Here is a 115343-nt window from a genome sequence, read left to right as displayed (position 1 = left end):
TTAATAAAAACAGCACGGCAACAGTAAAGAACATAACTTCAGGAAATGGAATTTATACTGACGTTTTTTCACTTTACAAATATGGTGTACCCGTTGAAAAAGCAATGAAAGGTTCTTCTAATGTCCAGCTTTTCATGAAAACAAGTCAAAATGGTTCAGAGAATTTAAATAATATTCGCACTATTAATCAAAGCGTTAAGTCACAGCTACAAGGCATTTGGAATAATTACTTTTATAATGGTTCCATCTGGATTAATACGGCAGGTTATAATACCACACAACAACAAGCGGCATTATTAAATTCGTTAAGCTATAATCTTTCAAATTCAGAACCAGGAAAATTGACAAGGGGCTCAGTTGCTGCTTATAATATTACTATGGAAACTTATGTTCAGGCAGGGTTTTCTCCAACATCCATACATCAGACTTCAGTAGACGACCTTGTTAACTGTTTCTCATGCCATAATACCTATTATAATACTAACAATCTTTCGCCACTTTATTTTAGTCATGTTTTTACAGGATATGTACAAAATCTACAGGGTTTAAACAGAAAGCAAATCAAACAGGAACATGTTAAGGAAATTGTAAGGGAGTTTAATTTGCGTTTAAAATTAAAAACTAAATAACTCAACCTTATTTTATGAAATGTAAAACCACAGATTTTTGTCTGTGGTTTTATTTTGTAAGATAAAATATGCCTGCTTTATAGCGCCATACTCAGTTTTTTTTCTTCAACAATTTTAAGATTTTTTTTTTTAAACATCTCCTTTAAAATAGGCAAATAAACTTGAAACCAATGCTCAGAAAACAAACCAGTTTTATATAAAATGATTATAAAAGCAACTCATAAAAACTATGTACTCTCGTGAAATAGACCGGGGTGCTTTAAGAAAAAAATTTATTTTATAATCGTAGTGAAAAAATTCCTACATTGCAGAAATTATTATAATATAAAATATATTCAACCTATATAATAAGATGTTAATACGTAATGTTTTTTAAAAAGTTAACTCGAGTGTTTTAAACAATAAAAAGAACCTATGAAACTCTTAATTGCTACTTTATTTCTGCTTTGTAATATTACTTTATTTGGGCAGTCAAATCAATTCGCTGGTAATTATTCGCGTTCACTTAGCGAAGAAGGAAAACATTTAATTGAATATGAACTCACTTTAAATCAGGATGGAACATTTGTATTTCATTCCTATTCAAAAATGCAAAGTGGAATACCACCAGAAGTCAGCAAATACGGTAAAGGAAAATGGAGCGTAAAAGATAATCTTATTTCTTTTTTAACAAATAAAACAGAAGATTTCGATGCTAAATATACTTTGGATTTTAATAATTCAACAGCACGATTTATAACTAAAAATCCAAGAGATAAAAGCGATAAAGTGGTTAAAACTAAACTTCAGTTTTTAGAATCTGGAATTTCATGGGTGCAAAGAATTGATCTTTTTAAAATATAATTACACTTGCCGATTTTTACCGGAGGTCATGCAGATAGTATCTTAAAACCTTAGCCGCTTTTTTGTAAAAAATCCTTAATTTCGCTTTCAAACAACAAGAGAAAATGAAGGTCTGTATTGCCGAAAAACCTAGTGTAGCAAGAGAAATTGCCGCCGTTCTGGGAGCCAATAACAAACACGATGGCTATTACGAAGGTAACGGTTACGCTGTAACCTACACTTTCGGGCATTTATGCACCTTAAAAGAACCCAACGATTACAAGCCTCACTGGAAAAGCTGGGATCTGAATAACCTGCCCATGCTTCCTGAAAAATTCGAAACAAAAGTGGTTCAGAATTCGGGAATCGAAAAACAATTCAAAATCATAAAAAGTTTATTCGACAAAGCTGAAGTGGTCATCAACTGCGGGGATGCCGGACAGGAAGGAGAACTCATTCAGCGATGGGTAATGAACGAAGCACATTACAAAGGTGAGGTACAGCGTTTATGGATATCATCCCTAACTACCGAAGCCATAAAAGAAGGTTTTGAAAACCTAAAACCTTCAGCTAATTACGATAATTTATTCTACGCCGGATTTTCAAGAGCGATTGGTGACTGGTTATTAGGTATGAATGCCACACGTTTGTACACCGTAAAACATGGAGGTTACAAACAAGTTTTATCAATTGGACGTGTGCAGACGCCAACTTTAGCAATGGTGGTTGACCGGTTTAAGGAAATCGAAAACTTCAGACCTCAACCCTATTGGGAGTTACAGACTTTATACCGTGAAACACTTTTTAGTTATGAAGACGGTCGATTCCTGAAAAAAGAAGATGGAGAAATTTTAGCCGATAAAGTCAAAGAAAGCGAATTTGAAATTGTTTCTGTTGATAAAAAGAACGGAAATGAATATGCTCCGAAACTCTTTGATCTTACAGGTTTACAGGTGTATTGCAACCAAAAGTTTGGGTTTTCGGCAGAAGAAACACTTAAAATCGCGCAAACATTATATGAGCAAAAAGTAATCACGTATCCTAGAGTTGACACCACTTTCTTACCCGGTGATATTTATCCAAAAGTTCCTGGAATTCTAAAGAAATTAACCCGTTATGCCGAATTGACTCAGCCAATTTTAGAAAAGAAAATAAAGAAATCGCCAAAAGTTTTCAACGATAAAAAAGTAACAGATCACCATGCGATTATCCCAACCGGAATCGAGATCAATCTGCCCTATAACCAGCAGCAGGTTTATGATATTATTACAAAACGTTTTATTGCTGTTTTTTATGATGATTGTCTGGTAGCTAATACAACCGTTATCGGAAAAGCAGCGGACGTAACTTTTAAGGCAACAGGAAAACAGATTCTGAAAAAAGGTTTTCGGGTGGTTTTTGAAGATCCGAATGCTAAAGAAAAAGAACCAGATTTACTGCCGAATTTTCTAGTGGGAGAAAAAGGGTCGCACGAACCCTCGTTTTTGCAAAAAGAAACCAAACCGCCTAATCAGTTTACAGAAGCAACTTTATTACGTGCCATGGAAACGGCCGGAAAACAGATCGATGACGAAGATTTACGTGAACTAATGAAAGAAAACGGAATCGGTCGTCCATCAACGCGTGCGAATATTATCGAAACGCTTTTTAAACGTCAATATATCGTTCGAAACAAAAAACAGGTATTACCAACACCAACCGGAATCCAGTTGATTGAAACGATTCAGAATGAACTAATCAAATCGGCTGAACTTACTGGTTCCTGGGAAAAGCAGCTTAAAGACATTGAAAGGGGAACTTTTACAGCAGGAGCTTTTATTAAGAACATGAAACGCATGGTAGAAGCTTTGGTAAATGAAGTCAGAAGCGAAACCAGACATGCTAATATTTCGCATGCGGCAACAATTCAGTTACCTGTTGTTAAAGCCGAAAAAGAAAAAAAGAAAGCTTACGGTATTACAGCAGAAACTTGCCCGAAGTGCCAAAAGGGAACTATTTTAAAAGGAAAGACAGCTTTTGGATGCAGTGAATACAAATCGGGCTGTAATTTTGTACTGCCTTTTGTTTTTCATGAAAAAAAAATTACAGAAAGTCAATATATACGATTGATTGAAAAAGGTTCAACTGTCAACATAAAAGGCTTTAAATTAGAATCCGAAACAGTTGAAGGCTTAATTCGTTTTGAAGAAAATTACAACCTTAAGCTAGAACCCAAGAAAACAGATAAAAAAGCAAAACCAAAAGAAAATCCGGATTCCTTAACCTGTCCAAAATGTAAAAAAGGGACAATTTTAAAAGGCAAAACCGCTTACGGCTGCGCAGAATATAAATCGGGTTGTGACTTTAAAGTGACTTTTGACGAAGTCAGAGCCAAATTAAAAGATCAAAAACCAACAAAAGAATTGGTGTATTCAATTCTTTGTTGTGAAACGTGAGAAGTTAAATGTTAAAAGTTAAAGGATATACATTCCAAATTTCACAAATAAACAATTCTTTTTTCATACTTTAGTAACGTAATACAAAATCAAAAACTTCCAGATATGTTCCAGAAAATTACTCTTTCAGTCCTTGTAATAGCTTTCGTTTCCTGCCAGAAAAAAGAAACGGTTGAAAAAGACAAAATCAAAAAAGCAGACTGGCTAATCGGAAACTGGGAAAATACATCTCCGGATGGGGTTTTGACCGAAAACTGGGAAAAGGTAAACGATAGTACTTTTTCAGCTGTATCTTATTTTATAAAAGCAAAAGATACCATACATTTTGAAAGTATTGTTTTGGCTCAAAAGGGCGAAGCATTAACTTATACTGCTACTGTAAAAGGTCAAAATGATGGTAAATCTGTTTCATTCCCTTCTACTTTAGAAACAGACAAACAAATGGTTTTCGAAAATCCGAAACACGATTATCCGCAAAAAATCACTTATACAAAAGGTGCGAATAATACCATGACAGCTGAGATTTCAGGGAAATTAAATGGGAAGCAGACAACGGAAAGGTTTATTATGATGAAGAAGTAATTTTTTTTTTCTAAAAAAATAAGGGACAAAAGTTAATGGCAAAGAAATTTAGAAATAATATTATAATTGAATTACCAATCATAATATTTATAATTAGTGCAATATTATATTATTGTAGTATTATTAACGCTGAAAAAGAAATTAATATAATTCATTCCTACGGAACTTTTTAAACTTGTCAATCTTAATCCCAACGGATTAAAATCCGTTGCTACAATATGTTTTCATTCCTACGGAATTTTTAAACCTTCTAAATTTTTTATTTAAAAAAACTCAGAAGCTTAATATCTCAGGAACTTAAAAACTTAGAAAATCACTCATTCTCCCCTATCTTGTTCACCATAAAAATCATCAAAATACCCAAAAGCGCCATAATTAAAAACGCCCATTTCATACTTAAATATTCAGATATAAATCCTACCATTGGCGGAACCAGTAAAAAGCCAAGATAACCAATTGTAGATATCGAAGTTATGGCCGTACCACTGTTTAATTTTGATGATCTTCCTGCTATACTAAATACTAGCGGAACTACACAGGAAACCCCAAAACCAATCAAAACATAACCAAAGATGGTTGGATAAGGATAAGGAAGTATAAAACAAATGGCAAAACCTGCCGTAATTAATATACCACTATAAAGCAGAATTTTTTTAATACCAAATTTCGTTACCCCATAATCTCCAAAGATACGTCCTAAAGTCACCGCCGTTGCAAAAAATACAAATGCGGCACTGGTTAATTTTGGTGATGTCTTCAATATATTTTCAAAATAAATACCGCTCCAGTCGTACATCGTATTTTCGCAAGCCATTGAAACGAAACAAATTACAGCAAATTTTATCAGGTTTTTTTCCGGCATTGCAAAAAACTTCTTCTTAACAGGAACCGGCTCATTATGAATACTTAGCGGATAAAAACAAGCCGTAAGCGCCAGCATAAAAACACTCACACCTAATAAATGATGTGAAGGCGCAATGTGTTGTGTAACCATAACATACCCTAAGCCTGCTCCGGAAAAAACGGCAATACTCCAAACCGCATGAAAACGGGTGATGATTGATTTTGGATATAATTTCTGCACTTCAAGGGATTGTGCGTTAATCGATAAATTAAAAATATTCCGGGAAGCCCCGAAAATTAAAAGTACAATAACCAATTGCCATACAAAAGCCACTAAGCCCGGTAAAGACAATACAATATTAAACATGATAGCCCCCAAAAGCATAATATACCGACTGCTGTATTTGTTTAACAATTTTCCGGTAAAAGGCATTGTCAGCATTAAACCAATCGGAAATGCAAACAAAACAGCTCCAAACTGAGCTTCAGATAAATGTAGTTGCGCCTGAATATGCGGAATTCGGGATACCCATGAAGAATATCCAAAACCTGAAAGGAAAAAAAAGACTGTATTCGCTATGCGATAGCCACGGGGAGTATATTGAATGTTTTTAAAGAAAGGTAAAATCATGAAGTCATTTTTCAGACTGCAAAATTAGTTATTTTAAACCAACATCGCTCCTTTTTCTCCTTGTCTTAAAAAAGAATTGTACACATAGTAGGATAAATACTTAAATTCAAAACCTTACGAGTTTATATAATCAAAGCATAACTTATGAAGATAAAAACAATGGAGAAAAATTCCGATTCATCAATTATGATTAACATGTAGGCAGCATTTTAGGATTTCCCGTGAAAATAGTAGCCTTTATTCCTTGTCTTATATCAGCAAGTCTGCACATCTCTGGTTTATTAATCTGTTGGGAACGGAAGAACAAAAAGTACAAAAAATAATTTTATCAACTATGCATTCAAACCTGAAAGGCATAGTTTTTTTTACCCAAAAGGTTATGGTTTTTATTTTCTCTCTCATGTATAATTTAAACTACAATACTGAAGTTTTTTCTTATAAAAACATAACTAAGAACAACTATAGCCGGAGGTATAAGTCAATAATTCATTTTTGTATTATTAAATTTTTAGATTTGTAATAATTACCTAATAATACCAAAAAAAAATGAACTATCTTAATCAAAGAATGCTGCATCTAATAATCTGCATATTCTTAATTTCAACCACCAACTCTCTTTCCCAAAACAATGGAAAACTAAATGGAACTGTAACTACATCTGACGGAGAACCCGCAGCTGGTATAAACATCGTTCTTAAAAACACAAAATATACTACCCTAACCAATGATGATGGCTTTTTTGAATTCAACAAACTAAAGACGAATACCTATACCTTACAGATATCGTTGACTGGATACGAAACGTTAGAACAAGAAGTAACTATTTCAGAAAATAACACATCCACTATTAATTTACAATTGAAAGTTTCGAATAAAGAACTCAAAGAAGTAACCATATATAGTAACAGAGCAAAACTTTTCCCAAAGCAAAGTAATTATGTCTCAAAGATGCCTCTTAAAAATATTGAAAATCCACAAGTTTATAATGTAGTTACAGCTGATTTACTAAAAGAACAAGCCATAACTAATTTCGAGGATGCAATGAAAAATGTTCCCGGAATTCAAAAACTGTGGGAATCCACAGGTAGTGCCGGAAATGGCGGATCTTTTTATTCATTGCGAGGGTTTCAACTACAAGCAAATATTGTAAATGGATTACCTGGATTAACAAATGGTACTTTAGACCCTGCTAATATTGAAAGAATTGAAGTGATAAAAGGACCGTCCGGAACTTTGTTCGGAAGCAGTCTTATTAGCTACGGCGGACTTATCAATACAGTAACAAAAACACCTTTTGCCGGTTTTGCTGCAGAAGTATCTTATCTGTCCGGAAGTTTTGGACTTAACAGGGTTACTGCCGATATCAACACTGCTGTAGATGAATCTGATAATGTTTTAATCAGAGTTAATACGGCCTATCAAACAGAAAACAGTTTTCAGGATGCAGGTTTTCGTACTTCTTATTTTTTAGCTCCTGTCCTATCCTACAAGGTCAACGAAAAACTATCTTTTCTGATTAATACCGAATTTATGCAGGAAGAAAAAACAACTCCTGCAATGTTGTTTTTAGGAAGAAGCGAATACTTGCAATTTGCCAACATTGACGAACTAAATTATAACACAAAGCTATCTTTTACTAATAATGATTTATCAGTAAAAAATCCAAAATACAATTTGCAGGCTCAGATGAATTATAAAATATCAGATCAATGGACTTCACAAACAGCATTATCGAGAGGTTCAACAAAATCTAAAGGATATTACTCTTATCTTTCCGATAATGAAGATGGACAAGGAGATTTTTCTATTTACATTACAAAAGAGAATTCTTTCACCACCACAACTGATATTCAGCAAAATTTTATAGGCGATTTCAAAATTGGAAAGATGCGTAATAGAATTGTAATAGGTCTTGATTATTTTCAGAAAAATTTAATGTACGGAGGCAGTGGATGGAATGGTGTGTATAAGGTTACACCTCAGGGAGAAATCAGACAATATGATGAGAACAATCCATATTATCTGACTAAGTCATCTGTTGACAAATTACTGTCAACTACCGGAACCAGTAATGATAATTTAAGAAACAGTACCTATAGCATATATGCTTCTGATGTAATTAATATAACTTCTAAATTAATTGCAATGGCAAGTTTGCGTGTAGATCATTTTGATAATGAAGCTGATATTACTAACGACAAAGATGATTATGATCAAACCGAATTATCTCCAAAATTTGGATTAGTATATCAGCCTATTGAAGACAAGTTAGCCTTATTTGCTAACTACATGAATGGTTTCAAAAATGTTCCGCCAAACAACAACCCTTCTGATCCTCAGACTTTTGAACCAGAGTACGCTAATCAATTAGAATTTGGCATAAAAGCAAATCTTTTAGCCGATAAATTGCATGCAACTGTAAGTTATTATGATATAAATGTTGCGAATTTAGTAACCCGTAATTTCAATTATAGCGTTCAGGGAGGAGAAGCGCGAAGCAGAGGATTTGAATTTGATTTGAATGCGTCACCAGCGAAAGGGTTGAATGTAATTGCAGGATATAGTTATAACGATAGTAAAGTAACAAAAGGAGATACCGATAATGTCTGGCTGGAAGAAGGCAAAAGGCCAACCTATTCAGGACCAGCAAACTTAGTAAACCTATGGGCAACTTACAAATTCAATTCTGGATTCCTTAAAGATTTTGGTCTAGGTTTTGGAGGAAATTATGCAAGTGAAAATGCAATCGTAAATAGTGATATACTCGGTAAATTTGTACTCCCGTCCTATACTGTCATAAACGGATCTGTTTTTTATGGAACAAACAAATTCAGAGTAGCCTTAAACATTAATAATATTGCCAACAAAGAATATTTTAATGGCGGATGGGGTACTGTAAATCCTCAAAAACCAAGAAATATTGTGGCTAGTTTTAGCTATAAACTCTAAAAAAATATCTGATTAATTCAAAAGGGAGCTGATTTTAAAATTAGCTCCCTTTAATTTTTAATCTAAAGTGATGAAAACTTTTTTTCTGCTACAGTTCCTAAAAACAATTTATCTATTTCATGATTTAAGGATTTGCATCTTCTGCTAGTAGTCAAAATGTCAATGAATTCATTGCTTTTTTTTCAGTTATTCATCGATAACAGCGAACAAACTAAATAATGTTTTTGAATTTGCCGAATGTTCACCACATAACATGATAAACATTTTTGATTTATTCAGAAGATTCTATAAAAGTTAAATGACTAAAAACATAAATAATTGTTTTTAATTATTCTAAATAAATATTAAGTTTGTGAAATATAAATTTTCCAACATAAACAGATTGTACTATGAAATCAAATTCAATTAAAAAATTAACTCTCTTATTGCTGATGCTTATAGCAACACCTTCCTTATTTGCTCACGCTTTATGGATTGAAACTAAAGCTACCGGTACAAAAGGAAAAGCTCAGGAAATATCAGTTTATTTTGGTGAATACTCAGAGAACGATATTACAAAAGCAGAAAAATGGTTTTCTGATTTGAAAGACTTTACATTGGTATTGGTTTCACCTTCAAAAAAAGAAACGAAATTAACTTCTAAAGCATTAGAAAATAAATACCAGGCTTTTTTCACTCCTGACGAAGACGGAGTTTACACCATTGTAATGCATCATAAAGTAAAAGATGTTTACGGAACTATGGTTTTAGATTACAACTCAAGTGCTACTGTCGTAGTTGGCAATAAAACTGCAGGTAATTATGCTACAGCAAATAATAATGTAATTGGATTATTTAGTGAAAATGCTGATACAGCTAAGAAAAAAGGTAAAATCAACGTGTTTGCTTTGTACGAAGGTGCTTCTGCCAAAGAACAAAAAGTAAAAGTAATTGCCCCAAATGGCTGGGAAAAAGAACTATGGACAAATGATAAGGGAGAAATCTCTTTTACGCCAATCTGGTCTGGAAACTATATGGTAGAATTTGCATATACTGAAAAAGCGACAGGTGAACACAATGGAAAAAAATATGATGAAATATGGAAAATGGCAACTTATTTAATTGCCGTAAAATAAATTTAAACTTAATTGTAGTAAGCCTTTTTCTTGACTGAAAAAGGCTTTTTTTTATTCTTCAAACTTAATTTTAAGTAATCATTTTCTTCCTATTAACTATAAAACCGATTCCTAAAAAAAAACTAAAAACCTAACAAATAAATAGTTACAAAATTAAAAATAATTAATCTAAATAAACTTTTAAATAATAAACTTACCTTTTATATTTGCAGAAAATTATTTTAAATTATTCTAAATAAAAAGCATGAAATATATTTTACTTTTCAGTTTATCATTTCTAAGTTTTGCTTCTTATAGTCAGGATTATTCAAATAACGATACTGCATCGGCTATTAATGATACTGTAAAAAACAAAAAGGGTGAAGTTCTTAATGAGGTTAAAATTACTGCTAACAAACCTAAAAAACCAATTTCTGCTGCACGATCAGGAATTAAGGTAATGGATTTACCACAAAGTGTTCAGATAATTGGAAGCGAAGTAATCGAACAACAACAAGCCATAAGATTAAGTGATGTTATAAAAAATGCTAATGGCGTTTATGTAGGTTCAGCCCGTGGTGGTGCACAGGAATCTTTTTGGTCAAGAGGGTATACGATGGATACTAATAATATGTTTAAAAATGGATTTCGCTATAATACAGGATCTATTCCGGAGGTATCAGGTTTGGAAAAGGTAGAATTCTTAAAAGGAGGATCAGCATTATTATTTGGAAATGTTACTCCAGGAGGAATTCTTAACTTAGTTACCAAGACACCAAAATTCACAGAAGGTGGTGAATTATCCATGCAAATGGGAAGTTATGCTTATTACAAACCATCAATTGATTTTTACGGACCTCTAAATAAATCAATCGCTTATCGTATTAATGCTTCTTACGAAAATTCGGAAAGCTTTAGAGATTATGTAAAAAATGACCGTATTTATTTTAATCCTTCGCTTTTATTTCATCTTACTGAAAAAACTCAAATTACATTACAAGGGGATTATCTAAGTGCCGACTGGACTCCTGATTTTGGAACTGGAATTGTTGGGAAAGAAATTTTAGATTTACCACGTAATCAGTTTTTTGGAGCACTTTGGTCAACCGGAAATACAAAGTCTTCAAGTGCGTCGTTAATTCTTAATCACAGCTTCAATGACAATTGGAAATTAGGTTTTAATTCTTCTTTTCAGTCCTATAGAAGAACTCAGACATCAACAGCACAATTGTCTAATTTAGCCTATTCTACGAATAGTACAACTGGTGAAAAAGAAGTTCTCTGGAAAAGGGGTTTAACAAAAGCTGATGCCGGAGAAAATATATTTGGAGACCAATTGAATCTTCAGGGAATCTTTACTACCGGAATAATTAAACATCAAATATTTACCGGGGTTGACTATGAATATTCTACAGCTCCAAATTATACTTTTGGTTTCTTTGATCCTACAAAACCTGCTGATCTTGTAACGACAGAGGCAAAAGCCATAAATATCTTAAACTACGATTACAGCACTCAAAGCCTTAATGTGCCTTACAGCAACAGAATAACCCAATTGGCTACAACAGATACAAAACGCTTTGGAGCTTTTGCACAAGATTTAATTTCGATTACAGATTATATTAAAGTGTTAGCCGGAATAAGATGGTCATGGCAGGAAAGTGAAGCTACTACAACCAAAGAAACAATTGCAAAAAATGATCAGGGCGTAAATGAAATTAAAATTAAATATGAAAATGCAGTCCCTGTAACTGCGGCAAAAGCATTAAACAGAGCCTTTTCTCCAAAAGCTGGATTGGTTGTTCAGCCAAACAAAGATATGTCATTATTTGCCAGCTACTCCAACTCATTCACACCCAATACCGGAACTACTGTTGACGGTAAAACACTAGATCCATCAATAATTGATCAGTACGAAGTAGGTATCAAAAAAGATTTCTGGAAAGGAGATTTAAGTACGAATGTGACGGCATATATGATTAAGAATAACAATTTAGCTCAAACTGCACCATTTCTAGCGGATGGGATTACTCAAAATGCAAACAGTAATTTCAAAGAATTAGTAGGGGCAACAAAAGGAAAAGGTATTGAAATTGATATTACTGCAAGACCAGTTGAAGGTTTAAATATTATGGGAGGATATAGTTTTAATGAAACTAAAGTATCAAAATCATCTGGAACAAACGGAAGCCTTGTGGTAGGTGATATTTTAGCCAGAACTCCTAAGCACACAGCAAATTTGAGTTTTTTCTATAAATTACCTTACGGATTATTAAAAGGACTTTCTTTTGGCGCAATTGCTAATTATGTTGGAGACCGCACAGGAGGCTGGAATGATGATTACTTATGGACAGAAATTAAACCAGCACCTACTAACCCAAATGATCCTAAATATACAATTACGATCAGAGATCGTGACATACCTTTAGAAGGTTACGCTACAATTGATGCATCTGTAGGTTACGAATGGAAAAAAGTATCTCTTTTATGCAAATTATCTAATATTACAGACGAGCTAAACTATACCGTACACGAAAATTACAGTACGAACCCAATCTCTCCTCGTCAGGTAATGGTGAGCTTAAAATACAAACTATAGCCTAAAATCAGGTTTTAACTTTACTAAAACTTTTTCTGTCTCTTTCAATTTGAAAAGCAGAAAAAGTTTTTCTTTTTTTAATGTATCCCTCCCTCCTATTTAAATAATACAATCCATTTAAAAATATCTTTTGCATAACTCGGTATTAAAGGTATTTTTGCAGAAAGTTCTTTCAATTATTATAAACCTTTAATTTAATAAAAAATGCCTAGTCCTGTTTCAGAATGCCTTTACTGTCAAAATAACGAAACCTTACACCAGTTAATGGTAAAAGTTACAGATTTAAAAGTATCGCAACTTTTCCTTTTTAAAGAACAATCATACGCAGGCCGCTTAAATGTAGTGCACAAAGATCACGCAGTTGAATTTTATGAATTAAGCGATGAACAGCGTAATTTATTCATGGAAGATGTCGCAACAACTGCAAAAGCTATTGCGAAGACTTTTAATCCTGATAAAATCAATTACGGTGCTTTTAGTGACACCTTATCTCACCTACACATACACATTGTTCCTAAATACAAAGATGGCTACGGATTTGGAAGTGTTTTTGAAATGAACCCTCAAAAAACCTATTTATCTGATGCTGAATATGAAGCTGTTATAGAAAAGATTAAATGGAACTTGTAATTATTTTAACCCATTTTGAAAAACAAAAAATTAAACTATTATTTTATAATTGATTAAAAAAATTATAAATATTATTGATATTATCCGCAAACATTCAAATTAAAAAAATCTTAAAACTTTAATATTTTAAAGTATGAAAAAAAATTTTATATACCTAATAATCAGTATTTTAAATATAATAAATATAAATGCACAATCATTGACGGAGCTACAGATGCAAAATGCAAGAGCTACAGGCTATGCCATTGTAGCAGCAAAAAATCCAGGAAAAAAATTCTCTATTTATATGATAAAATGGGATGGTCTAAATAATCTGGAATATAATGCGACCAACCAAATTAATTATGCATGGCATCCACAAGCTGTTATTAAGGGAAATTATTTTGATCAGCCTTTTACTGACAATAGTTTTTCATTATATAGTTCTGTAATTCTTAGTCAGGATGAATTTGATATTTATAAATCGACTGGTACAGATTGGTGGATTGTCTGCTCAACTTTACCATCATTTAATAATTCAGGTCCTTATATTTCTGATACTGGAAATATAGGTATTGGCACATCTGCTCCAGATGAAAAACTTACTGTAAAGGGCAAAATCCATACGCAGGAAGTAAGAGTAGATTTATTAGGACCGCTTGTTCCGGATTATGTTTTTTCTAACGATTACAAACTCAAATCGTTAGAGGAAGTTGAAGATTATATTAAACAAAATAGTCATTTACCTGAAATCCCTTCGGCTAAAGAAATTGAAAAAAATGGCTTAATGCTGGCAGAAATGAATATGAGTTTGTTGAAAAAAATTGAGGAACTGACACTTTATTCAATTGAGCAAAATAAAAAAATTGAAGCTCAGTCAAAAGAAATTAAAAATCAATCGAAAGAAATTGAAACTTTAAAAGATTTGGTGCTGCGCGTAGCAAAAATTGAAAACGACCTAGCGAAAAAATAATTACCTAATATAAATAAATATGCTGCCTAATCATTTAGCTGTTTAGGCAGCATTTTCTTTTAAATAACCCCCATCTTCTGCATTAAGAAAGTAGCGCTCTTATTTTTACAGATTCCGTTTCTGAGTTTGTAATCAAAGTGTAAATCATTGTCTTTTATTTCGACTTCGAAACACTGATTAGTCAAAATTTCAGGATATTCGTTTGTGGTCAGACAAACTTCGATATCGTGTGTTGCAATGGCGCCAATGGCATTTTTAGCAATCACCTTTTTAACTACTTCAATTGTTCCGTTTCGTTTGTCATCAGAGTTGGTGCCTCTTAAAATTTCGTCCAGTAAAACAAAAGCCGGTTTTTCTTCCAAGGCATCCATAATTTGTTTTAAGCGCTTTATTTCAGCAAAAAAATAGGACTCACTATCTGCTAAAGAATCAGATAGTCGCATTGAAACTAAAACTGGAAGTGGATGAATTTTAGCTTCTGAAGCACAGACTACTGATCCTACTCCTCCTAAAACCATATTCACTCCAAGGCTTCTTAAAAAAGTACTTTTTCCGGACATATTGGAACCTGTTAAAATCATAAACGATTCCGGATAAAAATGCGTGTCATTCCCTACCCTGCTCAATGGATTTAATAACGGATGACTCAGATTTTTGAACTCTATTTTATACTCCGAATTGATTTCAGGAAAAACAAAATCAGGATTATTGTACGCCAGATTAGCAAGACTACTCAAAGATTCGAACTCCCCAATTACATCAATCCATTTTTCAAGCTGGTCAGCATAATCGTATTTCCACTTCAAAAGAGCTCTTAGCACATGAAGATTGAATAAAAAACTTCCGTTAAAAAGAGTAGCAGTCACAAGGTTGCTAATTGTATCCATACGGGAAAACAATTCTGAGAGCTGTTTTAAATGTAAACTGGCTGATGTATTTTTAAAGATTAGCTGGTTTTGCAAATCAATTAATTTTTCAGACTCAAATTTTTCCAGTTCAATCTTCTCAACCAAAAGACCATATTGTTTGATGATTTTATCGATATTATCTGCTTTGGCAATTTCAGACTGAATACGTTTCGTCACTCTTCCTAAAACAATCAGATTCGCAATAAAAATATAAGTCACATAGGAAAGCAGAATCGTTTTTGAAGTCATAAAATAAGCTGCCAGAAAACCTAAAAACAAGGTTGGCAACACAATTGACAACAGATTTAAAACTTTAGGTAAAGAATCATTTTTAAATGATTTCCAATACATTAACGAATCATATAAATCTTTACTATCATGACTGACAATTGCCAATGCATTAAATTCCTGACGCCAGTCTTTTTTTGACGCAAGTTCTTTTATTGCCTCCTGATTTTGAAGTATAACTTCATTAGAATTCAATTTCAGCAACTGATTTGCCAACGTCTTTTTCCCTATAAAAGTTGCCGTTCTGTTTAAATTCTGAAATAAGGAATGATCCCCGAAAATATCAAGATCGTAGGCATAAGGATGATGAAAATCATTGAACTCAAGACCATTTTCAAAAGGAAGTTTTTCTCTTTTCAGGAAAGAAATTTCGTTTTCATTGATTTTTAAAAGGGCATTTAAAAGTTTTTTCTGAAAGGATAAACGCGAATGAATACGCATTAAAAAGACAAAACCAGCAAAAAACGATAACGCACTAATTAAGTAGATAACTTCATCTTTTTTGATGTAATAAAACATCAAAAACAAAAAAATAAAAATACTTAAAAGTCTTAGAAGACTGATGCTGTTAAACTTTTTGCTGGTTTTACTTAATAAGTCTGTATAATGGGAAACCCTGTTTTGATAATAGTCCATCTTTTCAATTTTGCTGAACCACAAATATAGGTTTTACCACTTCAAAATTTGCTTTAATTACAACGGAAATTAGTCATTATGCATTATTAAAACCGGAATAGAAACTTCTTTTGTTATTTTTTTACTAAAACTGGAAGTAAAAAGGCTTTCAAAAAAAGATCTTTTATGTGTAATGGTTGTCAAAACGTCCACATCTTTGTAGAGCACAAAATCAAGTATAGTCTCTTTGACATCATCACTTGGCAATACTAAAAATTCTACATTTTCATTGGCGAACTCAACTTCCCATTCTTTCACGGTTTCCGGTGCCACATCAGACGCAGATGTTTTCACGTACAAGCTTCGGACTTTAGCATTCGTTTTTTTAGCTATTTTAAGTACCTTTCTCAATTCTTTTTTATCTTTTTCGCGATAACGGGTAGTAAATCCAATCACTTTTATTTTCTTAAATTTAGCATCTATCGGCACACATAAAACCGGAACATCTACACCTGAGATTACTGAACTGGTATTGGAACCTGTAAAGAAGGTAGTCCAGTCAGAAATTCCGTTTGTACCCATAATAACAAAGTCTGCTTTTTCCTCCTCAACAGCATTTTTTAAGTTGTAAAGCAAATCACCATCCATCAAACGATGCTTAATAACAATTTCTTCTAAATTTCTTTCTGCTGCAATAGTTTTCAGTTTAGGAATCTCATCCTTAAACATTTCGAAATTGGCTAACTCTATAGAACTGTAGATAGCGGCATAATTTTCAGGAAAAAACTGGCTGTCATATACTGGAATTTCAAAAGTATGCAGTAAAACGAGTTCGGCATTGACGACTTTGGCAAACTCTAATGCATGTACAAATGCATTTGTTGCTGCTTCAGAAAAATCGGTTGGGAATATTATCTTTTTCATTATTACATTTTTTAGGTTATCTACATAAAGTTACTAAATCGTACTTATAAGTTACCTGATAATTATCAGTTTTACAAAAATTTAACCCTAACTGGTTATAAGAGAAAATCTAATCAATATTTAAAGTGTCTATTTAAATAAAAAATAAAAACTTCAATTCAATTAATACTTTATAAAATATAAAATACCAAATTCACAAGCCTTATAAAAACTTTGTACCTTTGCACCCTTGCAACTTACAACATGATACATCAAGATTCTATAGTCGCCCTGGCTACACCATCCGGAGCAGGAGCTATTGCCATAATTCGTATTTCAGGCACTGAAGCTATTTCTATTGGAAATTCAGTTTTTAAATCGGTAAAAAATAAAGATTTAACGAAGCAAAAAACACATACACTGCATTTAGGTCATATTATGGATGATTCGAAAACGCTGGATGAAGTGCTCGTCTCTGTTTTTAAAGGCCCAAATTCTTATACGGGCGAAGACACTATTGAAATATCATGTCATGGCTCAACCTATATCCAGCAGCAAATTATCCAACTGTTACTGAGAAAAGGATGCCGAATGGCTGATGCCGGTGAATTTACACTGAGAGCTTTCCTGAATGGAAAACTGGATTTATCACAGGCAGAAGCTGTTGCCGATTTGATTTCGTCTGATAACGAAGCTTCACACCAAATTGCGATGCAGCAGATGCGTGGCGGTTTTAGTAATGAAATTGCAAAATTACGTGAAGAGCTTTTGAATTTTGCATCTTTAATTGAACTTGAATTGGATTTTGCTGAAGAAGATGTTGAATTTGCCGACCGGACACAATTTAACGAATTACTAAACCGAATTGAATTTGTTTTAAAACGATTAATTGACTCATTTGCTGTTGGAAATGTCATTAAAAATGGAATTCCGGTTGCTATCGTTGGAGAACCAAACGTTGGTAAATCGACTTTATTGAATGCTTTACTAAACGAAGAGCGCGCCATTGTTTCTGATATTGCCGGAACAACCCGTGATACCATTGAGGATGAACTGGTGATTGGCGGAGTCGGATTCAGATTTATCGATACTGCGGGAATTCGAGAAACGAAAGATGTTGTAGAAAGTATTGGAATCAAAAAAACATTCGAAAAAATCGATCAGGCGCAGGTGGTCATTTATTTGTTTGATGGTCTGAAATTCAAGGCATCCGGTTCAGAGTTTATCAATGAAATTGAACAGATCAAAAACAAATATCCCTTAAAACCTTTACTGATAGTTGTAAATAAAAAGGATGTTTTATCTGAAAAAGACGCTTTAAATATTACTGATAAACTTGAAAATTTAAACGCTAAACTTTTATTACTATCTGCAAAAAACAAAATTGGTATTGACGAATTAAAATATGAATTATTGTCTTTTGTCAATACAGGAGCCTTACGTAATAATGAAACTATCGTCACCAATACAAGGCATTACGATTCCTTATTAAAAGCTTTGGATGAAATACAAAAAGTAAAATTCGGACTTGAAACAAACCTTTCGAGTGACTTAATTGCGTTGGATATTAAAGAAGCTTTGTATCAATTCGGGCTTATCACAGGTCAGGTCTCAAACGACGAATTGCTGGGGAATATTTTCGCTAATTTCTGTATTGGGAAGTAACTATACATTTCATAACATCATATTTCTACATTCCAAGCGCTGTAAACAAAGAGATTCCTATATATTGATATATAACTTTGTTTACCCTTATTTACTATATTGGTGTTACTAATCGTACTACTATGTTTGGAAATAAGAGATTTTTTAGGAATTTTACACTACCATAGTTTGTAAAACCTTATAGATAAAGGAAAGTTACTTTCCGATTTTGTTTTACTGATAAAAACAGTGTTTTTCAATATGGCAAACAATTTAAAACAATTGTAATGAGTCATTTAACAATCAAAACAAAATGTGTAGTTTGTATTGAGGAATTTATCTCAAAAAGTAGTAAAGGTATGTACTGTTCTGCATTATGTTTTAAGAGAAATTGGAGAAAACTACAAAAAGAAAATACCGTTATAATTCCAAAGGTAAAACCAGTTATTATTAAAGAGGATTTACTCTCAAAACATTATTTATCCGCAAAAGAAGCTGTTGTATTCTTTGAAATTTCAGAAGCAACTTTACGTAGGTTAATTAGGGCAAATAACTTAAAATATGTCAGTCTGAAAAATAGATTTTTCTTTTTGAAATCAGATTTAGAGAGAATTATTTAAGGAATTTTATTTTTATAATACTCAATTTTCAAAGTGGTTAAATCTATATAATCCTTAAACTTATTATAGTTTCCGTTATCTTTCCAATATTTTAAAACCTCTTTTTTCTCATCTTCAAAGAAAACCTCATTACTCAAATCAAATCTATCTCCTATATATTTTTCTATATTATTGAAGAAATACTCTTTTGGTAAACCAGTAGGTTCTGATATAACTAATGTTGTTAAAAATCTTCTATTATTTAAAAACTCATAATGAAATATATCATTAAGAGCCTGTTTAAAAATGTAAAAAAAAGTTAAGTACATGACAAAAAGCAAAACATATTGTTTTCCAAAGATTTAAATCCTGTCAAAAGAAATTTTGACAAATAATCTAATCCATACTTGAAAATACTTACTGCTCTTCTGCCATGTTTTTTTATTATTATTTTCTGGATGCATTCATCCAAATAGTCGCCAATTTTATAACACCATACAAAAGCAATCATTGTTAGAGAAAATAGTTTTTCTAATCTTTTTAAATCCGTCACATGTGTGTCTTCTATGTTAAAACCACTACTTTTTAAACCTCTAAAAAGAGTTTCAATTTGCCATCTTCGTTTATAATAAACCATTGCTTGTTCTGGTTTATTGAATGATACAATAATTAAAAATTCTATTTTTCCCCCTAGCAATGGTCTTGCTCCCAGAAAGATAGCATTTTTGACCATGTAACTCCACAATTCTCGGATAGTGGTAAAACTCGCCTATTTTTAAATTATTGAATAACCAAAAAGCCTTAATCTCTTCCTGTTTTTGATAAGAATAAATTTTGAAATTATTTCTGATTCTAATATAATACCTAATATTGTTTTGGTTTAGAAACTCTAACCATTTATCCCCAACAAACTCTCTATCAGCTAAGAGACAATCTATACTTTGCCTCCCGAACCATTCTATGTAGGTTTTGATTAAATCAATCCTCTCTTGTATATCTGAATTTCCTCGTTTATCCAACATTTTGAACATCAATGGAAATGCAACATTTTTATAACTGACTCCCAACATTAGAATGTTGATATTTTTAGTTCCGAACTTCCAATTGGTTCTATCTAAGACCAATACCAAATCGCATCTTACCGGTAATATATTGAATATCAAAGAAGAAACTATTTTCATAGGAAAGTCAAATTCCTTCATGAATCTTTGAACCCTCCTATAAGAGCTATTTTTATTGGCGGTTGTATCAAATCCCGATGCTAACCTATCATAATTAACTGTTTTTATTTTGCATAAAGCCGTTATAAATAAACAAATGAGCTTGACCCTTGCTAAATTGAGTTTCCCTTTGAAATGACCTTGTAAAACTGAAATAAGCTCTGTATCTTTACCCTCAAGACTGGTATTCTTCATTATAAAAATTATGTCGTAATAATTCTATAATGTACGAAATATCAGTCTTTTTTGCAAATTAATTAACCTGTTATATTATTGATTTTTAGAAAAATATAATTTTGTCATGTACTAAAAAAAAAAAGTCTTTATGAGTTAAAGAAACCGATTGGAATTATTCTTTTTGTGCTACCAAACTACAAATAAGATGTATCCAACCGATTTAACAGAAACTCAGTGGCAATTTATAAAAAAAACATTAGAATTAGGTGATAGAAAACGTAAACACAGCTTGCGTTTCATCTGGAATGCGATCAACTACCTTATTAAGAGTGGTTGTCAGTGGCGAATGCTACCTAGTAATTTTCCAAAATGGCAGCTTGTTTATTATTACTATTCAAAATGGGCAGATTTAGATTATTTTGATTTATTGCTTTCGAAGTTAAGAGAACGAGTCCGTAGTAAAAAAGGACAAAATGCAGAACCCAGTTTAGGAATAATGGATAGCCAAAGCGTTCGTTGGGGAAATAATTGTTCTTTAAAAGTTTTGATGGAAATAAAAAAATAAAAGGTATAAAACGACACGTTGTCGTTGATAAAAATGGCTTTTTATTAGCCATTATGGTAACGGTAGCGAGTATTCATGATAGCAAAGCAGTATTTTTATTGATCAGAACCCTAAAGGATTTACTTTGTTCTGTAAAAGTTATCCTTGCCGATGGAGGCTATAGAGGTGAAATTATAGAACAAGTTAAAAACAATTTTGGCTATATAATTCAAGTAGTTATGAGGTCGGATGATAAAAAATCAGGCTTCAAGCCTATACACAAAAGATGGGTGGTAGAGAGAACATTTGCATGGTTTGACAACGATAGAAGATTATGCAGAAATTATGAACTATTAATTGATTCTGCTGAAAACGTGGTCAAATTAGTCGCTATTAAACATTTATTGAATAAAATTTAAACAGGCTCTTAAATTTAAACAGGCTCTAAGAATCAGGATATATTGATGCGGAATATTGATGTAACAGTTATTGAAGATTTTAGGGAATATATCTTAAAGGCAAAAAGTTTAAGAAAAAATAATAAGCCCTTGGCCCAAAATACTGCCCTATCCTATTTCAACAAGATCAAGACCACGCTCAAAAAGGCTTATAAAAAAGGCTTACTGCAAACTGATGTTAATGCCGCAGTGCAAAGTATTAAGGAGCAAGAATCTCAGAGATTTTTTTTGACTATGGAAGAAGCTTCTATCTTGTTTAGGACACCCTGCAAAAAAGAGATTGTCAAGCGTGTAAGCTTTTTTTCGTTGTTAACAGGCATGCGTTATTCCGACATAGCAAAACTTAAATGGGAAGAAGTCCAATACAATAAACAAGAGGGATATTATATAAGATTCAACCAAAAAAAAACTGGTAATCCAGCCACTCAACCAATTTCTCAGGAAACTGTAGAATTTTTAGGTCCTGAAAGAATGAAGCATGGAAAGATCTTTCCTAATTTAAAAAAATGGGATTTTGACCGTTTGATACCTATCTGGATCAGAGATGCATCAATTGAGAAACATATCACTTTTCATTGCTTTAGGCATACTTATGCTACATTACAAATGGCAGCTGGAACCGACATTTTCACTGTATCTAAAATACTAGGACATAAAAATATTAAGACTACACAGATATATACTAAAATTATTGATGAAAGAAAAAGAGAAACAACGAATAAAATTTCATTTAAATAAAGAGACTTTTAGTACTGTAACAAATATTAATAAAACCTCCTGGATCGGAGAAGAATAATTAAACTAAAAAATAAATTACGTATTACAGTTTTAAAAACCGTACTCCGCTGGACTCCGTATATATCTATAAAACAACATCATGACTACTATTTTTATACATTTACCTTCAAAAATATACTGCTACCTTACCGAAAACCAAGGCAGACCAATACCTTTTGAAGAACTGTGCGCTCTGATTTATCCTGCTGATCGCAAAGTAGGTGATTCTAATGATCTGCTCTCTGCAGAAATCGAATACAAAACCAAAGTAATGAATTCATTAATCTTTCTTTCTGACATTAAACTTATTATTTTAAAAGCAGGTACAGACGAAAGCTCTCTTAACTTATCTAATAGAAACTAAATGTATTTTATACAAAAAATCCTAAAATTAATTAAAAAACTTACCCATTTAGCAACGTTTTAGAACGAAATGTTGCTGAGGGTAATTAATGATTAAAGAAAAAATTACAAAAATCTTCATATCCTCCAAAAAGCGTTACGGATTCTGGCGTATTACAGCAGAACTTAAAAAATCCGGATATGAATTATCTTCGAATACGATACTTATTTATATGAGGGAGCTAAATTTTTATTTTTCATTGAAAAAGAATAGAAGCAGAACTTAGAGCATATATTTAGATCATTAAAAAATTGTGCAAAGTCGAAGACATTTGCCAGCGTTTCATTAGGAACACTTCAGGGAGCTGTTTTGTTTATTTCTGAAGGATTTATTCCAAATTCTGCTTTGAAACTTCTTGAAAAATGAGAGAAATTTATAAAACCTACATCGTCATAAATTTCATTAGGCTTTTTGTCTTGTTTTGATATTAAAAAGTGGGCTAAATCTAATCGCTTTTTGATAAGCCATTTGTTAGGTGTTTGATTGAAAATTTCTTGAAAATCTCTTTTAAATGTTGAAATACTCCTACCTGTGAGTTTTGCAAATTGTGCTAACGGAATATTGTGCATATAATTTTTGTTCATATACGCTTCCAAGTCAATTTTAAAATCGTCTTCAAAATTGAAAAGTAAATTTTGAATTTTGGTATACCGAAGCAAAAGTTCAATAATCTCAAAAGTTTTAATAGTCGCTAAATTATTGGTGAGTGCCTCTTGATTTTCAAAATAAGGAAGCATAGAATCGAAAAAACCTTTTAAAAATGGGTCGGGTTGAAATATAAAATTAGGTTTTCCTAAATAATTCCCTTTTGGTAAAATATGGTGTTCTTTTGAATAATTATACAACGTTTCTTTGGGTAAAAAAATGCTGATACTCATAAAGGGTTTATTGTCTTGAGGGATTTTTTGGGTTTTTACTAATTGATTTTTTGATACAAAACCAATATCGCCTTTGTTATACTGAAAGGTTTCTATGCCGTCGTTAATTATCATTTTTCCGTTTAGAACACAGACCAAAGCGTGGTCTTGAACAAACGGTTCAAAATTCTTTTTATCTTGCGATGTGCAAGAAAACAAAATATTAATTCGGATTCTATCTTCAATCATTATTTCTGAATTATGATTTTAATTGTTCATAATAAATTGTCGCTCTTTCTTTTGAAAAATAATCGATTACCGCAAAAGCCATCCCAAATAAGATTAATGAAATGGCGATTGCTTTTAAATGGACATTTTGTGTAAGATAAAGCAGGGCAATGGCTATGAGAAAACAAGCCAAACTAATAGCGATAGACATTGGGTATAAATATTGAAAATCATCTACACGTTTAATTTCGGCATTTATAAATTCTTTTGGGTTTTGCTCATATTTTTTCGCAATCTCTTGCTTTTGTTTTCCGTTGGAACGAATCATATTTGCACCTGTTATAGAAAAAAATATACCTATAACCAACATTGGAATCAGCAATGCTTTAGCGGTTGGCGTATTCCCTAAAAAGTAAAATAGTAAAGCCGTTAAGATTAAAAAAAATCCAAATCCGAGGATAAATTTTCCCTCAAATATTTCTCCGTTATACCAATTTATAGTGTTTTGCATTAAATCCATTTTTACTAGTTTTTTAAATAGAAAAGGCTGTCTCTTTTTTGACAGCCAATTTAGGGATTTATTTATTTTTATTATTTTGCATTATAGCCACCGTCAATACTCAATACAGTTCCCGTCATAAAAGGATTTTCGTCTGAAGCCAAAAAGTAAATTCCTTTTGCAATATCTTCCGGTTCACCTAATCGCTTCATTGGGTGTAATGCTTCAATTCCCGAAACATCATAAGTTCCCGAAGCAATTGCATTTTTCAAAATATCGGTTTTAATTGCTCCTGGTGCCACTGCATTTATACGAATATTTTTGGTAGCGTAATCTAAAGCACCACCTTTGGTTAAACCAACAACTGCGTGTTTTGAAGCGTTGTATTGAGCAGTGCTTACTAATCCATTCAAACCCGCTATAGAAGCAAGGTTTACGATAGTTCCACCACCTGTTTTCAACATTGCATTAATGGCGTGTTTCATTCCGTAATAAACACCCATTACATTAGTTTCCAGCATTTGTTTCAGTTCATCCGATTCTGTATCAGCCAATAAAGCATTTCCTAAAGAAACTCCTGAATTGTTTACGATAGAATCTAATTTTCCAAATTTTTCAACCGTTTTGTCGATTACGTTTTTAACTTTCTCTTCCTGTGTTACGTCTAAAGGAAAGAAAGTTACCTCAGCACCTTCTTTTTTAAACTCCTCTAGAACTTCCGTTTTTTTGTTCGCATTTCTACTTGTAATAACAACATTGTATCCATTTTTTGCAAAATGTAAAGCTGTTGCTTTGCCAATACCGGTTGTTCCACCTGTGATAATTACTGTCTTTGCCATTTTTATGATATTTTAAAGTTATTTGACAAAATTAAAACAGCTTTAATGATCTTATTTTTCTGTAAAGTTCAAATTGTTTTTCTGTGAGGTTTAGAACAGTGTTTCGGTAAAATCACAGCCAACGTCAGGCTGTGAAAAAATTAAAATGAACGTCTTGAGAATCTCATATTTGAGATTTTTCTCCGGTAGCTCTCTCCGAATACTCTCTAAATTTGAAGAGTTTTTTTCAAAGTCGGACGTTCCGCGGCTTTGCATTCGGGCGGGCTTTTAGCACAAAAATTCCTTACAAAGCCAAAACTTGAAATTTAGAAAAAACTTTCATACGAAGCACGACAGCCCGCCTGACGCAAAACCGTTATTGGCTATTCGTTATTTTTTGTTCGCTATATTTATGAGTTTAAAGCAAAGGTCGTCATTATTTTCGTTGATGTTTGAAACATTGGATAAAATAATAACTGCTGTTTTTTCTTGAACGTTAATGGTCATTGACGAAGAATATCCACCTGTTCCTCCATTGTGCCAAATTAAATCTTCCCCGTTTTCAGATTTTAAGATGTGCCAACCTAAACCGATTTTCATATTTTCGTTAATATCGAAAGTAGATTTTTGTGTCAAGGCGAGTTCTTTGTTTTTCGGGTCGAATTGTGCGGAGGCAAATTTTGCCAAATCTTCTGTTGCCGATAAAATTCCTCCACCTCCAAACAAAACGTCAAAATCCCAATTTGAAACAGTTTTGCCGTTTTCATCTAACCCTTTTACAAGTCTATTTCCTAAATTTTGAGAGCTTACAAACGAGTTTTTCATTTTGTATTTGGTAAAGACTTTCTTTTGTAACAATTCTTGAAAAGTTGTTTTTTGTGATAAACCAAGTGTGTAGCCCAATAATCCTGCGCCCAAATTTGAATAGGCATAGGTTTTTGAATTAAGTTTCATCAAATTCCGCAGATACTCGTCAATGTCATTTTTATCATAATCTTTGTATGGATTATTTTCATCTGCCGGCTTTAAATTTTCAGGCAATCGAAGTAAACCCGAAGTGTGATTTGCTAAACTTTCAAAACGTATTTTGATGTTGTCTTTGAAAGCAAAAGGATAAAAAGTGTTGATTTCGTCTGTTAATTTAATTTTTTTATCCTCAACAAGTGAAGCCAAAACAGTCGAAGTAAAAACTTTTGTAATAGAACCTATTTCAAAAATTTTGTTTTGATTTTCGATGGATTTTATGGTGTCATTTGTTTTTATAATTCCGTAATAATTTGTTTTTCCTCCTTGTATTAAGGCGATTGAAACTTGTGCGTTATTCGGAATATTTTTTGTTTTTTCAAAGATGATTTCAGCAATTTCTTTTGGGTAGTCATTTAGTGCATTTATTGTATTATTGATTTGTTTTGGTTCTTCATAAGGCTTGATGAAAAGTACGTTTATTTGATTTTTGTTGTCAAGTGAAATATTTACGGCTAAAACCATTTTCTCGAACTTCGTTTTATAAGTTACGTAAGTTCCTTGTTGATAAGTTATAAACTCTTTGGTTTCAATATTACCGACTTGGGTTTTCAGTCCTGTTAAAAATTCTTTGGTTTTTTCAAGAGGTAATGCCTGTTTCATCTCGGGCGAAAAATCGTTGAAAATTTTGTCATACTTTTCAGTGTTGTAGTTCGCTTGAAAATTATCAATCGCTGTTTTATAATTGTCTGTTTGAGCAAACAATAAATTTGTCATCAAGGTTATGATTAGAGCTAAAATTGATTTTTTCATACGGTACGTTTTATAATGAAAGCCAACTTATTTATATTCGCCACAAAGTAGCGGCAATCTACCCGAAATTGGGGGTATATACGAATGTTTGTTACGTTTATATACTTTCAAAAATAACCAAAAAACATTACAAAGCATCAAAGAATATTTAATTGCCTCTACCCTATTCAATAAAACCAAATTACACAAAACAGTTATTTAAAGTCGGGAGACTTTAGGCGGTTTTGAATTTAAAAGAACATTAAAAAAACGTGCAAAGTCGAAGACCTTTGCGTAGCGTTTCATAAAAAAACTTCAGAAAGCGAGTGAGTGCGGTTTCAAAAGCCCACACGAAAGGATTCGTGCGGGAGCGGGGGATTATTTTCATCTGCCGGCTTTAAATTTTCAGGCAATCGAAGTAAACCCGAAGTGTGATTTGCTAAACTTTCAAAACGTATTTTGATGTTGTCTTTGAAAGCAAAAGGATAAAAAGTGTTGATTTCGTCTGTTAATTTAATTTTTTTATCCTCAACAAGTGAAGCCAAAACAGTCGAAGTAAAAACTTTTGTAATAGAACCTATTTCAAAAATTTTGTTTTGATTTTCGATGGATTTTATGGTGTCATTTGTTTTTATAATTCCGTAATAATTTGTTTTTCCTCCTTGTATTAAGGCGATTGAAACTTGTGCGTTATTCGGAATATTTTTTGTTTTTTCAAAGATGATTTCAGCAATTTCTTTTGGGTAGTCATTTAGTGCATTTATTGTATTATTGATTTGTTTTGGTTCTTCATAAGGCTTGATGAAAAGTACGTTTATTTGATTTTTGTTGTCAAGTGAAATATTTACGGCTAAAACCATTTTCTCGAACTTCGTTTTATAAGTTACGTAAGTTCCTTGTTGATAAGTTATAAACTCTTTGGTTTCAATATTACCGACTTGGGTTTTCAGTCCTGTTAAAAATTCTTTGGTTTTTTCAAGAGGTAATGCCTGTTTCATCTCGGGCGAAAAATCGTTGAAAATTTTGTCATACTTTTCAGTGTTGTAGTTCGCTTGAAAATTATCAATCGCTGTTTTATAATTGTCTGTTTGAGCAAACAATAAATTTGTCATCAAGGTTATGATTAGAGCTAAAATTGATTTTTTCATACGGTACGTTTTATAATGAAAGCCAACTTATTTATATTCGCCACAAAGTAGCGGCAATCTACCCGAAATTGGGGGTATATACGAATGTTTGTTACGTTTATATACTTTCAAAAATAACCAAAAAACATTACAAAGCATCAAAGAATATTTAATTGCCTCTACCCTATTCAATAAAACCAAATTACACAAAACAGTTATTTAAAGTCGGGAGACTTTAGGCGGTTTTGAATTTAAAAGAACATTAAAAAAACGTGCAAAGTCGAAGACCTTTGCGTAGCGTTTCATAAAAAAACTTCAGAAAGCGAGTGAGTGCGGTTTCAAAAGCCCACACGAAAGGATTCGTGCGGGAGCGGGGGAGGTAACTTGACATTAAAATCTCGGTCTCTGGTATCAAAACAGCCGATACGGGAGGGAGGATGTTCTGAGTGCTATTTTTCCATATGGTTAACCTTTCTTAGCAGTTGCAGGCTAACTTGAGTTCTATTTTAACAGTTTGGTACACTTTAAAGTGCTACAAAAACAAAAGCCACTCCGTTAGGAATGGCTTTTTACTTTGATTGCATTCACGAGTGGATGCTTTCTCAAATTGGTCTAATGTTAATTAACGGCGCATCTCATATATTGCCCGCATCCTACAAATGCTTTCATTACTCAATATTAGTTATATCAATACTAAGAACTGATTCTAAATTGCAATTACAAGTTGTTTGAAGTAACACCTCTTTTATTTGCGTAGGCAAATCATTAACATTTAAAGGGTTAATAGGTGCGACTACCAAATGATAGTTGCTTTCTGAAAAATTATTTAAAACAGTTTTATCAAATGCATAAAGACCTCTTTCAGCCATATAAATAAAATCATTTAAATATTCATCATTTATATCATGGTTCAATAATTTATCTAATTCGGGATTAATTATTACTTCATTCTTTTTTTCTAAATTTCTAAAATAAGAAACTAATAAGAGACTTTTTTCTTCTGTTAATTTGGCAATTGAATTTGGCAATTTTCCTCCACCTGATGCCACAAATGCAATTTTGTTTTCATTTACAAAAAACCAATCAATATCTAAATTCTGTTGTTCAATTTCTGTTAACATATTTTTTTATTTTTAATTATTGTCCAAAAGTTGTCTTACAATTTTCACACATTGGCACTGTTTGTCCTGTTCTAGGTCTAACTGCTTCAGTAAAATTTATTTGTCCAGGAGTAGCTGTTGGATTATCTAGAAGTAAACTATTTGCAGCTTGAAATTCTGCACAACATCCAACAGTATTACCAGATGCAGTTTTTGTTCCAACACCACCGATTTCTGCAGTTGCTTCTACAAGCTGAGGAGCTACATTTGTTGGAGGCGCACCACTTGAAGCAATTGTGGTTTGTCCATTTAATTCTGCACCTACAACGACTGAAGGAGCTTTCCCTGTAGCTTTTAGTTCTGAAGCAGTAGTTTTTACTGCATTACTTAAGGATTCCATTATTGTACCTTCAGCTGTTGCACTAGCCTTAGCACCTCCTGCTTTATGAGTAACGGCAGTTAAGACCGCAACAGCAGTGACACTACCAATTGCTTCTGCATCGCCTTTAACAACTTTTTTGGCAGTTCTAACTACTGCAGGAAGACCTGTTGATTCTAAGAGTTGGTTTCCTGCTCCTTTAAAGTCTCCCTTTGCAACACTCTTCGTTACATCTACTGCTAACTTTACCTGACCAAGAATTTGATTATGTAATTGTGCTCCTTGTGCCATACTGGACATAGTTGAACCAAAACCTTTTGCAAAATTTTTGACACTATTCCATGTTGGCCAAGGCCACATTCCATCTGGGTCTATAAAATATACAGGATTATCCATTGCATAATTATATGGTGACCATCTTCGCCCTTTTTCTGATAACGGGTCGATATTCATCCAACGACCAAGTGCAGGGTCATAATTTCTTGCACTATAATCATACATGTTAAGCCCCAGTTCATCTTGAAGTTCCATTCCATTGAACTTATACTTATAATTGGTATTGTTAACTACTCCGCCAGATACCTTTTGTTGTAATCCAAAAGGGTAGTAATTGTTTTCTTCTACAATTTGTGTAGCTGGTGAGCCAGCTGTACCTATGTTTTTATACGATAACCTGTTATTACCCAGATGATCTTTGTACTGGTAAATGTACTCAAAATTTCCGTTGGTATAATTAACATATCCCTCCGGTTGCGGGAAAAACTGTAAAACATTGTTTGCATACTGAAATCCTGCGGCATAATCGGTTGTAATGCCACTGACTGTTTTTCGCTGTTTTGCACCCGTAGCATCATAGTCATAATGGATAGTACTGCCGGCTATGGTTATATCTACGGGTAAGTTTAGGTGGTTGTAGCTTATGGCAGTGATTGCTTTGTTGCTGTCACTTATCATATTTCCGTTGGCATCGTAGCCATACTCCTGACTGCTGTCTGCGCCATCATTAAAGCCTTCTGTACTTCCCGAGGTGTCTTTTACTTTGAATAATTTGTTTCCTCCATCATAAGTATAAGACAGATTATCCATTATTCCCAGATTAGTCGCTCCTGAGTTTGTATAACCGTTACGAAGCAGACTAAGAATGTTTCCGTTTTTATCGTAGGTTAAACTCTCATTGTAACGACCACTATCTTGTGAGACTGCCGATGACAAACGGTTTAAGGCATCGTAGCTGTAAGTATAGTTTTTCAGGGCTGTATCCTGTCCTTGTGCTTTCCAATAGGTCTGAGAGATGTTTCCGTTATACAAAGCTGTCCCTGTGGAAGGATTGTTGTAATTGATTTTAAATCCGAATAAATCACCTCCTGCTAACGTAATAGCATTATTTGCGGTACTACTGTCGTTGATTCCTTTAAGCCATCCACGAATGTTGTAGCTGTAATCTACGGTTTGCAAACGGGCATTTCCTTCTTTGTTACCTACCCCTTTAGAAATCAGTTGTCCTAATTCATCATAGGTATTCTCGGCAATGACTTCCGGAGTTGCTCCGTTTATAGACTGGGTTTGCTTTTTGAGTCTATCGGCATGGTCGTATGTAAAAGTATCAACCAGAGTAGTGGTTGTTCCGTTTTTGGTATGGGTTGTGGTTGTTTTAACTGGCTTGCCTACAAAATCAAGTTCATTTTTAACTTTTTGAGTTACCGCTAAAAAGTCATTTTTAGAATAGTTGTAAATTGGACGGCCTTTATCATCATAATAAATAACATTGGTGATCCAGCTCGATGTGCCTAAAACACGGATCTTGCTTCCGGTAGCTAAAGATTTAGTTGCAGTGCTGGGTGTTACTGATCCTGAATTCTCTGACACCCCTCCGTTTAAATCAAAACTGTAATTATCGTAATAATTGATGGTAAATAAATCGATTCCGGTTTGAGGAAAAGCTACATTACTGTAATAAACGGTCGTGTTATTGATGGTGTTTACTCCCTGTTTGGTTTCAAACAAAGTGGTCTGAGTATCTACTGTTTGCTGAACCAAAGCACGGCTACGGCTCTCGCTGTACACTCCGGTATATACAGGACGGCTAAAGGCATCGTATTTGGTAAACAGCCATTTATTCTGTGCTCTCAAATTGGCATCCTGAGTTAAAACCGGTCTGTCTAATTTGTCATATATAATATATTCCCAGTCTTTGCCCGGAAGCTTTTTCTCTACCAATCGGTTTCTCTGATCGTATTTGTATTGGTAGCATAGATCGTTTAATACCGTTGTGGTAATCGCTCCATCTGCCTTAGGAGGAAGAACATAGGTCAGGTTACCGTAAATATCATATACGTAATATGTATCATGCTTTACTCCTGCCTGATAGGTTCTCTTTAATACGACCTGACCTTCTTTGTTTTTAAATTCTACTGTGGAACCGGAACTCTCTACCGGACTGGCAGCTGTATTTTCATCGTAAGAGATGGTTTTATAGAGTTCATTGGCATTATAAAAAACAGTTCCGGTATTATTTAACAGTACGATATCGTATAGCCCTAGATTGGTGTCCAAGGTGGTAGTTACACTGAATAATTTTACTTCATTGGCGGTGTTACTCTGGTAATCCATTTTAATAGTATGGGTGCCTGATAAGGACCAATCATTACCCGGTGCAGCCTGTTTTAAAACCCGGTTTAATGGCGAAGCTTCAAACTCTTTTTCTGAATAGGGATTTGTCGTGTTCTCGTACTTGGGCGTATTGTAAAAAGTCTGCAAGGAAGATACAGCTGTTAACGGATCTATTTTGGTAAGATCGTTATTACTTCTTAACACAGAATAAGGCAGATTCTCCTTTGCCTGACGACCGAACGGGTCGTACTCAATAGGTGTGATGATGTCCTGGCCGTTTACTCCCTTATTAATGGCTATTGTCTGAATCGGACGACCTAATCCATCAAAATAGGTCACATTCTGTGTAACCTCATCTTTGGTAAGGGTACCCATTTCATTTGTCTTTACTGCTTTTTTGGGAGCAACAGTGTAGATAAAATTGTCATTGCTTAAGGTCTGGGCATCTACGCCCATTGCTGTTAAGGACAAAAAAATGAATAATAGTATGTGTTTTTTCATGTCGTGTTGTTATTAATATTAATGGAGTCATTAATCATTTTTTTAATGTACCCCTCTCTAATAATCAATATTTATTTTATATCATTTATTAATCCTTGACTAAAGCAATCTATCAATATAGCAATATATTTCTATCTCTTCTGAACCCTCCTTAGTGAATGTTGGGGAAGTCGCACTGGCACCGGTTTTATTAGGAGCATAGTTATATAGTATTCCCCGAACGGAACTTATAATGGTTATACCCTTATAGTAGATATTTGATGCAGTGACTGTTACATGAAATGTATCGCCTGTTGTCAATGTACCACTAGAGATGCCCGTAGTTGTTCTTGATATATAAGCGGTTCCGTTTTTATATACTTTGCAGCTCCCAATTGTTCCCTGAAATTCCAAAACACAAGCATTTGTCGCTATTGTTGGATCAGTACGCATTGATACAGCAGTACTTAAAGCTCCATCACCTGCAGCATTGACAGCCAATACCTGAATATTATAGGCTGTGTCAGGCGTTAATCCTGATAATGAACCTGTGCTGACAGAGGTTGTTATGCCGATATCTTGCCCATTTTTATATATTTTATAACTAGTAGCTCCTGCAACTGCTGTCCATGAAAAATTTAGGGATGTAGTCGTTTTACTGGTAAGAGTTAATCCTGTTGGTGCTGCAGGCAGTGGCAGTGTACAGATTCCGTTTGTGTTGGCATATGCCTGGCCATCGTTATTGAACCTGCTGAGTCCTAAAGCATCAGCATCAGCTTGTGAGATAGTTGAAGTTTCAACCCCTTCAGCCTGACTGTAAGAAACACTTGAACCTGCTCCTCCTGAAGCACAATTATTTCTTGTAAAAGAACCGCTTCTGGCAGTACTTTTATACACAACCCCACTTGCCAAATTAATGTCACAGTCAATCTGCTGTCCTTTATAGTTATAGCAGTATTTCTGAAGGATATTAAAATTTTTGTCCTTAACAAACTGTAATCTGCCAAAAGTATCATATGTATAAGTTGTTATATCTCCTTTTGGATCTGTAATAGTACTGACTCCTACAAGCGGGATATAGGTGTAAGTGGTAACCATGGCATATGCTAATGCTGGATCATTTCGTAAGATTGTTAATGCGTTTAGCAGGTCATTTTCAGTTCCCGAGTCAGAAGCGGTTTGTACAGCAGAAATTAAACTGGCAGGAATGTTGGCATAAGATATATTTTCTATTTTGGCTATAGGTAATGATTTTTGATAACCCCATATAAAGACTTGACTAGCACCACCTATTTTTTGTTGTTCGATGATGTTAGCTTCATTATCGTATTGATTAAAAACTATTCGTGGTTCAGGTGTATTAGTCCCTTTAGAAGCCTTAATCGTATCACGTACTATTAGATCTCCAATTTTCTTATAAGTAGTTTGTATTGTAGAAAGCGGAGTTTCGGTTCCTGAAATAGATTTAAATGTTTTTTCTTCTAAAGGCGGAGTCAGGATATTTTTTGCAATCATCGCAGTCGATACAGCATCTGACATGTCCTGAGGATATTTTATTCTTGTAATATGTGTTCTACCATCACTGTTTGTAATTGAGGTTTCTGTCATATAACGGTTATCTGCATTTTGGTACTGATAGCTTGTAACACTAGTAACAGCATTTGCTGGATTCGTTTGATCATAGACAATTTGAGTTTCCTTTATCTTTTTACTGATGCCAGTCGTAATTGGGTATTCCTGTATAGAGAAAAAACCTTGTCCACCGCTTGGACCATCCGGGAGCCAACTACAAGGTCCAAATGGTACATATTGTGTGCTTTGTTTAAACAAAAGTGAATTTTCAGTCGAGTGGTTATATGTGGAGTATTCATATAGTTTTTTTGTAGCAGGAATATATTCTGTCCCTTGCTTTGTAAAGGTTGTTTCGCTTATTAACTCTCCCTGGTTCCATATATTGGTAATTGAGCCATAGGGGCTACTACTAAGGAATTCTTCAGAAGGGACTCTTGTATTAATAATAATATTATAATCATATTCTGTCTTTCCACTATTTAACGTAGGTGTTCCTTCGTATTTTGTAACTGTTGGATATAAGATGGACGATCCCATATGATTTATGGAATTATATACTGAAATACCAAAAAAATTCCTAACCCAAGCCTCACCTATAAAAGCGCAGGCACCGCCAGATGTAGTCCCTCCAACAGGGGTATAGTAGGCTGATCCTATATCTTCATAATTTCTATAAAAATATCGCTCATCAAAAAGCTTGGTACCTAATCCACTCTCATTCTCTCCATAGATATAATTTTCTTCTTTAGCTAAAATATTTGTGTGCGAATAATTTTTTAACGACTTTATTCTTAACCCGCCCCCAATCTTTACTACAGGTTGCAGCGTTTTTTCATTCCAACTAATGGAACTTTTAATAGAAACGGTATTAGGTCCATATATTTCATTTTTCAAAGTATAATTTTCACCTGAAGCAATAAAAATCTGTTCAGTTACTGATCGAGGTATGGTTAAGTCCCCTTCATGTTTCCATGTTTTAATAATAGTATTAGTGGTTGTGTTTGTAAGCGTGACCATCTGAGTTTCACCCTCGTCTGTATTAATCATACCGGATGCCGAAAAATTAATAGAAATGTACGCAGGAATTATTGACTCATTTGCACCAGTCGCTAAATAAGTAAAATTGGTAACCTCTGTCTTTTTTGAAAACCTGTTAATTCCAAAAGTTGGACCACAAACCTTGGAAATGGATTGATAGAAGTATTGACTGGAAGGGTACTTATGGGGTTCAAATTCAAATAAAGAATATCCTCCTGTAGGATACGTGATTTTTGTTAAAATTCCTGCTTTCATATAAGTTTCAGAAGGCTCTCTATTAGCACCACCTATCGTCCAGGATTCAAATGGATTCATAAATCCATTATTAATATTTTGTGTATTTACATAAGTTACACTGTTTATATCTCTAGCATAGACCGTTGTCGTTGGTATTAATTTAAAATTTGAGGCCCCATTATAAAAGCCCCAATAATCCATATTAAATGACCCAAACGAAGGAAGAGTTGTGCCATCATAGTCAAACTTATATTCTTTTTTATTAGTTGTATCAGAACCGGATTCAGTAAACCCAGTCAATTTAAGCCGATATTTAGCACCTTCCACAACCATTCCATTAGGACTATAATAATAATCATGATTAAACTGTATTTTTTTTACTAACTGGTTAGTAGTAGTATAAATCAAAATCTCGTCTAAGGAATAGATTAAATTATTACCAAGATTATCCTTGCGGGGAGTATTTCTATTGAAAAGTACATACCCTCCTTTAAAGGTAATTTTCTTTACAAGAAGTTCTGTATAAGCAATTTCACTATGAGTAGTAGTTTGTTCATTCACAAATTGGGGCAGACCATCATTTGGTGAATAATATTTCTTTCCTATTGATTGACTTTCCATATTAACATATTCATTTGTAAGAACAGTATCATATTCAAAACTAATAGTATCGGTTAAGTCGGCAGAGGTTATAGAAGTTAAATACCAAGTGCTTGGAATGTTTCTTTGAATACCAAAGTCAGATAGAGTAGATGAAAACTTATCAAATTTATAAATGGTACCATTATCATCAGTAATTTGGAATGTTACAGTAGTTGTGCCCGTTTTTTGAATCTTAATAGGATCAAAAGGTACGGTCACAAAGTTTTTGTTCTTATTGCAGAAAAATTTACCTGATTTACCCCCAATATTATATACAAATAAATCTGGTTGCAGATCATAACCAACATTGCCTACAATATTATAATTTGCCAGAGTAAAATAATTAAATGTGTTATGTAAGGCTTCAGCAGAAGGCGGGTTATAATTAAAATATCCATATTGGCCTTCATCTTTAGCACTATAGACTGTTCTTGAAATTTGCCCTCCAGCTATAACACTCCACCCAAGTCCTACGTCCGTTGCTTTTTGATTTACCTGAACACCAGACGCATGATATGAAAGACTTATTGGGAGCGAAAGACTTCCTGACTTGATTTCGTAAAGAGGAAAACTAATTTCGGGAATTCCAGTTAAAGTCCCGACTGGATAAGTTCCATATTTTCCCAATTCTGCCGCATTTGGTGCAGGAGGAATTAGTGATTCCAGATTAAACCTTTCTTGTCCGATAGAGATATTCGAGACAAAAATTACAAGTAAAAATATTTTTTTCATCATTGTTTTACTGCATTTTTAAATTTATTATTCTATATATTAAAAGCTTATTTATTGATGTACTTGTTTCAATTTCAATATCATTATTTGACTTTCCATTGGATTGTTCCAGTATTCTATAAATATCTTTATTTACAGACAATGAAAGCGTTATGTTGGTAATGAAAATAAATTGATTTTTCATGATTTATTTAAAATTAATTTCAATTAAATTCCTCGATTCTTTTCAACAATAACCTCTACTGTTAACTGATCTGTATTGGTTTTAAAGTTTTTTGTTTTAATAAAATTAAGGTACTTTATATTCCCAAGTGCAGCTGTATTCTCAATTTTATTTATTAATGTCAAACATCCATTAAAAGAACCCTCCAAAGAAAAAATGTAACTTGTTGTACTAAACCCTTTTTGAGATACAACATGCGGCTGCTGAAAATCTACAATTTTTAGCTGGTAATTCTCGCTGTATGAAGTCAGCTGTTTTAATAAGTCATTCTGAAAAGATGCTGAGACATCTATATCGTAATCCGCCAATACCTGATCTAATTGCTTCTCTTTTTGCATGAGCTGTCCTGCCAATTTAGGCATATTACTATCGGCAGTAATTTCTTCCTGTTTGTTTTTATATTCTTTGTAGTAGTTGATCGTATTTGATATGGCAAAGGAGTAACAGATATATAGTACCACCAGAAACCCTACTATAAGCAGTTTATTTTTATTGTTCAGCTTCATGTTATTTCAGGGTCAGTTTTATTGAAAATACCGTTTCATTTGCGTCATTTTTTCCAAAGTGCGTTATCACAACCTTATCTACCCAACGCAGTTTTTCGATTTTTTCAATCCAGTTTGTAAATCCGCCATTATTAATTGTTGCACCTGAAATGGTAATTGTTTTTTCACGAGTAAGTATAGGCTCTTCTGATTTAATTTTTTTCTCCAATGGATTAAAAGACATTTCCGTCAATAAGATGGATGCCGGAACTTTATTCGCAATTTCATTAATAATCAGAGAACTTTGGGAAGTGCTTTTTCCAACAATGTTTTTAACCTTTTCTTCTTTTACTATAATTCGCTGTTTTATTTTATTAATATCTCCAATAGAAGATTTATTTACCAATACTGTTTCTGCTGCTTCCTGAGCCAGTTTATAATAGTGGGTAAAAAAAATAAAGTTAAACACCAAAACAACCAGTATTACTCCAATTGCCATTCTTAAACCTTTAGCAAAAAATGTTTTCTGGTTGTAAACGTCATAGAGTTCACTACTATACGTTATAACAGAACCCGTATTTACAGTTGTGTTCATAATGAGCCTCAAAATTCCTGAAAAGGCCAGCAATTGCCTGTTCTCTATCTGAAGGTCATTTATAATATAGGTTACTACAGCATCCAACGCACTTGAAGAAATGATTTGTTGTTGTTCATCTTTTGAGATTAACTGATGGTTTGTCTGCAAAACAGTTTCTTCGGTATAATCAAAAATAGCTGCAATAGAACAAATACCCAGGCTCAATCCGGCAATTACAATTTTCTGGCTTTCATAGTTTGATATAATTTCATCCAAATATGATTTTCGGGCAATTGCGATAATTGATTTTGTTTTTAAGCGCCAGATCTCAAAATAAAAGTCCTCCCAATTGGTATTAGGAAAAGCTTTGTGTAATAGTTTTTCATCAGAAACATCTGTTGATGACACTTCTTTTTGAATTACCTGGGCGGTATTGATTGTTAGAAAAAAAGGGAGTTTGGTATCCCATTTTTCCGCAATCTTACCGGTATAACTTACCCTGTCTTTTATTGCAATTACGAGGCCTTCTTTTTTCTTTTCTACCCATAATAAAGAAATTTTCTCTTCATCATTTAAAGTGAAATGTTCGATACCAATATAATGGCGGCCCAATAACAAATTATTTAACGATGGAATTTCCATTAGTAAATAACTGTAGGTTTAATTAATACTGATAATTTTTTCTTAGAATCTTCGCGTTTACGGGAACTAAACAGCCACTTGATCACCGGAATTCTTGATAATAAAGGCACTCCTGTTCCTGAATCATTTTTTACTGATTCCTCAAGGCCTCCAAGTACAATGATATCCTGGTCTTTCACACGAATTATAGAAGTAAACTCTCTGGAATTTATACCCGGAGGCGCATCTTCATCTACTTTTTGTCCGTTAAAGCTCGACTGGATTACTTTTATATCCATTGTAATTTGTCCGTCTCCTGAAACCAATGGCATGATAGTCACAGAAAGTTCAGCATCTATAGGCTGGTAATTTTTAACTTCAGATGCCTGTGGAATCTGCGAACCGTAATAATTTTGATTCGTTACCACATAATAAGTCGTTTCACCAATGGATAAATAGGCTTTATGCCCGTTTAATGTAGATAATCTTGGGGATGATCTAATTTTTAAGTTTCCGTTAGTCTCCATTGCTTTCAGACTCAAATAAAAATTAGGCACTACTTTACCGATATTCAAAGACCCAAATCCGTTAAACCCTTCAATGATGCTATTTATGGTCTGCGCACCTAAATTAATATCCGCAGTCGGGAATACAGTGCCCGTGGTAGTCACAGGTTTATCGCCTATTCCTGCCTTGATTCCAGTTTCCACAGTGGCACTTTTATTCACTTCCAATAACATTACTTCAATCAATATTACAGGAACAGCCTTATCAATATATTTTACAAATGATTCAAAACGTTCGATATTTGCCGCCGGGCCATTTACTAAAAAACTATTCAGTTCCTTATCGATTTTAATATCAAGGTCCTTTTTAATTTCATCCGGAATTATAGTCAGAATCGACTCTGAAGGATTACTCGCAGACGAAGAGTTGCTGCTGCTGACCGAATTGAAATTAGTGTTGGGGTTTTGATAATTGGAATTACCTGTTCTATTACTATTGTTACTATCAAAAGAATTAAAATTAGAATAATTCGTGTTGTTTGTATTGTTATTTAATCTTCCGGCACTTCGCCCTTCCTTTGAAGGATCGCTCAGAATGTCAATTGATCGATACATCAAAGGAATTACTTTTACATTCCTAACAACTAACTGGTCTTTTGTCCCAAAATAATAAATCTGGCCACTTTTCATATACGTATACAATCCGGTTGATCCAGTTGAATTCTGAGGTGCATTAATATTGTTGTACTGAGATTGCTGCGCATTTGTGTTTGATAAACCTGAATTCCCCTCCTGTTTAATTTCAAATAATTTATTTAGCAGGGCATCAAATGAAATATTTTTTGCTTTAACAGTTGCAGTTCCTGCATTATCAAGTGGACTTGATATAAACATGTCAATGCCCAGCTCATGGCCAATATCGTACACGATACTTGCTATTGGAGTGTTTTCGAAATCAACATCCAGTAATTTTTTTTCTGCATCTACTACCGTAAAATAAAAATTTGATTTTCGGGGACGCTGGGGCTTATTTTGACGAACGGAATTGGGATCAGTATTGGTTTCTTTAGAATAATTCCCTTCTAACTGGTCAAAAACATAAAAGTTATCCCTTGATTTGGAAACTGATAAATTGTTAGCAAATGCCAGTTTATTCAATGCTGCATCAAAAGGCATGTTTTTGATATACACTGTCAGTAAATTATTTTCTAATCCCGGAGCAAAAACAAGGTTTTTATCACTTACATCCATTATTTTTTTGAATACTCCATACAACTGGTCCGCTTTTAAATTCAATGAAAGTAAATTATTAGGCATGTCATAAGAGACTTCAATTTCTTTCTCTATTACTTTTTCTGCCGGTTTTACGTATGATTTTATCGAAAGTATGTTTCCGGTGAAATCAATCGTTAAGTTATATTCTTTACAGAGGAATATTAAAATATCACCAACTGAAACGTCCGTAAAATTATTCACAATATTAATCTGGCTCAAATTGGGAGCCATGCTAATATTAATTTTATGTACTTCAGACACCGCCATTAAAAAAGTCGAAAGTGAAGATTCTTTAATGTTAATATTAATTTTTTCTGTTAGTCCCGATTCATCTGTACTCAATGCGTCAATATTATTTTTAAGCTGCAAGATCCTGTTTTCCTGGGAAAATGAAATTTGAAAAATTAAGAGTAATAAAAATGTAATTATTTTTTTCATGAATGTCTGTAGGCTATTTTCTTTTACTATTTTTTATATGAGTAAGGAAAAAACTTCATCAATAGAAGTCGTTCCGTTTTTGATTAAGGATAAGGCATTTTTCTTTAACGTGAAGATTTCGTTTTCCTCGAGATAGTGATTGATATCCAATTGATTATTTTTAATCAACGCAGAAAGCTCACTCCCGATCGGCAAAATCTCATAAATTGCTTTTCTTCCTGAATATCCAGTATGATAACAGTTTTCGCATCCTACAGCGATATGATGCTTTTTAAGATCCTCAGGAATTAAGAACCCTGTTGGAAAAAGTTCTTTTGAAACCTCTTCTTCTGTTTTACAATGACTGCAGAGTTTTCGAATCAGCCTTTGTGCTACGCTGACATTGAGTGTACTTGCTATTAAAAACGAGGGAATTCCCATATCAATCAGCCTTGAAATGGTGGCCCAGGCAGAATTAGTATGAATTGTCGACAGTACAAGATGGCCTGTCAAAGCTGCCCGAATAGCCATGTTTGCCGTATTCACATCCCTAATTTCTCCCACCATGATAATATCAGGATCCTGTCGCAGGAATGTTCGTAGTGTTGTGGCAAAATCTAATCCTATGTTTTCTTTTAACTGTACCTGATTGATTCCTTCTAATGTATATTCAATCGGATCTTCCACAGTTAATATATTCGTATTAGGTAAATTCAGTTTTTTTAATGTCGCGTATAAAGTGGTCGTTTTTCCGGAACCCGTTGGCCCTGAAATGAGCACAATTCCGTTTGGCCTTTTGATATTTTCTAAATAGGTAGTTAATTCTTTTTCGCTAAAACCCAAAGAATTAATATCAATATGGCTGGTGTCTTTACTTAAAATACGAAGTACTACTTTTTCTCCGTACAGTGTTGGTAGAACTGATACACGAATATCAAAATCCTGATAATCGGTTACAATTGTTATACGCCCATCCTGAGGCAATCTCTTTTCAGATATATCAAGCTGTGCACGAATTTTAATTTTATTTACAATGATCGGATATTCTTCAACTGAAATATGAAATTGTTCTTTTAATTTTCCATCCAAACGAAAACGTACACGGGCATTCTTTTCATAAGGTTCAAAATGGATATCACTGCTCCCGATTTCCTTTGCATTTACTACAATTTTTTCCAGAAAATCATTCGTATAATGAATATCTGAAACACTGTTTGAATTTGTTTTGCGATAATTGGTGCTTAAATAGCGATTGATATTTTCAGTACTCTCCTTCTCTAATCTGATTTGGAAATTCAACAAAACCGCCAGCTCAATCTGCAGGCTTTCCATATTTTCAGTATCTGTTTTTAAGACCACAAAACCGTCTGATTTACCAGCAGGAATTATTCTGTAATGGTAGGCCTGCTCCGATTTTACCAGCTGCTGGAACTCTATTGGAATATCAAAATTTGTCATTGTTAACAGGCGTATAAAAAGTTACTTTCACAGAAGAAAGTGATTCCGTAAACAACTCCAAAAAATAACGACATATAACCGGCCAGTGGTACAGTTTTTTCCCTGTCCTTTTGCGACAAGGCAAAATGTAACAAAAGTGAAAAAAACAAAGAAAATATAAAAAGCACAAAAAAAGAGATTGTTGAAAAAGTGAATGAAATAAAAATGAAAAATAATACATCCCCTAACCCAAATGAGTTGTTGAACCTGATATTTCTTAGCCTTGTATACAAATAACAAACTAATAATAAGAACAATACTAATACAAGGTTTGTACTTACATTAACCAATATCGAATTAACCGGAAGCATAAAGTACTGTATTGTCAAAGCAAGAATACCTACCATTGGATATAGAAACCAATACACCAGCCTGTCCTTACAATCCTGATATAAAATAGTAAAGAACAAAAAGATAAGTATCAGTTTCAGAAGCCACATTAGTCGGCAATAATTTGTTTTGGAACTCCATTTTGGTCGATTTCCCAAACATTAAAAACCCCGTTACCGTTAAAATCGGTTATGGCTGTCGCTTTTACTTTGAATTCATTATTGCTTGATTGTACAATTTCGTAAGTATAATTGGCACTCCCGTTGTCTTTTGTTGTTTTAGGCGCCTCAAAATCTATTTCGGTAAAATCAGGACTGTATTTAGAATACATAAAATAATACTGTTTCTCTGCATTGTAAATTGCCTTTAACTGTACCTGTGCCTCTACACTTTTAGCTTTTGTGATCAATGGCATAAGATTTGGCAATGCTATTAGGAGCAGAATTCCTATAATAGCAAGAACGATAAGCATTTCCTGCAAGTTGAAAGAAGGGAGTTTTTTATTCATTTTTAATATAGTAAAAATTTTTGGGGTCATCCAAGGCAAATGTAATTATTATTTTATAATATGAAATAGTATTACATAACTTGTTAAAACAAGATTGTTTTTTTAACATATCAAAAAAGTCTTTAAAAATTTGATTTATAAATATTGTATTATAATCGATTTCAACTTTCTAATTTTTCTTAAAAAGAAGTAAATTATAAAGCATTACCTTACAAGTATTTAGACCTAAAATCTAAAATTTTACACATTTTCTTAATTATTTGTTTAAAATATATAGGTTTTTATTTATTAATTAGCGTGGTTTTAACACTTATTAACATTTATATTCTCTTACTAACTACATAACAAGGACTTTAAAATTAACTTATGAAAAAAATAGTATTTTTCACAACTTTTATTTTGCTTGCAACGAATTTATACAGCCAAACTAATCCAAAAGCATTAGATATACTTACGTTGTACAATACCTTTCCCGTAAATGAAAGACCTTTGCTAGACCCCTTTGAAGAAAAGATTAAGGATACGATCATTAGCAATAGTACAGCCAACAATCCCATGACACAAAGATCAGGTTTAAGCAATACCAATTTTGAGGATGGTGGGCCTGAAAACATGATTGACAAGTCTACTTTGAAACCAACCGCCGGTAGCTTCTCTTCTGATATAACAGCAATTTCTGATAATTTAAACCAAGGAAAAGTAAGTGTAAATATTCCTTTGTTTGATTTTGAATACTATGATTATAAAATTCCTGTATTTATTAATAATAATTATCCACAGACAATGGTCCAAACAAAAGGATCCCCAGTTTTTTATATTAATTCAAAAATAGGAGGAGACTGGAATTTATCTATTGACCAATACAAAGTTTCCAGACAAATTAATGGTAATGAAGACGAGAATCCAAGCAAAGGATATTTTTCCAGCTTTAGCCAAAGCAGGGTGAACAATATTTCAGCAATCAATAATGGTGATGTAATTAATGGTCTGAAAGGAAGTTGGGATCCAGCGATCGATGTTTTCAGTTTTTCGACTCCAACCATTTCCGGATCGTTCTTACTTAATTTAATTGACGGGAGTTTCAAAAATTTGACCGGAGGTAATTTTACTGTAAAGTATACACGAAACAGCAACTCACTTTTATCTTTTACTATTACTGATGAACAAGGCAATCAATATCTTTTCGGAGGGACTGATAATTCAATTGAGCAAACTCAGAGTAAAACGGGTGTCCAGTCCAGAGGAGTTGATTACAATGCTCCCAGATTTAAATTTATTGTCGAATTAGATGGGAGTGCCAATAGGAGGGTTCTTAGTTTTCGTGAGTTACCAGATTATGCTAATTATTACCACACATCTGGTTTTTTTAACCCTCCTTTAGTTAATAATCCTTGGACTGACAAAATGGTTAGTGATTTCTTAAACAACAGACATGTTGGTCAAATATTGCCGCAATTAGGCAGTCTTTATCCATTAGGAGGGAACGTTTACGGTATTCCAAGTTCTAATAGAATTGTTAACCTTCACGAGGCAACTACAGACGACCCTGATCTAAGGCAATCCAAAGTGAATACAGGGTGGTATCTTAAAGAAATCAAATTAACAAATGGTAAAAAAATCAATTTCAATTATGTAAACTCATGGAAAGCATACCCCACCTATGGAGCCAACAAAACAGAACTTACTTTAAAAACTGGAACAATTAATTATCAGGGATATAATAATGTCATAACTCCTATCACTGTTAGATATTATCCATGCATGCCCGAAGGATTTGGTCCTTTGCAATTTCCAATAAACGAGAGTTATTCCGAAACTATAAACTTTGTAAAGTCCCCAGAACTTACCCAGATATTTGATGAAGATTTTTCATCTCAGATTGACATACCAACGAATTATACGACTGCTCAACCAAGGCCTTTTGTAGGATCGCCTAGCATTTATGCAAATGTTCCTAATGAAGTACTTGATGGAGGACATCCACAACCTGTTCTAACAAATAAAATAACATATATTAAAAATCATCAGTATTTTGATGTCGAGTTTAAAAACTCAACATTGTGGAATACTTTTGTAAAAGATGGCACAACGTACAGAATACCAAAGGGTGATGTTTCGTATCTAAATGAACTAATAATTAATGGCGATAAAAAATATTTATTTACATATGATGGAAGAAACTTAAGTACAATTAAATATCCTACAGGTGCTAAAAAACAATTCTATGCCAGTGCAAGAACACAAGAATTACAAAATTTTACTGAATATGGCAATTTCTATTTACATAATGAAAGAGTAGTAGACAGTATCGTTACAACTACAGACAAAAACAAAACAGTAGAAAAATATGTTTATAGTAATCCTCAATTTTATACAAACTGGAAATCTACACAAAAAACATTCAGACCAAGTATTGCAACTTGTACTGATTTTGCTTCATTTACCTCAACCACTCCCATCGTGAGTAATTTTGCTATTAAAAATGGTTTGTATTTTGCAAATGCCAAAAAATACATTAATAAAGAATTACGTATCTCATCAGATATTGACCAACCTTATGGTGATGCCAATACTTTATACTTAACAGACGGAACCAGCCCTACCTATACGAATCAAATTAGTAGACCAGCAACCAAATACGATCAGAGATATGGGCTGAACACCAAAACTATTCAATACAAAAAAAATGCAGCAAATCAGCCAGAAAAACAACAAACGTCTGATATAAAATACGAATTTACTACTCCAACATTTGAATTGCCTTCTGTTTATCTGGCTAATATTGAAGCAGGTCCATGGAGTAATACCTCCGGCGCTATCAGGAGAGGGTATTCCAGATATTATTTTCCTGTTGGAGATGAAGTAAATAAAACTGTTGTTACAGATTCAATATTCATAGATGATTTAACCAGTCTAAAAACAGAAAACACCTCTGTTTTCTCAAGATTCACTCATACATTAGGAACGAATGTAAAGAAACTAACTAAATCAACAAATATTGATTCTGAAGGCAATTCATGGACAACAGAATTTTTAAATGTAAATTCAAGTTCCCGAAACTTAAAACTTACTGATAGTCCATTATTTCAAAGCATGAGGAAAAACAACATGAGTCCTGATCTCTTTAAGATTGAGTATAAAAATAGTGACATAATTAATTACGAAGCTTATAAATACAAATTATTGAACATCAATAATAATATTCCTGTTCTGGAATCGCAAAAGAAGATAGAAACAAGTGATACAAATCTTAATTCAATTGTTCCTTTTACCTTTAATTCAGCGGATCCTAATAATTTTATTTATAATACTAACTTTAAAGACAAAATTATTTACGATCAGTATGACAACAATGGAAGATTAGTTGAATACCATCCAGCTGATGGCAAACATACTGTCATTATCTGGGGCTATAATTCACAATATCCTATTGCAAAAATAGAGAATGCTACATATTCTGAAGTACAACCTTATGTTGCTAATTTACAAAGTCTTTCGAAGGTTGATTATGACAATTGTACAGCTGCAACGTGCAAGGAGCAAATTCTTAGAAATGCTTTAAACGACCTTAGAAACATCCCTAATCTTAGTAATAAATGGCAAGTTAGCACCTTTACCTATGATTATAACATTGGGATAACAAGTTCAACCGATTCAAGAGGGAATACAAGTTATTATGAATATGACGGCTTCAATCGTTTAAAATCTGCCAAGAATGCACAAGGCAAAATTCTGTCCAATTATCAATACAACTATAAACAATAATCCATAACAGTATGAAAAAGTTTCTATTTATCTTTATTTTATGCAGCGTTTATTGTTTAAATGCGAAAACTGGTATTAGTTCCAATAACCCAATACCAAAGAGTACAGTTACAAATACCCAATATCCGGATTATTATCAAACGGTAGAAGCCCGTTATTTGTCCAACACAAATGATTGGACTTCCGATGGTGCAAATGGAACAATCGAGATTTCCAATAATAACTTATATGTCAATTTTGACCCCACCTGGACCTACGGTCAGCAAATAACTACAGGAGTCATTGCGTACATCAACATATACCCTGTCTTGCCTACTATCGAACTGGGTCCGATTTATGGCAATGGACAGGAAACAGGATATTACGCCAAGATAGAAAACAACAACCTGGTGGTTTACACTCCAAATAATTACAGCGGAGTTTATTATACGTCCCTTTATTTTGGCATATCCATTGATTTGAACTGCGCAAAGACTTGGTACAAAGATATGGACGGCGATGGATTTGGAGACCCTAATTCCGGTGCCTTCACGGATTGTTATCAACCGAATTATGGCTACGTAGACAATAGTTTAGACTGCAATGATCAAAATCACACTATTACCGAAATGCGAAATTGGTATGTTGATGCAGACAATGACGGCTACGGGGATGGCCTGGACCAAAATCCGGTTGCAAGCTGCCAAAAACCATCTTATGGAAATTATGCCAGTAACAATTTAGATTGTGACGATTCCAATAGCACTATAAAATCTGCAACAGTGTGGTATGTAGACACCGACAACGATGGGTTTGGTGATTTGGATGCTGAACCAATTACATCTTGTACAAAACCGACAGGCAATTATGCAACTAACAAATTTGACAACTGTCCTACTGAACCTTACCCATCCAATAATGGTTGTCAGCCTACTATTAATGACATGGATGAGAATTACATTTACGTCGTTTCTCCTACAATTCCTAGTACTAGTATCGATGCTCTGTCAACTGGACAAAAAACAGAAGAAATCACTTATTTTGACGGTCTTGGCCGTCCGATGCAAAAAATTGGTATAGCAGCAGGAGGAAATGAAGAAGACATCATTACCCATCTTGAATACGATAATTTTGGAAGACAGGACAAAGAATATCTTCCTTATGCAGAAACCAGTGACAAAGGTCTTATCAGGACAGGAAATATTTCTTTGGCAACTAAAAATTTCTACAATACTCCTAAATATGAAAATACTACCAACCCTTATTCACAAAAAGAGTTTGAAGCGTCATCACTTAACAGAGTATTAAAACAAGCTGCTCCGGGTACTGACTGGGCTTTGGGGGGTGGCCATGAAGTAAAATTTGATTATCAAACTAATGTCGATAGTGATCAAATAAGGCGTTTTGGTGTTGTTTTTTCTGAAGGGAATAGAGAAAATCCTAACATAAAGGACAATGGTTTTTACGAGCCTTATCAATTATATAAAACGATTATTAAAGACGAAAACTGGCTCTCAAACCAAATTAACCCTGATGACCATACAACTCAGGAGTTTAAAGACAAAAAGGATCGTGTTGTTTTAAAACGAACCTTTGATGCTGGAAAATGGCATGATACCTATTATGTCTATGATGATTTTGGAAATCTGACCTATGTATTGCCTCCTCAGGTATTTGTCTATAGTTCTATAACACAAGCCTATACAGGTCAAAGTACATTCCGTGACTCTGATACCCCTATGGATTTTTTTACCAGTGGAAACAGTTATGCTGAGTTTTATATGGTTAGCCAGGGGGATGTGATTTCCTTAAGTCTTTTTACAGATGGAGCTAGTGCAGGAGCGGTATTAAAATCAGGAAAAATAGCCGATCTGGATTTCAGCCCAGACTTGCCTGATATGTCTTTTGGAAATATTATGGTCAAGGATGTAAACGGAAATTCAGTAGTAGGAGGCACGGCATATATTCAGGGTGGTGATTTGTATTTCTCTTCAACCGGAGCTGGCGTATACGATAAAGATCCATATGGTAATTCTATCTTAAATGTGGGTCTAACAAGTTCTCTTTTAAACTATCAATCCCAATATGCAGCACCTGTTTTGAATGCTGCAGCTGCAGATTTGATGTACCAATACAGATACGACAAACGCAACAGACTTGTAGAAAAAAAACTGCCTGGCAAACAATGGGAATATATTGTATACGACAAACTCGACAGACCGGTCCTGACACAGGATGCCAACTTAAAAACTTCCAATAAATGGCTGTTTACCAAATATGATGTTTTTGGAAGGGTAGCCTACACTGGTGTACATACCAACAGCACCTATTTGAGCCGAACTGACATGCAGAATTATTTTGAAACACAAAATAATACCGCAGGTAAAATGTATGAATCAAAAGCAGCATCAGGTACGGGGTACGACAACTCCTACTACAGCAACAGCAATTTCCCGACTGCCAATATAGAATTGTATGCAATCAGTTATTATGATAATTATACTTTTGACAAAGCAGGCATAGCGGTGCCGGCAACCAGTCTGGGAATTGATATCATCAACTACGATAATGCAGCCACTACTCAAAGCCTTACTAAAGGCTTGCCAACAGGAACCAAAACCAAGGTACTGGATCCCGACTCGCCTTCATGGATTACTTCCCTCTCTGGCTACGATGAAAAAGGCAGAGTGATTTATACGGCCAAAAACAACTCTTATCTGTCTACTGTCGATGTAGTAGAAACTGCATTGGATTTTGTTGGAAAGATAGATAAAACTGTCACGACACATACCAAAGGAAACAATACTCCTATTGTAATAGAAGACCTTTTTACCTATGATAATGCAGGACGTCTTAAAAAGCAGACCCAGGAACTAAACAACACCAATGTTGTTGAAGTGATAACGGAAAACTCCTACGATGAATTAGGCCAGCTGACGAGCAAAAAAGTGGGTGGTAAATCTAATCTGGGTCTTCAGACGGTAAATTATGACTACAACATCAGGGGGTGGCTAAAAAACATCAACAACCCAAATAATCTGGGCAGTGATTTGTTTGGCTTTTCATTGGATTACAATGTACCGAATGTGTCAACAACAAATCCATATTACAACAGCCCCCCGCTATACAATGGAAACATTAGCAGTGTATCATGGAAAACCAACAATACAAATTCCAATACAAAGCAATATAATTATACCTATGATGCATTGAATCGATTTAAAAATGCCTATTATGCTGAAAATAATGTATTCACCAACCATTTTTTCGAAGGGATTACAGGATATGACCGGAATGGAAATATTACAGGGCTGCATCGAAATTTCCCTGTCCTGAATTCAAATAATCAGTATGCAGGTTATCAATATATGGATTATCTGACTTACTCCTATAATGGAAATAAGCTGATAAGAGTAAATGATAACGGATCTACTACTGAAGGCTTTAAGGATGGATATAAAGGGACTCTGGATGAGTACAGTTATGATGCTAATGGAAATATGATTAAAGATCTGAATAAAGGAATAGGAAACTCTACCACTGACGGTATAGTCTACAATCACCTGAACCTCCCGACTAAAATAACATTTAATGCAGGAGGAACTATTGATTATGTATATGATGCATTAGGTGTAAAACAGCGCAAAATTGTCAGTACAGGAACTACAACCAATTATGCAGGAGGCTTTCAGTATGAAAAAGCAGGCACAGGAACTGAAGTTTTGAAATTTTTTCCGCAGCCTGAAGGATATGTGGAGTATAATGCCGGAACTTTTAATTATATTTACCAATACAAAGACCATTTAGGAAATATTAGGCTGAGTTATGCCGATAAGAATAATGATGGAATCATTGCCCCTGGTGCACCTTTTATATATCAGACCATTTGGGAAGACGGTTTTGAGAGTGCTACCGGATGGGACGGAACAGGAGCTTCCTGGGGACATCCATTAGATGCTTTTGATACTACAGTAAAACATTCAGGGAGCCGTTCAGGGAGGATAGACGTACACAATGAAGACTCTTTTCGCTCGCGTGCTGTACATAGTACACAGTGGATTGCAATAGATAATACAGTAGATACAAAATATCGTGTTTCGGGATGGTTTTTTATCCAAAATATTCCCCAGTACTCTCGTGCCAGGTTAGAACTCATGATGAAAAAAGCAGGAGAAACAGAATATATGACACTTTATGAATTTAAACCTGTAACTGTTAAAGGGCAATGGGTATATGAAGAAATGATTATTACAGTTCCGGCTCATATAAAATCGTTAAACTCCAGAATTGCTTTTGATTATGGAGGTAATCCGAGCCCAACGACAGGAAGCGCTTGGTATGATGATCTGAAAATAGAAAAAGTAATCATAAATACTCAAAACGAGATAATTGCTGAAAATAACTACTATCCATTTGGATTGAAACACAACGATAACAATAATGTGTTGAATTCTACCAATCCTGCACAAAAGTATAAGTATAACGGAAAAGAGCTTCAAGACGAGTTAGGGTTTAACATGTACGACTATGGAGCAAGGAATTATGACCCTGCACTTGGACGCTGGATGAACATTGACCCGTTAGCTGAGAAAATGAGAAGATGGTCTCCTTACAATTATTGTTTTAATAATCCAATGCATTTTGTTGACCCAGATGGGATGATGGCTGGACCATTTGATGACCACTTTGACATGGCTGGAAACTTCTTGTACACTGATAATAGAGAAACTAATAATATAATTATTGACTCAAATCAGTTTAATCCTTTAACATTTTCACCTTTTGAAATAAAATTGAGCGATTACAAATTTAATAAATCAAATTATTCAACTTTATCAAAAATAGGTAAATATTATGGAATTGCTATAGGAATGGACCTTGGTAAGGTAAGAAACGGCATGATATCTGTTGGAAACATTGCAGATGTAGAAAATAAAGGTTCTTACATAGAAGGGCACCTTGAGGGATTTAATGGTGGTTATTATAAAGCAGATGATACAAATGGAGGAAGAACCTTAATGTATACTAATCATGAGAAGAGGATGGTAGCAATAAATCTTTATGATGGAAAAGTAAGTACACATCTTGATGATAAGTATAATTTCATGAGTGTCATGGATCACGAGGGTGGACCGATTGGACATTTAGTGAATCCTAATAAAAAACATTCTGATATTTATAAGGATCAAATATCAAAATATGGAAAAGATATAACTGAAAATTTTTTGAAATTCCTAGAGACGAACTATACAGACTATAAAAAAGATGGAGATTAAAGAAAAAAAAATATTAATAATTTTGAGTGTAATTTTTTCTACATTATACTTTCAGAAATGTACCTTTTATAAACCAAATAATAAGGTAACGATCTTGAATCATAAAATAATTTACGATTCTTTAAATTATAAACAAGAAGGTTTTAGGGTTAATTTATATTCAACACTTGAGTTTAATGAGAACACTATTACGAGAAATGAATATAATAACTTTTTATTAGTTGTAAAAAAAGATACTTTTGCCTTAGTTCCAGAGATAAACTATTTAGAAAAAAAAAGTTTTAATAAAATAATTGAAATAAAATACTTTTCTCAAATAAATTTTAAATCAAAATTTTATAACAACGATTCTATATTAAATATTATTCGAACATCGTGTGAGATTATAGATTCAAAAGGTGAAAAAATAGTTAAAAACAAAAAATATAATATAAAAACGTTAATAACTTTAAATCTTTCTAAAAACGAGGGTAACATAAAATTTTAGAAAAGAAGATAATATTGAACATAATGTAATTCTTTTTATTTCTTTAGCAAAAACCCCGCTAGCAGAAAAATATAATTATCAGTCGCCCTATAATTTTTCTGAAAACAGAGTTATAGATGCACGAGAATTGGAAGGATTAGAAGCAATTCGATTGACGGGAACTGATGGAAATTCTAGGTTAATGACTAGACCTGCTAATAGTACCTTGCAAAAATCAGCTTCTTCTGTATTTGCTTATTTTCATCCGATTGCGGCTAATGCTATCGGTACAATAGAAAGGGGGAGTACAAACATTTCAAGTGTTAGTGGTAGAATAGCGAGACACATGACAGATAACGGGAATATGTCTGGAGGTATTGGTTCTGAAAGCAATGCTTTTAGACATGCTTTATGGTCTGCAACTATGAGCACTAGATATGATGAAGAAATTGCTACAAAGGCAGGGAATGCTCATGAGGGAGGTAAGATTTTTGATGCATTATCCATAGACTTTAATAGTCCACTAATTCAAAATACTGATTATGCAGATTCAGTTGTAGATTTATTAAATAACGAAATAGGAAGGCAAATTTCAGAAGGTATTGGTAACGATTTTACAAGTCAAATTGATATAGCAAGGCAAGTCTTGAACGTTCAGGTAACTCATGGATTATGGAAAGTAAGTACAGATAAAAATGGGAATATCTCGATATCGAGAAAAAAAATATCAGAAAGACAATTTAACGCAAGTTTACAAATACTTAATAATTTAGATAGAGGATCCGGTTCTACGAAGTGTTCTCAAAAAAACTACAGTGCTGCGCAAATGTCTCTGACTTTGCGCAATTTTTTTTATATTCTTATAATCTCAAAATCTCTTAAAAGTCTCCCGACTTTTAATTTAACCTTACATACCCATGCTCTCGCACGAATCCTTTCGTGTGACGCAAAAGAAATCCACTAGCAATCGTTGTCTATATTTCTGACCCCAGCTAGTCTGAGCAAGTAAAAGAGAATTGAGTATAAAAAAACCGAACAATTGCTCGGTTTTTTTATATATTAGAATAATCTTTAGGTTCTTTATACGAATGAATGATGGCTAAAATCACTATCTGTTTATGGTCTTCATCAATGAGATAATGAATAAGATACGGAAATTGCTTGAGCGAAACAGTTCTAACATTGTTGTATTTTACTTGAAATCCAAAAGGAGTTTGGGCAATGAGCTTTTTCGCTTCTCTAATTCTCGATAAAAATTCTTTTGCCAATATAGGACTGATTTCCTTATAATATTTGACTGCAAAAATGGTGTCTGCTTCAACAAGCGGACGATTTTTAAAGCTATAAATCATAAAAGACGTTTTTCAATATCATCAATCATTTTATCAAAATCCATTACATCAGTTGGTTTTTTGTAATAATCGTTTAATCTGGTATCAAGAATATCTTTTTGCCATTGTGGCAATTCATCATCTAAATCAACGTCAGAAGGCAATATAATTACTTCTACTCTACGAGCGGTAAATCCTTCGGGTAAATAAACCTGAAAGGAATGGTCTTTTACTTCTATAAACTGTCTAATAGCATCCATACGATTAAATTTTAGTGTATTGTTTTCTGTTTTTCACTTCGTGAATCATTGCATCAAGAGTAAAAAAAACTTTTTCTTTTTCTTCTGAAGAAAATTCTCCAATAGCTTTAAAACGTGCTAGAATCTCGGGTTCTCTAAAAAGATTAGCTTCTTCATTTTCCCCTAAAAGATAAGCTACAGTAGATTCTAAAAAATCAGCCAGCTTTTTTGCCGTATCAATAGACGGTACCATCTCATCTCTCTCATAGCGAGAAATAACACTTACCGAAGTATTCAACTTTTTAGCTAACTCCGTTTGACTTAAACCTAAATCTTTTCGAAGAATCGCTATTTTTTTTCCAAATGTAATCATAATGAATTAGCCTTAAACAGTGAATAATAGCCGTTTTTTAATTGATTAAGACAAATATACAAACCTTTTACGATAAAATAAAATTGAAAAAGATTTTGCATTTTAATTTGATTAGATTAATTTTTACCGAAAAGGGTTAATTAAAAGTTTTAAAATAATTTTATCAATGGAAATCACATCAATAAAACAGCATTTACCATTAGCACAAGTTTTGAACCATTATAGCTTAAAACCTAAGAATAAAATGCTCAATTGTCCTTTTCACGATGACAAAAACGCAAGTTTGCAAGTACATCTGGAAAAGAACTTTTACAAATACCACGCTTGTGGCAAAAATGGCGATGTTATTCAATGATGAGTTCAGGATTATTAAAAATCGCTATATTCTAAATATTAACAGCATTTTGTTTAAAGAGTAAATATAGTTTGTATGCTTTATCCGCCAACAAAGCTCCAACTAACCATTGTTTAATGGTTTGTTTAGATTCTGTAAGTGAATAAATTCAAATAGTTCTGAAGATATTTAGAACTCACTCCGTTAAATTGTCTCAAGAAATCTTTTAATTCCCCAACTGGTACTCGTTTGTACATCATTCTGGTGCTAGATTACATTGAGCACCTACTTAAATCTAAAATACAAAAAATAGCGTTTTCAACGTGGATAATTTAAAAAATCCTCATTAAGATTGTAGCTATCACAACATACTATTTAATCTCTCATTAGTTTAAAATAGAACTAAAATTAAATAATCACAAGTTTTACACATAAATCATCAAAAAAATCATATAAAATCTGACAAACCTATAGTCTAATTTTATAGATTTGTTAAAAAAATATCCTTACAATTTAACAGGATAATTTTATATAAAATTAAAATCATGATTAAAAAAATTATTGTGTTATTTCTTGTCGTTTGTACGGCTTGTCAAACCACTAAAATAAAAAATGACACTTACAAAATTGCCACTACATCTCCGGAATTAGGTTCTATAGGCCAATCTCAAAAAAACACGAAACAGGAAAATAATTTTGCAGTCAGAACACTGCCTAAACTCGAAAATAAAATTAGGATTACAATTGGCATTGTGCCTTTTAACCGTAAATTAAACAAAGTATATAAGTCAAAAGCCAGATACAACCAAAACCAGACTAAAGTCACATATATTGATAGTCTTCCTAAAAAACCGGAACTGGTTACCCTTAAAATATTAGATATAAATGGATTTGTGGGTGAACTCAATGCGTCTTATAATACAGATGTTTTCAGGCTGCTAAGAGATACTGAGAACTTTGAAATTATCACCAGCATTGCCGTAAGCCTTTCTACTGATGAAATTACAAAAATCAGGCAGGCTGATGCTTATTATCTAATAAATTCCCTTGAAAAAAAATATACGATCGCCTTATACAAAACCGGTAAGAAAACAGACTCTATTGATGTGAGTACTGATAGTATTGTAGGCTATCAAAGCAGTAAATTTTGCTGGGCTTCCAATCAGCAAAGACAATGGTACATCGCTGATATTGTGGAAGGGAAAAACAGCTGTAAAGGAAATACTAAAGCAATCCCGGAGGATAAAAAAATGAAAAGCCTTTTCGATATGTAATGTTTTTTCATCTCTCCTCCTATTCTATAAATTCTAATCAGTTATAAACTGAAAATCAATTCAAATGAACAAATTCGTTTTCTATAAAATTATACCCTGCATTTTATTTTTAGCCTTATTTTCCTGTGAGGAAATATTACTTTTAGATGATATTTCAGATAAAGAAGTTACCCTGGTTGCCCCTGCCAATAATTCCGGTTTATTTTCGACCGGTGTTTCTTTTTCGTGGAATAAAATTGAAAATGCAGATAAATATCATTTACAGATTGCCAAACCTAATTTTGCGTCACCCGTACAAATTGTCCTTGATACCTTAGTTACTGCTACAACATTTAACCAGCAATTAAATATTGGGAAATATGAGTGGCGTGTTAAAGCAGTCAACAGTGGCTATGAAACTGCTTATAAAACATGGGCTTTTGAAATTTTAAACAACGATGATTTCCAAAACAATACTGTTGTTTTGCTATCGCCAAACAATAACCTCATTACAAAAATTGCGGCTCAGAAATTATCATGGCAAAGCATCATTGGTGCCACCGAATACCAGCTTCAGATTTATGACAATAATAATATTGTCGTTAAAGAAGAAAACACTTCCTCTACCAGTATCGATTACACATTTCCTGAAGGAAGCTTTACCTGGAAAGTCAGAGCCAGTAATGGGACAAAAGAAACATTATATACGACAAGAACCATTTTAACAGATACGAAAAAACCCAACACTCCTGTTCTTACTAATCCGGTAAATGCAAGTTCAACGACTTCTACCAGTATTAATTTTCAGTTTAGCAGAATCCCTGTTTCAGGCAGTACTGAAACAGACAGCATTTATGCGTATAACGAAAGTGCCCTGACAAATTTAAATTTTAAAGATAAGGCGTCCAGCCCTTACAATAAAACACTGACCAAAGGCACTTACTACTGGTACATCAAATCTTTTGACGAAGCCGGAAATGTAAGTGATAAAAGTACTGTTTTCAGTTTTACTATAAATTAAAATTCTTTTAGAATTTCTAATCGCTAATTAGAATATAAAATTTTCAAGATTGAAACGAACTAGCCCGAAAATAAACGATTAAATGAAAAACAAAAAAAACATATACATCCTGTTACCTATCGTACTATTCGTGTGGGGAGGTGTTTTGTATCAGGTTTTTTCTTTTAGCAACACAGATGATATAAATCCTATCGAGAAAAATGATTTTGTCATAAAACCTTTAAAGATAAAAGATAGACAAACATTTTCTATTGATGTTAATTACAGAGATCCTTTTTTAGGCAAAATGTACGCTCCCAAAGAATCTTCAAAGGTTTCTTCAACCAAATCTGCAAAAACGATTAAACAGCCTAAACCACAGGAAACTTTGGTCTGGCCTACTGTAGTTTATAAAGGAATGGTAACTGACAATAAAGAAAAAAAGAAAATTTTCATCCTGATTATTGACGGAAAAAATTGTTATATGAAAATTGGGGATATACAAAATGAGATTTTTCTAAAAGATGGTAACAAAGAATCTGTCTATATTAAATACAAAGGAAATCTAAATCTTATAATGCTGGGAGATTGAAGCTGATCTGTAAAATTAAATCCGGTGCATTACAGTTTACAGTTTTTGTAGCTGTCCTTATTGCTTTGCTTTTGGCCGGGCTAATTTTGTATGCTTATACTTTTATCTACATGAAAGAGCAGTCAAAAGGAGCTATAGAAAATATCCAGATAACAGATATTGGAATTCAATATTTGCTGGAACAAAAAGAAATCAATTTGGATACCGCTCAGATTGATTTCTTTAAAAAAGAAAATCAGACCATAAAAACCTGTTTATCACAATGGGGAATTTTTCAAAAAGGGATTACTATTACACAATTTCGAAAAAAGAAATTTACCAAAACAGCACTTATAGGTTCCCTTATAAAATCGGATGAATCACCTACCCTGTTTTTACAGGAAACCCATAATGGCTTAACAGTAGTTGGAAACACAGCCATTCACGGGAATGCCTATTTACCAACTCAGGGAGTAAACTCAGGATATATTGCCGGAAACAGTTACTATGGATCACAGTTAATTTATGGCACGGTTAAAAAAAGTACTGCAGAATTGCCAAAACTAGAAAAAACAGTATTAGAGAGTGTTCAATATTACCTCAAAGAATATAAACCCGGCAATCAGGGAGATTACATAAATTTAAATTCGGTTTTAAAAATTACAAATTCTTTTAAAACAAAAACTAAAGGGTATTATTCACCAGATCCTATCGTTCTGGAAAACAAGATGATTTCAGGTAATATTATCATTAAATCGGAAACATCTATTACCATAAAAAAAACTGCAATTCTTAAAGACCTCATACTAATAGCCCCTATCATAGAAATTGAAGAGGAAACTATTGGCAATTTTCAGGCCATAGCTTCTAAAAAAATTACATTAGGAAAAAGTTGCCATTTAAATTATCCTACCGCTTTATTGCTTTACCAGGATAATAAAAACAACCCGAATGAAACTTCGAATATTCCATTTGACAATCAAATTTTTATTGACTCCAAAAGTATTGTAAAAGGCAGTATCTGTTATATCCAGACTAAAGAAACGCCTGATTTTAAAACACAAATTATTTTAGAAAAGGACGCAAGAATAAAAGGACAGGTATATTGCAATGGAAATTTTGAAATTAAAGGAACTGTTTCCGGTTCGGTTTACACCAAGCAATTTGTGGCTAACCAATCAGGTTCTATTTTTATGAATCATATTTACAATGCTACTATTGAAAACCAAAATATTCCAATGATGTATGGCGGAATCCTTTTAGAGCAAGAACCTAAAACTGTTTTGCAATGGCTGTATTAAAAAAAATAAAATCGGCCACACTGATTGAAGCTCTTGTTGCAACTGTACTGATTGTAATCGTCTTTGTCATTGCCAGTCTGGTATTGAACAATTTGGTTTTAAATACTTTTTCTAAAAATACACACCCTGTTGAAAACAGAATTAATGAACTGGAATATGAAATTCAGAATAACTTAATCAAAATCCCATATCAGGAAAGTTATAAAGGCTGGGAAATTACTATTGATTCTGAAAACTCAGCAACCATTTCTTCTAAAAAAACAATAACCATTTCGGCCGTAAACAGTACATCAAAAAAGGAAATTTTAAAACAACAAATTGTATGGCTGCAGGAAAATTGAAATCATTTACACTTGCAGAGTTAATAGTTGTGATGATTATCACTGCTATAGTGGTTGGTATGGCATTTAGCGTACTGCGAATCGTCCAGAAACAAATCTACAAAATTCAGGTCAATTTTGAAAAAACAAGTACTTTGGCTTTATTTGAGCAAAAGCTGTGGCAGGATTTTAATGAGCCTCATACTATAACCTATACTAAAAATGAACTCATTCTGATTTCAGAAATAGATACCATACATTACTCCTTTCAGGAAAATTTCATAATGAGAAATCTGGATACAATTAAATTAAAAATTATCCCGAACAAAGCATTTTTCAGAGGAAAAGAAATTACGAACGGTACTATAGACGCTATTAGCATCTCTGCCGATACAGAACTTCCTGAATATGAAATTTTCGTTTCAAAAAAAAATGATATAACCTTATTTATGAATCAGGACGATGGCCTTTAAAATAGAAAACACCCCAAACAAAAAAACTGTTCAGTCTAAAAAACCGAATAGTATTGAAGATTTGCTGAAAAAAGAAATCACTCTTTTTGGAGATTCTTTTAACAATAAAAAGAAACAAACCTTTTATCAGGAATTAGCAGTTTTATTAAAAGCCGGAGTAAGTTTTAAAGAAGGCCTTTCATTGATTATTGAATCATTAAAGAAAAATAATGATAAAGAACTGATTCAGACTATACTTAATCAGGTCGTTAATGGTAAGCCGTTTTCAGATGCTTTACAAGCCTCCAAATCCTTTACCGAATATGAATATTATTCTATCAAGATTGGTGAAGAGACCGGAACAACTGCACAGGTGTGCGCGGAGTTAGGTTACTTTTTTGAACGTAAAAACGAACAAAAACGAATCATTATTGCTGCTCTCACCTATCCTTCGATTGTATTAAGTACAGCCGTATTAGTGGTCGTATTTATGTTGAGTTATGTGGTACCCATGTTCCAGGATATCTTTAAACAAAACAATATGGAGCTGCCTTATCTGACACAGATAATTGTTAAATTATCTATGATGACCAAAAAATTTGGATTCTATATTTTTATTGCTTTAGTCCTTTTAATTTTCTCTGCACGCTTTTTTAAAGACAATCTTAAATACAAAAGGACACTGCATTATTTGCTGATTAAAATCCCTGTTTTAGGAGCTTTTATGAACAAAGTCTATCTCGCACAATTTACACAAGCAGTTACTTTATTAACGACCGCAAAAGTTCCACTTTTGAACAGTATACAGATGGTAAAAAAAATGATTCAGTTTGTGCCCTTGCAGGATGCACTGGAAAAAGTTGAAGAAAGTATTTTAAAAGGAAACAGTTTAAGTTCCAGTTTAAAAAACACTCCCCTTTTTGATAACCGAATCATTTCACTTGTAAAAGTAGCTGAAGAAACTAACCAGACCGAATATGTTTTTAAACAACTCAGCGAACAATACAATAACGAAGTGATGCAGCAATCTAAAGTGATGACCACTGTTTTGGAACCTTTTATTATCCTTTTTGTGGGCGTTTTAGTAGCAGTTTTATTAGTTGCCATGTATTTACCGATGTTTCAGTTGAGCAGTGCTATTGGATGAGGCAATTATAGCTGTTATCTGAAAAATAAAGCGTTTTTTTATTTTCCCATAAAAAATGGGTTTGCAAATTGTTCAGTTAAGACTATAAAAGATAATCTATGTCACTTTTTAAAATATAATTTCTAAATTTGCTCCAACCACTGGGTTAATGTGTTCTTTAATATACAATACAAAAAATTGACAAAGCGTTATCTGCTATACAAAATTTATAACCGTTTTTTGTTTTTGTTAAGTGTTGTTTTGTTAGATTTTGTACCTCATCATCAGCAAACCATTAAAAATACTGAGTTGTTAATTTCTGTATTGGAAAATAGGCTTCACAAAACATCACAAAAAAGAGACCCAATAGCCTCTTGAAATTCTTCTGACTCCTTTATCGAAAACCGCATAGGAATGGATGTTGAGCGGTTTCGTTCAACACGGGCTTCATTGTTCGTGCTTCGCACGCAACGAATCCCTTGCTGTTACCAGCAGTATTTTATTTTTCTCTTAGTTGTTTTATTGTTTTCAAAACTAATTCTCGGTTTTTTTTCGACGTAATCCATTTCGGTAATCTACTTCCTAAACTTTTGTTTTCAATACTTTCTATATTTCGTTCTCTTAATTTCGCTTCAACATGCTTTTCTAAAAAGTCAAGATGATCATAATTATATGCCCACAATGTATTTTCGCCACATTTAATTTTAAGCCAAAGAGGTCGATGAAAATAAGGGTCATTCATATCTCCAATTACAAAGTATCTAGAAATTAAATTTTCACTTTTTGGATTAAATCCAATCCCTGTTGACATTTCATTAAGTCGCTTATTATAACCACACTTTGAACAGATTAATTTAATCTTATTCTCGTCAATATTCCTAAAAAGTGTTTCGTCAGTTTTTACGATTCCTTTTTCGCTACAATTCGGACAAACAACATAAATATCTTTTATGAAATCATAAATCTGTATTTGATATGAATCTTTTGTACGTTGTGTAGTCATAATATTGCTGGTAACTTATTTATATGCGCCACAAAGTAGCGCCAATCTACCCGAAATTGGGTGTATATACGAATGTTTGTTACGTTTACATACTTTCAAAAATAACCAAAAAAGATTACAAATTACCAAAAAATATTTAGTTACCTCTACCCCTTCTCAATAAGGAATGGAACACTTCGGACAGTTGGGGGAGCTTATCATAAAACTCTTTGATAATGAAGCAATTTTATCTACTTAATTTGCTTCACTTTACCGGACACAGAATACAATTCTGCGCTAACCGTTATGCAGACCTGCACGATCGGGATTTATTCTGTAAAAAACCGCCCCTGTCGGCTTTACATCTGATAAAGGACAAGCCGCTAAGATCACCCTTATTGGAATTTTTATGGCACTGCTTCAATTCGCAGCAAGTCAGGACAGTTTCAATCCCATCAAAGTATAGACATAGAATTATGAAAACAGCCGAAATTTCTCCCCATAACCAAAACCAGCCCGCTCCAATTTCGCTGCACTCCACCACAAGAAAAATCCTGAATATCCCCAAAAACAACATCATCCAAACCTTTAATAAAACAAGAAGTTTTAAATTTTACTGCTATCTGCTGCTAATCGCTTTACTGCCCTGCAATAACTGCAGTCTTTTCCATTTTTTATATCTATAAATTAAAATTCAATTAGCAGTCCGCTTAATTAATAAGGCTAACCAGTTCTTACACACAAATATTGTTTAACTATTTTTAGATATAATTAAACAAAATAAATCTAATTGATTATCTTAGCTGTAGGATTTCCCATTCTTTCAAAGAAACAACTTACTGATGAACACAAGTTATTCTAGCTTTTCTGCACCTGAAATCGATCGCATCATAGAAATGGCTTGGGAAGACCGTAGCATTTTTGATGCCATAAAGTTTCAATTCAATTTACGTGTGGAGAAGGGCAAAACCAAACAAGCCGCAAAACGCCCGGCGGAAATTGATCGTTTTAAATGCAGCCGACAAAGAGCAAATTGTAAGAATAAAGTTTCAAATAGAAGATAAAAACTACAGCTAATGAGAAAAGATAAACCGGACAATATCGTGTTTTCAGAGCAGCATGGTTATAATGCACGCACCCTGCCGTATTCTACCAGTGTTGGTGCGCCGGTCATAAAAGCAGATGATCTGGCAGGATGGAAAACCATGGGCATCCATAAGGTAAACAAAGAATTTGAAAGTAAATTCAATCAATTAAAGGCTCAATATCAAAATTTAATCGAAGAATTTCAGTGGAATGTACTGCTTTATAATGCCCGGTTTTCTTTTGAACCCATTATTGGGGAAAACTATCATTTGTACAAAGATAGAGATGGTTTTAATTTTATCTCGCTAATTACACCCGAAGAATGGAATAAGGAACATGTGGGCACTTTCAGGCTCAACAGTGATAAAAAATGGGCCCTCATCACTCCTAGAACTACTACTTTTTAATACAATTTTAAAGAGATGAAAAATAAGCTGAATTTTAAAACCAGTGACCTGAAAAAAATGCAAAAACAGACTCTGGTGCATCTGATCAACAGCCTTGGCGGTTTTAAAAGTGTGGCCTTGGTTGGAACATCAGATACACAGGGAAACACCAACTTATCTGTTTTTAGTTCTTTTTTTCATATTGGTGCCAATCCCCCACTATTAGGGATGATTTTTCGTCCGAGTCCTCCCGAGCGTGATTCTTTGAGAAATATCCTCGATACGGGTTTTTATACGCTAAATCATATCAACGAAGGTATTTACAGACAAGCGCATCAGACATCGGCCAGATATGATAAAGAGGTTTCTGAATTTGAAGCTACAGCACTGAGCAAAGAATATAAAAATGATTTCTTCGCTCCTTTTGTAGAGCAAAGCAACATACAACTGGGCATTGAATTTAAAGAAAAAATAGATCTTGCTATCAATAAAACCACTATGATTATCGGCGAAATTGTTCAGATCTACATTCCTGAAAACTGCTTGTCCCCAGATGGATTTGTAGATCTTGAAAAAGCCAATACCATTACCTGTTCCGGATTGGACAGTTATCATAAAACGGTACAGCTCGACCGACTCTCGTATGCAAAACCTGATAAGGAAATTACATCAATGATTTAAAATTGAATAAAAAAATAGTAAATATTATGTGGTTCAAACGTGATCTTCGTTTTACAGATCACGAGCCTCTTTTTAGGGCGCAGCAGCAGAATATCCCCTTGCTTTTGGTTTACTTTTTTGAGCCTTCAATTATGGAACATGACGATTCTGATGTGCGCCATTGGCGTTTTGTTTATGAATCCTTAAAAGAAATGCAGTCTAAACTAAAACAAATTGGGGCGCATATCTATTATTTTCACAATGAAGTGCAGCGGGTTTTTGAGCATTTATCGAGTATTTACGAAATTAAGACCGTTTTTTCGCATCAGGAAATCGGTACTAAAATCACATTTGACCGCGATATTGCCATGCAGTCTTTTTTTGACAATCATAGCATTTTGTGGAAACAATCGCAGCTGCACGGCGTGATTAGAAAACTCAAATCAAGACAAGGCTGGGATGAGCGGTGGGAAAAAGTTATGCGGGACGCCCCTAAAATGATTGATCTGAATACGATTAAATTTGAAAGTTTAGATCATGCTTTTTATCAAAACCTAAAAGGAAAAATACTTTCTCAGGCTATTACTACACATAATGAAAACTTTCAGCAGGGCGGCGAATACTGGGCATGGCGTTATCTGAAAAGTTTTGCCCAGGAAAGACATGTCAATTACAGCAGACATATTTCCAAACCCGGTTTAAGCCGAAAAAGCTGCAGCAGGCTTTCGCCTTATCTGGCCTACGGAAATATAAGTATGCGAATGGTCTATCATTATACCAATGAGTTTTATGAAGCATCACCCAACCAAAAAGCGATGCTCAATTTTGTTTCCAGACTGCATTGGCACTGCCATTTTATGCAGAAATTTGAAAGTGACTGCCGCATTGAATTTGAAAACACAGACCCAAGCTTTGATGTACTGATAAAACCTAAAAACCAAAATTACATTAAAGCCTGGCAGGAAGGAAAAACTGGTGTTCCCATTGTTGATGCCTGTATGAGATGCTTAACTGCAACGGGGTTTCTCAATTTTAGAATGCGCGCCCTGGTGGTGTCCTTTTTTGTTTTTAACCTCTGGCAGGACTGGCGCGATCTTCATTTTCTGGCACGACAGTTTCTGGATTATGAACCGGGAATCCATTATCCGCAGCTGCAGATGCAGGCGGGGGTTACCGGAACGGGGACTATCAGAATTTATAATCCCATTAAAAATTCTGAGCAGCACGACAGCGAAGGAATTTTTATCAAAAAATGGATTCCCGAACTCGCCAATATCCCGCCACACTTAATTCATGAGCCCTGGAAATTGAGCTTGATCGATCAGCAGCTGTACGAATGTGAAATTGGAAAAGATTATCCCTTTCCGATAGTTGATATTGAGAAAACCAGAAAATACGCCAGTGACGCTATTTGGAGTATTAGGAAAAAAGAAGAAATTAAAGTTCAATAATTGAAATAGCAGCAATTCTAATGCGAACAGTAAAAAAAGAAAATCTGCCTACTAAAATCTGTCTGGTTTGTAATCGTCCTTTTTCATGGAGGAAGAAATGGGAAAAAGTTTGGGAGCAGGTTAAATACTGCAGTGATAAATGCAGAATGAATAAATAATATGGCCAATAAAACGTTAAGGCTCATTCTGGGCGACCAGTTGAACAGCAACCATTCCTGGTTTGAAAAAGCAGACGATTCTATCACCTATATCATGATGGAAATCCGGACAGAAACCGATTATGCCACGCACCACATTCAAAAAATAGCAGGATTTTTTGCCGCAATGCGCGAGTTTTCTAAGGATTTAAAGCATCAAAACCATAATTGCATTTATCTGAAATTAAACGATAAGGATAATCTTCAGTCTCTGGAAGCTAATCTGTCTTTTATTATTTCAAAGGATCATTATACTGCTTTTGAGTATCAGCTGCCAGATGAATATCGGGTTGATTTACTATTGAAAAACTTTTGCTCACAGCTTTCCATTGCCTTTAAAGTTTACGATACGGAGCATTTTTTCAGCACACGCGATGAACTGGGCAGATTCTTTGAAGGTAAAAAAACATTTCTCATGGAAAATTTTTACCGTGCCATGCGAAAGAAACACAATGTGCTGATGGCTGGGGATAACCCAATTACAGGACAGTGGAATTATGATGATGAAAACCGAAAAAAGCTCCCTAAAAATCACAAGCCTGCCATGCCTTTGGTTTTTAATAATAATGTTTCTGATATCATGCAGGAGATTTTAAAAACCGATATTAAAACCATCGGGAGCATTGACAGTACCAATTTTATATGGCCCATAAACCGCAAACAATCTCTTGAACTGCTTGATTTTTTTATCGGTGAATGTCTGCCTTTATTTGGTTCCTATCAGGATGCAATGGCCCCGGATGAATGGTCGCTGTACCACTCGCGACTGTCCTTTTCCTTAAACACAAAAATGATTTCTCCTGCCCTGGTGATTCAGGCAGCAATTGAAGCCTGGGAAAAACAGCCCGAAAGTATAGCGTACAATCAACTGGAAGGTTTTGTACGCCAGATTATTGGCTGGAGAGAATACATGCGGGGTATTTACTGGCTCAAAATGCCTGAGTTTGCCTCCCTTAACTTTTTGAATCATCAGCAGCAACTGCCGAATTGGTACTGGACAGGAAAAACAAAAATGAACTGCTTGAAAAACGCAATAACACAATCTTTGACTTTTGCCTACGCACACCATATCCAGCGGCTCATGATTACAGGAAATTTTGCGCTTCTGACCGGTGTTGATCCTGACCAGGTTGACGCCTGGTATCTGGGCATTTATATCGATGCGCTGGATTGGGTCGAAATTACCAACACACGAGGCATGAGCCAGTTTGCAGACGGTGGCATTGTAGGCACAAAACCCTATGTAAGTTCGGCCACATATATCGACAAAATGAGCCATTACTGCGGAACCTGTTTTTATAATAAAGCGAAAAAAACTGGTGATAAAGCCTGCCCTTTTAATAGTTTATATTGGAATTTTTACGATAAACACGAAGATAAACTGGCCAAAAATCCAAGAATTGGGATGGTGTACAAAGTATGGCATAAAATGAAGCCCGAGGATAAAACAGCCTTGTTAAAACAAGCCGATCATTATTTAAAAAACATAAACAGCTTATGAAAACAGCGATAGTCTGGTTTAAAACAGATTTACGGATAACCGATAATGAAACATTATTAAAAGCAATTTCTCAAAATGACAGTGTCATTCCGATTTATTGTTTCGATGATTCACATTTTACAACAACAGCATATGGATTTAAAAAAACAGGCGCTTTCAGAGCCCAGTTTCTGATGGAATCCTTACTAGACCTGGACACTAATTTAAGAGCATTAGGATCAGGTCTGCTTATTTTAAAAGGAAAGCCTGAAATTGAAATCCCAAAAATTGTAAAGCAATACAAAGCGGCTAAAGTATATGCCAAACGGGAAGTTGCTTTTGAAGAAAAGCGTACCGAAACCCTGGTGCAGTCTGAACTTTGGAAACTTCAGTGTGAATTCCTCACTTTCAGCACCAGTACTTTATACCATGCTGAGGATCTGCCTTTTTCTATAAAAAACATACCCGATATATTTACTGATTTTAGAAAAAAAGTAGAAAAGGATTCACAAATAAGAATAGCATTTGGAAAACCGGCAGACGTCAATTCGCCTGAAATTCCTGAACTTGATCTGCCAGATCTGCAGCAGCTTGGGCTGCATAAAACAAGCATGGATCCCAGAGCCGCTATTGGGTATATTGGAGGAGAATCACAGGCCTTAAAGAGACTGAATTATTATTTCTTTGAATCTAGGTCAATTTCAACATATAAGCAGACCCGAAACGCAATGACTGGTTCGGATTATTCTTCTAAGTTTTCTGCCTGGCTTGCCCTAGGATGCATCTCACCGAGGTTTATCTATCAGGAACTTAAAAAATATGAATCGCTGCACACTGCCAATGATTCAACCTATTGGCTGATTTTTGAATTGTTGTGGCGTGATTACTTCAGGTTCATGATGAAAAAATATCACAACAGTTTTTTTCAGAAAAACGGAATTAAAAATACGGATTTTACAACAAAAACAGTCAATTTAGACCTGCTACAGAACTGGATTGATGCAAAAACCGGAGTAGATTTTATTGATGCTAACATGACCGAACTCAAATTAACCGGTTTTATGAGCAATCGAGGCCGACAGAATGTTGCAAGCTATCTATGCAACGATCTGGCAGTCGACTGGCGTTATGGCGCAGCTTATTTCGAGCAACAGCTGATAGATTATGATGTCTGCAGTAACTGGGGAAACTGGGCTTATTTAGCCGGTGTAGGCAATGATCCCAAGGGGAGCCGTTATTTTAACATAGAAAAACAGGCAGCAGATTATGATAAAAATAAAACCTTTAGAAATCTATGGCTAAAGAATTGAAGGCTGTCAAAAGCAAATTAAACTTTGCAGATTCAATATTGAAAATGAGCCTGATTAAGTTTTTGTTATACCTATCGGTAATTTCTAAAAACGACTTCTAGTCTCCTAAAAATTGAGCATCACTAAGAGTTTTCATAAACGCAATAAGATTGTTTTTTTGTTCTTCACTTAGCGGAATTCGCCTGCCATTATCTTTAAAAATCGGATCGAGGTTATCTGCATCCAAAACACCATTATCAAAATAATCCAAAAGAGATCTTAAATCAGCAAACTGACCAAAACTTCCGTAAGGAGCAGTGTATTCTATATTCCTTAAAGTAGGCACGCGAAAACTCATAAAATCAGAAGGAATTCCCGTAACCCTGCCTCGACCTGCCTCACTAGTATTCATGTTCAAAGGAAAACCTATATTTCTAAAGCTTTGATCACTAAACAATTCTGTAGCATGACAGCTGGCGCATTTTTGTTGAAAGGTCTGGTATCCCTGCAATTCGCTTTCTGTAAAAGAGGCTTTATTTTGTTTCATCTTATCGTATTTGCTGCTGGCAGAAATTAAGGTATACTCAAATTGTGCAATGCTTTTATAGATTCTCTCCGGTGTGATAGTCTCATCTCCAAAAGCTTTTGCAAACAAATCTTTGTAAGCTGCGTCGTCTTTAATTTTTCCAATGACCTCCAAAATTGACGAATCCATTTCTTCATGGGTGATAATAGGAACAAGGGGCTGGTTTTCAAGCTGCAGCTTGCTTCCGTCCCAATTGTAAAATTTCAAAAAAGCCAGATTTTGAAGCGATGGTGTATTTCGAAGCCCTACCCTTCCCTTGATACCAACAGCCTGCGCATTATGATCCGTAAAGGCATTTGCCCGGATATGACAAGTAGAACATGAAATAGTATTATCCGCACTGAACCTTTTTTCCGAAAACAATTTTTCTCCCAATTCTACGCCGTATTTAGTGGGTCTGTTCTGGCTAAAAAAAGCATTAAGCTGAGGAAATCCGGATGGAATACTCAGCGAAATTTCGGGATTATCAATCAAAATCATATCAGCATCATCATCATTGCTGCAGGATACAAGCAAGATTGAAAGCAATAGGATAGCAATTATTTTTTTCATTACAAATGAATTTAAAAACAGAACCGCCGGGCCTGTAAAATCCTGACGGTGCTGCAATATGAATTTAGTTTTCTACTCTTATTACAGAAAACATTCCTGTAATATCACTTGATCCGTTTCCTCCCAGATTATCCACAAACTTTACCATTTGGGCAGCAGTATGAATATTTGGAGTTGCATTATCATTCATCCCTGTTCCGGTTGACAAGGTAATGGTATTCGCTTTTCCGCTCAATAATTTATCAAAATCGGCTTTAATTTTAATTCTCGGAGCTTTACTTCCCACAACTGCATTGGCTGTCAGGTTCAGAGTAATATCCCTGTACGCATTCACACCCTGGGTGTAGTTTGGAGCAGTTCCTTCCACTGTGCTTCCAGTATGGATTGACATTGTTTTATTATCAGTATCATAAAACCCTTCCACTTTTGTAAAACGGTAACCGCTTCCCCATTCCCACATCATTTCTGTATCGTTGGCTCCCGCCGAGGCATAGAAATTAGGAAACCTTACCTGGTCTAAAGTATTTTGCTCTGGTTTTATACCCAAACCAAATTTAATCTGCTTGTAAGTCGCAGACGGTACATTGCTTAAAACATAACTAAGTGTCGCTGTTTTGGCCTGATCAATTACGGTTGCTCCTTTATCCAGATCATTTACGTTGTACGGCACTTCATCTCCGTTATCTTTTACAAGACGGATGTTGCTGATCACATATTTCAATTCTGAAAAATGATGCACTTGTCCTGCAGCTGATGTATTTACTGTCGCCGATGCTGAAGCTGCATTGCCCAGAACAATAGTATTATCCTTGAAAGTATTATTGAATTCCAATGTTACATTGTTTGCTGCTGGATTATCATCATCACTTGAACACGATACGAATGCCAATGAGGCAATGGATAATAAAAGGTATTTTTTTAAATTTTGCATTTCTTTTTGATTTAATTCTTGTTATTCTAGTTATTAGTTGAGACGGGGTAACTATCATTTTAAATAGGCGGTGGTACAAAAATTTCCAAACAAGGTTCTACTTTCCAAAATTCCTTATAAAATAGTACTTTATTAGAATTTATAGCTGTTAAAAAAGGAACTTTAAATTCAATGTTCGAAATCCAAGTCATGTCTATTTTCTTGCCAATACTGGTCAGTTCCAAATCGGTGCTGTCTGATTTTTCTAATTCTTTCTTTAAATGACATTTACCATGGCATTGCAGTTCCGGCCTGGCTCTGTTGACACAAAACTCCTGTTCTATATTTTTCTGATTGAGCTTAAAGTGTACCATAATGAGTGCCTGCTGGATAGAAACCAACAACAAAAGCATTGTCATTGTGATACTAAAAACTTTTCTCATGTTATTAGAAATTGAATTTTAAAGACGTGAAAATATTGCGCCCCATTCTTGGGATATTTCCCCAGTCGGCATAAGTGCTGTAATATTCATTTAGTAAATTCTCAGCCCCAGCCTGCACCACTGCTTTAACTCTATTGATATTAAAAGAATAATCCGCTGATATGTTCCAGGTGGAATAAGCTGATGTTAAATCTTCTCCGTACTCCGGACTGTAATTGATCTGCTGAAAATCACCATTTACAGAAGTCTGTATGCCAAATTTTTTGTGCATAAAATGAAGCGAAGTCTGATAACTAAGCGGACGTATAAAAGGCAGGTTTCCTCCCTGATCATCCATTGCACGCGCATAGGTAAGTGTTCCTTTCCAATGTAAATGTTCTAAAACATCATAACTTACATTCATAGACATATTTAAAAGTGTTGCATAATCTAATGACGTATACCCTTTCACTCCAACTGACTGATAATTCATCGGACTTCCCATACTTAAAATCCTTCCAATGATATAATTCTGAATGTAGAAGTAATTAATTTTACCCTGAATGCTTAATTTTTTGTTTTGAAAACCTGCGCTGGCATTTCCTTCATATGAAATTTCATTTTTCAAATCGGGATTTCCAATATAATCGTAACGGTCAAAACTATTGTAGATGTAATACCCGTACCCTTCGGAGACAGAAGGTGCCCTGTGCCCGTAACCTGTTCCTACAGAAAAATTAAAATGATCAATATCCAAATTATAACCTGCATGCAGGCTCGGCAGAAACCTTGTCTTTTCCTGAGGTGCCCCGGGATGGAAAATCCAGTTGAATTCTACATATTTGGAATCATTGTAATTTACGCCCAAAGAACCGCCTAAACTCAACTGGCTTTTCTCTGAAAGCTCCCATGAATTATTCATAGAAAGCCCCCCGTAACGGGTTGTAACCCAAGGCCAGCTGTAAGCAAACATGGTTCTTTTGCTTCTATCCTGCGGGTACATTCTCATCTCAGCAATAGATAAGTTATCATAAGCATTAAGTTGTATTTCTGACGAATAACGGTTCTTTTTCAAATTGGCTTTAGAAACCAGTCCATAAGTAGTGCTCCAGCCCGGCATATCCATGTGAACCAGATTTTCAGGACGGGTGTTATCATCCATATAATGCTCAATGGCATTAAAATAGATTTTTGAGTCGATTACTTTTATGAGTCCATCTTCAAATAATTGTTTATAAGAAGCTGATGTAATAAGGGCACGGGAAAGTGATAAGTCCATTGGCAGTGCCGGATAGCCAACATCTTTTGCCATATCAAAAATAGCATCTACTCTTACAGATGACAAATCAGTGGTTTTGTAGGCAAAACCTAACGAGGTATTGAATTTTTTATATTGTGAATGTTTTACTTCATCATTGTTTCCGTTATAATAATCGTCTGCTTTTCGGTACGAAATACTTCCTTCAGCCACAATTTTTTTACCTGAATAGACCACATTTCCAAGATTAAAAAACTGTTTGTTATTAAATTCAAATCCACTTTGGTAGGCTGCGTTCCATTTTTTGGCAAGACCAAACGGTGTGCTTCTTCTTTTCAGGTCAATACTTCCGGCCACCGTTGCACCATGAAGGCTTCCCTGCTGCCCTGATTTGATATCAATAGTTGAAAGGTTATTGCTCTCCACATAAGACGTTACCGGATCCATTTTATCGGTGCAGGCGCCAAAAATGTGCATCCCGTCAATAGTAAGGGTAGAACGTTCGCTGCTCATATTATTTAAAAGCGGCTCCCATGCATAAGCGCCTCGTTTGATGAAGCTGATATTATCAGCAGATGATAAAAATTCATCAACAGAAACTGCCATTTTCATTTCGGTTTCGATTTTCTTTTTGACAGCGTTTTTTACCTGTACTTCTTCTAAGTTTTTTATGCTGTCGTGATGTGCGCAGGTGTTTTGCGCCGTAACAGACATTGCTAAAAAAAACAGTATTATGATATATTTCATATTTTTAAAATAAGGTATCAATATAAAGTTCACTTTTCACCCCTTCCACTCCAGGCGTAAAATCTGTCGGAACGACGGTTCCTTTTAGGATCAGCCCATTTTGATTGATCATAATTAAATTAAGGGTCCAGTTTCCGGTCATCGTATAATTGACCACCCCATGATACAAACCATCGTTTTGCTGCGTGAGATCCTGATTATTCGGCGAAGAATGATTTCCCATTGAAGGCTCGGGCATTCTTGGGTCTAATTTTAAAGTATAACCACTCACCTCTGAATAGGAATACTGAGAAGGATCCGGAAAAACACCTGCAGGAGCGGTTGGTTTATTGTATTTATAAATACCTGCAGTGAGTTGGTTTTCTGAGACAGTTGGTTTTTGAGGGGAAACCAGTGCAATAACATATTGCTGGTCATCCTTTGCGGTAAAGGTTGTCATATTGAGGTTTTTATTGCTTTGCTTTTCAACCGAAATATCTTTAGTAATGTCATATTTCTGACTATCAGCAGTAAAACTCAGATATAGTTTCCAACTGTTTGCAACATCGCTTTCACTTGTAAATACACAATACCCCGCGTAATATTTATTGGCCGCATCATACTGGAGATTGTAATTGTGCGGACAGGATGTTTTATTTCCATCAGTGCTGCTCAGAATGGGTAAAAATGTTACTTCTGAGGAACTTATATCCTGATTGGTCTGCGAATTTGTAATTTTCAAATGAAGTTCGTTATACCCTTTATAAAATGTTCCGTTTAAGGCTTCAATACTTATTTTATAATTGCCGCTTGATAGAGAAACAGCTTCTTTAAACTCGTAATATTCCGGGACTTCAGAGCCTGTTTCGACCTGGTAATCTGTTTTATCGATTGTGCAGCAAGTAATCACACAAAACAGTGCAATGACTAAAAATTTAAAAGATTTCATTGGTATGAATATTTGAAAAACGGTTTAAAATGCACCAGAAAGCGATCAGATTTTGAAAGCCAGAGTGCCGTGAGATTAAAATGGATGATTTTAATTGAAATATTACATCAAAGCAGATTTTCAATTATTGAAGACGATCAACAGTTTCTGTAGTAAAAAAAAGGGTGAATAGAAATAATAAAGTTTTTATAACATCATTTTCTGCAATAAATCCAAATTATAACAATATGAAAATACAGCACACTTTTTATGTATCATTGAATATTTACAATGACATCAAGTTTTTAAAAATTAAAACTGAAATATTGATCTATGCCAACCAGAGCGGAGGGTGAAAAGTAAGATTAGAAGCCCTTACAGGTTTCTTTTCAAATAAAGCAGAAATGTTTTGTTTGGATTCAATAGCAGAAACAATATCAAAACTGATTTCAGCAGTACATTGAACATAAACAAGCTCTAATTTATCTTTTAGGCTGTCCTGCATTTTTCTTTCGTTATCAGAATATTTTTTGATACTTTTTTGAAGTTCACATCGTCCATTACAACTATTAAATACCAATTTGCGTTGTACACAAATAGTTTTGGCTATTTCTTTCTGATTGAGTTTGAATGAAGCATAAACGAACATGCTGCCAAATGATGGCGATAAAATTAAAATGGAAAGTGCTATAATAATTAACCTTTTCAATTGCTCATTTACTTGTTTATTGGCGTAAAAATACATCATTTTTACATTTGTTTTAATAGAATCTTTTGTTTTATTAAACAAAAAATCATTCTATATTCATTTACAAGGCTTTATTTTATTTTTAACTCTTTATAAATTTCAATTTTGCCGATAATATTAAAATCTAGTGTGTAGTGAATAGTTGATTCATAATTTTCATCCATTAACATTATCATTTCAGCCTGATGAAGCGAATGACCCAAATTCAACTTTGGATTTTTGGATAAAATAAGATAATAGGGCAATGCACTTTGAGATAATTCATTATTGATCAGCATATCAAATCCTTCTTTTGTGGTTTCTTCAACAAAATAAGAACCGGGAAAGTTAGGTTGATTCTTAGCTATAAAACTCTTAAATAGTTCAAGATCTGATTTGTTAAAAGAGAGCGCTTGTAAATTTAAATTTCTAAACTTATCCAGTTTAAACCATTTAATATGTACAATGAGCTTTTTAGAATCTAAGTTGTATTTAAAATAGGCCAGCTACGTATTTATAGTATACATGGATAATATTTCTAATTAAATTACTACAGGATAAGTTTATTGCTAATGCTGTACAATTAGACATGTAATCCTAATTAACAGCCGATAAATAAAAAACAAGACGTTTTTTAACAGTTGGTTTTATGAAATGGCTAATTTAGTGTGAATTGAAGTAAAAAAACAATCAAATTTAACATTTAGAACCATTCTAGTGAGTAGGAATAAACTTCCAGTAATAGCTTTATCCTCCTTTGTTTTTAAACAGCCTTTTATCTTTCTGCAAGTAAAAATTAAAATTATTTTGGCAAAACTAAATTATTTAAATCACTTCTAAACAATTAGTTACCTCGAAATAATACAGGATTATTGTTTATATTTGGATTGTGAAAAAACATCTTTCTATATTCTTTTTATCGGTTTACCTTTTGTCTGTAACGCAATTGGTAGAGCTTATAAAGCTGCCTGTAATGGTAGAGCATTATGTGGAACATAAAGAGCAAAATCCTAATTTAACTGTTCTTCAATTTTTATGCATTCATTATCAGGGACCAGATTTATTTGATACCGATTATACTAAGGATATGAAACTGCCTTTTAAATCACACACCAATATCAGTTCTGTTGTATTTTATCCTTTAATACAAGAATACAAAACCATAGAAAAAGTAAATTTTACTTTTAAAAAACAAAATTTATATACGTATTCTTTTGCCTATTCTTCCATTTCCCTTTCTTCTATCTGGCAGCCGCCTAGAGACTGTTAATATTTTTTATCCTCTTAAAACTTTCACGTCTAATGACGCGTGTTTTTTTGCTATTCCTTATTTTTTTACAGCGACTATTAACAAAACAAACTTATGCTTACTAAAATAATTGAGTTTCCTGTAAGAAATAAACTCATCATAGACTTTTTACAACTCTCCCGATTGGTCTATGAAAAGCAATGTCGACAAGGACAACATCGGGCTTAACTAATGCATTGCCTGGATGAAAATGGAGAACAAAGAAGAATCAAAAATTAATACTTTAAAACAAAAAATTATGAACGGAGCACATTATCACTTAGTAATAAACCACTTACCTATTATTATACCTATTGTAGGATTGTTGGTTCTTATTGGCGGATTTATAGTAAAATCAGAAATTGTAAAAAGAACGGCTTATTGTATTTTTATACTGGGGGCCCTGGCAACATTTGGAGCCATAGCAACTGGCGATGACGCAGAGGACGTAGTAAAACATATAGATGGAATCTCTAAAGAATTAATCCATGAACATGAAGAAAAAGCAGAGGTATTTGCTTTATTATCTTATGTATTCGGTATAGGTTCGATAGTTGCTTTGTGGAGCAATTGGAAAAAGAAATTATATGCTAATCATATTGCTTTAATAATAATACTATACTGTCTGGTAATTTTATACTTTGGTCAGCAAACAGGCACTACAGGCGGAGAAATCAGGCATTCTGAAATTAGGTAATTCATTTTATTATTTCATTAAAGTATCTGTTTAAAATAATTTTAATCCACAGTGGTTTCAAAAATTTCTGCTGTGGATATCGTTAATGAAACAACTTTAAGAAGTTTCATTGAAACACTTACCAAATTTACAGCCGCCAGCCCTAAAAAATTTCATATTCAAGTTTTTACCTGGCCTTGCTTTTTCAAATATATACTTTTTTTTAAACCATACGGGTAGTGATCTGAACTGACCAAAATAGGGCAAAAGGCATTTCATTTACTTAAAACAAAACGGGGAAAACAACTCAGAAAACAAAGGTCTGATGATGTAGCCCCCGTATTTGCATAAATCCACAATAAAGGATTTAAACTAGGTATGCTTCGAGGACAAAACAAAGTCGAGTTGGAAATCAGATTGCTTTCTATTGCGCATAATTTAAAAAAGATGGCACTTATTCTAATTTAAAATATTGCTAATTATTCACACTATTTCAACTCTTTTAATGCAACTTCCAGTTTATCTTTCCCTCGAACATAATCTTCCTCTAACGAGTCAATAGTGTGTTGTAAAGATGGATCATAGTGCTTAATATCCCCAGCAAACTGTTTAGTAAATTTTACTTTTTCTTTCAGTAAGTTAAGTTGCTTCTGAGCATCTTCTATGCACGTATTCATGTATTCCCGCTCGTCCTGTGGATGAGATTCGACTTCATCTCTTTGTTTATCAATAATTAGCTGTGCCGATTTAATTATACTGTCTGATTCTCTATTCAATGCGAACCACTTTCTAAGTAGATTATCATTGATACCGGACATTTCAGCTGAATTTGTTTCTATGTCATTTTCATTTGGATCTATCCAATCCTTTTTCTGGCAGCAATACAAAAGCATAATGATAGCAATTGGTATATAGAATTTTTTTTTCATAATATTACTTATTTAATTCCTTAATAATCTTTACTTTAAAGCATTATTTATAAAGATTTTAACTCAATATCTTCAACTAGCTGATGTTTTCTTTTTAGGATTATTTTCTGAGTGCAATTTTTATCATGCTTTTGTTGCAATGGAATACTTTCCATTAAGGGCATATTCTCTGGTAATGTAAATGTGATGCTTTCTGCTGACCTGAATTAATACAGAAAGCCCTTGTATCCAACACTTCAATAAATAAACTATACGTGGAATAACCTAGCACTTTTGCAAGATCCTTGGCACTCCAATACTCATTACCAGCCTTATCTGTTTTTTTGTGTTTCTCAAATATCGATATGCTTTTCTTTGTGATTTATTTGCTTTCATTGTGCTTTTTATTTAAAAACTGAGATTACTTTCTAAACTTATTTTAAATTAAAATTATCCTCGATACATCTTAGCTATAATCGAATACAGCAAATATCATTTAATAATTTAAGCAGAAAAATGATTTGTATCACCTTATAAGAAAGCTGTAAATATCAAAAGATGATTCCAATCATTTTTAATTTTTAAGTGTCAAACTATCTTTAAAATAAAATTAAAAGCCATCAAAAGAAAGATTTAAAAAGAAATGAAAAATGGAACAATATATCTTAAAGTTTAGTGAGATCGAAATTAACGATATTAATAAAGTTGGAGGAAAAAATGCTTCTCTGGGAGAAATGTACAATAATCTTAGGGCTCATGGCATTAGAGTTCCCAATGGTTTTGCCATAACAACAACCGCATACAAAGATTTTATAGAATACAATCATTTAAGTTTTGCGCTAAAGGAATTAATGCAACTTTTGGATAAGAAAGACTTTACCAACTTAACTGAAATTGGTGAGAAAGCGAGAAAGCTACTACTTGATGCAAAATTTCCCCTTGCTCTTCAGACTGAAATTTCAGACGCATACGCCCGATTATCTGAAGGCATAGATCTGGCTGTTGCTGTTAGAAGTAGTGCTACTGCAGAAGATCTAGCCAATGCAAGTTTTGCAGGACAACATGATTCATTTCTAAATATTAAAGGTACAATGCCGCTAATTTATGCGGTAAAATGCTGTTTTGCATCACTCTATACAGACAGAGCTATCAAATACAGGATCGACAAAGGTTTTGATCATGACATAGTATTTCTTTCTGTAGGTATCCAGCAAATGGTTCGATCCGACTTAGCTTGTTCAGGGATCGGATTTACATTGGAACCCGAATCAGGATTTCTGGATGTCATTCATATTGCAGGTACTTGGGGATTAGGCGAAACAATCGTGCAAGGTATCGTAACTCCTGATGAATTTCTTGTATTTAAAAGATCCATTAGAAACAATAAAAAAGCTATTTTACAGAAAAATCTTGGAGCAAAAAATAAGATGCTCATTTATAGTGATACCCCTTCCGGTACTAATTCGACAATTCTAAAAATTACGCCCCGAAAATGGTGCAACAAATTTGTACTTGAAGATTCCGAAATTGAAAAATTGGCCAAATGGGCCCTCATTATAGAAGAACACTATAATCAACCATTGGATTTTGAATGGGCAAAAGATGGCTTAAATGGCGAGCTTTATATTATTCAGGCAAGACCAGAAACGGTTCATTCTCTAGTAAAGCCAATAACAATTACTACTTATAAATTAGAAAAAAAAGGAATAGCACTAGTTCAGGGCGAGGCTGTAGGAAACCGTATAATTTGTGGTAATGCGAGAATTTTATTATCGCCAAAAGAGGCTTCAGTACTACAAAACGGCGAAATTCTGGTTACTAATTTTACCAGCCCGGATTGGGATCCTATTCTTAAAAAAGTGGCTGGAATCATTACCAATAAAGGAGGAAGAACAAGTCATGCCTCTATAGTAGCCAGGGAAATGGGAACCCCGGCAATTGTAGGAACAGGTAATGCCACTCAAATTATTAAAGACGGTGATCTTATTACCCTGAGCTGCGCAGAAGGAAAAACCGGTAATGTCTATAAAGGTAAATTGGAATACCTGCAAACAACTGTCCCACTCAGTAAAATCCAGCTCCCTCAAAAACCAAAAGTACAGCTAATAGCTTCTGAACCCCATAAAGCTTTTGATTTATCATTTTATCCAAATGATGGCGTAGGATTACTTCGAATTGAGTTTATAATAAGCCATGATGTGAAGATACATCCGATGGCCCTGATTCATCCGGAAAAAGTAATAGATCCTGATCAAAGTTTAGCGATAACAGCACTCACGCAAAATTATAGTCACAAACCAAATTACCTCATCGAAAAACTTTCACAGGGTGTCGCTACTATAGCAGCAGCCTTTTATCCCAAAGAAGTCATTGTGAGAATGAGTGATTTTAAAAGCAATGAATATTCTCAACTTCTTGGAGGCTCTTTTTTTGAGCCTCACGAAGAAAATCCAATGCTTGGTTTTCGTGGCGCTTCCCGCTATTATCATGAAAAATACCGCGAAGGATTCCGACTTGAATGTGAAGCGATGAAAATAGTTCGCGATGAAATGGGACTTACTAATGTAAAACTCATGATTCCATTTTGTCGTACGCCCGAAGAAGGAAAAAAAGTAATCGCTCTAATGGAAGAATACGGTTTAAAACAGCACAATAATGGCCTTGAAATATATGTAATGGCAGAGATGCCATCAAACATATTACTGGCTCAGGAGTTTGCTGAAATTTTTGATGGTTTTTCTATCGGTTCCAATGATCTAACTCAGCTTACTTTAGGTATCGACAGAGATTCTGAATTAATTGCGGATCTTTTTGATGAACAAAATCCAGCTTCAAAACAATTCATACTTCAAATGATAAATACCGCTGTGAAAATGGGTAAGAAAATTGGACTTTGCGGACAGGGGCCAAGTGATTCAGCAGATTTTACAAAATTTTTAGTTACGGCAGGAATCGATAGCATTTCTTTTAATGCTGATGCTTTAATAAATGGTATTAAAAATATCAATACATCAACACTTTCTCTAAAGTTCAAAAGAGATACTTCTATACATTAAAAGAACTTTCTGAATCATAAATTAAAGAATAAAATCATTACATAAAAACAACAAGATAAAACATTGATTATCAAAAACATTTACCGAAATTTGTTTAAAATAAATCGATTGCAAAATGAAAAACCAGGCACTTTTAAATGCAATTATTGAAAATGCAATCGATGGAATAATCACAATTAACGAAAAGGGAATTGTTGAATCTATTAATCCTTCAGCATGTAGGCTTTTTTTGTATAATCCGGAAGAAGTTATTGGTAAAAACATTTCACTTTTAATGCCTTCTCCAGATAGAGAAAAACACGATTCTTATATACAAAACTATATATCTTCAGGAATTCCGCATATTATTGGGCATGACAGGGATGTGCTTGGGAGGAAAAAAGACGGAAACATATTTCCTTTTAGACTTGGAGTAAGTGAAGTTAAATTTGAAGGAGAAAGAATCTTTGCAGGTTTCATTCATGATATGAGTCACCAAAAAGAAGCAGAAAACCGCTTAATGCAATACACTCAGCATTTAGAAGAACTAGTAAAAGACCGTACGGAGACTTTAAATGAAACAATTCAGGCCTTAACCGCCACAAAAGAAGAAGTCAGCAACACCCTGGAAAAAGAGAAAGAACTCAATAAAATTAAAAGCCGCCTCTTATCGATGGCTTCACACGAATTTAGAACGCCTTTAAGCACCATTCAGCTTTCCACTGCCCTACTTCAGCGTTATGTAGAAAGTATAAATAATCCAAAAATTGAAACCCATATACTAAAAATCAAAAGCGCCATTGTAAACCTGACCGCAATTTTGAATGATTTTCTACTTCTTGAAAAAACAGAATCGAATAAAATTACTCTCGAAATATCAACTTTTAATCTGCAGGATTTTATAAAAGAAATTATAGGAGAACTGAAGCTCCTTACAAAAAAGAAACAAAAGATAATTAGCATACGCAATACTGAAATTATTTTGGTAAAGCTGGACAAAAACTTACTCAAAAATTGTATCATCAATCTGGTATCTAATGCCATAAAATATTCCGGAGAGGAAACCGAAATCGAACTATCAACCTCAATCACGGATACTATGGTAACCATTAATGTTAAAGATAACGGTATTGGTATTCCCGAGGAAGATCATAAACATTTGTTTGAAGCTTTTTTCAGGGCACATAATACAGGAAATATTCCCGGAACAGGTCTGGGACTGCACATTGTTTCGCGCTATGTATCATTGATGAACGGAACTATTTCATTTCAAAGTACCGTTGATAAAGGAACGTTATTTACAATTGAATTGCCATGTTATGACTAAAATACTTATCATTGAAGATAATGACAATATCAGAGAAAATGTTGTTGAAATACTTGAACTTTCAGGATATGAGGTTTTTGCCGCGGCTAATGGAAAAACAGGAGTCGAAACAGCGCTTAAAATGTTGCCAGATCTTATACTATGTGATATTATGATGCCTGAACTTGATGGATATGGCGTTTTACATATTCTTCATAAACATCCTGAAACACAAGCAACACCTATTATATTTTTGACTGCCAAAGCGGAAAGAAACGATATTCGTAAAGGAATGGAACTGGGAGTTGATGATTATCTTACCAAGCCATTTGATGATATTGAGCTCCTGAAGGCAATAGAAGCCCGGTTGAAGAAAAAAGAAATGCAACAACTTTTTTATGGACAGAGTGCTGAAAACCTCAACGCAGTTATTTCTAAAAAAGATGGACTCGTAAAACTAAAAGAAATCATGCTTGATCGCAGTACGCGACATTATAAAAAAAATCAATATATTCATTACGAAGGCGATCATGTACTAGGGATCTATTATATCATAAGCGGAAAAGTCAAAACCGTAAAACTAACCCAGGAAGGACGTGAACTTATTACTGGTGTTTATAAAGAAAACGATTATCTGGATATTAGTATACTGTTCTCAAACGATACCTATAACGATACAACTATCGCACTCGAAGAAACCGTTTTAAGCTTTTTGCCAACAGAACAACTTGACAACCTACTTTTTCTGTATCCTGATGTAGGTGCCAAATTTATTAAAATTCTCGCAAATGATATGCGGGAAAAAGAAGAACGATTGCTGCAGATTGCCTATATGTCAGTACGAAAAAGAATTGCTCAAGGCATTGTACACCTGCTAAAGCAGCATAGCTCTGATGGGACCAGTATTAAATTTTCCAGAGATGATCTGGCAGCTTTTTCCGGAACTTCACCTGAAACTGTAAGCCGCACTTTAAGCGATTTTAAAGAAGAAGGGTTAATCGAAAAGACTTCCAGTACGATACATATTCTTAATTTAGAAAAACTAAGCAGAATAAAAAACTAATTTTTCAATGTGATGAATATCAATTTCTCACATGATTTGCGTCATCTTATCTGCCGATAATCTGCTCTAATTTTGATTAAAAATTCAATTAAATGTTTAATTTAAAATTATACTATTATGACAACGCTAGTACCAACTAAGAAAAATGGTTCTCACCCAAGTATTTTTGAAGATTTCTTTAATGATCGTTTTCTGGACATACCATCCTTTTTTGCTTTTACAAATCAAAAAGGAGCTTTTACGCCCAATGTTAATGTTATTGAAAATGCCGAAAATTTTGAAATTGAACTTGCTGCGCCCGGGCTTCAGAATAAAGATTTCAAAGCAGAGGTTAAAAATGGAGTCTTAACTGTCAGCGCAAAAAAAGAAGAAGAAATAAAAGAGGAAGACAAAAATTTTAAAAAAAGAGAATTCTCGTACAGCTCCTTCAGCCGTTCTTTTGTTTTACCAGATAATGTAGCAGCCGATAAAATTGATGCTACTTATAAAAATGGCATTTTAAAGCTTACACTACCCAAAAAGAACAGCAGTCCTAAGACTCCTGCAAAACAAATTAAAATAGAATAAAGAAAAAAAATAAGATGTGCTTTTAAATCTATTTTTAGGCACATCTTATGTCGTATTTTGATTGATAATCAGAATCTGCTGTAATATTGAATAAAATGAAAGTAATTAAGCACTCAGGACATGTTGTCCCCTTCGATATTGAAAAATTGAAACTTTCTCTTCAAAAATCCGGAGCTTCTCCTGGTCTGATCAGGGAGTCCCTTGTACAGATACAAAATCAAATGTATGAAGGCATAACCACCAAGCAAATATATAAGCTGGCATTTGCGATCTTAAAAAAAGCATCAAACGCAGATGCTGCGCGATATAACCTGCGCTATGCATTACAAATGCTTGGGCCGGCAGGCTTTTTCTTTGAAAAATTCATATCCAGACTTTATGCTGCAGAAGGTTATAAGACAAGGACAAATCTAACCCTGCAAGGAAAATGTGTATCGCATGAAATAGATGTAGTGCTGAAAAAAGAAAACAGGCTCTGGATGGTTGAATGCAAATTTCACAGCAGCAGAGAAGGCGCTTCAGATGTAAAAGTGCCGATGTACATCCTTTCCCGGTTTAATGACCTCAAATCAAAACAGCATACTATTTTTAGCGGAAGCGAAAACATCGATTCCTGTATAATAGTAACCAACAACCGATTTACTAAAGATGCTGAGAATTTTGCCATTTGCAGCGGGATAACGCTTTTAAGTTGGGACTATCCGAAAAACAACAGCATCAAAAATAAAATAGACAAAGGTGGCCTATACCCTATTACCTGTCTCACTACACTCTCAATGGTCGAAAAAGAAAAATTGCTTATTCTCGATCAAATACTTGTAAAAGATCTTATTAATGATTCGAAAAGTCTTCATAAAATAGGAATTAGTGAAAACAGGATTCGAAATGTATTAAAAGAAGCCTCACAAATTTGTAAACTTATTTAAAATGAAAATAAAATTTATTGGAGGTGCCGGGACTGTAACAGGCTCAAAAACACTCATAGAAAGTAATGGTATAAGAATATTGATCGATTGTGGACTTTTTCAAGGTCTTAAAACTCTTAGACAACTTAACTGGGAGCCCTTACCGGTTTTGCCCTCTACAATAGATTATGTGCTACTAACACACGGACACCTGGATCATTGTGGATGGCTCCCAAGATTGGTTGCACAGGGATTCACAGGCAAAATATATTGCACCTCTCCCACTAAAGATGTAGCGAAACTTGTGCTTTTAGACAGTGCCAAAATTCAGGAAGAAGAAGCCAATAAAGCTAACAAAGAACATTATTCTAAGCATGAAAAGGCAGAGCCTCTCTATACTTTAGAGGAGGCTGAAAGCGTTTTTCCATTTTTTAGAGTTATACAGCCTACTATATCAACAGTTATAGGCAATAATATTGCAGCTATTTTTACTGGTGCAGGACATATCATTGGAGCCTGTACTATTACACTTACTGTTGAAGGTAAAACTTTGGTTTTCTCTGGCGATATTGGACGAGATGATGATGTCTTGATGTTTCCACCAACAAAACCCATAATGGCAGATTATCTCTTTTTAGAAAGTACATATGGTAACCGTCTTCATCCTGATCTGGATGCAAAAAAAGAGCTTGAAAATTATATTAATACCACTATAGAACAAAAAGGAACGGTTATTATTCCAGGATTTGCTGTTGAAAGAGCACAATCCATAATGTATTTGATATGGCAGCTTAAAACGGAGGGAAGAATTCCAAATGTTCCTTATATTCTGGATACACCGATGGGTGCCAGTGTTCTGGATATTTTTTTGCAGAATATGCAATGGCATAAACTCGCTGCTAATGACTGTCATGAAATGTGCAAAATGTTTAAAATAGTTTCTGAATACGAACAGACTATGCGAATCATTGAAGACACTCAGCCAAAAGTAATCATTGCCGCAAGCGGAATGGCAACAGGAGGTCGCGTATTATCGTATTTTGAACATTATATAGGCCTGGAGAAAACTACAGTTGTAATGGTAGGATATCAGGCTGAAGGCACACGGGGAAGAAGACTTCTTGAAGGTGCCGATGAAATTAAAATATACGGAAACTACTATAACGTAGAAGCTAAAATAGTTCAGATTGAAGGACTCTCTGCTCACGGAGATCAACAAGATCTTGTAAATTGGCTTTCAATACTTCAAAATGTTCCCAAATGCATTTACTTAGTACATGGAGAAAATCTTCCGGCAGATGAACTTCGAATTAAAATTCAGGAGCGATATGGTTTTAACTGTATTGTTCCGCTCATAGGAAGTGAGGTAGAAATCTAGAAGATTTTTCATTTCCTTCTAAAATACTTTGGAATCTCAAACCATAATACGGATACTGATCCTGCCAATACACATACAATGAGCTGAAAAAGTGCCGGCATTTCAAAATTAAATAAAGAACGTAAAAAAGGTACTGCAAATAGGAGTATAACCAAAAGCACTGTAATGCCTATTAAAAGAGAAACCATGAAATTTTTATATTGAAGTGTTACCCATAATGAATAATAAAAAGATCGGTTGACAAGAGTGAGCAGAACATTAGCCGTAATCAAAGTCAAAAAGACCATACTTCGCGTGATGTCTTCATTCCATTGATTATACACCGACCACTGATATATACCTAATACTCCAATACTAATAACAACTCCCTGCAAAATACTTGTAATCAATTCTTTTGTCTTAAAAAAAGTAGATGTCAATGCTCTGGGCTCTCTTTGCATGGTATCGGCTTCAGTAGGCTCATTCTCATAGAGTATTGAACAGGTTGGCCCCATAATAAGTTCTAGCAGAATTACATGTAGCGGACTGAAAATATTGGGATACATCCATCCTAAAGCAAGTGGAATAAAAACGATCAGAATTATGGGGATATGTATTGATATAATATATTGAATTGCCTTTTTTAGATTCGTATAAATTCTCCTTCCCATTGCGACAGCATCTACCATTTTAGAAAGATCATCTTCTACCAGAATAAGGGAGGCAGCATCTTTTGCTATAGCTGTTCCTTTTTTTCCCATGGCAATACCTATGTGAGCTGCTTTAAGGGAAGGCCCGTCATTAACACCGTCTCCGGTCATGGCAACAATTAGTCCATTTGCTTTTAGAGCGTTGACAATCCTTAGTTTGGCTTCGGGAAACATTCGGCTAAAGAGATTTATATCCACTACTTTGCTTTGTAATTCCGAATCACTCAACTTCATTAGCTCATCGCCTGTAATGGCTTTATCAAATCCCTTAAAACCAATTTGCTGAGCAATCGCATTTGTTGTACGGGCATTATCTCCTGTTATAATCTTTACCCCTATTCCTGCTTTATAAAAAGACTGCAGTACCTGTGAAATATTATCCTTTGGCGGATCATAGAAAGCAACCAGACCTTTAAATACAAATGGAATTTCCTGCTGTGTTTGAGGATACCTATTTCCTTCCAAAAGACCATGGGCAACACCAAGAACCCTATAACCTTTTCCGGTTAGTTTATCCATAGCCAATAGTACGATTTCTTTTTCCTTAGTTGTAAGATGGCAAACTTCAAAAATTGCTTCAGGCGCTCCTTTTGCAGCAATAATTCGATTTCCTCCACAATCTTCAAAAATATGAGTCATCATTGGTGGCTTGCCTGATAAGGGATATTCATGAATCATTTTAAAGTTGGCCGTCAAATCTTTAGCTGTAAACTTTTTATAAGTAGTATGCAGGGCTATTTCCATCGGATCAAAAGGTATGGGTTCACTGGCCCACATAGCAGTTGTTATAAGTTCCTCCGTTTCTTTTAATTCTCTAAAAGTATTTACGTCTGTCTCTAACCCTGACGGTAAATAAAGACCTGCCAGCTCCATTTTATTCTGAGTTATGGTTCCTGTTTTATCTGTACAGATAATGGTGGCACTGCCCAAAGTTTCAACTGTTTTCATTTGTTTAACTACGATGCCCATTTTCATCAAACGTCGCGCTCCCAATGCCATAAATGTTGTAAAAGCAACTGGTATCTCCTCTGGCAATATGCTCATTGCTAAAGTAAGAGCTACCAAAAGACTTTCCAGAATATTACCCATTTTGGAATAATTGATAGCCCATACCAGAATAAAAACCAGAACTCCAACAAAAACCATCTTTTTTATAAAATTCCCAATCTGAAGTTCTAATGGTGTCTTTTCTTCGGTAATAGCTTCGAGACTGCTCCCTATTTTTCCTAATCTTGTTTGGTTTCCTATCTCTGTAACTTTAATAATTGCTAATCCACTGACGATGGTAGTTCCCGAAAAGACTTTATTATCTTGTTTTTCTTTATCTTTAAAAACACTCATCGACTCACCGGTAAGTATCGATTCGTTTACTGAAAAATCATTTGAACTAATGATAACTCCGTCAGCAGGGACCAATCCTCCTTCCTCTACAATTACCAAGTCACTAACAACAACATCTTGTGTTTTAACATTCTGCTGTTTACCCTCACGAATCACTTTGCACAAAGGTTCTGTGAATTCCTGTAATTTTGCCAAAGCATTTTGGCTTCTCTTTTCCTGATAAAGTGATATTGCCGCTATTAATAAAATTGAAACGGTAAGAAATACTGCGTCGCTATATTGCCTATTTACAAAGTAAATTCCGGCAGCAACAAGTAATAAAAGAATCATTGGTTCTGCAAAGATGCTTTTTAGAAAAGCTAAGAACCTGTTCTCCTTTTTGTAATTATACTTATTGATTCCATATTTTGCTCTAAAGTCAAGTACTTCTTCAATATTTAGTCCCTGTAATTCTTGTTCCTTATTATCCATAGCTTGTACATAAATTAGCATCGCCGTATAATATCTTAAAGATACAAAATAAGTTTTGCTTTAAACAGCGGCTTCAAGTATTGAAAAAGTATAGTTTTTTTATTCCAGACTAACCGATGGAAATATGTGCAGTCGTACTTTTAAGGCCTTTAAAACCAAACAATGTTCTTTACACAGTGAAAAAATTTTCAATGTTTTATTAATCTGATTACTTTCCTCAATAATTACTTGAGGCCTTAGAACGATATCAGTTATCTCTGAAAATTCATCTGATACTAATATAGAGGCACGGGCGGTACTTTTGAACTTTTTAAACTTGATTCCTTTGTTTTTGGCTGTATTAAAAAATGCTGCCATATACGAACTTTCTACGGAAGCGAGAAATAAATGTTCTGCCGACCAGGTATTTTCATCGAGATTTTTTAAACAGGAATAAAATGACACTTCTATATCATTATTAAAGAAAACGGCACTTACTCTTGCAGTTCCATTTACCTGACATTCTAAATCTACCTGATATTCCTGTGAAGTTTTCATAATAACTAAATTAGTTAGTTGTTCACTAGTAATAAATGATATTCAACATATCTTTTATCTGATACTCAATTAAAAACTAAGAACATAAGTGCTAAAAGTCATTTTTAAAAATGATTCAGATCATTTTTATTCTTTCTGCTTTAGTGCAATTTTACATGGCAAATCAAAAGGAGTTAATGGTAATTACAGCAATCACTGCTGTAATTCTGATTAATAACATAAGACGGAACAAAAAAAACTAACTCTTAAATAGCAATATCATGGAACCAAACTGGATCATATTAACATTTATGAGCATCGTCATTTTAATTGTGATGATTTACATCTTTATACAAAATAATAAAGATCGCAAACAATATGAAAAAGATTTAAACACACCTTCAAATCTGTATGAAGAAGAATCTGAAGTAAATGACTTAGATAAATTTTAATTTTTTTATCCTATTAACAATATGAAAATATGAAAACTACAATACTGTATACTCTCTTTCTCATAACTACTACACTTACACTAGTGAATCGTTATACTCCATTATATATCAATAATTCAATACTTCATTTTATCATCCTTTTTATTGCAGCTTTAACTTTTGTATTTATAGCAAGCCAGTTATTTGGAAAATTAAAAAGATCAAAATCACGGTTACTGGCATTCATTATTGTTGGAGTTGTCTGTTTTATTAAATCCTTCCTTACTTGGGGTGGTGACTGGAAAACACAAACCATTTTATACAAGAACTTGACGAATGATAATAAGAATATAGAGTTTCAAATGCGGGGGGATCGCTTTTCATTCGGATATAAAAAACGCGTTGTAAACAGGTTAAAATTATTTCCCGGATTTGACTGGACAACTGATATTGATACTGCGAAAATCGATCAAAAACACTGGAAAAAAATGAATCTTTATGTTAATGAAATGAATTTTGCTTCAAAATAATAATAAACTGAATTTATCATTAATTAAAATAATTGGGTCTTCGTACCCTATCTAAAAATCTAAAAAGCATGAAAAAAATACTTGTTACAACCGACTTATCTCATAGCTCCAAAGTAGCCGTACGTTTTGCTATTCAGCTGGCATCTCAAATAGGTTATGAACTTACATTTCTATATGTAAATACGTCATTTATTATTGATCCCTTTTCAGCTGTTACTTTTGTAGGTCTTCCGGAACCAGATAACAAAAAACAGGAACAAGCTCTTATAAAATTTGTACAAACACTCTACAGACAAACCCAAAAACCGCCAGGTAAAACAACCTATATTGCGGAAAATAAACTTGATGTAAGCGACGCCATTTTAAGTTGTGCCAAAAGAATTAAAGCCGATTATATCTGTATGAGTACAAGAGGCGGTGGTCTTATAAATAAGCTATTAGGAAGTCATACGACCAGAATCTTACATGAATCTCCGATCCCACTTCTGGTTGTTCCAGGACATTACAGAATAAAAAAATTAAGTACTATTTTATACCCGTCAGATTTAGAAAAAATAGAAACAGAACTGCCGTTGATCAAAAAATTTGGATCCTCGTTTGATGCTTCGATAGCTGTATACCATTATGATTATTTTACAGAGGAAGAAGATGTCAACAAAAAACTCAATAAAATAGAGCATAAATTTAAGTCTGACAAAGTATCTTTTCATTTCAAAAAGTTAAATCCGGAAGTATCTCTATTACGACACTTACAAATTGATATTATGAGAATCAAACCGTCTATCATAACCATGTTTGCCAAAGAAAACCGAAACTGGTTGGCGCAATTATTTCAACCACTTAAAACTTCTGAAAAAGGGTTTAACACCAGAACTCCAATGCTTGTATTTAAAAAATAATAATTGGCAGGAAAAGCAGATGTCCGATTTAACCTGTCAATACTTTATATCTTAAACAATCCTGCTTTTTCGTAATAGCAGCAGTATGTTTAATGGTTTACAATCTTTGAATATTACTCTTAAAAATCCTCTTTATTTTCAATCAAGGTTGAAATCATAATCTTATACTATAATATAATTTGGGTAATCAAAAAACAATTACAATGAAAAGAAGCATATCGTTCATTATAATATTATCTGTTTTTTTAGTTCAATGCTCTAGTTCAAGTATAATTAGTTCATGGCAGGCCTCTGAGAAGCTAAATGTAAAAACTGGGCGTATCGTCGTAGTTGGATTGATAAAAGAATCAGACAAATCGCTTCAGTGGCAAATGGAAAATCACCTTGCTGACGACCTTTGCAACCTTGGTTATGATGCCATTCCATCTATTGAACTTTATGGCTTTAAAGCATTTAAAGGGAAAGATGAAAAAGAGATCATAAAACAATTAGAGCAAGATGATATAGCTGCTGTTTTAACGATTGTATTACTTAATAAACAAAAAGAAAAGTACTATGCTCTAAAAAGTATGTATGATTTGACAGACCCATATAATGATAATGACTTCTCTGTTTACTACAACGCTATTTACACTAAAATCTACCAGGAAGGATATTATGTCAATGATACCTATTATTTTTGGGAAAGTAATCTATTTACAATGCCTGGTCAAAAATTAGAATATTCCGTACAGACACAATCCTTTAATCCCTTAAACACCAATAGTCTTGCACATGAATATGGAAAACTAATTATACAGGACATGCTTAGCAATAGTATAATTCAAAGTAGTCATAAACAGAAAGAATAGCGCCATTCGGTTTAAAAAAGATTTCAAAAGACTAAAATTTTAAATTATAAATGAAAAGTTAAAAACCTTAAATGATTGTATGGGCGTACGCTGAAATTTTGGTTTTAATCTATAATTGAATTTCTGTTTGCAAAATATCATTACTTTTCATATTTTTTATTAAAGGTTTGCATAAATCAATCAAATTCGACTAAAAGTTCATTATCTACATGCCATACACCAGGTGTATTCCATGCAATTCTTTCTGCTGCTTCTTTCTGAAATAAGGAGCTGACAATGCCACTAAGGATAATAGTCTTATTATCAACTCTAACCCTGATATTATCAATATCAAGAAGCCAACTGCGACGAAGTGCTTTTTCAACGAACTCCTTTTCTAGTTCATTTTTTATTTCTGCCTCAATTTTTATTTTATCAATTACTCCCCTGACACCTTCTAAATAACGAATAGCATTGTCTGCTTCTTTTCTTTGAAAATTCCAGTGCAAAATCCCTTCAAGAGTTACCCATCCATTCTCGACAGTTACTTTTAATCTATGATCAGGAACAGCCCAGTTTTCGTGCAAAGCTTTAATAACTAAAGCAGCTATATCAGTATCGCTTTTAATACCTGAAAAATACAGATCAACTTTTATATCGTCTACTACTGCCTTTACTCCTGAAACACTTTTAACAACTTGTTCAGCCTCTTTTTTCTGAGTATAATTATCTACCGTACCTCCAAGGGTTACAATACCATCATTAACCCTAACATCTATGTCGTTAGAATTTAAAATAGGCTCCCATTTGATCGCTTCCATTACTTCTTTACGCAAAACATCATTACTTTTTTTCATGGCAAAAAATTTAAAAATTATAGACTTAACTCATAATACACAAAGCATTATAGTTTCTTATAGTTTAGTAAAATTGAAAAAAGCAGATTGAAAAACAAATGATCGTCATCAATATCAAAAGTGATGTAAATCATTATCACCAATTAAGAGGATAACTATATTTTTTGAGATAAAATGGTCTTTTTAAAAGAAACCAAACAATGTTAAAAACAATTAGACACCTAAAACCAATTTGTGTTTTTATAAAAAGATTAATCAAATCTTAAGAACGAAAAAAAATAAGAAAGACAGCTATTCCTTATTTCATAAGTATCAAAAAACAACTGCAAAATGGAATTACACAAACTACTTAGAACTGATAACTAGGATTCGTAATAACATGAAAAACAGCTTAATACCTATGAGTGACAAAATATTATTGCGAAAAAGATCTGTAATTGAAACAGTTAACGATGAATTAAAAAATATTTGTCAGGTTGAACACTCAAGACATCGTTCAGTGATTAATTTTATGTGTAATCTTATTGCAGGGATTATTGCTTATCAATTCTTACCAAAAAAAACAGAAATTAAATATGAGTCAGTAAATACCAGTCAATTAGCGTTGTATTAATAATCGAACTCAGGTTATAAATAAGCGAATAATACAAATTTGCAAAACTATAACATCTTAAGGCGAATAATCCTAGTAAAAAATCTAAAAAAAATGCTATTAATCCTATTATTGTGTTAATTTTTTTTTTAATTTTATTAAAAAAAAGTTTTATGAAGTATTTATTCCTCCTTTTATCGGTTCCATTTTATGGACAAGTTTTGCATCATCAGATGCTTTCTTCTCAAGGAACAACAAAAAAAATAGCTGATGGTTATATAATTAGCCAGACAATTGGTCAGCAGAGTGTTATTGGTAATTCAAATAAAGATCCAGTTGTTACTCAGGGTTTTCAACAAAGTCTATGGAGTAGCTATATTGCTACCAATCAGAAAACGGAAATAACAGTTTTGACTTACCCGAATCCTTTTAGCGACTTAATTAATTTTGAATTTTCGCAACCCACTAACGAAGAAACATCCATTTATATTTTTGATGTTTCTGGTCGATTGATTCATAAACAAAAAGAAATGCTTAAGAATTCCGTTTTGACAATTCAGTTGTCCAAGTTACCACAATCTGAGTACCTAGTCAAAATTCAATCAATTTCAATGACTTACTACACTAAAATTATTAAAAAATGATAAAAAACTACTCTTTACTTATCTTATTACTAGTATCTATAAATCTTTTTTCTCAGGAAGTTTATTTTAATACAGGTAAAAACTATACAAATTATAGGTATAAAAATGCTGACGGTCAGCAAAGAAAAGACCTACAGGTCGGAACAGGAAACTTTTATGAAATAGGTTTAAAAAAACCTTTAGGTTTAAAAAAAGTTTCGTATGAATTTGGACTTTCATTTAATGAATATAATGCAATTGGCAGTAGTTCTGATAATTCATATCGTTGGGATACACAGTATTTAGGGATTCACGGAGGCTTATCCTATTCTCTCTTAACAAACAAAAACAAGCCTGAAAAAGGCTTCGATATTTTACTTGGAGCAGGTTTAAATGCTTCTACCATAGTTTATGGTAAACAGGAACTCAACGGAATTTATTATGACCTGATGAATCAAAAAGAATTTTCAGGAATATTACTACAACCCTCTGTAGGATTAGTTGCGAAGTATGCCTTCTCTTCTGTTGGATCACTAAGTCTTGGCTATAATTTTTGCCAAAGTATAAATATTACCAATAATAGCGACGAGAAATTAACATTTCGCACCAATCAGATAAAGTTAGGATTCAATTTTAAAATTGATTAAGTCCATTTTGAATTGATTTATTGATATTTCACAAAATTAAAGACTAAAAATAGTTAGTTGCCACAAGGTATAATAACTAACAAATAAATTTCTAAAGTATATGAAAAAAATAATTTTACTATTTATATTTTTTATAGCGGCTACATCTTTTGCTCAGACAAATGGAATAAGCTATCAGGCTATAATCTTAAATCCTAAAGGAGAACAGTTACCGGGTGTAAACAATTCAGCTAGTCCTCTTGTCAATAAAGATATATGTATGGTATTCAAATTTATTGATGAATTTTCAAATGTAGAATATCAGGAAACAGTACAAACCAAAACAGATAGCTTTGGTATGGTTAATTTAGTGATCGGTAAAGGAACACAAACAGCAGGATATGCTTCTTCTTTTCAGTCAATTGTTTGGAATTCTTCGAAGAAAAGTTTGATTGTTGGGATTAATACCAATGGAAATTGTACAACTTATACCGAGATTAGTAATCAAGAATTTAGTTATACTCCATTTGCTTTTTCCGCAATCAATGCTGAAAATGTTACAGGTGTTGTTGCCATAGAAAATGGAGGTACTAATGCTACTACTCTTTTAGGAGCTAAGACAAATTTAGGCATACAGAATGTAGATAATACAACAGATTTAAATAAACCAATTAGTGTTGCAACACAAACTGCACTAAATTTAAAAGAAGATGTAGCTAATAAATCTACTGACGTAAACACAGATGGCACTTCTGATATTAAATATCCAAGTGTAAAAGCCGTTAAAGCTTATGTTGACGCTGCTACTTCACTACCTTCAAACGCTTTGAATAATGAAATAACAAGAGCAACTAATGCTGAAAATACAATTGCTGCGAATTTAGCTACCGAAGTAACCAACAGAACGGCTGCCGACCTACTAAAAGAAAATGTAGCTAATAAAAGCACAAATGTTACTACCGACGGAGCTTCAGATACTAAATACCCAAGTGTAAAATCGGTTAAAACCTATGTAGATGCAAGTGCTGCAACTTCTTCAACAGCTTTGGCTAATGAAGTAACAAGAGCAACTAATGCTGAAAATACGATTGCAGCCAATTTAACAACTGAAACCAACACCAGAACAGCTGCTGATGCGACTTTGACAACCAATTTGGCTACTGAAGTAACTAACAGAACGGCTGCCGACCTACTAAAAGAAAATGTAGCTAATAAAAGCACAAATGTAACTACCGACGGAGCTTCAGATACTAAATACCCAAGTGTAAAATCAGTTAAAACCTATGTTGATGCAAGTGCTGCAACTTCTTCAACAGCTTTGGCCAATGAAGTAACAAGAGCAACTAATGCTGAAAATACAATTGCTGGCAATTTAACAACTGAAACTACTACCAGAACAGCTGCTGATGCAACTTTGACAACCAATTTAGCTACTGAAGTAACTAACAGAACAGCAGCCGACTTACTCAAAGAAGATGTGGCTAATAAAAGTACTGATGTAACTACTGATGGAAGTTCAAATATTAAATACCCTACAGTAAAAGCCGTTAAGGATTATGTAGATGCTAGTAGTGCTTCACCATCAGGTGCTGCAGGGGGTAGCTTGTTTGGAACTTATCCTAATCCAACCATTGCTTCTGGAGCAATAGGCACTACCGAAATAGCAGATGCAGCAGTTACTACAGCCAAAATTTCGGCTACCGGTACTGCCAATAATACTACTTTTTTAAGAGGAGATGGTCAGTGGGTAGCTCCATCAGGAGGTATTACTGGTTCAGGTAATGCAAATTACCATGTAAAATGGACAGCTGCTGGGTCATTAGTAAATTCAATGATACAAGACAATGGGACTTCAGTAAGTGTTAATTACCCTGTTCAAGCAAATTCTCAATTATTTGTGTACCGTCAACAACAAACAGCAAATGGAGATGGTCAGTCAACTATATATGGATATCGTGATCGTAATACTCAAAACGTAGGAGCTAGCTATGGGCAAAATGGTAGTAATACAGGGCTTACAGGTATGTCTTTTTGGGGTGACGATTACTCTTTTGGTGTAGGGGGATGGAATTATAATGACTTTTCTCGTACAGGAGGAGTAGTTGGTGGAGAGATTTATGGTAATTATTGGGGGTCTTTAGGATATAAGGCAGCGAGTACTATTACTTATGGAGTATATGGTTCAAATGCTTATGGTTCTGGAACTGGTTTTTTTGCAAATAGTGAAATTTCAGGCTTTGGAGGAGGTTTCTTTGGTGTTATTGGTTCTGCATCTAAAGGAAGTGTGATAGGTCAATTAAATTCAGGAGAATTATTTTCGTCTTACAATTCAGGAAATGTTTATACTTTAGGAAAAAATGTAGAGCTGGTTGAAACTTCTAATAATGTTAAAACACCTGTTTATTCGGTTACTAGTACAGAGTCCACTATTTACGCAAAAGGAAGTGCCGAATTAGTTAATGGATCAGCATATATTGCTTTCAAAGATTCGTACAAAGCATTATTAGGAGAAAATCCAGAAGTTACCGTTACACCGAAAGGAAACTGCAATGGAGTATATATTTCTGCAATAGATAAAAACGGATTTACTATTAAAGAAATGAACAATGGAACGAGTACAGTTGCTGTATCCTGGATCTCTGTTGGAAATAGAGTTGATAATCGTTTGGACAAAGCAACTCAAATGGTTTCTGATCCTAATTTTGACAGAAATATACAACAAGTTTTATTCAATGATTCTAACTTAGATGGTAAAGGTATGGGTATCTGGTGGGATGGTAATAAAATTCAGTTTGGTAATATGCCAGAAAGTTTAACAAAAGTAAGCAGACCAAAAGAAGATTATAGTTCGAATCAAAAATCAACAGAAACCTACAAAACAGAGAAGAAAGAAGCAATCAAAAGAATTTCTGAATTTTCTAAAGCTATTTTGTTCGATACCGGAAAATCTACTATTACTTCAGAATCATACACAATCTTGAATGATATCATAAATGTTTTAAATCAATACAGTTCTGATAATTTCATAATTGAAGGAAACACGGACAATACCGGAGAATCTAATGACAATATGAAACTTTCAAAAGATCGATCAGAAGCCGTAATGAATTATTTTATCGAAAAAGGTATACGCAAAGACCGATTAAAATCAGTAGGTTATGGAGATACAAAACCTGTTGCAACAAATGATACCGAAGAAGGTAGAAAGATTAACAGACGAGTTGAGATTAATCTGGCAAAATAATTACATAACATTTTATATCTTTAAAGGGTTCTTTTAAAAAGAACCCTTTTTTATTTTTCAAATGAATTTATTTCGAATATTTCTAGTTTTATCTACAACCTTCTGCTTTGGACAAAAAAAGGTTGAATCTCCTATTAAGTCTTTATTCAAAGAAGTCGTATACACTTTGGCAGACGATAGTTTAAAAGGTCGTTACACAGGCACATTAGAGGAAAAGAAATCATTAAACTACATAGAATTAAAAATGAAAAGTTTATCGAATAAAATTAAATTCGAACGACAAACTTTTGATATTAGACTAAAAGACACGACAATAATTTCAAACAATGGTTTTGTTTTTGTGAATAATCATTCCAGTAAAACTATCTTAATAAGCTCACATTATGACCATATTGGTTTAGGAGGAGTACTATCTACTAAATTCATATCCAATCAAATTCATAATGGAGCCGATGATAATGCCTCTGGAGTTGCAATGACTATTGGTTTAGCTAGTGAATTAATTAAACTTAAGAACCCAAACGTAAATTATTTGTTTGTATTTTATTCAGGTCATGAAATAGGATTATATGGATCAGATGCTTTTGGTTACTTCGTAAAAAAGAACACTGAGCATTTCAAAAATATAGCATGTGTCATTAATTTTGATATGATAGGACGATTAGATCCTGATCTAAAAATTTTAAAATGTATGCATTCAAAATCAGCAGATATAATTTTGAATACTGTACAAATTGAAGATTTTGGTTTGAAATTAAATTTTGGAAAGGAAGAGCAATTAAAAAAATTAGACACATTTTTTTTTTACAACCAAGGAGTTCCTTGCCTTAATTTTACAACGGGCATTCATTTAGACTATCATACTCCAACCGATGATGCAATTTATATTAATTTTGACGGGATGGTTCAAATTAAAAAATATCTCTTACAAATTATTGATTGTTATAATTATGATTTACTAAAAACCAAAAAGACGTAATATTTCCTTTCACAGATTGTATAAATTTGATAGTTATCAAATAATCCTCAATAAAATGGTCAAATAAGTTTTTATATTTTTTAAAAACATTTTCTTACATTAAACAAAAAAAAGCCCATGGAATAATTCGAAGGAGAAAGTATTATCGATTTTTTCGACAGATTCTAAACCGATTTAGATTGTTAGAATATTAGGATCAATAAAATGAAAAGGAGACTTTAGATGTTCAAAATGTAACCATACTAAGTTTAAAGATTACCCTTCGAAAATTAAATTTTACCTGAGATAGGAATAAGTACATAACTTTACACCTCTAAATCTTTATTTGTCATCATTAGATTCGTTACTTTTGGCTTGCCCACTTATTGCTGGATTTGGCAGAGTTAGAGCTTCCCAAGCGAATGTAAATAATATTTATACTATAATTTTTTTATTTTTTTTAATAAAATAAGACAATAGTATGGAGCTATTCTTTTTTATTACGATTTACACTAATAATCAACACCTTAATTATACAACTTATTAGCTTAACTGTGTAAATATTAATACCTAAAAGCGAGTAACCTTTGATTAATCATAAAAACTCTTAAAATGAAAAATATCAATCTTAAAAAAACCAAAGGGCTTCTTGCAAAGTTGCCTACAGTCTTGGTTCTATTATTTGCTTTTACGGTACTAAAATCGTGTACTACGCAATATAAATTTTCAACCTCATCAGTGGTTCCGGCTGCGGAAGGCTCTGTAACGGTTAAAAAAGACAACAACAGCAACTACATTATTAATTTGCATATAAAGCGTTTAGCCGATCCCAAAAGACTGGATCCTGCAAAAGATATCTACATTGTATGGATGGAAACCCAACAGAATGGAATAAAAAATATTGGGCAGCTCAAAACAGAAAGCGGAATGTTTTCCAGTACTCTGAAAAGTTCCCTTAAAACTGTATCCAGCTTTAAACCAACAGGTTTTTTCATTACAGCAGAAAACGATCCTAATATTCAGCACCCCGGCGGTCAGATCGTTCTCAGTACAGGATCGCTGTAAAAAACTTATTGTATTGAGATTGCAATCAATAAAATTAGCAGTAAACCAAAACGAATCACCTTAACAGGCAACTTATTAAAATGCAGTATAAAACCAAAAAGAAATCTGTAAAAAAATATTAGTATGCTAAATAGTATCGTTATTACTTATCGGTAATCCTTCCATTATATTTAAATTTCACTAATAACACATAATTCAGTGTTTAGTAAAACATAGAGAAGATAAAAAAAAGCTTACAAATTTAGTAATTCTTCAAGCGATGAAGAAAAGTTATTTCTAATTGCACAAAAGATTTTAGATTGTAGAATATTAAAAATAAGGTTATATTAGTACAATAAGATTACTGTAAAATCATGCAGAAGCAAAACAATATTTCTATGAAAAAGTTTACTGATATTTTCAACTTAAAGGAAGGTGAAGATGACAGGGTAAAAACACTGGAAAATGTAAAGAAAAACATTGAATTTAAAGGCGCTAACCTTTGGATTCTGGCTTGTGCAATCTTAGTCGCATCTGTAGGATTGAATGTAAACTCTACTGCTGTTATTATTGGTGCCATGCTTATATCTCCTTTGATGGGGCCTATTGTAGGTGCCGGGTTCGCACTCGGTATTTATGATTTTGTACTTTTAAAAAGATCCTTAAAAAATCTTCTTAATGCAACTGGGGTTAGCCTCACCGTATCTGCTTTTTATTTTTATTTAAGCCCTTTTAAGGATGTGCAGTCCGAATTGTTGGCCAGAACTTCCCCTAATATTTATGACATTCTTATAGCTTTTTTTGGAGGAGTTGTCGGGGTTATTGCCATCACCAGGTCGGAAAAAGGCAATCCTATTCCCGGTGTAGCCATAGCCACTGCACTTATGCCTCCATTATGTACCGCTGGATACGGAATCGCTACAGCGCAATGGTCATTTTTCTTTGGCGCATTTTACCTATATTGTATCAACTGCGTATTTATCGGAATTGCCACCTTTTTAATTATTAAATATCTAAATTACCCGGCTGTCAAACAGGTCAACGAAAAACAGCAGAAACGGGTAAAATTTATAATCGCTTTTCTCATTGCCATACTGCTTGTTCCCAGTGGTTACCTTGCCTTTTCCTTATACCGCCAGCAACAGTTTAAAAAAAATGTGGAATTATTTATAGAAAATGAATTTAGCGCTAAAGGCTATACTGTGGTATATAAGAAAACGGACTTTAACCCTAAAAAGAAAAAAATAGAACTTGCTTTTCTGTCTAAAAGATTTGATTCACTTGAAATAGCAGCATTAAAAAAGAAAATCAGCGAAAATCAATACCTGAAAGGCACTTATCTTATAATCAGACAGGATACCACTGACAAGCTCAATACACTTAAAGGTGATATACTGAATCAAATAAAAGGGAGCGAGAATGAAATGAACTCAAAAGATGTGCAAATTATGCAGCTTGAGAAGCAGCTGACCAAAAATACATTTGACAACAGGCAGCTTTTAAAAGAAAGCAGGGCTCTGTTTCCTGTCATCAATTCTTTGTCAGTAACAAAAAGTACTTTAATTACGCAGAAAGACAGTATAATTCCACTAACAGTAGTTATTTATGACAGCCCGCGTAATCTTAGTTCATCCGATCAGGAAAAATTAAGAAACTGGCTCAATGAAAGGCTCATGGTCAAAGATGTTGAGCTTTTTAAAAAACAGTAATCAACCTGTTTAATTGCTCTTACGCTTTTCATTGTATAACCTTAAAAGAAGAAAAACTGAAATCCATACCAGTACCGAAGCTATCAAAACGGCAAATTTGGCCTCATTTTGATATTTAGGATGAAATATTGATTTTTACATACAACGAGGAAACAGCAAATAACAACAAATTTTCCATTTATAATAAAAAAATGGTTTCAAAGCTGATTTACATGATCCTAAAAACAACAGATAAAAAATTCTATTCTTCTATCAATGTTAATAAAAACATAATTAAAAGATATATTTGAATTTACTATTTTTTAATAGCCTACATTTGAACAAATTAAATATTTAAGATGCAAGAAGGTACAGTAAAATTTTTCAATGAAGAAAAAGGATTTGGATTTATAACTCCTAACAATGGAGGAAACGAAGTTTTTGTTCATGTTTCAGGTCTATCAGAAAACATTCGTGAAAACGACTCAGTTCGATATGACATCGAAGAAGGCCGCAGAGGTCCAAACGCAGTAAACGTAATCATAGCATAACATACTATAGAACTAGTTTATAAAGAGGCTGTCCGAAAAGGACAGCTTCTTTGCTTTTATACCCTTTTAAGTGTACGAAATTGTTAAAAATAGATATGAGAAAAGAACTAAAAATAAAAAATTGGTGTTTCTCTATTTATCTGATGCTCCAACCAATGCCACACTCTTAAAACTACCTAAACTGTTTATTAAATGCGCGGCAGTTTGCTTTTCCATTTTTTCCAGATCACTGGCCTTAAAATTTATTTTGCTTTTCACTATCTTGGAGTTTTTCTAAAAAATAGAACTTTTCAAATCAATGAGTGTCCATTTTTTATCACTGTTAAGCCTAAAAGTACCCACATGTTCCTTATTCCATTCTTTGGGACCTATTAGTGAGAGAAAATCAGAACCATCTGTATCTTTGTATAAGTGATATATTTCACCTACAATAGGTTCAAAAGAAAATCTGGAATTGTATATCAACTCATTCCACTGGAATTCCTGTATTAAATCCTGGTATTGCTTTTTTAGTTCATTAAATTTACTTTCAAATTCTTTGTTTACCTTATTTATGCCTATGTTTTTCCAGCCTGCTAAATCATCTGTTTTTATTACGGGTGCCCCCACATTTGTAGCATATGGCAATAGACTTGCATTATAACCATTCTGCTCAGAAAATACTACATTATCTGGTTTATCTTTTTTTATCATCGTCGAATATTTTATTAACGCTTAGAGATTTTGTTATTTGAAATCGCTCTCTGCCTGTTACATTTAAATCTGTCAATTGTTACGGATCTTCTGGCTGAATGTTTTGTTTTGCAATTTTCAACCCGCTTGCGCCACAACTTGTAACTGCTGAACTTTAATTCTTTCTTCATCAAAGCTTTCACATCGGCTTCCGATAAATTAAATTGAAATTTTATAGCGTCAAAAGGTGTTCGGTCTTCCCATGCCATTTCTATAATTCTATCAATCTGAATTTCATTCAATACTTTATTATCGACTTTTACAATAATGGACTTAGTCATATATTTTGTCTAGCTATTATTAAAAAATATTAAACAAAAGTAATACTTTTACTGAAAATAATTCTAATAAGAAGGGATAACTTTAACAGGTAATACCCCTTTTTTATTTACTAGTACAAATGATGAAAACTTAAAAAACGTTAAGTAAACGTCATAGATTATCTAACTAAAACCGTATTTTATTAATCTGCGAGTCATTTTTATTACATAATAGTATTCACTACCTCAACCTTTGTGAGAAGATTTAAAAAAAGGGAGTAAACAGTACAGTAAAACAGATAATAGTTGTGGCATACAAACGCTGTTGCCGGTTAAATCCCACCTGTTTTTCAATAATTTCTTTAGAATTCAGGGTCATAAATTCTAAATATGTAAAATCTTCTCCCATAATAAATCATCTAGCAAATTTTTAAACTGGCAGTATAACATGAAATTCTGCCCCAATATTTTCCTGAGCCTTTGCAAAAATAATTCCTTTATGAATTTCGATAATTTTCTTTCCAATAGATAGCCCAATACCAGTTCCCTGATATATACTGCTGCTATTAAGTTTTTGAAAAATAGTAAAAATCTTATTCTTATATTGCTCGTCAAAACCAATACCATTGTCTTTAATTACAATTTCACAGTACTGTAAGTTTGAATCCAGTTCCGCATGCTTTTTAAGTTGCTTTAAAGTCAGCATTTTAGAACTTATCTTTATTTTGCAATCTATTTGATCATTTTTACAAAACTTAACTGCATTACTGATCAGGCTATAAAAAAGTTGGTTCATCTGCAGGGGAATGGCTTTGATAACAGGCAGCTGTCCCACTTTTATTTTAAAGTTGTGCTCTTGTATCAATAGTTCAAAATCGTTGAGAACATTTTCAATAACCATATTCAGATCAACAGCTGAAAATTGTCTATCAGGATTATCAAGATAAGAATAAGCCAGAAGATCCTGAATAAGTGTATTAATTCTAATAGTGGACTGACTGATTTTTTTAAGCAGTAGAAGTGCCGGATCAGAAATTTTTTCCTGCATTGTTAAAAGCCTGCTGATAAACATTAGTATTTTGCGAAGCGGTTCCTGTAGATCATGACTGGCTACATAGGCATATTCATGCAATTTATTATTAGCAATTTGCAATTGCTGGACAGAATTTTCCAATTCCTTATTAGCAGTTAGTAAATCCATAGTACGCTCCTTAACTTTGATCTCTAAATCATCCGACAAGACCTGCAGCTTTCTTTCCGTATTTCTTCGTTCGGTAATATCTTCAATAGCAAGCAGTATTAATTCTTCTTTACTGGTTTCATTGGTGACCTGTCTGGCATTTAGCAGCATAATGCTCTCACCGTATGGCAGAAGATTTACTGATAACTGATAGTCATCGAGCTGTGTTTTCTCGTAGAGCACTTTCTTTAGCATTCTTCGCGTAGAAACATTATCAAAAAGATGATTGTGAATTTCGTAAATAAACTTACCTTCAGCCTCTTCTTTAGTAATATCATATTTTTTAGAAAATGCCCTGTTGATATTTTTTATTATCAGTTTTTTATCCAGAATAACTATTGGTTCACGAAGTGTGGCCACAATAGCTTCCGTGTAATTTTTGGAAATATTAATTTCCTGCTGTTTGTTTAAAAGTTCCTGATTAATCTGTACAAGTTCTTCATTAGTGTACTGCAGTTCCTCTTTAGAGGATTCAAGTTCTTCATTAAGACTTTGTAATTCCTCACTACCGCTCAAGAGTTCTTCATTGGTAATTTGCAGCTCTTCATTGGAAGCCTCATGTTCTTCACTTATTGCATTTACATCATCGTGTATTTTTGCTAGTTCTTTCTCAAGCTGGGCAATCTTTCTTAAGTTCTCATCCTCAAGTATTTCCTCAGCAGTAAAATCAATTGAGGCTGTTTCCTCACGGCCTAATTTTTTTTTATAAAATACCACCAAAAAATGAGGATCTGAAGTATCAGGAAGCGGCCGTATCTCAATTGTGATTTCGCTTACGATGCCCTTGTTTTTAATCTGAATCCCTTCTTTTACTATAAGTCCCTCGGTTTCTTTGGCTTTGTAACATGAATTACGCAGCTCAAAAGCCAAGCCTTTACGAGCCATTTTGAGCATATTAAATGTAGGTTTCCCAACTGAAAGTTCAATAAATTCTGCAATGCTCCCATTTATGTGTACGATGTCCATATTTTCATTTACAATGGCGCTTGCTGGAGTGTATTCTGAAAGTAATATTGATTCAGCACTTTTTCTAAAATCTTCTTTAATAATTTCTTTTCTTCGAATATCAGATTTAAAACTTTTCAACTTTTCGCCAGCTCCCCAGCCCGAGTCAAGAAATCTTCCGGAAATCTCTTTTTTGGTGTAGATTTTTCCTGTTTTGTCAAATGACTGAAAAAGGTCAGCTGCAGGAACAGTCGTTTCTGATTTTCCCAAAAATAAAAAGCCGTTTTCTTTCAAGGCGTAATGAAATGTTCTTAATGATTTTTTTTGCAAAAAAGCATTCATATAGATAAATACATTCCGGCATGTAATCAGGTTCATTCTGGTAAAAGGAGGATCTGCTAAAAAGTTATGCACTGCGAAAACACATAAGTCTCTGATCTCCCTTTTAATGATGTAACCATTATTCTTTGAAGTAAAATATTTAGAAATAATGGCCTGAGAAACATTAAGCATTTGAGATTTTCTATAAAATCCAACTCTCGCTTTTGCAATTGCCAATTCAGAAATATCAGATGCAAAAATCTGTATTTTCTTTCCCAGCAGATTTTCTCCCAAAAATTCGTGAAGCGCAATCGCTATTGTATAAGCCTCTTCCCCTGTAGAACATCCTGCGATCCATATCCGTATAGCATTCCCTTCTGTGGTTCTTTCGTTCAATAAAGGAAAAACTTTCTCCTTTATTATCTGAAAAATTTTTACATCCCTAAAAAACGCTGTTACAGGTATAACAAGGTCATTAAATAAATCTTCAACGGCTAATTTATCCCCACGTAAAAGTTTAAGATAATCACTCAGAGTAGTTAATTTACATAATATCATCCTTCTGGTAATACGTCTGTGTATAGTAGTTTGTTTATAAAAGCGAAAATCCACCCCGCTGTTAACATGCAGAATTTTAATAATTTCCGCAAAAATTCCTTCATCACTAATTTCATTATCATCAACTTTAATAAATTTTTCTTTTGAAAGTTGAATCAGTTTCTCTACCATCTTAGCAGGTGATAATATATAATCCACAACTCCGGCGCTTATTGCATTCTGTGGCATTTCATCGTTAGAAGCTCCTCTATTCTGAGCAAAGGTTATTCCTCCATGTTTTTTAATGGCTCCAAGGCCAGTAGTACCGTCAGATCCATTTCCTGAAAGCAGTATTCCGCAGGCTAAATTAAGATGAACCTCCGCTAATGAAGTAAAAAAAATATCTATGGTTTGATTTTTTGTATCCTTTAAACGCGGACTCAGCTTGAGTACGCCATCAAAAGAGGTCAGTAGTTTATTTTCCGGAATAACATAAATAGTATTGGGAGCCAGATGAATATCGTCCGTAATTTCGTTAATAGGTATTTTAGCAACACGTGAAAGCAGTTCTGTAAGCATGCTGTCATGGGCTGGGTGCAGATGCTGTACTACAACGTACGCCATGTGGGAATCTTCAGGTATAGCGTCAATAAAATCCGTAAAAGACTCAAGCCCTCCCGCAGAAGCTCCAATGCCCACAATGGGAAAGTCTTGCCTAGAAGCCTTAGGCAGTATGTTTTTTTTGTTACGCATGCCTTTTAATTTAATTATGTTACACCAAGTCAGAAATTCAAAATTATACTGCGTTATATGCTTATTTCAGGATAAAATATTACTGTAGAGAATATTGAAAATTACCCATCAAATTTCTCAATTCAACATAATAATTAAGATAGTATCTATTACAGAGTCGACTAAAAAAAGATGAAATACTGCTTATCGTAAGGTATTACAGCCGCTTTATTATTCATTAGTTGTCTACTATTAACTTTCAAATGTACGCTTTAATAAACGTTAACTGTCTATTATTTTTTAAAGAGTAATTTATGCCCGAAAAAACATCCATGGATTGCTTTTTTATGAACAGTTATTGCGCTCATGTCCTTAAATCCCAACAGGACATTCCAACCAAATTTCTAGTGTCATTGAAAGACATAATCTCTACATGTAATAAGCCAATCTCTTTAAAACCTTCACAGAATTTATAGAAATTTATCCAGTCGAGGTCTCAGAAATTACTGGAATCAAGAGAATAGATTAAGTCCGGTCAGGTAAAGACCTAATATAGAATTAAGAGTTTGTGCTCTTTTTGAATTAAACAACTCCCATGAGTTTTGCTGTCTCAATAAGGATACTTTTTTTATTTGTTAATAGTTTGCTTTAAATTTTACCACTAAACTTGAAAACCTTACTAAGGTAAGGAATGGTAATTTCTGCATTGCAAATAGAAAAATAAAATATCACAAACGAAACAAACCTCTGAGCTTAAAGCACAGAGGTTTGTATACAAGACCTAAAGTCCTTCTTTTAATTTCATTCAAAATAATGAAATTTAAACTATTTTATATTTATTGTATTTCAAAAACTACTGCTGTGTTAAATGGCATATTTTGAGGACAGGTAATCACTAAACCCTCATCACTTTGTGTCCATTTTAATTTACCTTTATACCCCAGCAACTTAACCTTCGTCATTTTTTTTTCATAATTCTTCACATTTTTAGCAAGAGACTTAATTTTTATTTGACTATTCGGAGCTGGTACATCCATACAAAAAGCATATAGTTTTTTGTTTTTCCCTACTGTAAACCGAATATCTTGATTACTAAATTTGAATTCAGCCTGATTTCGGCCTAATTTTCCTCCAGGAAGCATTTTCAATTTTCCATTAACCATTTCTCCTTCAGCAGGAATTACCCAGGCATGACTTCCATAAACAGCTTCTCCATTTATTCGCATCCAGTCTCCTACTTCTTTAAGCATTTTTTGGCTCTCTTCATTAATAGAACCATCTGGCAATAAAGAAATACATATTGCAGCATTTCCATCACGTGCAATGGCTTCAATTATGTACCGAATCATCATACCTGAATCATAGGTGAAATCCGGGGCATAAAACCAGTCTCCTACAGGAGCTTCGGCAATCCAGGGCTGGTCTTTTTTAATAGCGGCTGGTATTCCAAATTCTTCCGTATTAACGGTTCCATTTGTTTTTTCTCTAAATTTAACAATACTAAAAGTGTTGACCTTTCCTCTACGTTCTAAACTACGATTGTAAAAATCGGCTATAACGGTCTGCATCGCATTTGCTTTAAATCCAGTTCCTGTTCCATTTCCTGTAAAAGGTCCCTGAACAGTACCATCCGTGTAAATAAAATCGGGATCGTAATGTTGCACAACATCCATCATTCTTAAAGCCCAATTGGTTGTAAACCATTTTGCATAACCTAAATGATTTGTAAAAATACCTGCTGGTGGTGGTGACCATTTTGAATACGCAGCATCATTTACACCTTCGTATTCACGTAAATCAATACCATAAAGCATTTTAGGATCATATCCTTCCCACCATTTTCCTTTACCATCAGCTAATGTTAAATTACCATCATATGGAATTCCTTTTTTAGATCCTTCTTTATCACTTCCAAATGCGGTTTGCCACCACCACCAAGTATATTCATGATGAAAAGTCACACCATAATGCATTCCGTTTGCTTTACATGCTTTTGCCCATTCGCCAATTAAATCTCTTTTAGGACCAATATTAACAGAATTCCATGGTTGGTATTTAGAATTCCACAGGTCGTAATTATCATGATGCACTCCTTGAATCATTAAAAAACGAGCGCCTGCATCTTTGTACATTTTAGTGAGTTTTTCTGGATCCAGTTTGGTAGGATTCCAATCCCTCAAAACTTCTTTATAACCTACTTCTGAAGGATGCCCATATCTTTTAAGGTGATTTTTATATGCTACTTCGTTTGAATTATAGAGTTTTCTTGCGTACCAGTCACCACTTTCTCCTGCGGCCTGAGGACCAAAATGAACCCAAATTCCAAATTTTGCATCACGTAACCATGCTGGTTCTCCCGGATAATTCTTTTCTATAGATTCCCAGGTAGGCTCAAAAGGTCCTCTTGCAATAGGAAGTTCTAATTTTACCTCAGTAAATTTTTCGGAATCTCCCATTGGAACACTATTAACAGCTAATGGAGTTGGCACAGGAGGCATAGGATTTTTATCCTGAGCATGGATACTCAACTGAAGTAAAGACAATACCGTGAATAAAATTTTTGTTCTCATTTTTTATTTTATTTATTATTCGAATCATTTTGAAACTGAGTGTTCAAAACCTAAACTATTTATTACAATTCATTTTTTTTATATCTCTTTATTTATTTATTTTTAGTATGTCCTAAAAAACGTAAAAGTGAATGCATCATTTTTTGATGCATCGATCATAAATTTACCATCAAAATCTGTTGTTGCAGATTCATTTGTTACATCCACAGTAATATTTACGTCGGGAACTTTTTACCCATCACCTAAACTAAGTATTCTTCTTACAGGAACATCCAGAGCATTAGCAAAAAGCCTAATAAACAATATGTTATAAAATATTGTCTTTTTTAAAAATTTCTGGTCATAATTTGTTGGTTTAAATAGTCATTATGTCGTTTCAAATTAAAGCTTAATTATACATTTACGCTTTTATCGATTTACAGAATAAAAAAAACAAGGGAAATCAACCAATTCAAGAGTTAAAAAAATACAAATTATTTATTTATAAATTAAATAAAAATCATATAAAAAACTAATAAATTTCATTATTAATGTTTTTTATAGTATTATGTAAAAAGAAGCAAAAACAAATTTATAATATACAAAAATTAAATACATTATACAAAAACGTTTTTTTATTATATAAAAACGTTTTTATTATATAATTTTCAACTTTTCTGGCTAATCGTATTAGCATTAAATTATTTTTAGGAAATGGTAAAATTGCCTGATAAAAAGACAGAAAATGGAAACCTGAACGGATAAAAAATATAAATATTATATATTGATGTAAGAGTTATTGAAGGTTTTAGGGAATAATATGTTAAAGGCAAAAAGTTTAAGAAAAAACAATTAGCTCTTGGTCCAAAATACTGCCCTATCCTATTTCAACAAGATCAAGGTCATTCTCAAAAAGGCTTATAAAAAAAGATTCTTTTTTATGTTTATAACGTATCTACTGATAAAATTTTAGAAGTACTTTCAGAAGTTAAAAAGAAATAGGCTCATATATTTATAAATTCTGAAAACTTATTTCATAAAAACACTTCAAAGAGCTATTGTAAAATCCAAATTCCAATGTAAAAACCGGAATTTGGATTTAAGTTTAGATTTTTCTTTATCAGCGCAGCGCCGGATGCATCATTTCATTTAGAATTGATAAAGTAAGAGGATCAAATTGCCCTGAGAAAAAAGCATCTAATACTTTCTGAAACACAGGATTGGTATTATCTGTTAAACTAAAAAGTGTCATTGAAGATTGTAATTTACGTGCATCGAGGTCTCCAAAAATAGATTCTACTGATTTCATTTTAAAATTTAACAATACTTCTGCGCTTTCAATAATATGCTTTCCTAGTATTGGATGTGCCAGGAATTCTTCGGTTTGTTGTAAATTTTCGATAGCATATAACTCCGACATTTCACTTCTTCCGAGTCCTTTTATCTGAGGAAATATAAACCACATCCAATGTGTTTCTTTTTTGCCTTTTCTAAGCTCAGAAAGAGCTGTGAGATATAGTTTGTTTTGTGCTTCTAAAAAGCGTGTTAGGTCATTTTTTATTGCTGCCATTGGGGTTGGTAGTTTGAATAATTATTTTGAAAAATAATAAAAAATATAATACCATCTAAAAATACAGAAGAATAAACAGTTAAATTGACCTCAAATTTTCTTATTGCTTGAAATGGATTACAAACATTTTTTCATGAAACTGAATTTACCAATTTCATAATAGAGATGCATAGAAAAATGACGCCAAACTTATTTATACTTACTATAAAATGGTTGAACCTCACCCTTCCTGTAGTAAATTGTTGTAATGCATTTTCAAAGACATAGCACACAAACAATATTTAAAGTCAGGAGACTTTTTAGGAGCATTGAATTTGTCACAGAATAAAAATTTACGCAAAGTCCAAGACTTTTGAGTAGCATTAGAACAGAACACTTTAGAAAGCTGGGGTAGCTTTTAGTTGCTTACTGTTTATTTCAAAAGCAATTTTCCCATATAATCTGTTGCTATCAAAATAAAATCATCAAGAAATTCCACATTCCTTATTCGTATCATTTTTTGCTAAGAACAATTGGCTAATTTATGTTTTTCGATAATTTCAAGTTTTGTATTGATGCTACCACAATCATGAATTATAACATTTCTCCATTTTTTAAAATCATTTATAATGTGATATGCCACGTTGGCTTAATTAAATTTACTTCATGCAGGCATCATTTCAAAACAGGAGGTACTTCCACTGATTCAAATTCTCCCAAATAAATATGATCTTCTACCGGATAATATTTAAAATTCAGATCGGTTTCCTTGTTTTCTCTTATAAGGGCAAACTGATAAAGACCCCGATCGCTTTCCTTTAGCCTGTTGGTTTCCCGCTCCCATCTCATGTAGATGAGCTTTACCTTGTAACCGTTCGGCTTCAAGCCCTGAAAACATTTTCGGACTTCGCTTTTTTCTTCCTGCATCCTCTCCATTATTTCAGCATACCTGCTCGGATTGTCTTTTTTTAAGGCCTCATCCGCAAGCTTGTCATAGAAATTCTGAAACAATTCGTCCAGTTTCCCTTCCCTGAGCAGTTTCTCAAAATACTTTCCTCTTTCCAATGGCTCCTCTTTGATAGTACTGCTGACCGAAATCAGTGGCTTTTCTTTTTCGCTTTTGCCTGTTGATATCCCAATCGGCTCAGCCAGTATCCACTCACCCTGACTAATACCAAGGTCTCCAAAGGATATATGTATTGTTTTCCCAGATTTTTGGAATGTAAAGTGGTTTTTTCCGGACTTCCGGTGTTCATACTCCCCGTACGATTTGTAAAGCCAGTAAAAACGCTCGTGCACGAGATCATTTCGCGTAATGTTATAGTATCTCAGGGTATCCAGTATAATGCCCAATGTTATTTTATTGACACTGTCCGTTTCCCTGCTATACTGCTGCATATTGTTTTTAGGCTCAAATTTAAAATAAGAAACCTTATTGGCCATATTGGACAACAAATGTAACTCCAGATACTTATTAAATGCCGTATGATTATTGGCACAGTCAATAAGCTCATACATCACTGAATTAGGAAGCTTTGTCTGAGCTTCGGCATCATTGTAGGTCGTCAACAGCATGAAAAATAATATTTTATGGAATTTTGAGCGCATGGGATTCTAGATTTGGATTATTCAAAAATAAGTATTAAAACAAGAGTTTTAATGGAATCTCTTTTTCTTTTTAGCACTGATCTGTGTGTACTGTAAATCATAAGGCAAAATAAATATGATATTTTCATTCGAAACGGGGGCAAGATAATGCCCTTGGTACAAAATGTCCGCCTTCGGAAAGTCAGCTGCTCTGGACTCATCTAATAATATACCAACTTGTTGAGGCTGAAAAGAAAGATACTTTTTAGATCCACTTTCAATAATTAGAATCCGAAATCCTTTAGGGAGTGGTTTCGTAATATTATAATTTTCCAATGAAAATGAATTTGCATCAGCATTTTTTCAATATGATAACTGTTGCTGACCAATAACCAATGACTCGCTGCGCCGGCAGACACCAGAACCACTTGTTTAATAAAATCTCTCCTGTTTCTTCATTTAAATGATTCGGTTATTAATACGTTTAACGTTTCATGATCTGTAACATTTGCATACCAATACCTATTAGGACTATAAACCATAATGGAGTGTAACATAGCCAATCCGCACCCCGATTAAGATAATGTTTTTGAAAGGTTTTCGATAACTTTATCGAGCCTCTTTGAAGGGAGATTAACACAATTTATTTCGTTTTATTATTCTCAAAAATAGGCAAACAGATTACAAAGCATGAAAAGAATATTTACCTCCCTTTACTCCTTTCCTGTAAAGGTAATTACACAAAAACAATTATTTAAAGTCGGAGGCTTTTGAGGAGTTTTGAATTGAGAAGTGCATTAAAAATTACACACAGTCAGAAACGTAATAACGCTGTAATGAAGCTCATCTGAGATCGGATTCTATTTCTTCCTACTCCAAATTTTAATTCTGATTTGCAATGAATCACAGGTAAGTTTTGAATCATTAAGAAGTGCTCATCCTTCGATTCAGGAATTGTACGTTTTAACTGATAATCATACAGCATCAGCTTCCGAAATAATCCTGAATAATTTAAAGCCCTTTATCAATGTAATTTCAATTGGCGAAAAAACAAAAGGAAAAGATGCTACAGGATTTGCCATTGAAGACAACAGGATGGCAGATAAAAAAGGCTGGGTTTTGTGTCCTGTAATTTACAAATTATTTAATGCCAATAATAAAGGTAATTATGCATTAGGCATAAGTCCTACTGTTGAATTAAATGAATTAGAGGAAATCGAGATTTTTCCTTTGGGTGATATACGTGAAACTTTACTGAACCAGGCTTTGAGCGGAGCAAAAAACTTCAGGCAAAAAAAGCATTCAATGGTTAAAAAGTTATTGTTGAATAAGAATTGTATCGATACAGATCCCTTTTTACAGATTCATTTATAATTTGTTATATTAAGGGAAATAATAATCCATTTTGTAATTAAGGTTTTATTTCACAAGGGAAAAAGCATCCCGCTTGAGGTTTACATTTTACAGCAAAAAAAGGCTGTCCTTACTTTTCGGACAGCCTCTTCATATTTTTTATTCGATTAGCTAATGCCTTATTTATTTTTGTTTTGCAAGATTTCTTTAGCGAGATTTTTTTCTAATTCAGAATTCATCTTGCGAATACTTTTATACAGAACGCTCTGAACCGATTTTTTCTTACTTTCATACCCTTTTATACACGTTTCAAGCTCGGAAAGCAGATACTTAAAGTGTTGATAAATTCCTCTCAGCTCCTCCATTCCTTCACGGGTTTTGATTTCTTCTTCAATCGTGATCTTATCTTTAATTACAGACGATAATTCCTCAAACCTGCGAAAGGCCTTCAGCATATTCTTATGATCTTTTACATCAATTCCCTGCACTCTTGTTTGCGTTTTTTAATAATTAAAAAATTCGTTTAACTCGTTATCTTCAATACCCTATTTTATTAATTATCAATGGTTCAGACACTACATCAGGCTGTTGTTTTTGAAGAGTTTGTATGGTCTTGATCTTTATACTGCGTCTATTTCCGGAAATAGAACCTAAGGCTCGTTTCAATAATATTTCATTTGTATTTCCTAAAGGGAATACTTCTAATACCTGAAACTCCTCTAGCATAATTGTTGGCTGTATCCCGTCTGTATAGTTGCCTTCCCCATTAGCATTAAATAGTTTATAGATTGCAGGGTATAAAACCCATCTTGCCTGTGTACCAACAATCCTGTCATCCTCAATTGGGAAACTGGCAACATCTTTACCCACGGTTTTTTCTCCAATGGTTATCACTTCCATAAAAGGTTTTAGGTTGTTGATTATTATTTCAGAAGCCGATGCAGTATGGTTGCCGCACAAAACATAAACCCTCTGAATATTTGGATGGGCAGCCCTAAGTACTTCAAAGCTGACTTTAGATTCATTCATTTCCAGTGATTCTTTAAAGGTCTGGTTCACTTCTCCGCCGTTGGAATTTCCCTTAAACCGGATGAACTGATTAGCAGATTGTATGTTGGGAGCTAAAAGTATGCTGAGTGCTGTAGCCGATGAAACATCTCCGCCGCCATTATACCTCAAATCAACGACAACTTCGTTAATAGACTGATTCTTAAATTCCTGAAACGCATTCAGTAGCGACTGCGAGAGACCAACATTAAAATGCGGTATTTCAATATAGCCCACTTTATGATTCTGGTAGGGAATAACCCGGCTGAGGACAGGCTGCAAAAAAGTAAACCCCTGACTAATACTAATCTCTTTAGGGGCTGTAAATCCTGATTTATCAGAATAGGAAACTACCTGTAACTTAGCATCCTTAGCAGTTAACAAATTTTGATAAAGGTTATTATAATTTCCCTGACTTAAAGCCGTGCCACCAATGGCGGTTATTAACTGTCCACGCTCAAGCCCATTTCTCTCTGCCGGTGAATTCGAAAGTACATACATCACTACGCCATATACCTGTCCTTCGTATTCAATAAAAGAAAAATCAAAGCCAAATGAATTCTGGAGGCTTTGAGGAAATGTTTCCGCTGAGGAAGTGTGAATCGCATAGGAAAAACGATCATTCTTATTTACTAAATATCCAAAATATTCTTTCGGGGGCAACGATAAATTGTCCTTGTCAGGCATACTTTCGTTCCAATAATAATAACGTTTCATTTGTGTGTAAATCCAATCGTTTACATACTCATTTGTACCTTCCTCATAGGTTAAAGGAATATCGTCATTGGTTTGGCAGGCAAACAAAATATTTGCAAACAGGAGAATCAAAATTGA

Annotated in this window: 97 protein-coding genes (2 of these 97 running past the window's edge); 56 read left to right on the top strand and 41 right to left on the bottom strand. The window is 33.7% G+C overall.

Features of this window, described 5'->3' with window-relative positions:
• From ACNC7R_RS10150 to ACNC7R_RS10135, 4 genes are all read left to right on the top strand, one after another.
• Positions 1-629, top strand: partial view of a hypothetical protein gene (locus tag ACNC7R_RS10150; protein ID WP_417940980.1) — the end only. It extends 808 nt beyond the left edge of the window; 629 of the gene's 1437 nt are visible here — the last part of the coding sequence; its start codon lies off the left edge, out of view; its stop codon occupies positions 627-629.
• 414 nt (positions 630-1043) lie between these two features.
• Positions 1044-1472: a hypothetical protein gene (locus ACNC7R_RS10145; RefSeq protein ID WP_417940979.1), complete on the top strand. Its 429-nt coding sequence runs from the start codon at positions 1044-1046 to the stop codon at positions 1470-1472.
• A gap of 104 nt (positions 1473-1576) precedes the next feature.
• Positions 1577-3886, top strand: coding sequence for a DNA topoisomerase 3 (locus ACNC7R_RS10140; RefSeq protein ID WP_417940978.1), 2310 nt, complete (start codon positions 1577-1579; stop codon positions 3884-3886).
• 105 nt (positions 3887-3991) lie between these two features.
• Positions 3992-4468 (top strand): DUF6265 family protein, encoded by a 477-nt coding sequence (locus tag ACNC7R_RS10135; RefSeq protein WP_417940977.1) that lies wholly within the window; start codon positions 3992-3994, stop codon positions 4466-4468.
• 313 nt (positions 4469-4781) lie between these two features.
• Here the strand turns inward: ACNC7R_RS10135 and ACNC7R_RS10130 are convergent, their stop codons facing one another.
• Positions 4782-5942 carry an MFS transporter gene (locus ACNC7R_RS10130; protein ID WP_417940976.1) on the bottom strand — a complete coding sequence of 387 codons (1161 nt, stop codon included), beginning with the start codon at positions 5940-5942 and terminating at the stop codon, positions 4782-4784.
• A 546-nt stretch (positions 5943-6488) separates the two neighbouring features.
• Between ACNC7R_RS10130 and ACNC7R_RS10125 the strand changes: the two genes are divergently transcribed.
• The 5 genes from ACNC7R_RS10125 (at position 6489) to ACNC7R_RS10105 (ending at position 14166) form a co-directional block, all read left to right on the top strand.
• Positions 6489-8891, top strand: a complete 2403-nt coding sequence (locus ACNC7R_RS10125) for a TonB-dependent siderophore receptor (RefSeq protein ID WP_417940975.1) — start codon at positions 6489-6491, stop codon at positions 8889-8891.
• A 389-nt stretch (positions 8892-9280) separates the two neighbouring features.
• Positions 9281-10006: a hypothetical protein gene (locus tag ACNC7R_RS10120; RefSeq protein WP_417940974.1), complete on the top strand. Its 726-nt coding sequence runs from the start codon at positions 9281-9283 to the stop codon at positions 10004-10006.
• A 244-nt stretch (positions 10007-10250) separates the two neighbouring features.
• Entirely contained in the window at positions 10251-12584 is a 2334-nt protein-coding gene (locus ACNC7R_RS10115) for a TonB-dependent siderophore receptor (RefSeq protein WP_417940973.1), read from the top strand.
• A 264-nt stretch (positions 12585-12848) separates the two neighbouring features.
• The gene (locus ACNC7R_RS10110) at positions 12849-13214 is read left to right on the top strand and encodes an HIT family protein (RefSeq protein WP_417940972.1); all 366 of its coding nucleotides are present in this window, start codon (positions 12849-12851) and stop codon (positions 13212-13214) included.
• A gap of 133 nt (positions 13215-13347) precedes the next feature.
• On the top strand, positions 13348-14166 hold the full coding sequence (locus ACNC7R_RS10105; RefSeq protein WP_417940971.1) for a hypothetical protein: 819 nt from the start codon (positions 13348-13350) through the stop codon (positions 14164-14166).
• 59 nt (positions 14167-14225) lie between these two features.
• On the opposite strand, the gene ACNC7R_RS10100 is transcribed toward ACNC7R_RS10105, so the two are convergent.
• Both ACNC7R_RS10100 and ACNC7R_RS10095 read right to left on the bottom strand, forming a co-directional pair.
• Complete coding sequence (locus tag ACNC7R_RS10100) at positions 14226-15998, bottom strand: MutS-related protein (RefSeq protein WP_417940970.1); 1773 nt, start codon at positions 15996-15998, stop codon at positions 14226-14228.
• Between the two features lie 69 nt (positions 15999-16067).
• Positions 16068-16901, bottom strand: coding sequence for a universal stress protein (locus ACNC7R_RS10095; protein WP_417940969.1), 834 nt, complete (start codon positions 16899-16901; stop codon positions 16068-16070).
• A 243-nt stretch (positions 16902-17144) separates the two neighbouring features.
• Between ACNC7R_RS10095 and mnmE the strand changes: the two genes are divergently transcribed.
• Both mnmE and ACNC7R_RS10085 read left to right on the top strand, forming a co-directional pair.
• Complete coding sequence (mnmE, locus tag ACNC7R_RS10090) at positions 17145-18545, top strand: tRNA uridine-5-carboxymethylaminomethyl(34) synthesis GTPase MnmE (RefSeq protein WP_417940968.1); 1401 nt, start codon at positions 17145-17147, stop codon at positions 18543-18545.
• A gap of 266 nt (positions 18546-18811) precedes the next feature.
• Positions 18812-19144: a helix-turn-helix domain-containing protein gene (locus ACNC7R_RS10085; RefSeq protein WP_417940967.1), complete on the top strand. Its 333-nt coding sequence runs from the start codon at positions 18812-18814 to the stop codon at positions 19142-19144.
• Here the strand turns inward: ACNC7R_RS10085 and ACNC7R_RS10080 are convergent.
• Genes ACNC7R_RS10080 through ACNC7R_RS10070 form a run of 3 tightly spaced genes read right to left on the bottom strand, consistent with a single transcriptional unit; the run spans position 19141 to position 20538 of the window.
• Complete coding sequence (locus ACNC7R_RS10080) at positions 19141-19452, bottom strand: hypothetical protein (RefSeq protein WP_417940966.1); 312 nt, start codon at positions 19450-19452, stop codon at positions 19141-19143. The two genes, ACNC7R_RS10085 and ACNC7R_RS10080, sit on opposite strands and share 4 nt — an antisense overlap.
• Positions 19443-19760, bottom strand: a complete 318-nt coding sequence (locus ACNC7R_RS10075) for a transposase (RefSeq protein WP_417940965.1) — start codon at positions 19758-19760, stop codon at positions 19443-19445. Before ACNC7R_RS10075 ends, ACNC7R_RS10080 begins: the two co-directional genes overlap by 10 nt.
• Positions 19761-19773: 13 nt before the next feature.
• The gene (locus ACNC7R_RS10070) at positions 19774-20538 is read right to left on the bottom strand and encodes a transposase (protein WP_417940964.1); all 765 of its coding nucleotides are present in this window, start codon (positions 20536-20538) and stop codon (positions 19774-19776) included.
• A gap of 187 nt (positions 20539-20725) precedes the next feature.
• Here ACNC7R_RS10070 and ACNC7R_RS10065 point away from each other — a divergent pair, with 187 nt between their 5' ends.
• From ACNC7R_RS10065 to ACNC7R_RS10045, 5 genes are all read left to right on the top strand, one after another.
• Positions 20726-21085: a transposase gene (locus ACNC7R_RS10065; RefSeq protein WP_417940963.1), complete on the top strand. Its 360-nt coding sequence runs from the start codon at positions 20726-20728 to the stop codon at positions 21083-21085.
• On the top strand, positions 21049-21483 hold the full coding sequence (locus tag ACNC7R_RS10060; protein WP_417940962.1) for a transposase: 435 nt from the start codon (positions 21049-21051) through the stop codon (positions 21481-21483). The genes ACNC7R_RS10065 and ACNC7R_RS10060 overlap by 37 nt, the downstream gene beginning before the upstream one ends.
• A 39-nt stretch (positions 21484-21522) precedes the next feature.
• A complete protein-coding gene (locus tag ACNC7R_RS10055; RefSeq protein ID WP_417943161.1) occupies positions 21523-22260 on the top strand; it encodes a tyrosine-type recombinase/integrase in 738 nt (245 codons plus the stop codon).
• Positions 22261-22399: 139 nt separating this feature from the next.
• On the top strand, positions 22400-22663 hold the full coding sequence (locus ACNC7R_RS10050) for a hypothetical protein (RefSeq protein WP_417940961.1): 264 nt from the start codon (positions 22400-22402) through the stop codon (positions 22661-22663).
• Between the two features lie 88 nt (positions 22664-22751).
• Entirely contained in the window at positions 22752-22928 is a 177-nt protein-coding gene (locus tag ACNC7R_RS10045; RefSeq protein WP_417940960.1) for an IS3 family transposase, read from the top strand.
• Between the two features lie 70 nt (positions 22929-22998).
• Here ACNC7R_RS10045 and ACNC7R_RS10040 read toward each other — a convergent pair whose 3' ends face one another.
• The 13 genes from ACNC7R_RS10040 to ACNC7R_RS09980 all read right to left on the bottom strand — a co-directional run bounded on the left by ACNC7R_RS10040 (position 22999) and on the right by ACNC7R_RS09980 (position 43215).
• Positions 22999-23808 carry a helix-turn-helix domain-containing protein gene (locus ACNC7R_RS10040; RefSeq protein WP_417940959.1) on the bottom strand — a complete coding sequence of 270 codons (810 nt, stop codon included), beginning with the start codon at positions 23806-23808 and terminating at the stop codon, positions 22999-23001.
• A 10-nt stretch (positions 23809-23818) separates the two neighbouring features.
• Positions 23819-24298 (bottom strand): manganese efflux pump, encoded by a 480-nt coding sequence (locus ACNC7R_RS10035; protein ID WP_164905498.1) that lies wholly within the window; start codon positions 24296-24298, stop codon positions 23819-23821.
• Positions 24299-24378: 80 nt separating this feature from the next.
• Positions 24379-25125 carry an SDR family NAD(P)-dependent oxidoreductase gene (locus tag ACNC7R_RS10030; protein ID WP_417940958.1) on the bottom strand — a complete coding sequence of 249 codons (747 nt, stop codon included), beginning with the start codon at positions 25123-25125 and terminating at the stop codon, positions 24379-24381.
• A gap of 369 nt (positions 25126-25494) precedes the next feature.
• Positions 25495-26880 carry a serine hydrolase gene (locus tag ACNC7R_RS10025; RefSeq protein ID WP_417940957.1) on the bottom strand — a complete coding sequence of 462 codons (1386 nt, stop codon included), beginning with the start codon at positions 26878-26880 and terminating at the stop codon, positions 25495-25497.
• Positions 26881-27197: 317 nt separating this feature from the next.
• Positions 27198-28007, bottom strand: coding sequence for a DUF3887 domain-containing protein (locus ACNC7R_RS10020; RefSeq protein ID WP_417940956.1), 810 nt, complete (start codon positions 28005-28007; stop codon positions 27198-27200).
• A gap of 647 nt (positions 28008-28654) precedes the next feature.
• Positions 28655-29107, bottom strand: coding sequence for a hypothetical protein (locus ACNC7R_RS10015; RefSeq protein ID WP_417940955.1), 453 nt, complete (start codon positions 29105-29107; stop codon positions 28655-28657).
• 16 nt (positions 29108-29123) lie between these two features.
• The gene (locus ACNC7R_RS10010; protein ID WP_417940954.1) at positions 29124-32576 is read right to left on the bottom strand and encodes a DUF6443 domain-containing protein; all 3453 of its coding nucleotides are present in this window, start codon (positions 32574-32576) and stop codon (positions 29124-29126) included.
• Between the two features lie 99 nt (positions 32577-32675).
• On the bottom strand, positions 32676-36779 hold the full coding sequence (locus ACNC7R_RS10005; protein ID WP_417940953.1) for a DUF5977 domain-containing protein: 4104 nt from the start codon (positions 36777-36779) through the stop codon (positions 32676-32678).
• 204 nt (positions 36780-36983) lie between these two features.
• Complete coding sequence (locus ACNC7R_RS10000) at positions 36984-37505, bottom strand: hypothetical protein (RefSeq protein ID WP_417940952.1); 522 nt, start codon at positions 37503-37505, stop codon at positions 36984-36986.
• A gap of 1 nt (position 37506) precedes the next feature.
• Positions 37507-38703 (bottom strand): hypothetical protein, encoded by a 1197-nt coding sequence (locus tag ACNC7R_RS09995; protein ID WP_417940951.1) that lies wholly within the window; start codon positions 38701-38703, stop codon positions 37507-37509.
• On the bottom strand, positions 38703-40901 hold the full coding sequence (locus tag ACNC7R_RS09990; RefSeq protein ID WP_417940950.1) for a type II secretion system protein GspD: 2199 nt from the start codon (positions 40899-40901) through the stop codon (positions 38703-38705). Before ACNC7R_RS09990 ends, ACNC7R_RS09995 begins: the two co-directional genes overlap by 1 nt.
• Positions 40902-40934: 33 nt before the next feature.
• Positions 40935-42338, bottom strand: coding sequence for a GspE/PulE family protein (locus ACNC7R_RS09985; RefSeq protein ID WP_417940949.1), 1404 nt, complete (start codon positions 42336-42338; stop codon positions 40935-40937).
• A gap of 478 nt (positions 42339-42816) precedes the next feature.
• Positions 42817-43215: a type IV pilin protein gene (locus ACNC7R_RS09980; protein ID WP_417940948.1), complete on the bottom strand. Its 399-nt coding sequence runs from the start codon at positions 43213-43215 to the stop codon at positions 42817-42819.
• 366 nt (positions 43216-43581) lie between these two features.
• On the opposite strand from ACNC7R_RS09980, the gene ACNC7R_RS09975 reads away from it, so the two are divergent.
• From ACNC7R_RS09975 to ACNC7R_RS09960, 4 genes are all read left to right on the top strand, one after another.
• Complete coding sequence (locus ACNC7R_RS09975) at positions 43582-46980, top strand: hypothetical protein (protein ID WP_417940947.1); 3399 nt, start codon at positions 43582-43584, stop codon at positions 46978-46980.
• Positions 46981-46991: 11 nt separating this feature from the next.
• The gene (locus ACNC7R_RS09970) at positions 46992-52235 is read left to right on the top strand and encodes a DUF6443 domain-containing protein (RefSeq protein ID WP_417940946.1); all 5244 of its coding nucleotides are present in this window, start codon (positions 46992-46994) and stop codon (positions 52233-52235) included.
• Complete coding sequence (locus ACNC7R_RS09965) at positions 52225-52722, top strand: hypothetical protein (RefSeq protein WP_417940945.1); 498 nt, start codon at positions 52225-52227, stop codon at positions 52720-52722. The genes ACNC7R_RS09970 and ACNC7R_RS09965 overlap by 11 nt, the downstream gene beginning before the upstream one ends.
• A gap of 127 nt (positions 52723-52849) precedes the next feature.
• Positions 52850-53665: a DUF6973 domain-containing protein gene (locus ACNC7R_RS09960; protein ID WP_417940944.1), complete on the top strand. Its 816-nt coding sequence runs from the start codon at positions 52850-52852 to the stop codon at positions 53663-53665.
• Positions 53666-53753: 88 nt separating this feature from the next.
• On the opposite strand, the gene ACNC7R_RS09955 is transcribed toward ACNC7R_RS09960, so the two are convergent.
• Genes ACNC7R_RS09955 through ACNC7R_RS09945 form a run of 3 tightly spaced genes read right to left on the bottom strand, consistent with a single transcriptional unit; the run spans position 53754 to position 54644 of the window.
• The gene (locus ACNC7R_RS09955) at positions 53754-54053 is read right to left on the bottom strand and encodes a type II toxin-antitoxin system RelE/ParE family toxin (protein ID WP_417940942.1); all 300 of its coding nucleotides are present in this window, start codon (positions 54051-54053) and stop codon (positions 53754-53756) included.
• Positions 54050-54292 carry a hypothetical protein gene (locus tag ACNC7R_RS09950; protein WP_417940940.1) on the bottom strand — a complete coding sequence of 81 codons (243 nt, stop codon included), beginning with the start codon at positions 54290-54292 and terminating at the stop codon, positions 54050-54052. The genes ACNC7R_RS09955 and ACNC7R_RS09950 overlap by 4 nt, the downstream gene beginning before the upstream one ends.
• Before the next feature lie 4 nt (positions 54293-54296).
• Positions 54297-54644: a helix-turn-helix domain-containing protein gene (locus ACNC7R_RS09945; protein WP_417940938.1), complete on the bottom strand. Its 348-nt coding sequence runs from the start codon at positions 54642-54644 to the stop codon at positions 54297-54299.
• 166 nt (positions 54645-54810) lie between these two features.
• Between ACNC7R_RS09945 and ACNC7R_RS09940 the strand changes: the two genes are divergently transcribed.
• The 8 genes from ACNC7R_RS09940 (at position 54811) to ACNC7R_RS09905 (ending at position 61022) form a co-directional block, all read left to right on the top strand.
• Entirely contained in the window at positions 54811-54999 is a 189-nt protein-coding gene (locus ACNC7R_RS09940) for a CHC2 zinc finger domain-containing protein (protein WP_417940936.1), read from the top strand.
• Positions 55000-55523: 524 nt separating this feature from the next.
• On the top strand, positions 55524-56252 hold the full coding sequence (locus ACNC7R_RS09935) for a hypothetical protein (RefSeq protein ID WP_417940934.1): 729 nt from the start codon (positions 55524-55526) through the stop codon (positions 56250-56252).
• Between the two features lie 64 nt (positions 56253-56316).
• Positions 56317-57252, top strand: coding sequence for a hypothetical protein (locus ACNC7R_RS09930; RefSeq protein WP_417940932.1), 936 nt, complete (start codon positions 56317-56319; stop codon positions 57250-57252).
• An 82-nt stretch (positions 57253-57334) separates the two neighbouring features.
• On the top strand, positions 57335-57823 hold the full coding sequence (locus ACNC7R_RS09925; RefSeq protein WP_417940930.1) for a hypothetical protein: 489 nt from the start codon (positions 57335-57337) through the stop codon (positions 57821-57823).
• Positions 57820-59103 (top strand): hypothetical protein, encoded by a 1284-nt coding sequence (locus ACNC7R_RS09920; protein WP_417940928.1) that lies wholly within the window; start codon positions 57820-57822, stop codon positions 59101-59103. The genes ACNC7R_RS09925 and ACNC7R_RS09920 overlap by 4 nt, the downstream gene beginning before the upstream one ends.
• The gene (locus tag ACNC7R_RS09915) at positions 59091-59444 is read left to right on the top strand and encodes a hypothetical protein (RefSeq protein WP_417940926.1); all 354 of its coding nucleotides are present in this window, start codon (positions 59091-59093) and stop codon (positions 59442-59444) included. The genes ACNC7R_RS09920 and ACNC7R_RS09915 overlap by 13 nt, the downstream gene beginning before the upstream one ends.
• Positions 59426-59896, top strand: a complete 471-nt coding sequence (locus ACNC7R_RS09910; protein WP_417940924.1) for a PulJ/GspJ family protein — start codon at positions 59426-59428, stop codon at positions 59894-59896. The genes ACNC7R_RS09915 and ACNC7R_RS09910 overlap by 19 nt, the downstream gene beginning before the upstream one ends.
• Entirely contained in the window at positions 59886-61022 is a 1137-nt protein-coding gene (locus ACNC7R_RS09905) for a type II secretion system F family protein (RefSeq protein WP_417940922.1), read from the top strand. Before ACNC7R_RS09910 ends, ACNC7R_RS09905 begins: the two co-directional genes overlap by 11 nt.
• 478 nt (positions 61023-61500) lie before the next feature.
• On the opposite strand, the gene ACNC7R_RS09900 is transcribed toward ACNC7R_RS09905, so the two are convergent.
• A complete protein-coding gene (locus tag ACNC7R_RS09900; RefSeq protein ID WP_417940920.1) occupies positions 61501-62004 on the bottom strand; it encodes a hypothetical protein in 504 nt (167 codons plus the stop codon).
• Positions 62005-62825: 821 nt separating this feature from the next.
• On the opposite strand from ACNC7R_RS09900, the gene ACNC7R_RS09895 reads away from it, so the two are divergent.
• The 7 genes from ACNC7R_RS09895 to ACNC7R_RS09865 are packed head-to-tail and all read left to right on the top strand — an operon-like array spanning position 62826 to position 68553.
• Positions 62826-63047, top strand: a complete 222-nt coding sequence (locus ACNC7R_RS09895; protein WP_417940918.1) for a DUF2805 domain-containing protein — start codon at positions 62826-62828, stop codon at positions 63045-63047.
• A gap of 12 nt (positions 63048-63059) precedes the next feature.
• Entirely contained in the window at positions 63060-63476 is a 417-nt protein-coding gene (locus ACNC7R_RS09890; protein ID WP_417940916.1) for a DUF2452 domain-containing protein, read from the top strand.
• Between the two features lie 57 nt (positions 63477-63533).
• Positions 63534-64136, top strand: a complete 603-nt coding sequence (locus ACNC7R_RS09885) for a flavin reductase family protein (RefSeq protein ID WP_417940914.1) — start codon at positions 63534-63536, stop codon at positions 64134-64136.
• Between the two features lie 2 nt (positions 64137-64138).
• Positions 64139-65566 (top strand): deoxyribodipyrimidine photo-lyase/cryptochrome family protein, encoded by a 1428-nt coding sequence (locus tag ACNC7R_RS09880; protein ID WP_417940912.1) that lies wholly within the window; start codon positions 64139-64141, stop codon positions 65564-65566.
• A gap of 20 nt (positions 65567-65586) precedes the next feature.
• Positions 65587-65724 carry a DUF2256 domain-containing protein gene (locus tag ACNC7R_RS09875; protein WP_417940910.1) on the top strand — a complete coding sequence of 46 codons (138 nt, stop codon included), beginning with the start codon at positions 65587-65589 and terminating at the stop codon, positions 65722-65724.
• 1 nt (position 65725) lies between these two features.
• Entirely contained in the window at positions 65726-67264 is a 1539-nt protein-coding gene (locus ACNC7R_RS09870; RefSeq protein ID WP_417940908.1) for a cryptochrome/photolyase family protein, read from the top strand.
• Positions 67261-68553, top strand: a complete 1293-nt coding sequence (locus ACNC7R_RS09865) for a DASH family cryptochrome (RefSeq protein ID WP_417940906.1) — start codon at positions 67261-67263, stop codon at positions 68551-68553. The genes ACNC7R_RS09870 and ACNC7R_RS09865 overlap by 4 nt, the downstream gene beginning before the upstream one ends.
• A gap of 97 nt (positions 68554-68650) precedes the next feature.
• On the opposite strand, the gene ACNC7R_RS09860 is transcribed toward ACNC7R_RS09865, so the two are convergent.
• From ACNC7R_RS09860 to ACNC7R_RS09835, 6 genes are all read right to left on the bottom strand, one after another.
• Positions 68651-69670, bottom strand: a complete 1020-nt coding sequence (locus tag ACNC7R_RS09860) for a cytochrome-c peroxidase (protein WP_417940904.1) — start codon at positions 69668-69670, stop codon at positions 68651-68653.
• 64 nt (positions 69671-69734) lie between these two features.
• The gene (locus ACNC7R_RS09855) at positions 69735-70601 is read right to left on the bottom strand and encodes an MbnP family protein (RefSeq protein ID WP_417940902.1); all 867 of its coding nucleotides are present in this window, start codon (positions 70599-70601) and stop codon (positions 69735-69737) included.
• A gap of 59 nt (positions 70602-70660) precedes the next feature.
• The gene (locus tag ACNC7R_RS09850) at positions 70661-71023 is read right to left on the bottom strand and encodes a hypothetical protein (RefSeq protein ID WP_417940900.1); all 363 of its coding nucleotides are present in this window, start codon (positions 71021-71023) and stop codon (positions 70661-70663) included.
• A 4-nt stretch (positions 71024-71027) separates the two neighbouring features.
• A complete protein-coding gene (locus ACNC7R_RS09845) occupies positions 71028-73007 on the bottom strand; it encodes a TonB-dependent receptor plug domain-containing protein (protein WP_417940898.1) in 1980 nt (659 codons plus the stop codon).
• Positions 73008-73011: 4 nt separating this feature from the next.
• On the bottom strand, positions 73012-73935 hold the full coding sequence (locus ACNC7R_RS09840; RefSeq protein WP_417940896.1) for a hypothetical protein: 924 nt from the start codon (positions 73933-73935) through the stop codon (positions 73012-73014).
• Positions 73936-74245: 310 nt separating this feature from the next.
• Positions 74246-74662: a hypothetical protein gene (locus tag ACNC7R_RS09835; protein WP_417940894.1), complete on the bottom strand. Its 417-nt coding sequence runs from the start codon at positions 74660-74662 to the stop codon at positions 74246-74248.
• 868 nt (positions 74663-75530) lie between these two features.
• On the opposite strand from ACNC7R_RS09835, the gene ACNC7R_RS09830 reads away from it, so the two are divergent.
• Both ACNC7R_RS09830 and ACNC7R_RS09825 read left to right on the top strand, forming a co-directional pair.
• On the top strand, positions 75531-75911 hold the full coding sequence (locus tag ACNC7R_RS09830; RefSeq protein WP_417940892.1) for a hypothetical protein: 381 nt from the start codon (positions 75531-75533) through the stop codon (positions 75909-75911).
• A 223-nt stretch (positions 75912-76134) separates the two neighbouring features.
• Positions 76135-76626 (top strand): hypothetical protein, encoded by a 492-nt coding sequence (locus tag ACNC7R_RS09825; protein WP_417940890.1) that lies wholly within the window; start codon positions 76135-76137, stop codon positions 76624-76626.
• A gap of 467 nt (positions 76627-77093) precedes the next feature.
• Here the strand turns inward: ACNC7R_RS09825 and ACNC7R_RS09820 are convergent, their stop codons facing one another.
• The gene (locus tag ACNC7R_RS09820) at positions 77094-77534 is read right to left on the bottom strand and encodes a hypothetical protein (RefSeq protein WP_417940888.1); all 441 of its coding nucleotides are present in this window, start codon (positions 77532-77534) and stop codon (positions 77094-77096) included.
• A gap of 629 nt (positions 77535-78163) precedes the next feature.
• On the opposite strand from ACNC7R_RS09820, the gene ppsA reads away from it, so the two are divergent.
• The 6 genes from ppsA (at position 78164) to ACNC7R_RS09790 (ending at position 85767) form a co-directional block, all read left to right on the top strand.
• Entirely contained in the window at positions 78164-80569 is a 2406-nt protein-coding gene (ppsA, locus tag ACNC7R_RS09815) for a phosphoenolpyruvate synthase (protein ID WP_417940886.1), read from the top strand.
• A 115-nt stretch (positions 80570-80684) separates the two neighbouring features.
• Positions 80685-81875 carry an ATP-binding protein gene (locus ACNC7R_RS09810; RefSeq protein ID WP_417940884.1) on the top strand — a complete coding sequence of 397 codons (1191 nt, stop codon included), beginning with the start codon at positions 80685-80687 and terminating at the stop codon, positions 81873-81875.
• A complete protein-coding gene (locus tag ACNC7R_RS09805; RefSeq protein WP_417940882.1) occupies positions 81868-82917 on the top strand; it encodes a response regulator in 1050 nt (349 codons plus the stop codon). The genes ACNC7R_RS09810 and ACNC7R_RS09805 overlap by 8 nt, the downstream gene beginning before the upstream one ends.
• Before the next feature lie 117 nt (positions 82918-83034).
• Complete coding sequence (locus ACNC7R_RS09800; RefSeq protein ID WP_417940880.1) at positions 83035-83484, top strand: Hsp20/alpha crystallin family protein; 450 nt, start codon at positions 83035-83037, stop codon at positions 83482-83484.
• A 95-nt stretch (positions 83485-83579) separates the two neighbouring features.
• Positions 83580-84410: a restriction endonuclease gene (locus ACNC7R_RS09795; protein WP_417940878.1), complete on the top strand. Its 831-nt coding sequence runs from the start codon at positions 83580-83582 to the stop codon at positions 84408-84410.
• 1 nt (position 84411) lies between these two features.
• Positions 84412-85767, top strand: a complete 1356-nt coding sequence (locus tag ACNC7R_RS09790) for an MBL fold metallo-hydrolase RNA specificity domain-containing protein (protein ID WP_417940876.1) — start codon at positions 84412-84414, stop codon at positions 85765-85767.
• Positions 85768-85775: 8 nt separating this feature from the next.
• On the opposite strand, the gene ACNC7R_RS09785 is transcribed toward ACNC7R_RS09790, so the two are convergent.
• Both ACNC7R_RS09785 and ACNC7R_RS09780 read right to left on the bottom strand, forming a co-directional pair.
• Complete coding sequence (locus ACNC7R_RS09785; RefSeq protein WP_417940874.1) at positions 85776-88268, bottom strand: cation-translocating P-type ATPase; 2493 nt, start codon at positions 88266-88268, stop codon at positions 85776-85778.
• A gap of 99 nt (positions 88269-88367) precedes the next feature.
• Complete coding sequence (locus tag ACNC7R_RS09780) at positions 88368-88805, bottom strand: OsmC family protein (protein ID WP_417940872.1); 438 nt, start codon at positions 88803-88805, stop codon at positions 88368-88370.
• Positions 88806-89065: 260 nt separating this feature from the next.
• Here ACNC7R_RS09780 and ACNC7R_RS09775 point away from each other — a divergent pair, with 260 nt between their 5' ends.
• The 4 genes from ACNC7R_RS09775 (at position 89066) to ACNC7R_RS09760 (ending at position 91495) form a co-directional block, all read left to right on the top strand.
• The gene (locus ACNC7R_RS09775) at positions 89066-89236 is read left to right on the top strand and encodes a hypothetical protein (protein WP_417940870.1); all 171 of its coding nucleotides are present in this window, start codon (positions 89066-89068) and stop codon (positions 89234-89236) included.
• Between the two features lie 29 nt (positions 89237-89265).
• Positions 89266-89745 (top strand): hypothetical protein, encoded by a 480-nt coding sequence (locus ACNC7R_RS09770; protein ID WP_417940868.1) that lies wholly within the window; start codon positions 89266-89268, stop codon positions 89743-89745.
• A gap of 68 nt (positions 89746-89813) precedes the next feature.
• Positions 89814-90644, top strand: a complete 831-nt coding sequence (locus ACNC7R_RS09765) for a universal stress protein (RefSeq protein WP_417940866.1) — start codon at positions 89814-89816, stop codon at positions 90642-90644.
• 371 nt (positions 90645-91015) lie between these two features.
• Positions 91016-91495, top strand: a complete 480-nt coding sequence (locus ACNC7R_RS09760) for a hypothetical protein (RefSeq protein WP_417940864.1) — start codon at positions 91016-91018, stop codon at positions 91493-91495.
• 176 nt (positions 91496-91671) lie between these two features.
• Here the strand turns inward: ACNC7R_RS09760 and ACNC7R_RS09755 are convergent, their stop codons facing one another.
• Positions 91672-92331 carry a BON domain-containing protein gene (locus tag ACNC7R_RS09755; protein ID WP_417940862.1) on the bottom strand — a complete coding sequence of 220 codons (660 nt, stop codon included), beginning with the start codon at positions 92329-92331 and terminating at the stop codon, positions 91672-91674.
• A 232-nt stretch (positions 92332-92563) separates the two neighbouring features.
• Between ACNC7R_RS09755 and ACNC7R_RS09750 the strand changes: the two genes are divergently transcribed.
• The 8 genes from ACNC7R_RS09750 (at position 92564) to ACNC7R_RS09715 (ending at position 101657) form a co-directional block, all read left to right on the top strand.
• A complete protein-coding gene (locus ACNC7R_RS09750; protein ID WP_417940860.1) occupies positions 92564-92944 on the top strand; it encodes a transposase in 381 nt (126 codons plus the stop codon).
• A 152-nt stretch (positions 92945-93096) separates the two neighbouring features.
• Entirely contained in the window at positions 93097-93567 is a 471-nt protein-coding gene (locus tag ACNC7R_RS09745; protein WP_417940858.1) for a T9SS type A sorting domain-containing protein, read from the top strand.
• A complete protein-coding gene (locus tag ACNC7R_RS09740) occupies positions 93564-94193 on the top strand; it encodes a hypothetical protein (RefSeq protein ID WP_417940856.1) in 630 nt (209 codons plus the stop codon). Before ACNC7R_RS09745 ends, ACNC7R_RS09740 begins: the two co-directional genes overlap by 4 nt.
• Positions 94194-94293: 100 nt before the next feature.
• On the top strand, positions 94294-97416 hold the full coding sequence (locus tag ACNC7R_RS09735) for an OmpA family protein (protein WP_417940854.1): 3123 nt from the start codon (positions 94294-94296) through the stop codon (positions 97414-97416).
• A gap of 61 nt (positions 97417-97477) precedes the next feature.
• Complete coding sequence (locus ACNC7R_RS09730; RefSeq protein WP_417940852.1) at positions 97478-98395, top strand: M28 family peptidase; 918 nt, start codon at positions 97478-97480, stop codon at positions 98393-98395.
• Positions 98396-98986: 591 nt separating this feature from the next.
• On the top strand, positions 98987-99439 hold the full coding sequence (locus ACNC7R_RS09725; RefSeq protein ID WP_417940850.1) for a hypothetical protein: 453 nt from the start codon (positions 98987-98989) through the stop codon (positions 99437-99439).
• A gap of 377 nt (positions 99440-99816) precedes the next feature.
• On the top strand, positions 99817-101127 hold the full coding sequence (locus ACNC7R_RS09720) for a DUF389 domain-containing protein (RefSeq protein ID WP_417940848.1): 1311 nt from the start codon (positions 99817-99819) through the stop codon (positions 101125-101127).
• Between the two features lie 338 nt (positions 101128-101465).
• Complete coding sequence (locus tag ACNC7R_RS09715) at positions 101466-101657, top strand: cold-shock protein (RefSeq protein ID WP_412042362.1); 192 nt, start codon at positions 101466-101468, stop codon at positions 101655-101657.
• A gap of 273 nt (positions 101658-101930) precedes the next feature.
• Here the strand turns inward: ACNC7R_RS09715 and ACNC7R_RS09710 are convergent, their stop codons facing one another.
• From ACNC7R_RS09710 to ACNC7R_RS09685, 6 genes are all read right to left on the bottom strand, one after another.
• Positions 101931-102347 (bottom strand): DUF2452 domain-containing protein, encoded by a 417-nt coding sequence (locus tag ACNC7R_RS09710; protein WP_417943160.1) that lies wholly within the window; start codon positions 102345-102347, stop codon positions 101931-101933.
• Positions 102348-102364: 17 nt separating this feature from the next.
• A complete protein-coding gene (locus ACNC7R_RS09705; protein ID WP_417940846.1) occupies positions 102365-102670 on the bottom strand; it encodes a TIGR03643 family protein in 306 nt (101 codons plus the stop codon).
• A gap of 409 nt (positions 102671-103079) precedes the next feature.
• On the bottom strand, positions 103080-106445 hold the full coding sequence (locus tag ACNC7R_RS09700) for a CheR family methyltransferase (RefSeq protein WP_417940844.1): 3366 nt from the start codon (positions 106443-106445) through the stop codon (positions 103080-103082).
• 815 nt (positions 106446-107260) lie between these two features.
• Entirely contained in the window at positions 107261-108994 is a 1734-nt protein-coding gene (locus ACNC7R_RS09695; RefSeq protein ID WP_417940842.1) for an alpha-L-fucosidase, read from the bottom strand.
• Between the two features lie 1099 nt (positions 108995-110093).
• Complete coding sequence (locus tag ACNC7R_RS09690) at positions 110094-110543, bottom strand: DUF1810 domain-containing protein (protein WP_417940840.1); 450 nt, start codon at positions 110541-110543, stop codon at positions 110094-110096.
• 654 nt (positions 110544-111197) lie between these two features.
• The gene (locus ACNC7R_RS09685) at positions 111198-112097 is read right to left on the bottom strand and encodes a hypothetical protein (RefSeq protein ID WP_417940838.1); all 900 of its coding nucleotides are present in this window, start codon (positions 112095-112097) and stop codon (positions 111198-111200) included.
• 966 nt (positions 112098-113063) lie between these two features.
• Between ACNC7R_RS09685 and ACNC7R_RS09680 the strand changes: the two genes are divergently transcribed.
• Positions 113064-113483: a S41 family peptidase gene (locus tag ACNC7R_RS09680; RefSeq protein WP_417940836.1), complete on the top strand. Its 420-nt coding sequence runs from the start codon at positions 113064-113066 to the stop codon at positions 113481-113483.
• 158 nt (positions 113484-113641) lie between these two features.
• Here the strand turns inward: ACNC7R_RS09680 and ACNC7R_RS09675 are convergent, their stop codons facing one another.
• Positions 113642-113950 (bottom strand): hypothetical protein, encoded by a 309-nt coding sequence (locus tag ACNC7R_RS09675; RefSeq protein WP_417940834.1) that lies wholly within the window; start codon positions 113948-113950, stop codon positions 113642-113644.
• Between the two features lie 49 nt (positions 113951-113999).
• Positions 114000-115343: the 3' portion of a S41 family peptidase gene (locus tag ACNC7R_RS09670; RefSeq protein ID WP_417940832.1), read on the bottom strand. It continues 9 nt past the right edge of the window; only the last 1344 of its 1353 coding nucleotides appear in the window; its start codon lies beyond the right edge, outside the window; it ends in the stop codon at positions 114000-114002.

The organism is Flavobacterium adiutor (assembly GCF_048282555.1).
In the GTDB taxonomy this organism is placed as follows: domain Bacteria; phylum Bacteroidota; class Bacteroidia; order Flavobacteriales; family Flavobacteriaceae; genus Flavobacterium.
Note: the sequence above shows the minus strand (reverse complement) of the source record. Positions and strands in the feature narration are given on the sequence as shown.

Excerpts from the sequence above, each read along its gene's own strand:
- ACNC7R_RS09695 (WP_417940842.1), bottom strand. The coding sequence starts at position 108,994 with ATGAGAACAAAAATTTTATTCACGGTATTGTCTTTACTTCAGTTGAGT.
- ACNC7R_RS09760 (WP_417940864.1), top strand. The coding sequence starts at position 91,016 with ATGGAAAATCACCTTGCTGACGACCTTTGCAACCTTGGTTATGATGCC.
- ACNC7R_RS09980 (WP_417940948.1), bottom strand. The coding sequence starts at position 43,215 with ATGAATAAAAAACTCCCTTCTTTCAACTTGCAGGAAATGCTTATCGTT.
- ACNC7R_RS09720 (WP_417940848.1), top strand. The coding sequence starts at position 99,817 with ATGAAAAAGTTTACTGATATTTTCAACTTAAAGGAAGGTGAAGATGAC.
- ACNC7R_RS09785 (WP_417940874.1), bottom strand. The coding sequence starts at position 88,268 with ATGGATAATAAGGAACAAGAATTACAGGGACTAAATATTGAAGAAGTA.
- ACNC7R_RS09765 (WP_417940866.1), top strand. The coding sequence starts at position 89,814 with ATGAAAAAAATACTTGTTACAACCGACTTATCTCATAGCTCCAAAGTA.
- ACNC7R_RS09850 (WP_417940900.1), bottom strand. The coding sequence starts at position 71,023 with ATGAGAAAAGTTTTTAGTATCACAATGACAATGCTTTTGTTGTTGGTT.
- ACNC7R_RS10095 (WP_417940969.1), bottom strand. The coding sequence starts at position 16,901 with ATGAAAAAGATAATATTCCCAACCGATTTTTCTGAAGCAGCAACAAAT.
- ACNC7R_RS10015 (WP_417940955.1), bottom strand. The coding sequence starts at position 29,107 with ATGTTAACAGAAATTGAACAACAGAATTTAGATATTGATTGGTTTTTT.
- ACNC7R_RS10145 (WP_417940979.1), top strand. The coding sequence starts at position 1,044 with ATGAAACTCTTAATTGCTACTTTATTTCTGCTTTGTAATATTACTTTA.
- ACNC7R_RS09795 (WP_417940878.1), top strand. The coding sequence starts at position 83,580 with ATGAAAGTAATTAAGCACTCAGGACATGTTGTCCCCTTCGATATTGAA.
- ACNC7R_RS09835 (WP_417940894.1), bottom strand. The coding sequence starts at position 74,662 with ATGATGTATTTTTACGCCAATAAACAAGTAAATGAGCAATTGAAAAGG.
- ACNC7R_RS10125 (WP_417940975.1), top strand. The coding sequence starts at position 6,489 with ATGAACTATCTTAATCAAAGAATGCTGCATCTAATAATCTGCATATTC.
- ACNC7R_RS09940 (WP_417940936.1), top strand. The coding sequence starts at position 54,811 with ATGGAAATCACATCAATAAAACAGCATTTACCATTAGCACAAGTTTTG.
- ACNC7R_RS10010 (WP_417940954.1), bottom strand. The coding sequence starts at position 32,576 with ATGAAAAAACACATACTATTATTCATTTTTTTGTCCTTAACAGCAATG.
- ACNC7R_RS09865 (WP_417940906.1), top strand. The coding sequence starts at position 67,261 with ATGAAAACAGCGATAGTCTGGTTTAAAACAGATTTACGGATAACCGAT.
- ACNC7R_RS09840 (WP_417940896.1), bottom strand. The coding sequence starts at position 73,935 with ATGAAATCTTTTAAATTTTTAGTCATTGCACTGTTTTGTGTGATTACT.
- ACNC7R_RS10130 (WP_417940976.1), bottom strand. The coding sequence starts at position 5,942 with ATGATTTTACCTTTCTTTAAAAACATTCAATATACTCCCCGTGGCTAT.
- ACNC7R_RS09900 (WP_417940920.1), bottom strand. The coding sequence starts at position 62,004 with ATGACTACACAACGTACAAAAGATTCATATCAAATACAGATTTATGAT.
- ACNC7R_RS10030 (WP_417940958.1), bottom strand. The coding sequence starts at position 25,125 with ATGGCAAAGACAGTAATTATCACAGGTGGAACAACCGGTATTGGCAAA.
- ACNC7R_RS10020 (WP_417940956.1), bottom strand. The coding sequence starts at position 28,007 with ATGAAAAAATCAATTTTAGCTCTAATCATAACCTTGATGACAAATTTA.
- ACNC7R_RS09790 (WP_417940876.1), top strand. The coding sequence starts at position 84,412 with ATGAAAATAAAATTTATTGGAGGTGCCGGGACTGTAACAGGCTCAAAA.
- ACNC7R_RS09885 (WP_417940914.1), top strand. The coding sequence starts at position 63,534 with ATGCAAAAACAGACTCTGGTGCATCTGATCAACAGCCTTGGCGGTTTT.
- ACNC7R_RS10070 (WP_417940964.1), bottom strand. The coding sequence starts at position 20,538 with ATGAAGAATACCAGTCTTGAGGGTAAAGATACAGAGCTTATTTCAGTT.
- ACNC7R_RS09810 (WP_417940884.1), top strand. The coding sequence starts at position 80,685 with ATGAAAAACCAGGCACTTTTAAATGCAATTATTGAAAATGCAATCGAT.
- ACNC7R_RS09725 (WP_417940850.1), top strand. The coding sequence starts at position 98,987 with ATGAAAAATATCAATCTTAAAAAAACCAAAGGGCTTCTTGCAAAGTTG.
- ACNC7R_RS10025 (WP_417940957.1), bottom strand. The coding sequence starts at position 26,880 with ATGAAAAAATCAATTTTAGCTCTAATCATAACCTTGATGACAAATTTA.
- ACNC7R_RS09825 (WP_417940890.1), top strand. The coding sequence starts at position 76,135 with ATGAAAATGGAGAACAAAGAAGAATCAAAAATTAATACTTTAAAACAA.
- ACNC7R_RS10135 (WP_417940977.1), top strand. The coding sequence starts at position 3,992 with ATGTTCCAGAAAATTACTCTTTCAGTCCTTGTAATAGCTTTCGTTTCC.
- ACNC7R_RS09685 (WP_417940838.1), bottom strand. The coding sequence starts at position 112,097 with ATGCTGTTGACGACCTACAATGATGCCGAAGCTCAGACAAAGCTTCCT.
- ACNC7R_RS09905 (WP_417940922.1), top strand. The coding sequence starts at position 59,886 with ATGGCCTTTAAAATAGAAAACACCCCAAACAAAAAAACTGTTCAGTCT.
- ACNC7R_RS09820 (WP_417940888.1), bottom strand. The coding sequence starts at position 77,534 with ATGAAAAAAAAATTCTATATACCAATTGCTATCATTATGCTTTTGTAT.
- ACNC7R_RS09895 (WP_417940918.1), top strand. The coding sequence starts at position 62,826 with ATGAACACAAGTTATTCTAGCTTTTCTGCACCTGAAATCGATCGCATC.
- ACNC7R_RS09700 (WP_417940844.1), bottom strand. The coding sequence starts at position 106,445 with ATGCGTAACAAAAAAAACATACTGCCTAAGGCTTCTAGGCAAGACTTT.
- ACNC7R_RS10140 (WP_417940978.1), top strand. The coding sequence starts at position 1,577 with ATGAAGGTCTGTATTGCCGAAAAACCTAGTGTAGCAAGAGAAATTGCC.
- ACNC7R_RS09965 (WP_417940945.1), top strand. The coding sequence starts at position 52,225 with ATGGAGATTAAAGAAAAAAAAATATTAATAATTTTGAGTGTAATTTTT.
- ACNC7R_RS09945 (WP_417940938.1), bottom strand. The coding sequence starts at position 54,644 with ATGATTACATTTGGAAAAAAAATAGCGATTCTTCGAAAAGATTTAGGT.
- ACNC7R_RS09995 (WP_417940951.1), bottom strand. The coding sequence starts at position 38,703 with ATGGAAATTCCATCGTTAAATAATTTGTTATTGGGCCGCCATTATATT.
- ACNC7R_RS09955 (WP_417940942.1), bottom strand. The coding sequence starts at position 54,053 with ATGATTTATAGCTTTAAAAATCGTCCGCTTGTTGAAGCAGACACCATT.
- ACNC7R_RS09890 (WP_417940916.1), top strand. The coding sequence starts at position 63,060 with ATGAGAAAAGATAAACCGGACAATATCGTGTTTTCAGAGCAGCATGGT.
- ACNC7R_RS10065 (WP_417940963.1), top strand. The coding sequence starts at position 20,726 with ATGTATCCAACCGATTTAACAGAAACTCAGTGGCAATTTATAAAAAAA.
- ACNC7R_RS09780 (WP_417940872.1), bottom strand. The coding sequence starts at position 88,805 with ATGAAAACTTCACAGGAATATCAGGTAGATTTAGAATGTCAGGTAAAT.
- ACNC7R_RS10080 (WP_417940966.1), bottom strand. The coding sequence starts at position 19,452 with ATGTACTTAACTTTTTTTTACATTTTTAAACAGGCTCTTAATGATATA.
- ACNC7R_RS09925 (WP_417940930.1), top strand. The coding sequence starts at position 57,335 with ATGAAAAACAAAAAAAACATATACATCCTGTTACCTATCGTACTATTC.
- ACNC7R_RS09745 (WP_417940858.1), top strand. The coding sequence starts at position 93,097 with ATGAAGTATTTATTCCTCCTTTTATCGGTTCCATTTTATGGACAAGTT.
- ACNC7R_RS09715 (WP_412042362.1), top strand. The coding sequence starts at position 101,466 with ATGCAAGAAGGTACAGTAAAATTTTTCAATGAAGAAAAAGGATTTGGA.
- ACNC7R_RS10105 (WP_417940971.1), top strand. The coding sequence starts at position 13,348 with ATGAAAAAAAATTTTATATACCTAATAATCAGTATTTTAAATATAATA.
- ACNC7R_RS09975 (WP_417940947.1), top strand. The coding sequence starts at position 43,582 with ATGAAAAAAATAGTATTTTTCACAACTTTTATTTTGCTTGCAACGAAT.
- ACNC7R_RS09690 (WP_417940840.1), bottom strand. The coding sequence starts at position 110,543 with ATGGCAGCAATAAAAAATGACCTAACACGCTTTTTAGAAGCACAAAAC.
- ACNC7R_RS10035 (WP_164905498.1), bottom strand. The coding sequence starts at position 24,298 with ATGCAAAACACTATAAATTGGTATAACGGAGAAATATTTGAGGGAAAA.
- ACNC7R_RS09935 (WP_417940934.1), top strand. The coding sequence starts at position 55,524 with ATGATTAAAAAAATTATTGTGTTATTTCTTGTCGTTTGTACGGCTTGT.
- ACNC7R_RS09870 (WP_417940908.1), top strand. The coding sequence starts at position 65,726 with ATGGCCAATAAAACGTTAAGGCTCATTCTGGGCGACCAGTTGAACAGC.
- ACNC7R_RS10040 (WP_417940959.1), bottom strand. The coding sequence starts at position 23,808 with ATGATTGAAGATAGAATCCGAATTAATATTTTGTTTTCTTGCACATCG.
- ACNC7R_RS09705 (WP_417940846.1), bottom strand. The coding sequence starts at position 102,670 with ATGACTAAGTCCATTATTGTAAAAGTCGATAATAAAGTATTGAATGAA.
- ACNC7R_RS09805 (WP_417940882.1), top strand. The coding sequence starts at position 81,868 with ATGACTAAAATACTTATCATTGAAGATAATGACAATATCAGAGAAAAT.
- ACNC7R_RS09770 (WP_417940868.1), top strand. The coding sequence starts at position 89,266 with ATGAAAACTACAATACTGTATACTCTCTTTCTCATAACTACTACACTT.
- ACNC7R_RS09735 (WP_417940854.1), top strand. The coding sequence starts at position 94,294 with ATGAAAAAAATAATTTTACTATTTATATTTTTTATAGCGGCTACATCT.
- ACNC7R_RS09800 (WP_417940880.1), top strand. The coding sequence starts at position 83,035 with ATGACAACGCTAGTACCAACTAAGAAAAATGGTTCTCACCCAAGTATT.
- ACNC7R_RS09855 (WP_417940902.1), bottom strand. The coding sequence starts at position 70,601 with ATGCAAAATTTAAAAAAATACCTTTTATTATCCATTGCCTCATTGGCA.
- ACNC7R_RS09860 (WP_417940904.1), bottom strand. The coding sequence starts at position 69,670 with ATGAAAAAAATAATTGCTATCCTATTGCTTTCAATCTTGCTTGTATCC.
- ACNC7R_RS09775 (WP_417940870.1), top strand. The coding sequence starts at position 89,066 with ATGGAACCAAACTGGATCATATTAACATTTATGAGCATCGTCATTTTA.
- ACNC7R_RS10005 (WP_417940953.1), bottom strand. The coding sequence starts at position 36,779 with ATGATGAAAAAAATATTTTTACTTGTAATTTTTGTCTCGAATATCTCT.
- ACNC7R_RS09930 (WP_417940932.1), top strand. The coding sequence starts at position 56,317 with ATGAACAAATTCGTTTTCTATAAAATTATACCCTGCATTTTATTTTTA.
- ACNC7R_RS09755 (WP_417940862.1), bottom strand. The coding sequence starts at position 92,331 with ATGAAAAAAAGTAATGATGTTTTGCGTAAAGAAGTAATGGAAGCGATC.
- ACNC7R_RS10120 (WP_417940974.1), top strand. The coding sequence starts at position 9,281 with ATGAAATCAAATTCAATTAAAAAATTAACTCTCTTATTGCTGATGCTT.
- ACNC7R_RS09915 (WP_417940926.1), top strand. The coding sequence starts at position 59,091 with ATGGCTGTATTAAAAAAAATAAAATCGGCCACACTGATTGAAGCTCTT.
- ACNC7R_RS09730 (WP_417940852.1), top strand. The coding sequence starts at position 97,478 with ATGAATTTATTTCGAATATTTCTAGTTTTATCTACAACCTTCTGCTTT.
- ACNC7R_RS09970 (WP_417940946.1), top strand. The coding sequence starts at position 46,992 with ATGAAAAAGTTTCTATTTATCTTTATTTTATGCAGCGTTTATTGTTTA.
- ACNC7R_RS10100 (WP_417940970.1), bottom strand. The coding sequence starts at position 15,998 with ATGGACTATTATCAAAACAGGGTTTCCCATTATACAGACTTATTAAGT.
- ACNC7R_RS10000 (WP_417940952.1), bottom strand. The coding sequence starts at position 37,505 with ATGAAGCTGAACAATAAAAATAAACTGCTTATAGTAGGGTTTCTGGTG.
- ACNC7R_RS10085 (WP_417940967.1), top strand. The coding sequence starts at position 18,812 with ATGAGTCATTTAACAATCAAAACAAAATGTGTAGTTTGTATTGAGGAA.
- ACNC7R_RS09950 (WP_417940940.1), bottom strand. The coding sequence starts at position 54,292 with ATGGATGCTATTAGACAGTTTATAGAAGTAAAAGACCATTCCTTTCAG.
- ACNC7R_RS10045 (WP_417940960.1), top strand. The coding sequence starts at position 22,752 with ATGATTAAAGAAAAAATTACAAAAATCTTCATATCCTCCAAAAAGCGT.
- ACNC7R_RS09740 (WP_417940856.1), top strand. The coding sequence starts at position 93,564 with ATGATAAAAAACTACTCTTTACTTATCTTATTACTAGTATCTATAAAT.
- ACNC7R_RS10050 (WP_417940961.1), top strand. The coding sequence starts at position 22,400 with ATGACTACTATTTTTATACATTTACCTTCAAAAATATACTGCTACCTT.
- ACNC7R_RS09990 (WP_417940950.1), bottom strand. The coding sequence starts at position 40,901 with ATGAAAAAAATAATTACATTTTTATTACTCTTAATTTTTCAAATTTCA.
- mnmE (WP_417940968.1), top strand. The coding sequence starts at position 17,145 with ATGATACATCAAGATTCTATAGTCGCCCTGGCTACACCATCCGGAGCA.
- ACNC7R_RS09875 (WP_417940910.1), top strand. The coding sequence starts at position 65,587 with ATGCGAACAGTAAAAAAAGAAAATCTGCCTACTAAAATCTGTCTGGTT.
- ACNC7R_RS09985 (WP_417940949.1), bottom strand. The coding sequence starts at position 42,338 with ATGACAAATTTTGATATTCCAATAGAGTTCCAGCAGCTGGTAAAATCG.
- ACNC7R_RS09845 (WP_417940898.1), bottom strand. The coding sequence starts at position 73,007 with ATGAAATATATCATAATACTGTTTTTTTTAGCAATGTCTGTTACGGCG.
- ACNC7R_RS09910 (WP_417940924.1), top strand. The coding sequence starts at position 59,426 with ATGGCTGCAGGAAAATTGAAATCATTTACACTTGCAGAGTTAATAGTT.
- ppsA (WP_417940886.1), top strand. The coding sequence starts at position 78,164 with ATGGAACAATATATCTTAAAGTTTAGTGAGATCGAAATTAACGATATT.
- ACNC7R_RS10110 (WP_417940972.1), top strand. The coding sequence starts at position 12,849 with ATGGTAAAAGTTACAGATTTAAAAGTATCGCAACTTTTCCTTTTTAAA.
- ACNC7R_RS10075 (WP_417940965.1), bottom strand. The coding sequence starts at position 19,760 with ATGGTTTATTATAAACGAAGATGGCAAATTGAAACTCTTTTTAGAGGT.
- ACNC7R_RS10115 (WP_417940973.1), top strand. The coding sequence starts at position 10,251 with ATGAAATATATTTTACTTTTCAGTTTATCATTTCTAAGTTTTGCTTCT.